Consider the following 115,343-nt stretch of genomic DNA (forward strand, 5'->3'; position numbering starts at 1 on the left):
GCCCGGTCCCATTCCGAACCCGGAAGCTAAGGCCCAGCACGGCGATGGTACTGCACCCGACAGGGTGTGGGAGAGTAGCACGCCGCCGCATTACACGAGAAGAAAGGCCTCCAGGTCGAGCGACGCTCCCCGGAGGCCTTTCCCATATCAGAACACCAAACACAAAAACCCAATCCCATCTATTACGATATGTAATCGTTATGCATTACTTCACACCCAAACGTTGCGGTGAGACCAACAAAATCATGTACCACGACAAGGCGCAGGCGCTGCGAGCGGCCGACCAGAGCTTTGTGGAACGTGGAGCGGAACTGTGGGTGTACCGGTGCGAATACTGCGGAACCTGGCATCTGACGCATCGCGATCCTCGCGCCTCATACGCTCATGTGCCATTCAATCAGCAACTTAAGCCGCATAGCCGCAAGAAAGGATATAAGCCCAGGCGGCGATGAACGATGTCATAACGGCAGTGCTGTAACGACTGTGCCGTAAGACTACGCAAAGCATAAAACAGACATACAACACAGAAAGCCCTCCGTACGGAACCCCTGATTAACAGGTGAGGTTCCGCGCGGAGGGCTTTTCTATTTCGGTGAACTGGCGGTTGGACTAGCGAGACGATGGGGTGTGCTTGCGAATCACCAGAATCACAACGCCTGCGCCCACCAACAGCACGGCCACGATCACCACCGCGCCAATCGCGACGCCAGAGACCGACAGCGGTTTGGATTGGCTGCCGCCATCCGCGGAAGGCTGTCCGCCGGACGGTGTGCTTGGACTGGGGTTGGGATCGGGACTGGGCTCCGGCTCCGGTTCGGGGTCGGGGTCGGGAGTGGGCTCAGGTTCGGGATCGGGATCGGGACTCGGATCGGGATCGGGACTCGGATCGGGATCGGGGGTCGGCGTGGGATCAGGATCCGAAGTGACGACGGTATGGATGTCGAGGATTGGTTCGTCATCCAAACTGAGGGGCATCTCGCCGTTTGTATGCAGAATCAGCAATTCCGTCTCATCGGATTGGCTGCTGTCCTCATCAACAGGGGTTTCTTCGGAGGCATCGCCGGAAGCGTTGATCTGAGTGTCGATTTGAGCGTCGGTGATATGCACTGGGACCTGGGTGCCGTCATTGTCGGCCCACTGCCATGTTCCGTTGCCGGTCTGGCCACCGTCGCCGAACCATACGCCGGTGTTGAAGGCATCGAATCGCACGCTGTCGATTGAATCGACGGAATCGATGAGCAATGCCTCGCCCTCGACCGTTTCGGCACGCATAGCCATATTCGCAGACGTATACAGCGACATGGTCATCGTCGCGTCCTCGCTGTCGGCGGTGTATCCCAAAGCGCTCAGGCTGATGGGAATGGACACGATATTGGAATCAAGCGCCATGCCATCCGGTAGAGGCTGGACGTCGATGATTTCAGCGCCGTCATCGGTAAGGCGAGACACTGTGACCATGGAACATGTCGAATATACGAACGTGTCATCCACCTGCTGACCGTAGGTGATTTGGACGAGAATCTCCGGCTCACCATCGCTGTCCAAATCAAGAAGAATCATCGGCGACATAGTCGAACCAAGCCGACTCCACGCCCGATTCGTCACCACACCCACAATGAGATACCCCTGCGAGGGATCCTCCAACTGCGAAGCGGTGGACGCAACACCCACCGCGCGAATATCGCCGGAAGCAAGCGTATCCGCGGAAATCTCATTCGTGTAATGATCACCCTGCGGATCCTCGGCCACCAGCCGCATGGGAATGATCTGCGAAGCGTACGCCTCGCCGCCCTCGCCTTGGTTCAGACCATGACCGGTGACGGACAGCGTGCCTGCGGTCGCGGAATCCACCGAGATATTCGTGCTGGTTTCCGACACCGGACGCGGCACCGACACCACGGCCACACGAAGCGGGAAGAACACATCCTCTTCGGACGTGTCAACAGTTGTTTGCGGAACCAGACGGACGATGCCGCTGGCGTCGGTGACGTAGTTGCTGCTGAATCCGGTAAGCGAATCGACCGTCTCCTGCGTCGGATCGATGGTGTGCCGCATCTCGGATTGCACGGCGGTGAGCGTGACCTCGAACGTGGCGGTGCCGTTCGCCGGAACCGTGACGCTACTGGCGCTGAGCGTATAGCTCACGCCGGGCGTCTCCACACGCGGTAGATACTCCATGTCGTAGGTGACTGGGGTGTCCGCGGTGTTCGAGACGGTGAACTGCATGGCTTGCTGGTAGCCGTCTTGCGTGACCTGCACCACGCCGAAACTTCCCGTCACCGCAGCCTCGTTGTCTGCAGCGAACACCGTCGCCTCGCTCGCTACCGCGCGCAGTGCGTCGATGCGGCCGGTGCCCACACGCAGCGGACCGTGTGCGGTGGAGCGGTCCGCAGTGGTGACGTCATGATCCGCGGTGTTCATAATCGTGGCCTTCACCCGCTCCGGAGTCCAGCCCTCCTCGTCTCGGTGCGCTTGGATGACCAACGCCGCGACGCCGGAGACCAGCGGAGTGGCCATGGACGTGCCGCTCATCACCGCGGCTTCGCTGCCCGTTGCGGAGGAGGCGGAGATGACGCCCACGCCGGGCGCGGACACGTCGGGTTTGACGATGCCGTCCACGGAACCGTGGATGCCGCGGCTGGTGAAACTGGCGATGATATCGGAGAGCGAATCGGAATAATCCGCCAGAACGCTCATTTTCAAATCCGACGACAACGTCACGTTAAGCGTGCCCTCATCCAGCGCCGACTGAATCATTTCAAGGCTGGAGGCGTTCACCTCGAACATGGGGATGATGTCGTTACCGCCGATGCCGACGGTTGGAAGATCTTCGCGTGACGAGACCATCACGGCTATGGCGCCGGCCTCGGCCGCGTTGTTGGCGACGGTCGCCGTGGCACACGGCACGCTGGCATCGTCCCAACTCGTCCAGGCGATATTGCCCGCCACGGCCTGCTTGTCCTCGTCGGAATACGCGGAGCAGCCTCCGACATTGTCTTGCGAAATCGCGACGACGTCGCCGGTGGCTTCGAAGTCCTGTTCCAAATCCAACGAGTATGCTCCGGCGAGAAGTTCTCCGGCAAGGTCGTCCGGAGCGTTCACGAGAGCACCGTCCATCAGCGCGCCTCCCGACTGGCTCGCCGCCACGGTGAGCGCGCTGGTGGCCGAGGCCGGGTCACCGGAGACGTCGACGATATCACCGTCGTTGCCGGCTGCGATCACCGACAGCACACCTTGCTCGGTGAGCGCATCCACGGCTCTTGCGTCCGCGGTATCCGGAGCGGTGGCCGACGTGCCGAGCGACATGGATACGATGTCGATGCGCTCGCCGTTGGCGATCTGCTTGCCCACCCAGTCCAACGCCGGGGTGACGAGTTGACTGCTTGTCGCGGTGTCTCCGAAAATCTTCAGCGCGTAGATGCCCGCCTCCGGTGCGGAGCCCGGTGCGATGCTCATGGCGTGCACGTCGGCTTCGTTGAGCGTGGAGTAATCGCCCTTAAAGGTTTCCCCATCGGCGGTGACGCCGTAACCTGCGGCGGTGCCGGCCACATGGGTGCCGTGGCCCGAGAGACCTCCCTCGATGGGATTCGCGTCGGGTGTGGGCAGCTCCGTGATCTCGCCCGCATAGTCGGTGCCGGCGAAGTCGTAGCCGCCGAGATATTTGGTATCGTCCAGCATGGCGCGCAAGGTCTCGTCCTCCAACGGATCGGAGGTGCTGGACAAAGCGGTCTGATAATCGTCGATGCTGCCGCTGCCGCCGAAGTCGGCATGCGTGTAGTCGAAACCGGTGTCGATGATGGCGATGTTCACGTCTTCGCCGGTGTTATGGGTTTGCGTCCATGTGTCGATCGCTCCGATAAGGGTGTCGCTGTTGACGTTGGCGGGTGTGGCGTTGCCCTCCATGGCGGTGACGGTGTCGGTGTCCGTGGTCAACGGCACATACGTGGCGACGGGAACGACGGAGACGATCTGATCGTTTTCCTCGGCGAGCTCGGCCAGCGCTTGGACGTCGGCGTGGACGGCGAAGCCCGAAAGCGTATAGCTGGCGGTGTAGATCACCTGCGCGTCGGGATCGAGCTCCTTGAGACGGTCGAGCACTGTGCCGGAGAGTTCCTCGGATTGTTCGGCGGTCTCATTGGCGGCGGCGGTTGCGGCCTCTTGGGAGCGCCCTCGCGCCTGCATGCGGTCGTATTGCTCGAGTCCGGTGGGCGCATCGGTTTCGATGAATGCGGTGGTGGTGCCTTCGGTCTCAAGATACGGTGAGATCGGATCGTCGTCGTTCCCATTGGTGGGATTGGCCAAAGCCATCGGCGTCAGTGATCCGGTCAACGCGATGCAGGCGAGCAATGCGCCCAAACGCCTTCCCATGCGATATTTGCTCACCGGTGCGTGTCCCTTCTGCTTGACATAAGTGCGGTTCCGTGAACGGCAGGTCCTCGTGCGCCATTGCGTGCGCGACATCGCGGGATGCCGGTCACGGCCTCTTCCAAGTGTAGGGCCCAAAGCCTGTTATGCATGTTATGCGCGCCTTCGTCATCGGATTGCGCTCAAAAGATGTAGTGCAGCGTGCGAAAAGCGGTGGATAACACGCCGACTTGTGGATAACCGCAAGGCTGGAACCACAAGGGTCGGTTCGGCTTGCCTGCGTACGATCGCGCACGGTTCAATCGGGCCATGAACACACAACCTTGCATTCCAACAACCCGGCAGCGTTACTACACGCCGCCACGTCAACTCGCCTCATGCGAGCGGCAGCCCGCGCGAGGCGCCGAACGCGCGATCGGGCCACCCAAATCCTCGTATGGCGGAAGCATGCTGGATGGTGATGCGGGAATACTGGTCCCCGCAGGCGGCACCGTGGTCGCCTTGGATAATGTGGTCACGCTGTCGGCCGCGCATGCCGGCATCGGATTGAGTACGATGGCGGCCATGCTCGCCTGGACCTTGCAGGAACGGGACCTCGATTGCGCATTGGTCGACGCCGACCTCGCCACCGGAGGACTCGACGTGCTGCTCGGCATTGAAGGCGAGCCGGGCCTTCGCTTCAACCAGATCGACGCACCATTGGGACGGTTGGAATCCGACGCGTTGAACCACGAGCTTCCCCGATGGGAAGGCGTGCGAGTCCTCGCATGCAATCCCTGGGAGGCCAAACAACCCGAATGGTGGGAGGTGCAGGCGGCCATACGGGCGCTCGCCGACGTGAACCATCTCGTCATCGTCGACGTGGGGCAGGGAAGCCTGCTCGCGGACGTACCGGAACTCGCCGCGGCGGCGCAGGTGATGGCGGTGGAATTATCCGTGCTGGGACTGGCCCGGGCGAAAGCCCATCTCGCGCGATTGGTGGCATGGGACTGCCCTCGGCCGGAACTGGTCGGCGTCTCCCCGCGAGGATTGCCGAAATCCGGTAAAGCCGTGGGATTGGACGAGGCGGAGGATTATCTGTCTCATTCGTTTGTCGGAGGCATCACCCATACGCCCAAACTCTGCGGCGAGATGCTTGACGGCCTGGGCGTCCGCAAAATTCCACGCAACGCACGCGGCACGCTGAATCTGCTGGCCGACAGAATCGAGGACCTGCTGGCGTTCGGGCGCGATGCCGATGACGCCGGCTCCCACAGCGTCTGCAGGCCCCGGCGCGCGCATACCGCATACGAGGATGATACGAGAGGCGGGGTGATGCGTCGATGACTTTGCTTGATCTCGGCCCATTGCAGGACCTGGCCGATGACGCGCGCGTCACCGATGCGGCGGTTACCTGCGATGGCCGCGTATGGGTGGACGCCGGCGGCGGCATGCGCGAATATCTGCCGCGTGTGCCGTTCCGTTCGCCGCCGGTGGTGCGTGAATACGCCGTGCGATTATGCGCGCAGCTGGGCAGACGGTTGGACGACGCCTGCCCCATCGCGGACGCCTCCAGCGTGGAGGGCGTGCGCGTGCATGCGGTGATCGCGCCTCTGGTGCCGCAAGGGGCGGCCATCACCATCCGGTTCCCACGCAAGGCGATGCCGAGTCTGGAATGGCTGGAACAGGACGGACTGTTCCCCCGCGCATGGCGGCAGGTGCTGGCCGGCCTGGTGCGCAATCGGGCCACATTGATGATCACCGGCGGCACCGGCGTGGGTAAAACCACATTGTTGAAGGCCCTGCTGGCGCGGTGCGCGGAGCACGAGCGCATCGTCACCGTGGAGGAGGTGCGGGAACTGGGCATGTTAGGGCGGGGTGACCACGTGTCATTGGTCGCCCGCGAAGCCAATGTGGAGGGCGCGGGCGCCATCGGACTGCCTCAATTGGTGAAGGCCACGCTGCGCATGCGCCCCGACCGTGTGGTGTTGGGCGAGGCCCGCGGCGAGGAGATCGTGGATCTGCTGCGCTCGTTCAACTCCGGCCACCGCGGTGGCATGACCACCCTCCATGCCGATTCGGTGGGGAGGGTTCCGTCTCGGTTGGTCACGCTCGGACTGTTGGCCGGTGTGGAACCGCGTGCGATGGCGATGCTGGCCGGGGACGCGTTCGATGCGGTGCTGCATCTGGAACGCGCGGCCGGACGGCGACGCATCGCGCAGATCGGCGTGCTGCGCATCACTGAAGGATTGGGATTGGTTGGTATGCCGTTGGTTGCGTGGAACGGAACCGCCGAGCCCGTGGAATGCGCCGGCTGGCGGCGATTTTGCGAGATGTGGACATGATGGTGGTCGCCGCGCTGGCCGTGATGGCGGCGATGCTGCTCTGGCCTGCGCGAGGGGAGCAGGCGAGGCGACGGTTGGAAGCGATGCGGCGGCATGAGACGGGCGCATCCTCCGGGCGCGCCCGAACCGGTGCAGGGAGACGGCTCCGGCATGACGGAGGGAACCGGACGGGCATGGGGATGCCGTTCGTCGATGATCGCACCAACCTGATGCGAGACGGAAAGCAATCTGGCATGGAGATACGGCAGGAAGGCGAGACGCGGCTCGGCTCGCAAGGATTGACGGGGATGCTGGCTCAGGCCATCGCCCATGTGCGTTCCGGCGGCACTCCGGCGCAGGCGTTCGGAATCGACGGCACGCGCGTGACGGCCGCTCGATTGTCTGCGGTCGCGCAGCAGTGGCGCTCGCCTGAGGAAAGCCGACAGATGGCGAGAAACGTCGCCATAGGCATTGCCGCAGCCTGCAGGCTCAGCGAGGAACTTGGATGCGCGACGGCCCGATGTCTGCAAGCGGTTTCCGAAGCATATCGCCGTGTGCGATTGGCCGAAGCCCGCAAACAACAGGCCTTCGCCGTGCCCCAAGCCACCTCCGGACTGCTGAGCGTGCTGCCGGTGGGAACGGTGCTGTTGGGGGAACTGATGGGACTACGGCCGTTGTCGTTCCTGTTCTCAGACAGCCGAGGCTTCACCTGCCTGGCATTGGGCGGATGCTGCTACGCTGTCGGATTGCTGTGGAACCGGGCGTTGCTGCGCGGCATGACGGAGAATATCGCAATACGCAACCGCGGCACGGAGGGAACGCCCGCCGAGGGTGAGGCGGTGCCGTGGCTGACGTTGATCGTCTCGATGCTGGACGTGGCGCTCAAGCAAGGCGCTTCGATTCCGCACGCGCTCGCCGTGGTCGGTCAGGTGAGCGGCGGCGAGATCGGACGCGGTATGGCTCAAGCGGGATCCGCATTGCTGCGGGGCTCGTCGTGGCGTGACGCGTGGGTGGTGCAGCGCGCGAGCGAATCGGCAGGGGAGGCGTTCGCGCTGATCTGCGAGGCTTTGGAGCCTTCATGGGCGCATGGCGACATGCCTTCGGTGCGTTTGGAAGCCGCCGTCGAGAGATTGGACGCCGATGAGCGTTCGGCCATCGAGCAGGCCGCCTCACGCTTGTCGGTACGGCTGCTGATGCCCTCGGGACTGTGTTTTCTGCCGGCGTTCGTATTCGTGGGCATTGTGCCGTCCATCATCTCCTTCGCCATATGACGTGCCGTTTACGGAATTTCGGTAGTCGCACGCCTCAAAAGTGGTGGATAACACGCCGAATGGTGGATAACAGTGAGGCTGGAACCACATACCCCCGCACAGGATGCGAGAGCGGACCGTTATGGCGCACAGTGGAAATCGCTGCTCCTATCAAGTCGCAGCGCACTATTGGAAGCCGCCGAGGCCATCGCGTCGGCCGGCATGGAGAAAGGAACGCCATGAACACGACCATTCCCATCAATGTCGATGGGCACGCGGGTTTTTACATACGAGCCAGGGAACGGATGCTCGCCCTGAACATGCAGGCGCGCGAGCGGCTGTGCCTGATGGACGCTCGGTTGCGGACGCTGACCGCGGAGCCGGAGGAAGGCGCGGCCACCGCCGAATACGCTGTGGTGCTGGTCGCCGCCACGGGCTTCGCGGCGTTGCTGGTCACCATCCTCAAATCCGACGCGATTAAGACGCTGCTTACCGGCATCGTCAAAAAAGCGTTGAATGTTGGGTGATGACGATGGGTGCGACGATACGACGACGGCTGCGCAAGGCGCGGTTGCCGCCCGATTGTGGCGCTGCCACCGCTGAATTCGCGGTGGTGCTGCCGTGCGTGGTGGTGATGGCGGCGCTGCTGCTTTCGCTGACCCAAGCGGTCGTCACTTCGATGGACTGTCGGGATGCCGCAGCGGTTGCCGCCCGCGAGATGGTGGTCGGCGGAAGCGAGGCGCAGGCGGAACAGGCTGCCGCCCAAGTGGCTGGTGCTGACAGCTCGATCTCCATCGTGCGGCGTGAGCGGTATGTGGAGGTCGCCGTCAGTTGCCCGGTATTGCCCGGGCCGATGAACCTGCTGCCGGTGCGCGTCACCGGAGAGGCGACGGGAGTCCTGCCGTGAACACGTTGAATACGACACGGCGATTCGTGGACAAGAGGCGATTCCTTCGGGATTTCGCGGGCATGCTTGGCTGCGACGGCGGCTCCGGCACCATGGCCGGCGTCATGCTCATTATGGTGGCCGCGCTGATGTTGACGGTGGCGGCCGCCGCAGGCAATCTGCTGGTCTGCCAAACGCATGCACGTTCCATAGCGGATCTGGCCGCCATACAGGCGGCGGTCGCATGGCATCGGGGCGGAACGGATGATCCGTGCGCGCTCGCCGTCGAGGTGGCCGCTTCCAACGGTGGCAGCATCGTTCGGTGCGCTGTGGACGGCGATGATGTGGAACTCGGCGTCGCCGTTTCCACCATGGTGCCGTTGGCTCCCCAAGTGGAGCGCGAGTCCCGTGCCGGGCCGGTGGAATGCGGGGAATCGTGAACGACGCCGTTGTGCCTCTGGCGCAATAGGCCTGATATTGGCTATCGTTGCGGTATGAGCGAAGTACGGAATCGAAGTCATGTCGTCGGTCTGGTGGGCAACCCCACCTCCGCCAAAGGGCGCGGCGCGAAAGCGACCGAGCAGGTGCTCGAACTGCTGACCCAAGCCGGAGCCGAACATGGGTTCAGCTGCATCGAACTGACTGGCGACAGTTTTGACGCTTCGCTGGCCAACGCACGCGAACGCGCCGACGAATACGATTCGCTGGTGGTGGTCGGCGGCGACGGCATGATCGCCTTGGGCGCCAATGCCGTCGGCGACAGCGGCAAACCGTTGGGCATTGTGGCCATGGGATCGGGCAACGATTTCGCACGAGGACTCAAACTGCCGGTCAACCGTATCGAAACCGCAGTCGAAGGCATCGTCGGCGCAATCGTGCGCGGATGCGCCATCGACGTGGATATGGGGCATGTGCTCGGCATGGCAGGCGAGTCCGGCACCGCACTTGGCATGGCGGACGAATCTGGCACTGCGGGTGAATCCGGCACCACGGGCGAACCTGGCATGGTGGACGAGGCTGGCACGGCTGATGGACTTGTGGACCGTTTCTACGCGGGCATGCTGTCTTGCGGACTGGATGCGAGCATCAACGACCGCGCGAATCATTCACGCCTGCCCAACGGCTCCGTACGGTATTTCGTCGCGGTGCTGGTGGAACTCACGCGTATGAAGCAATACGGATACCACATCAAGGCCACGCTGGCCGACGGTTCGGTGGATGAGCGGGATATCGTCACGCCTTTGCTGACGGTCGCCAATTCACGACATATCGGCGGCGGCATCGAGGTTTCGCCGTATTCGCGGTTCTCGGACGGCATGCTCGACCTGGTGTGGATGGACCATGTTCCCAATTTCAAGGAATGCGTGGTCGCCATTTCCAACGCCTACAACGGAAAGCTGCTGTCGTCGAAGGTGTTCGGATGGGAGCGGGTGCGCGATGTGGAAATCACACGTGCTGGCGAAGGCGACGAACCTCCGGTACTGATGGCTGATGGCGAGTATGTCGGCCGTCTGCCCGTCCGGGTTGAGGTGCGCGATCGCGCGCTGCGCGTGCTGGTGCCTCCCGCCGTGAAAGCGAGCGAGGAATCGCAGAGCAACGCCGATGTGCTGGATATGATCCTGCGTGACGGGCGCGATCCGATGAGCGGCCGCTTCGCCTGAGTATCCCCGTCTTACAGCGCCTCCGCTTGACGGATGGGCTGGCTATGGGGATATGGGCCGCGAAGGCGTGGCGCGCTACTGGATATACGACTCGATGTGCAAGGTCTGCGCGATCACGGCGCGCAAGGTGTCGTCGCCGATGTCGGGATGTGAGCGGATCAGCGAGATCAGACCGACGGTCAGCGTGAAGAAAGTCTCATGCACATGGTCGATTGGCAGTCCGTGCTTGGCCTCGAAATCACGCACGGTGGTGTCTCCGATGTAATCCGCGATGCGGTCCGCCGCACGGTCGATGAATTTGATGTACAGCTCGGCGTTGCCGTCCGCCACCATGCGGCGGGAGAACGGGCTTTCATCGGCGATCAGCGCGCGCAGCAGACGGATCATATCGTCAAGGGCCTTGCTCACATTGCCGGGCTCACGGTTGAGGTTCCACTGGTCGAGGCGTTCCAGAATCTCGTCGATCACATCGTCGAGCACCGCGTCGGCCACGGCGTCCTTGTCTTCGAAGTAGTGGTAGAACAGCGAGCGGGTCATTCCCACGCGGCCGGCGATGTCGGAGACGGTGATTTTGGAGAATCCCTTCTCCAGGCAGATGCCGCGTGCGGCGCTGACGATGGCTTGACGCTTGCTGTCGCCGCGTTGGGAACGGCGTTCTTCGGTGTTCGTTGCCATGGCCCTCTCCCTTGGATCGTTCTTCTCTGATGCGGGTTGACATTATGTTAACTGGTGTCACCAACATGACGGTGGCTCAATGCGCATGCCTCCGCCATGTGTTGACGCTATGTCAATCATATGACATGCCCAGCGCCGGCATGTTGTACATGGTCTGATGGCGTAGGGTAGTGGCGGCACGATAAGGTGGACGAAGCAGGCTCGTGGCCGGGTAGGCCGCAACGGCGAATGAAATGAGTGTGGTTCAGATGGCTTTGGCGTTGTATCGACGGTATCGTCCCGACGCGTTCGAAGGGGTGATCGGGCAGGATCAGGTGACCGTTCCCCTGATGCGCGCCCTCGACGAAGGCAAGCTCACCCACGCCTATCTGTTCTCCGGTCCGCGCGGCTGCGGCAAAACCAGCTTCGCGCGCATCCTCGCCCGCTGCGTCAACTGCGCGCAGGGCCCCACCTCGCATCCGTGCGGCGAATGCGAAAGCTGCAAGGACCTCGCCACCGGCGGCCCCGGATCCATCGACGTGGTGGAGATCGACGCGGCCAGCCACAACGGCGTGGACGATGCGCGTGAACTGCGCGAACGCGCCGGATTCGCCCCCGCCCGTGACCGCTACAAGATTTTCATCCTCGATGAGGCGCACATGGTTACGCAGCAGGGCTTCAACGCGCTGCTGAAAATCGTCGAGGAGCCGCCCGAGCATGTGATGTTCATCTTTGCCACCACGGAACCAGACAAAGTGATCGGCACCATCCGCTCGCGCACCCACCATTATCCGTTCCGCCTGGTGCCCACCGAAGTGATGGGGCCGTACCTCGAGCAGATCTGCGAGAAGGAAGGCATCTCGGCCGAACCGGGCGTGCTCAAACTCGCCATGCGTGCCGGCGGCGGCTCCATGCGAGACACGTTGAGCGTGCTCGATCAGCTGATGGTCGGCGCCGTCGATGGCGTGATCACCCACGACGCCTCCGTCGCGTTGCTGGGCTTCACACCCGAAAGCCTGATCGGCGAGGCCGTGGACGCGGTGATCGACCGCAACGGCGAGGCACTGTACGGCGTGATTCAAAGCGTTGTGGTCGGCGGTTTCGATCCTCGCCGCTTCGTGGAGGATCTGCTCGCGCGCGTGCGCGACCTGCTGGTGCTCACCCTGGCCGGGGAACGGGCCGAATCCGTGCTGTCCGACTCCGCCGAAGGCGAGAATATGGACGACCTGCACCGCCAAGCCCAGGCCTTGGGATTGGCGGCCCTCACCGTGATGGCGGACACCATCAACACCACCCTCGGCTCGATGACCGGCGCGATATCACCGCGCATGCGTCTCGAACTGCTTGCGGCGCGTCTGCTCGCCACGCGCGAAGGCGCGCTGACCCCGCAATCCACGTCATCGGGAATGCCGGCCGGCATCGCCGGCGATGCGGTCAATGCCGGCGGCAGCAATGCAGGCGGTAATGCAGGTGTTCCGGGAGCCACGACCTCCGGCGCTCGTTTCGCCGGTGCCACGCAACAGGCCCAACCTGCTGAGCGCTCAGGCTTCGTCGGCAACGGCGGTGGTTTTGCTGGTCGCGGGAACAGCGTTTCCGCACCTTCCGACGAAACCCCCTCGCACAACGAGAAGGAATCCCGCGGTGATCAGACTGAGCACGCCGACGGTTTCGCTCAATCCGGCCAATCATCAAAACCGCAGAATTCCAGTGATAGCTACGGCTTTGCCGCTGAAGAGAACAAGACGGAACAGGCCGGTGCGCCCGATTCGGAAGCGTCGAAGCCGAACGATGGCATCGCGCAAGACTCCCAGACGTCGGATTCGCGCACGCCGGACGAGAAATGGGACGCGCTGGTGGCGGGGCTGCCCGAGGACGTGCGCGCTTATGTGGATCGCACCAAGGTGCCGCGCGTGCAGCTTGCGCCGAATCCCACCAATGGGCGTATGCAGCTGTGGATCAAATTCGATGTGCCGCTGAGCAAATACGCGTTCGCGATGGGCATGGCCTCCGAACCGGTGGAGGGATCAGCCAAAGTCCAGGATATTCTTCGCGCCGAAGTGCGTAAGGTATTCGGCCCCGACGTGGCGCTCGCCCCCACCAAGAAGATGGCGAACAACGAGATCGCACCGCCGTTGAGCAAACTGCCGCCCGAGGAGCAGCGGAAAATCAAAGCCCGGCTGCTGCAGGCGAATCTAGGCGCGGCCTCCGCGCTGGCACAGCAATCCGGTGAAGTGGCGGGTAGAACGCTCGGCGCCGATGCTCAGACTGCTTCGACGGAACAATCCGCCGGCGACTCGGCCGCCGATGATGACGAAGTTCATCGAGGCCCGTCGACCGACGAGGACCCGTGGGCGCAACCCGCGCCGGCCACGCAGACCGCTTCCTTGGATGATGATCCATGGGCGCAGCCTGTGCCAAGCGCGACGCGACCAACGCCATCCACACCAAACGATGACCCGTGGGCGCAGCCTACGCAATCGGCCACCACGGCAGGCGATGTTTCACAACCTGTTTCACAGGATGATGCCGAACCGGACGGCTGGGGCGCTCCCCAAAGTGTGAAACAGCCTGTGAAACCATCCGCGCAGGGGGAGTCGAACCACCATGCCAACGTGGCGGTCCCCGATCCCACTGACGCCGAAGATCCATGGCTGGCCGTGCCTCCACCCAGCGAGCCGCTCCCCTCGGATATAGATGGTGACCCGGCTGGTGGCGACCCGGCGTATGGCGGGCCAGGCATGCAGCGCACGGGCTTCGCCCAACATCAGCAGCCCCGGGACGCCGGGCCGCACGCCGCCGCGGCGCAAGCCGACGATCCATGGAATGCTCCGCAGTCCATGGCGTTCGCGCAATCGGACGAACGGCCCCAGCCGCAGGTCGCCGCCGAAGATGACGAGTATTCGATGAACGACGAATCGCTGGGCGAGGCCACGGCGATGAGCATGGACGACCTACGCAAACTGTTCGAAGTGAAGAAAGTCGAGGAATTCGCCGCCGACGACCCGAACAATCCCCGCAACGCGCAACACAACAAAAAGCGCGCCGGCGACTGATAGGCAACGGCCGATGGGCGACGGCCGACGGCACGTATGTCGGACGGATAGCCTCATCGGAGGCAAACGAACCCCGCGAAAACTAGGAAAGGATATGGCATGGCATTGGCGTATGACGGCGCGATTCAGCGACTGATCGACGCGTTCGGGCGCTTGCCCGGCATCGGTCCGAAAGGCGCGCAGCGCATCGCCTTCCATCTGCTGTCGGCCGACGAGCAGGAGGCCGCCGACTTGGCCGACGCCATCGTCGAAGTCAAAGCGAAGGTGCGGTTCTGCGACGTCTGCGGCAACGTGTGCGAGGCCAGCCCGTGCCCGATCTGCGCGGACCCGCGTCGCGACCGCTCCCTGATCTGCGTGGTCGAGGAGCCCAAGGATGTGATGAGCATCGAACGCACGCGCGAATACCGCGGCCTCTACCATGTGCTCGGAGGAGCGATCAACCCGATGGCCAACGTCGGGCCGAACGATCTGAAAATCCCCCAACTGCTCGGCCGACTGAACGGCGACGACGTGAAGGAGGTGATCCTCGCGCTCGACCCGAATATCGAAGGCGAGGCCACCACCACGTATCTGAGCCGTCTGCTCGGGCCGCTTGGCCTGAAGGTCACGCGCCTGGCCAGCGGTCTGCCCATGGGCAGCGACCTCGAATACGCCGACGAAATCACGCTCGGCCGCGCCCTCACCGGCCGCCACGACGCATAAAGGGGAAGTGTTTCGGATTGTGGGCAGCATTCGCCCAGCCAATGGCGGCAATCTTTATAATCGTGCCGCTTGCGTAGAATTGTCGGCAGGCGAAAACCTTCGAGAAGATAGGACCTCCAGTGGCTCTCATCGTACAGAAGTACGGCGGCTCCTCCGTGGCTGATGCGGAATCCATCAAGCGTGTGGCGCGCCGTGTGGTCGAGACCAAGAAGAAGGGCAACTCCGTGGCCGTGGTGGTCTCCGCCATGGGCGACACCACCGACGACCTCATCGACCAGGCGCTCAGCATCGACTCCAATCCGCCCGAGCGCGAGATGGACATGCTGATGACCGCCGGCGAACGCATCTCCATGAGTCTGCTCGCCATGGCCATCCACGCCGAAGGCGAACGCGCCCACTCCTTCACCGGGCAGCAGGCTGGCTTCTTCACCGACGCGCGTTATGGCGCGGCCCATATCAAGGCCGTCAAGCCCGACCGTGTCAAAACCGCGCTCGAAAGCGGCGCGGTGGCCATCGTGGCCGGCTTCCAAGGCATCAACGCGAAGGGCGACGCCACCACGCTCGGACGCGGCGGCTCCGACACCTCCGCCGTCGCGCTCGCCGTGGCGCTGGGCGCGGACGTGTGCGAGATCTACACCGACGTGGACGGCGTGTTCACCGCCGATCCGCGCATCGTGCCCACCGCCCGCCGCATCCCCTCCATCGGCTACGACGCGATTCTCGAAATGGCGTCCTGCGGATCCAAGGTGCTGGCCCTGCGATGCGTCGAATACGCGCAGCGTTTCAACATGCCGCTGCATGTGCGCTCCTCCTTCTCGCACCGCCCCGGCACGCTGATCGTGCCTGACGAGGTCGACCCGCGCACCCTGCCGAATCTCGACTAACGACTTGATAACTTCAGATAACCCCCGCCAATCTCCGACCGAAAGCAGCATCATGAGCGAAACACAAGAATCCATGGGCGATCTGTTCCCCGATCTGGGCCCCGAGGCGCCGGTCATCTCCGGTGTGGCGCACGACAACAGCGAGGCGCTGGCCACCGTGCGCGGCGTGCCAAACGAGCCCGGCATGGCGGCGAAGGTGTTCACCGAGCTGGCCACGGCCGGCATCAATGTGGACATGATCGTGCAGGCCGGTTCCTCCGCGGGCACCGCGGACATCTCGTTCACCGTGCCCGAATCCTGCGTGCGCCAGGTGCAGGACGCGCTGCTGGAGAAGCATGAGGAGCTGGGCTACAAGGAATTCGACGTGGACACCAACGTGGGCAAGGTGGCCGTGGTTGGCGTCGGCATGAAGACGCATTCCGGCCTGGCCGCGAAGTTCTTCACCGCGCTCAGCGAGCATGGCATCAACGTGCTGATGATCTCCACCTCGGAGATCCGCATCGCCGCGCTGGTTCCCCTCGAGGAGCTGAACGACGCCGTCAGGGCGCTGCATACCGCGTACGGTTTGGACGCCGCGCAGGTGGAGGCCGTGATCTACGGCGGAACCGGCCGCTGAGAAAGGACTTGAATCATGGTACAGATCAACGATAAGGGCGTGAACGTCGCCGTTCTGGGCGCCACCGGACAGGTGGGCATGGTGATGCGCTGCGTGCTCGACGAGCGCGACTTCCCCGTCAAGGACCTGCGTTTCCTCGCCTCGGCGCGCTCCGCCGGACAGACGATCTCCTGGCGTGGCCACGATGTGGTCGTCGAGGATGTGGCGACCGCCGATCTGAGCGGCATCGACATCGCCATCTTCTCCGCGGGTGGCGGCACCTCGAAGCAGTGGGCGCCGAAATTCGCCGAAGCCGGGGCGTATGTGATCGACAACTCCTCGCAGTGGCGCATGCATGACAACGTGCCGCTGGTGGTCGCCGAAGTGAACCCGGACGATTTGGACGATGTGCCGGACCGCATCATCGCCAACCCGAACTGCACCACTATGGCCATTATGCCGGTGATGAAGCCGCTCGCCGACGCGTTCGGCCTGAAGCGACTCATCGTCAGCTCCTATCAGGCCGTGTCCGGCGCGGGCCGCGCGGGCGTCGAGCAGCTGATGAACGAGGCGAAGGCCGCCATCGAGCAGGGCGCCGACAAGCTTGTGTTCGGCGGCGACGCCGTCGAATTCCCCGAGCCCTCCAAAATCGTGCGTACCATCGCCTTCAACGAAGTGCCGATGATCGGCGACATCGTGGACGACGGCAGTGAGGAAACCGACGAGGAGCAGAAGCTGCGCAACGAAAGCCGCAAGATTCTGCACCTGCCGGAGCTCAAGGCCTCCTGCACCTGCGTGCGTGTGGGCGTGTTCACCTCGCACGGCATGAGCGTGAACGCCGAATTCGAGCGTGATGTGACCCCGGATCAGGCGCGCGAGGTGCTCGCCGACGCCCCGGCCGTGGAGCTGGTGGATATCCCCACCGCCCAACTGGCCGCCGGCAAGACCCCGAGCTTTGTGGGCCGCATCCGCCAGGATCAGGCCGTGGACGGCAAGAAGGGGCTCGCGTTCTTCGTGACCAACGACAACCTGCGCAAGGGCGCCGCCCTCAACGCCGTGGAGCTCGCCGAACTCGTCGCCAAGAAGCACTTCGCAGATCAGCTTGCCTGATTGCCGACGGACGGCACAGTGCGGATCAGCTCGCCTGATCGCGACAGACGTTATTGAGGCCTCCGCTCATTTTGTTGAGCGGAGGCCTCTTTGTTTGTGTGTCGATTAGACATCAGATGTCTGATATGAGATGATGGCGATGTTGTGATTTGGTGTTCAAGGAGGAACTATGCCGTCAGTCCCATTCGTTGTAGGTGCCTATGCGTCGCTGCCGCCTGAGAAAGCCGACCAGGAGGCGTATTACGCCCTGCTTGGCGGCCAGGACTGGATCGCCGGCACCGAACTGCCGTACCCGGGCGACCTCGCCGATGCCGAATCCCGCGCCTGGCTCGCCGCACATGTGCCCGCCCACTGGCATGGCAACACCATCACGGCCATTCCTGGCACCATGCGTTCCATCGGCGCCGACCCCACCTTCGGCCTCGCCAGCGCGGACGAGGGCGGGCGCCAATCCGCACTGCGCTTCCTCGCCGCGTTGCGCGACGCCCTCGCCGACTTCAACGACTGCCGGGGGAGCTGGGACGTGAGCCATGTGGAGATCCACACCGCGCCGACCCGCACGGCCGACCGCGACGCGATGGCGGCCTCGCTGGAGGAACTGCTGCGCTGGGATTGGTGCGGCGCGAAGCTGGTGATTGAACATTGCGACCGGTATATCGAAGGACAATCTCCCGAAAAGGGATTCCTTCCCATCGAGGATGAGATCGCGCTGGCCCGTGATGCCGGTATCGGCATCACCGTGAACTGGGGGCGCAGCGTGGTGGAGGGTCGCGATCCGAGCGTGGCGCTCGACCATATCCGCGCGGCCGCCCAAGCGGGCGTGCTCGCGGGCGTGATGTTCTCGGGCGCGGGACCCGCCGAAACGCAATACGGATACGGATGGATCGACGGCCATCTGCCGATGAACCCCGACGAACCCACGTCGCTGATGGACGCCGCCGCGGTGCGCACCTGCGCCGACGCCGCCCGAGAGGCGAGCGAACTGGCCTATCTCGGCACCAAGGTCTGTGTGCCCGCATCCAGCGCGCTTGCCGAACGACTCGACTTCCTCGAACACATCCACCAAGCCGCAACCGCCTGACCCAGGCCTCGACGACTGGCCTGGGTCTCGGACGTGCCGCAGGAATGCAGTTATGCGGCAACCCGTCCGCTCAGCTCGTCCGTCCGTTCAGCCAACCCATCTCGCCAATCCCAACCATTCACCTATCCCGATCATGGCGAAATGCCCAAAGAAAGGAATATCCCAATATGCCGGGCACCTATCTGACATTCGATATCGGAGGCACGAAAATCGCCTCGGGAGTCGTCACACTCCCTGCGGCGGGCGGCATGCCCCCGCAAGTGGACGACCGTTGCGAAATCCCCACCGAAGCGCGGTCGGGTGGCGATGAGATCCGCCGCAGGCTGGTGGAATTCGCCGAACAACGCTTGCGCGAATGCGCGGACGAAGGCCGCCGTATCGACGGCATCGGCATCGCCGCGGCGGGAGTGGTCGACTCCGAGCATGGCGTGATCGCCGCCGCCACCGACATCCTGCCCGGCTGGAAGGGCCAGCGCATCACCGAAGCCTTCGCCGCCGTCACCGATCTGCCGGTGGCGATGGTGGGAGATGTGGGCGCGCATGGCCTGGGGGAGGCGATCTACGGGGCTGGACGCGGGTACGCGACCGTCCTGTCGCTTGGCATCGGCACCGGCATCGGCGGCGCGTACATCGTCGACGGGCGGCTGGTCACGGGCGCGCACGGCGTCGCCGGTCACGCGGGCCATGTCGCCGCCGGTCTGGGCGAAGGATTCCTATGCTCATGTGGCACGACCAGCGGCCATATCGAGCCGGTGGCCTCCGGTAGCGGCCTGGCCACGCTCTACAACCACAACCGCCCCGATAAGGTGCCCGAGGCGGCGGACGGGCGCGAGGTGTGCGACCGTGCCCTGCGAGGCGAGGACTACGCCAGGCGGACGTTGGAGAACAGCGCCAGAGCCCTCGGCGAATGCGTGGCCGGCATGGCCAACCTGCTCGACCCTCACGTCATCGTGCTGTCAGGGTCCGTGGTGCAGGCGGGGGCCGTGTGGTGGGACGCGCTGCGCGCGGGATTCATGGACGCCGCGCTGGAACTGGTGCGGGCGACGCCGTTGGTCGAGGGCGAACTCGGCGGCGCCGCGCCCCTGATCGGCGCCGCCCACGCCGCAAGCGAAGCGCTTCGCGGCGAGTGAGCCGGTCGTTTTTTCAATCGTAAGAACACAACACAACCAGAAAGGGGCAGGTATGTATCCTGCAATCGAACAGATCCGCGGAGGGCTGGTGGTCAGCTGCCAAGCCTATCCGGGCGAGCCGTTGCGCCATCCGGAAACGATGGCACAGATGGCTATGGCGGCCGTGGAGGGCGGTGCCGTGGGCATCCGCTGCCAAGGGCTAGCGGATATCCAAGCCATCAAGGGGCAGGTCGAGGTGCCGGTGATCGGCATTTGGAAGGACGGGCATGAGGGCGTGTTCATCACGCCGACGCTGCGGCATGCGCGCTGCTGCGCGGCCGCAGGCGCGGATATCATGGCCATCGACGCCACGCGCCGCCCCCGGCCCGACGGACTGAGCTACGCCGAAACCGTGCGTGCGCTGCATGACGAGGGCATTGTGGTGATGGCCGACTGCGGCAGCTTCGCCGACGCCGAGCAGGCGGTCGAGGCCGGCACCGACATCATCTCCACCACACTCTCCGGATACACGGGCGAGCGGGAGAAAACCGACGGACCGGATTTCGAACTGCTGAAGCAGATGATCGAGACGTTCCCTGACGTTCCAGTGCTGTGCGAAGGGCGCATCCACACCCCCGACCATCTGGCGCAGGTGATGGCGATGGGCGCATGGGCGGCCGTGGTCGGCACCGCGATCACCCATCCGACGACCATCACGCGTTGGTTCGCAGACAAACTCGGCTGAAACGACGGGCCGCATCCGTCCTGACGACATCTGCCGCCAAGGCGGATGCGGTGAGACACGCGCGGGTGCTTAGACAAATTTGAAATCAGACATCAGACATCTTATGATTAAACCGGGCCTGACGGGTTATGAACGCGTTGCTCATCACCGTGTGACACTCAGGACCATGTTTTACTCAACGACGAGGAGATCACACCATGATTAGAAGGAACGGAAAGTTCAAGGCGGCGTTCGCCGCGACCGTGGCGGGCCTGCTGTGCCTGGCCGGATGCGGCGGAGGCGCGGGAGGCGGCGACGCGGCCGGCTCCACCGGCACCGCGGTGGCCGACACCATCACCGCCCAAGTGGCGTACGCAAGCCGCGACTTCGCGCCGTCCACCACCTCCGGAGCGCTGCCGATGGCCGCGAACTGGCATGTCACCGAGCCGCTTTACGCGCTCGACTACAGCGACTTCTCCGTGCACAACGCGTTGGCCCAAGGCGAGCCCGAGCAGGTCTCCGACACGGAATACGTCGTGACCTTGCGCGAAGGCGCGAAATTCTCCGACGGCAGCGACGTGACCGCGGACGATGTGGTCAGCTCCTTCAAGCGCACCACCGTCGAAGGCAGCCTGTACATCTCCATGCTCGACTTCATCGACTCCGTCGAGGCCAAAAGCGCCAACCAGGTGACCTTCAAGCTCACCAAGGCCTTCCCCATGTTCAAGCAGCGCCTCGCGCTCATCCAAATCGTCCCCACCGCCATGAGCGACGAGGACCTCAAGAACATGCCCATCGGCTCCGGCCCGTGGAAGTACACCGAAATCACCGACAGCCAGGTCAAGTTCGAGAAGAACGACCTGTACAACGGCGACACCCCCGCCCAGACCAAGAATATGGTGTGGAACGTGACCGTCGACGACACCGCCCGCGTCACCGCCATGCAAGGCGGCAAAACCGACGTGATGGAACTCGTGCCGGCCCAGTCCTTCCAGACGCTCGAATCCTCCGGCTCCGAACTCAAGACGGTGCAGGGCTTCAACCTGCCGTTCCTGATGTTCAACACCAAGAAGGCGCCGTTCGACAACGCCAAGGTGCGCCAGGCCGTGTTCTACGCGATCGACACCGAAAAGCTCATCAACAACCAGATGAGCGGCCAGGCCTCCGCCGCCACGAGCTTCCTGCCCGAGAACTTCCCCAACTACCACAAGGCGAAGAACGTGTTCACCCATGATGTGGACAAGGCCAAGTCCCTGCTCGAGGAAGCCGGCGTCACCGGCGAGGTGAGCTTCACGCTCTACACCACCGACCACTCGTGGATCACCCAGCTGGCACCGCAGATCAAGAACGATCTGGCCGCCATCGGCTTCAACGTGGACATCCAGTCCATGAAGTCCTCCGCGCTCTACCCCTCCATCACCGACAAGGACGACGCCGACTACTCCATGGTGCTCGCCCCCGGCGATCCCTCCGTGTTCGGCAACGACCCCGACCTGCTGATGAACTGGTGGTACGGCGACAACGCCTGGACCAACCAGCGCTCCTTCTGGAAGGATTCCGAAGGCTACACGCAGCTGCATGAGCTGATGAACAAGGCCATCGCCGCCACCAGCGACGACGAACGCCAGGACTACTGGAACCAGTGCTTCGATCTGCTCAGCGAGGAAGTGCCGCTCTACCCGCTGTTCCACCGCATGACGACCACCGCCGTCAAGAAGGGCGTGTTCTCGTCCTGGGATGCCATCGGCTCCACCGGCATCAACCTGGTGAACGCCAAGCTGGCCGAATAGCCCACCGGCTCCGCCGACTCTCCATCCTCCGGCCCGCCCCCGCCACCATCGCCTACGACGCGGTGAGGGCGGGTCGGCCACGCCATCGAACGATTCCAACATCGGAGTGTTATGAGCAACCTGCTGCGTCTTCTGGGCAGACGATTGATAGCCCTACCATTCATGGCATTCGGAGTCACCCTTCTGGTGTTCTTCCTGATGTCCTTCTCCCAATACGATCCCGCCGTCGCCGCGCTGGGTGAGAACTCCTCTCCCGAAGCGCTCGCCGCCTTCCGCCACGACATGGGCTACGACCTGCCCTGGTGGCAACAGTTCTGGAACTACATCGTCGGACTCTTCCATGGAGACATGGGCGTGTACGGCGTCAACAAGGACTCCGTGGCCGCCCGCGTGGCCACCGCCTTCCCCATCACCCTGCAGCTGACCTTCATCGGTCTGATCATCGCCATCATCTTCGCCGTGATCTTCGGCGTGCTCGCCGCGCTCTACCGCGACACTTGGGTAGACCAGGCCATCCGCGTCGTCTCCATCATCGCGATCGCCACCCCGTCGTTCTGGCTGGGCGTGCTGCTGATCTACGTGCTGCAGATCAAACTCGCGTGGCTGCCAGGATCGGGCGATCTGGTGCCATTCTTCCAAAACCCCGGCGCCTATCTCGAACGCATGGCGATGCCGTCGTTCGCGCTCGGTCTGCCGGTCGCCGGCCAGCTCACCCGCATCATCCGCACCTCGATGGTCGAGGAGCTCGACAAGGACTACGTGCGCACCGCCATCGGCGCCGGCATTCCCAAGCCCGTGGTCGTGGCGCGCAATGTGTTCCACAACGCGCTCATCACCCCGGTCACCACCCTCGGTATGAAGATCGGTTACCTCATGGGCGGCGCCATCGTCATCGAGGTCATCTTCGCGCTGCCCGGCATGGGCACCGCGATGTTCGACGGCATCAACGGCAACCAGCCGATGTTGGTGCAGGGCGTGGTGCTGGTGGTGGCGCTCGCGTTCATCATCATCAACATCATCGTTGATCTGCTCTATGTGCTCATCAACCCCAGAATCAGGACGGTGTGACGATGCTTTTCGGCAAAAACAAAGTTGTGGACGCCTCGTCCAAACCGGGCGTCAAATTCAACCGATTCAGCAAAATGACGATCGGCTCGCGCATCTCCTTCGTGGTCATCGCGCTGCTGGTGTTCTGCGCGATCTTCGCGTCCGTGCTGGCGCCGCATGATCCGCTGGAAATCACGATGAGCTACCAGGCGCCCAACGGCGAGCACTGGTTCGGCACCGACAACCTCGGCCGCGACGTGCTCTCCCGCGTGCTTTACGGCGCTCGCTACTCGCTGGTCATCGGCCTGTCTTCGATCGCCTTCGCGCTGATCGTCGGCTCGCTGATCGGCGCGCTCGCCGCGGTGACCCGCACCTGGATCTCCGAACTCATCATGCGTCTTATCGACATCGTGATGTCCGTGCCGGGCATCGCCCTGGCCGCCGTGTTCGTCTCGATCCTCGGCCAGTCGATGATCGGCATCATCATCTCCATCGGCGTGCTTTACGTGCCGCAGATCGCCCGCATCGTAAGGGCGAACATCATCAGCGAGTACGGCAAGGACTACGTGCGTGCGGTGATCGTCTCCGGCGCCCGCGCTCCTTGGATCCTGCTCAAGCACGTCACGCGCAACATCGCCGCCCCCGTCATGGTGTTCACCACCCTGTCCGTGGCCGACGCGATTGTGTTCGAGGCATCCCTGAGCTTCATCAACGCAGGCATCCCCGAACCCACCCCCACCTGGGGCAACATCCTCTCCTCCGCCAAGGCCGGCGTCATCTTCGGTTACTGGTGGCAGGCGATGTTCCCCGGTCTGGCGATCATGTTCACCGTGCTGTGCCTCAACATCCTCTCCGAAGGCATCACCGACGCGATGGTGGCGGCACCCTCCGCTCCGATCGAGAAGGACGACACCCAGGCCGCGGCCGACCGCAAGGAGGACCTGATCCTCACCGATCCGGTTGCCGCCTACCGCGAGCAGGCCGACTCCCTGGCCGCATCACTGGCCAAACTGCGCGAGGCGGAACTCAAGCGCACCGACCGTTTCGAGCCGAACCCGTATTCCGATGCGGCGCCGGTTATCGAGGTCAAGGACCTGTGCATCAAGTTCCCGCGCCACGGCGACGTGAACGTGGTGGACCACCTGTCCTTCTCCGTGCGTCCCGGCGAGACGATGGGTCTGGTCGGCGAATCCGGCTGCGGCAAGTCGATCACCTCGCTGGCCATTATGGGCCTGCTCGACCCGAAGGCCGAGATCACCGGCGAAATCCTCTTCGACGGCAAGAACCTCGTGGGCATGAGCGCCAAGGAGCACAACGCCCTGCGCGGCCATGAAATCGCCATGGTCTACCAGGACGCGCTCTCCTCGCTCAACCCCTCCATGCTCATCAAGGCGCAGATGAAGCAGCTCACCAAGCGCGGAGGCACCCGCACCGCCGAGGAGCTGCTCGAACTGGTGGGTCTCGATCCCAAGCGCACGCTGGAATCCTATCCGCACGAACTCTCGGGCGGCCAGCGCCAGCGCGTGCTCATCGCCATGGCCCTGACCCGCGATCCGAAGCTCATCATCGCCGACGAGCCGACCACGGCGCTCGACGTGACCGTGCAGAAGCAGGTCATCGACCTGCTCAACGAACTGCGCGAGAAGCTCGGCTTCGCGATGGTGTTCGTCAGCCATGATCTGGCGCTCGTCGCCAAGGTGGCGCATTCGATCACCGTGATGTACGCCGGCCAGGTCGTTGAACAGGGCTCCACCAAGGAGATCCTCACCGACCCCCGCCACGAGTACACCCGCGGCCTGCTCGGCTCGGTCACCTCGATCGAAGCGGGCATGGGCCGACTGCACCAAGTGCCAGGCACGGTGCCCAGCCCGAAGGACTTCCCCAAGGGCGACCGCTTCGCGCCGCGCTCCAGCCATCCGAACGTGGGCCTCAACACCCACCCGGTGATGACGCAGGTGCCCGGAACCTTCCACTTCTATGCCGCGCTGCCAGCCGACGCGGACGTGACGCCGCTCGCAACCGCCGAAGGAGGTGCACGATGAGCGACCAGCAAACCCCCATCATCGAGCTTAAGGACGTGGAGGTGGTGTTCACCACCCGTGCCGGCTCCGGCCTGTTCCACAAGAACAGGATTACCGCGGTCAACAAGGTGAACCTCAGACTTATGCCCGGCGAAACCATCGGCATCGTGGGCGAGTCCGGCTGCGGCAAATCCACCACCGCCAACATCATGTGCGGTCTGCAGCAGGCCACCAGCGGCACCGTGATGTTCAAGGGGCGCGATGTGACCCACCGCACCGCCAACGAACGCATGGAGATCGGCCGCGTGGTGTCCGTGGTGTTCCAGGATCCGGCGACGGCGCTCAACGCCCGCATGCGCGTGATCGACCAGCTGATCGATCCGCTGGCCGTGCACAAAATCGGCAACAAGGCGGAACGCGACAAGCGCGCCCACGAGCTGATCCGCATGGTGGGCCTGCCGGGCTCCGCGCTCGACGCGCTGCCCGGGCAGCTCTCCGGCGGTCAGCGCCAACGCGTGGCCATCGCCCGCGCGCTCTCGCTCAACCCGGACGCGATCATCGCCGACGAACCCACATCGGCCCTGGACGTGTCGGTGCGCGCGCAGATCCTCAACCTGCTGGCCGACCTGAAGAAATCGCTCGGCCTGTCCATGGTGTTCATCAGTCATGACATCCAGACCGTGCGGTACGTCTCCGACACGATCATCGTGATGAACCACGGCACCATCGTCGAACACGGCAACGCGCACGACGTGCTCACCAATCCGCAGGACGACTACACGAAGACGCTGCTCGGCGCCGCGCCTTCGCTGCTGCGCCCCACCGCCGCGGAATGCCGGCCGGTCGCCTGAGCGGCCCGGCCCCAGCCAAACCCATACGAACCAACCAGTGAAGGAATGACTATTATGACCACACCATTGCGCGGAGTGATCCCTCCCGTCGTAACCCCGCTCACCGCCGCCGGCGACATCGACGCGGCCAGCTTCGAGCGCTCGCTCAACCGCATGATCGACGCGGGCGTGGACGGCCTGTTCACACTCGGCTCATCCGGCGAGGTGGCGTTCAGCACCGACGCCCGCCGCCGCGAAATCATCGAGACGGTGCTGCGCGTCGTCGACGGCCGTGTGCCCGTGCTCGTCGGCTGCATCGACACCGAAACCAACCGCGTGATCGAACACGCGAAGGTCGCCAAGGAGCTCGGCGCCGACGCGATCGTCGCCACCGCCCCGTTCTACGCGCTCGGCGGCATGGCCGAGGTGGAGCGCCACTTCCGCCTGATCCACGAGGCCGTGCCGGACCTGCCGCTGTTCGCCTACGACATCCCCGTATGCGTGCACACCAAACTACCGGGCGACATGCTCGTGCGTCTGGGACTCGACGGCGTGCTCGCCGGCGTGAAGGACTCGTCGAACGACGACGTGGCGTTCCGCTTCCTGGTGGACGACAACAACAAGGCCGGCCACCCGCTCACGCTGCTCACCGGTCAGGAGGTCGTCGTCGACGGCGCCTATATGGCCGGTGCCGACGGCTCCGTGCCCGGCTTGGCCAATGTTGAGGCCACCGGATACGTGCGCATGTGGAAGGCGTGCGAGGCGGGCGACTGGAACGCCGTTCGCGCCGAGCAGGACAAGCTCGCCGCGCTGATGCGCATCGTCACCAGCACCTCGGGCGTGTCCGGATTCGGCGCGGGCGTCGGCGCGTTCAAAACCGCCATGGCGCTGCTGGGCGTGTTCGCCACGAACCAGATGCCCGATCCGGTGCTGCCGCTCAAGGGCGGGAACGTCGAAGCCATCGCCGCCGTGCTCAAGGAATGCGGACTCGATCCGGTGCGCACTCCCGAAGAGGTGAGCGCCTCCACCGAGGCGTAGTCGCAAGACTATGCCTGAACATCTTCCGTTGTTCGGCGTGTGATCGATCACACGCCGAACAACGGATCCATTTCTCGTTATTCATTGCGCACGTGGGGCGGAACCGTTCTTTCGGTTCCGCCCCACGTGTTGATATGCGCGATTGATTCCTGCTTCTTGCTTGTTACTTCTGCAGTTCGGTTTTCAGAATCGACTCGATGGGCTCGTAATGGTCGATCACGGCCTGGCGATAGCCCTCCACATCGCCGGCGATGGCGGTATGGAGCATCCGAATGTGCGCGTCCGCGGTTTTGCCGAGCTGATGGCTGATCGGTAATCCAAGTTGCGGCAGCACGGCCATATGCACCACCCACAGTCCCCGCACGAGCTGTTTGGCGATGGAATTGTCCAACGCGTCCAGAACGCCCATGTGGAATTCGATGTCCTGGGACAGGAAGGTCTCGCCTTGGTCCGCCTTGGTCGACATGTCGCGCGCCAGCTGCTCCAATTTGGGCTGCTCGGTACCCTTGAGGCTGGCCACCACCTCGTCGGCGCAACCCATGTCGAGGAAGCGGCGCATCTGCACCACATCGTTGAGGTCGGAGAAGTTCTTGCCCACCGACACCAGCGAGCGGAACGTAAGCGTCTCCATCATCGGATCAAGCGAAAGCGAACCGACGAACGTGCCCTTGCCATGCTCCACCTTGACGATGTTCAACGCCTCGAGCTTGCGGATGGCCTCGCGCACCGAGGAGCGGGACGCGCCGATCTTCTCGCACAGCATCGTCTCCGTGGGTAGAACATCGCCCGGCTGGAGGTGCTCCTGCAGGATGAAGGCGCGGATGGCGTCCATCGTTTCGTCGCAGCGGCTGCGCTGGTTGGTCGGTACCGGCTGCTGTTGCGTGAGCGTCGCCAGCCGCGACATCATGGCCAGCTCCGTTTGGGTGAGCGACTCGTGGGTCGACGCCGATGCGGGGGTGGGGCTGGCTGCCATCGTTATGTTCCTTTCCGATGATCTGCACAACGCTGTCGCGGAGATCTCAGGCTCTGCGTCGGTTGCCGACGCAGGTAATGTAACCGTTGTTAACTCTTATATCCACAATAGTCTCTCTATGCGGGTGTGTCGCAGAAAATGGCTCATATTGTGCGCAAAGAGCATTCGCCCGTCACCAGCGACGGGTGCGCGGCGGCCGGTATGCGGTCGACGACCGAAAAGCCTCATCTCGGCTGTTCCGGTGGTACCTGCGGATTCGCTTCCGCCTGACATTGGCCATGCCTGCCTGCGGGGTCGGCGGAATGCGGTTAAGCTGGAGGCATGTCAAAGGCATCAGCAGAAGCGCGCAAGCAGTTGGACCGCATCGTGGCGTTGGGCTACCCGGATGTGGCGGATATGAGCGAGGCCGCGTTCCGAGCCCTCGCCATGCCCCTGATCAACGCGCTGGAACACACCGATCTGGGATCGAATATCCTTCTGGTGCCCACGCGCGAGCTGGTCTCGCCCGAATCGTTGATCGCGCGAACCTCCATCAACCGCATGGCCGGCTTCACCACCATGCCTCCGCGCGACATCGCCAGCTTCCTGCCGCAGGACGGATTCGAGCCTCCGGAGGGGCCGTTCTATCTGGTGGTCGAGCCCCACACCGGCACCTGCTATGTGAACCGCGAGCCGGATGTGGCGCGCAAACTCATCGACTCCGACGAGCGGCTGCCACTGACGTTGGAGGAGGGCTTGGCCATCGCCACCCAGCATCCCGACTGGCTGGAGGTCAAGAACGGATTCAATCTGCTGGGATCGCGTTCGGCCGACGGCCGTGTGCCGAGCATTTGGATGAGCCAGAACGCGCCTCGCCTCGGTGCCGTGTGGCCCAATTCGCGCCATACGTGGCTGGGCAACGCCTTCTGCATGGCCCGCCGCGGCGTCAGCCTTTTCGGCTAGCGCCGGCTGCGTTTGGTGTCTAGAGTGGGACTATGACTTTGCGATTTCGAGACAATGGCGTGTTCCGCGTGCTGCAGATGGCCGACGTGCAGGACGGTCCCGATGTGCTGCCCGACACGATTCGCATGATCCGCGAGGCCATCCGCGCCGCCGACCCCGACTTGGTGGTGTTCACCGGCGATCAGATCCGCGGATACGACCCCGCCTATATCGACACCTTCCTGCGCCGCCGCAGCGAAACGCCCGGCGCCCGCGTGCGCGCGGTCACTCTGGTCGAGGCGAAACTGCGCGGCATCCGCCAGCGCAATGCGTTGAACGCGAACCTCGAGGCCGCGGGCGAGGCGTTGCCCGCGGACGCGCATGAGGCGATTCCGGTCGCCGCCCCCGCGCACAGCGCCGCCACACTCGGCGAGCTCATGGATGAGGCGCACGACAAGGTGCGCCGCACCTTCGCCGGATTCCTCGGACCCGTGGTCGAGGCGGGCGTGCCGTTCGCCGCCACCTACGGCAACCACGACTTCCAGTGCGGCATCCTGCCCGCCGAACAGGACGGCATCTACCGCGAATTCCCCGGCTGCCTCAACCCCGTTCTTCCTCAAGACGGCGAGGCATACGACGCGTTGGCGCTGGAGCCGGGTACCTTCGCCGTGCCCATCGAATCCTCAGATGGATCTGGTCGTGTGGCGATGAGCGTGATGATGGTCAACTCAGGCGATTACGCGGGCGACCCCGACGAGAACGACGCGCAATACCCCGCTTATGTGGTCAACCCGCGCGGCCTCGATCTGGCCGATTCCGACGGCTACGGCACACCCTCGCCTGAAGCGATCGCATGGCTCGGCAGCGTGCAGCGCGCGCTGGGGGAGCGCAACGGCGACGGGCGGCCGGTGCCCGCCATCGCATTCCAGCACATTCCGCCGCAGGAGTTCTACGACTGCCTGACCCAGGTGCCTGCGTGGACGCCGAACGCCGTGGAAGGCGCCCGCGCCTTCGCCGGGCGCTGCTATGTGCTCAACAGGGACGTGTGCCGCCCCGGTTCGCGACTGGGTGAGGCCATCGGCTGCGCGGACGAGAACGTGGGCGAAGTCGCCGCGTTGCGCGAGGCGGGCGGCTATTTCGCACTGTTCTGCGGGCACGACCACAAAAACTCGTTCGTCGGCCATGTGCATGGGCTCGATTTGGGTTACGCGCCCACCTGCGGATTCGAATGCTATGGGCCGAAGTCGCGCTATCGCGGCGTGCGTCTGTTCGAATTCCATGAGAACGATCCGGCCGCCTACGAGACGCGCATGCTCACATGGGGCGAGCTGGTCGGCCGTTATTCGAGCGATGAACTGCGCGTGTGGTTCGAGGACCATTGCGTCACCGACGCGATCGGATTGCGCAACGAACTGCGCCGCCCGCAGGTGTTCGCCGCCGTGGCCGGCGTGCTGTCCGTGGGATTCGCCGCCGTGGTCCGCGCCGTTCTGCGCCGCCGTTGAACGGTCGGGCGTGCGGTGAGACGCTTGGTGTTGTTTGGGGCCGATGGGCTGTACGATGGGGAGTCACGCATGTTTCATGCGTGTAAACGACTATGAGCCGGGTTTGGAAGACCGGCACGACACTCAAGCAAAGGAGGAACGATGGGTCAGGATCAATCGTCGGTGTTTGATCTCGCGGCGGTCGCCGCGACGTCCAACGGAGGGAACAACGACCCGCTGCTGCCTCCGGCGCGATTCATCGGTGAGCCGCAGAAGCCCAGCAGGATGCCGTACAACAAGTACGCGTCCTACAGCCAGCAGATTCCGTTCGACTATCCCGAGCGCACCTGGCCGGGCAAGAGGCTGGAACGCGCGCCGCGCTGGTGCTCCGTCGACCTGCGCGACGGCAACCAGGCGCTGGTCAATCCGATGGATTCCGAGCGTAAGCTGCGTTTCTGGAACCTGCTCGTCTCCATGGGATACAAGGAGATCGAGGTGGGCTTCCCGTCCGCTTCCGAGACGGATTACGACTTCATCCGCATGCTGATCGAGCGTGAGCTCATCCCCGACGATGTGACGATTGTGGTGCTTACCCAGGCGCGCGAGCACCTGATCCGCAAAACCTACGAGTGCCTCAAGGGCGCCAAGCGCGCGGTGGTGCACTTCTACAACTCCGTCTCCGTGCTGCAGCGCGAAGTGGTGTTCCGCCTCGACAAGGCCGGCATCAAGAAGCTGGCCACCGACGCGGCCACGCTGTGCAAGGAGCTGGAGGGCGACGCCAAGGGCATCGACCTGTACTACGAGTATTCGCCGGAATCCTTCACCGGCACCGAGCCGGAATACGCGGTCGAGGTGTGCAACGCGGTGATCGACGTGATCAAGCCGACGCCCGAGCATCCGATGATCATCAACCTGCCGGCCACGGTGGAGATGACCACGCCGAACGTGTTCGCCGACCAGGTGGAATACGTCTCGAACAATCTCGTCGACCGTGATTCCGTGGTGCTTTCGCTCCACCCGCACAACGATGAGGGCATGGGCGTGGCCGCCACCGAACTGGCGCTGCTCGCCGGCGCGGACCGCGTCGAAGGCTGCCTGCTGGGCAACGGAGAGCGCACCGGCAACGTGGACTTGGTGACGCTGGGCCTGAACATGTTCACGCAGGGCATCGATCCGCAGATCGACCTGTCGAATGTGCCCGAGATCCGCAAGACGGTGGAATACTGCAACCAGATCAAGATCTCCGAGCGCCACCCTTACGCGGGCAACTTCGTGTTCACCGCGTTCTCCGGCTCGCATCAGGACGCCATCAAGAAGGGCCTCGAAGCCCGTCAGATGGCCGCCGAACGCGCCGGCGCCGATCTGGACAGCTTCGTGTGGCTCGTGCCCTACCTGCCGATCGATCCGAAGGATATCGGCCGCACCTACGAGGCGATCATCCGCGTCAACTCGCAGTCCGGCAAGGGCGGCATGGCCTACCTGCTCAAAACCAACCACAACCTCGACCTGCCGAAGCGCCTGCAGATCGAATTCGACCGTATCGTGCAGAAGTACGCCGACGAGACCAAGAAGGAAGTCAAGGACGAGGACATCTGGCGCCTCTTCAAGGACGAGTACCTTCCGGTCGAGGAGGGCGGCAAGACGGCCGCCGGCGCCGTGGTGGGCGACGCGGCCGACGAGACGCTGGAACAGTGGGGCCGCCTCAAGCTGCTCAAGGTGTCCGTCTCGTCCGGCGAGGACGGTTCCGACACCGTGCTCAAGGTGAAGCTGCTCGACCGCGGCGTGAATATGAACGACGACTCGGATGACGTCGTGCGCGAGCTCTCCGGCATCGGCAACGGCCCGATCGCCGCGTTCATCAACGCGGTGAGCAACCTGGGCATCAACGTGTCCGTGATGGACTACGTGGAGCATACGATGACCGCGAGCACCGACGCCATGGCCGCCTCCTACGTGGAATGCCAGATCGGCGAGGAGCCGGAAAGCGAGATCATCTGGGGCGTGGGCATCGATTCGTCGATCATCACCAGCTCGCTGAAGGCGATCATCTCCGCGATCAACCGTTCCGAGCGCTGATTCGCGTAGTCAGAAGTCGGTAGCGAGGCCCTGAACCCTGATGAGGTTCAGGGCCTTGTCGTTTAAGAAGACAAGTTTGGTCACCATCTTGTCGTTTAGGAAGACAAGATGACCACCAATCTTGTCTTGTAGGAAGACAAGATAGGTGCAGGTCAGCGTGGATATGCGAGCTCAAAAACCCGATCGTGCGAATTGAAGGCGATGGAATTGCCATGCGGTGATATGGGTTGGTGGTCAGACTTTGGCGCCCCAGATCGCTTGGTTGTTGCCGATGGCGGTGAAGGTAAGCGTGGGGCGGCCGTCAGTTTCGCGGGGGAGCATGGCGAACACGCCCGTGTAGGTCACGTCGTCCAAGATGATCGCCATTTCCGCACGGCAGCAGGTCACGCCCGACATGGACTCGAATGCGCCGAGCGGACGCCATGAGCCGCAGGTGGCCGGGCCGTCCGTCTCGCGCGGCAGATTCGCGGCGGGCGTGTCGTAGAACGACACCACACCGCCTTCGGTCACGCGACCGTCCTCGTGCAGCGTGACGGTGCGCGGCGTGTTGACGCCCTCCCACGAGCCGTCCTCGCGCCGCTTGCCATTGAAAAACGTATGCGGATCATGCAGCACGATCTCATACTCGCCGGCCAGCCGCTCCTGTGCCGACGGTGCCATGGCCGCATCTCCCTGGTATTCGTAAGGTGCGGCGGCGAGCCATCCATCGGGCGTGGGCAGCAGCTCGCGGATATGCGTCTCGTAATCCTCCTCGGCGCGGGCGATGAAGCGCGTGTGGTAGACGAGGAACAGCCTGCCGTCCGAGCTGCGGCGCAGGGCGGAATTGTGCCCCTGCGAGACTTCGACCTCCTCATCGCGCGCTGGGCCGCCGCTCCATTTGACCGACGAGGTGAGGCGGATTCCGGTGCCTCGGGTGTGGTTGTCGGGGGTTTCGCCGGAGGAGATCGCGGGATTGCCGTTCTGGTCGAAATACGGCCCAACGAGGTTTTTCGAGCGGAACAGACGGATCTGATATCCACCTTCGCGTCCGAGCCAGCCGTACGCCATGAACAGATACCACCACCCGTTCTCGCGCACAAAATACGAGCCTTCGCCGGAATTCCAGTAGCCGCCGGCCACCTTCACGCCGTAGTACGGGTCGGCGGCGTCTTTGACGAGCGGGTAGCGCGTCGTGTAGTCGCGCAGGCCGGTGGTGGGGTCGAGCCTGAACATCCAGATGCCGCCGAACCACGAGCCGACGCTCATCCAGATCTCGCCGTGCTCGCACTGAATCGGCGTCGCGTCGATCGCGTTGATATGCGTGTCCTTAAGCGACTGGTATCGCGCCAGATCGCCATACGCCTCGTCTCCCAACACGCGCGGCACGTCGGTGAGGCGCACGTTGTCGGGCGTGAAGCCGGAGTAGACGACCGGGCCCACGTAGGTCCAGTCGCCGTCCAGATGGTCGGCGGTGAGCAGCACGATGACGGAGCGGAAATTCGCGCCGTTCACCGACAGATACATGCACCACCGGCGCATGGTTTCGTTCCAGATCACGTCCGGCGCCCACGTGTTGCCTTCGAGTTCGGGATTTTCGGGCTGGCTGGGCCAGTCGCGCCAGATTTCGTCGAGCAGGGCGTGCGGGTCGCGGCTCAGATTGTTGTCGAACCGCTCCCAGTGCACAAGGTCGTGGCTTTTCGCGAAGCGGCGGTGCGTGCCGAAGATGTAGTAGATGCCGTTCTCTTCGACGATGGCGGGATCGTGGATGGCGACGCGGCCGTCGGCCAGCGGGTATTCGGTCGGTCGCTCGTCGGTGTTCTCAGACATGGTTTTCCTTGTATGCGGGGGTGATTAGAGCTGGGAGGCCCAGATGGTGACGTTGTTGCCGAGGGCGGAGAAGGTCATGACCTCCTTGCCGTCCACATCGCGCGGCAGTTTGGCGAAGTCGCCGGTGTAGGTCACGTCGCCGAGGGTGAGGGTCACCTGGTTCGAATCGTTGGAGGCCTCCCACGTGCCGGACTGCTCGCCCGAGACGGTGCCGTCGGCGTTCAGTGTGATGTTCACGGGCTGGTCCACGCCGTTGTATTCGGTGCTGTCCATATCGGCCTGATTCGTTTGCCCCTTGAAATAGGTGTGTTGGGATATCGTGACCAGCTCGTAGTCGCCGATGATCTCGTCGCGCGTGTAGCCGGACGTGTCGGCGGTGGCGCCGGTGAATTCGTACGGCGCGGCCACCAGCCATCCGTCGGAGGTCGGCAGCAGTTGGCGCACGCGCACCTCATGCTCCTCGCCGCGCCCGGAGAATCGCGTGTGGTAGACGATGTAGGCGTTGCCGTCGTCGTCCACCATGGCGGAATTGTGGCCCTGGGCGACTTCGATATTCGCGTTGTCGTTGCCGCTCCACTGGAGCGAGCCCATCAGGCGGATGCCGGTGTCTCCGGTCCAATTGCCGTTGACCTCCGCGGTGGAGACCGCGGTGTTGCCGTGCTCATCGACGTAGGGGCCGGTGATGTCTTTGGAGCGGAACACGCGCACCTGGTAGCCGCCCTTCTGCTGCAGGGCGCCGTAGGAGGCGAAGAGATACCAGTAGCCGTTGGTGTGCAACAGGTAGGAGCCTTCGCCGGAATTGCCGTAGCCGCCGGCCAATTTGATGCCGTAGTAGGCGTCGGACTGGTCGGTGATGGTCTCGTAGGTGGTTTCGTAGTCGCGCAGGCCGGTGGCGGGGTCGAGCTTGAGCATCCACATGCCGCCGAACCACGATCCGAAGGTCATCCACATGTCGCCGTTGTCGTCGGTTTTCACGCACGGGTCGATGGCGTTGATCTCCGTGTCGGTGGGGGAGAGGTACCGGGTGATGTCCGCGTCGTCGCCGAGCACCTGGCCCACGTCGGTGCGTTCGACGGTGTTGTTGTTGAATCCCGAATAGACGACCGGGCCCACGTAGGTCCAGTCGCCTTCGATGTCGTCGGCGGTGAGCAGCACGATGGTGGAGCGGTAGTTGATGCCGTTGACCGACATGTACATGCACCACTTGTTCATGGTGTCGTTCCACAACACATCCGGGGCCCACATATTGCCGGTGAGTTCGGGATTGGCGGTTTGTTTGGACCATTCCTCCCAGATTCCGCCGAGGATGTCGTCGTAATCGGTGCTCAGGTTGTTCTCGAATGTGGTCCAGTTGACCAGATCGTCGCTTTTGGCCCATGCGCGGTGGGATCCGAACACATAGTAGACGCCGTTGGCTTTGACGACTGACGGGTCGTGCACGGAGACGCGGGAGATGCTGGACGGTTCGGTGACGGTGGCGCGGCTGGTGGCCGTGTTGGCCTGGTTGGCCGCCTCTCCGATGCCGCCTGATGCGGATCCGCCGATGCCTTGCGCGCAGCCGGCGAGTGTGCCGGCCATCAGGGCGGTTGTGAGGGTGACGGTGATGGTGCGGCGAAGCGCTGCGATTGGCGTCATATGTTTGTTCTCCCCTTCGTTGGAGCGAGTCGTTCTGCGTGTTGTCAAATTTGTACAACGATGTAATTCACGCTATAGTGTACAACGTTGTAAAGAAAAAGGTCAATCCGGAAGGATGTCACGATGTTGGGCACCACCTCCCTGCTGTGCTACACCCGCAAGCCCACCAAGCGCGAAGAGGCGAACAACGCCGATATCGCCCTGAGCATGCATCTCGCGCTGCGTTCGCGCGTCAGCGGTGACTGGATGCCGTTGAACGAGAATTACGGCATTTTCTTCGCGGCAGGCGTGCCGAGCGCGGCCTGCGCTGGGTCGCGCGCCGCCTGCACCGCCGCCGCCCACCTCGGCGCCGACCCCTACGATGACGGCCGTGAGGCCAGTCCCGCGGTCGCCTATGGCGCGGTGATGCCCGAAGTCGACATTGTGCTCAAAAGCCTGCGCGATCCCTACCTGTTCCGCCTGTCTGACGGCGGCTTCGGCATCGCGGCGACGCGCACCGCACGTGGCGGCGAATCGGACGGATCCGAGCGTTCGTCCTTCCTGCTGGCCGTCAGCCGCGATCTGACCGATTTCGACCAGCTGGGCCAGGTGGTGCTCGACACCGACGCCGGCGTGAACAAACCGAGCGTGGAATTCGACCAGACCAACGGGGAGTACCGCATCCGCTGGTATTCCGATGATGGAGCGGCATACCTCGCCGTTGTGGACGACATCACCAAGGCCGTCGGCCGCACGCTGACCGCCAGCCTCGATCCGCAGGGCGCGCCCCGCCTGGCCGCCGCCGCGGACGACGCGGCCGGCGACGTGTACGGCATCGCCGACGTGGTGCCCGGCAACAGCATCGCCATCACGGAGAAGGAGGCGCGCACGCTGATTTCGCGCTTCGGCCGCATCTACAACACCGGCGCGTCCGTGCGCCCGTACTCGATGCCCGCCGCACTGCGCGGCGAGGAGGCCCGCGACGCGGTGGCGAGCCTGCGCAACGTGTGCGCGGAACTCAAGTATTCCGACGGTTCCATGGCCATACGCGCCGTGGACTGGGATGCCGACGAAATCGACCGCCTGGGCGACGATCTCGCCGCGGGCCGACTGAACGCGGGGGAGAAGCGCGCCATCCACGGCCGTATCCGCCAGACCGTCTACCCCGTGCCCTTCGCGGTGGAGCGCGCCGATCCGTCGGTGTTCGCCTGGAATTGGAACGGCGAGCCGCTGTTCCTCTTCATCGCCACCGAAGACGAGGATGGCAACTGCATCGACCCGCGCGGCGGCCGCACCCACATGCCGCTGCGCGTCGCCTCGTCCATTGCGGGACTTTCCGACGCGGCGGGCGGCCGTGAGCATGAGATCGATCTGCTCACCTGCGGCGACCTCAACAGCGAAGGCCGCGCGATGACCGGCTGCTTCTGGGCGCCGGAGCTGCATGTGATTGACGGACGCCTGTCCATCCTGTTCATGCCCTGCTTCGACGGGCCAAGCACTAATCCCGACGGTTCGGCCAACGACCGCGCCGGCAAGCCGGATATGTGGACGGGCAGCTGCCATATCATGCAGCTCAAGCAGGATGCTGAAGGCCGTGATTTGGACCCGCGCGAGCCTGCCAACTGGACGGTTCCCGAACCGATTCTTGATCCCGATGGCGAGACGCTCAACCCCGTGCAGCGCATATCGCTCGATATGACGGTGATCGCCGATTCGGGCCGCTGGTACTACGCCTGGCAGCAGGTGGGCAGCGTGTGGATCGCGAGTTTCGACCCCAAGAAGCCGAACCGCCTGACCTCTAAGCCGCGCCAGATCATCGTGCCGGAATACGCGTGGGACAACGCAATCGCCGAAGGGCCGAACGCCGTGGTGCATGACGGCCGCATCTTCCTGATCTACTCGGGCTCGCTGGTCGGCATCGACTACACCACCGGTCTGGTGACCGCTCCGGCCGGTGAGAACGCCGACCTGCTCGACCCCGCCACCTGGACCAAGCTCGCCTATCCGCTGCAGAAGTCCGGCGTGTACAACGGCGAATGGCAGCTCGGCACCGGGCATGGCATGTGGTCGCACGATGAGGACGGCAACCTCATCTACGTGTTCCACAACGCCGAATACAACGAAGGTCGCTACGGCGGCCGCGACGCCCAGGTGCGCCGCGTGCATTGGTCCGCGGAAGGGATGCCCGTCCTCGACCTGCAGTCCACCGAGGAGCTGCATCCGGACTATGCTTGTATAACGATGAACATCACCTTGTCATAAGTGAAGAGACGTTAAAGGAGACGAGAGATGCCGAGAAGATCCAATTCCGGCGAACAGCACGTGGTGACGATGCGCGAGGTCGCCAAAGCGGCCGGAGTATCGATTAAAACCGTGTCCAACGTGGTCAACGACTACGAGTTCGTCTCCGACGCCACCCGCGACAAGGTCAACAAGGCCATCGCCGAGCTCGGCTACACCGTGAACGTCTCCGCGCGCAATCTGCGCACCGGGCAGACCGGCATCATCGCGCTCGCGATTCCCGATCTGGCCATGCCGTATTTCGCGCAGCTCAGCTCGTTGGTGATCGATGAGGCAAAAAAGCTGGGCATGCGCGTGATCGTGGAGTCGACGCTGTATTCGCGCGAAGGCGAGATCGACGCGCTGCACGGCTCGCAGCAGGCCATGATGGACGGGCTGATCTTCAGCCCGTTGGAGCTGGGGCCGGACGACATCGACCAGCTTGATGTGGACTACCCGCTGGTGCTGCTCGGCGAACGCATCTTCACCGATATGGTGGACCACATCGCCACGGAGAACACCGAAGGCGCGAAACGCGCCACGGCGTACCTGCTGCAGACCGGATGCCGGCGCATCGCCGTGGTCGGCATACATCCCGGCGAGGAGATCGGCTCCGCGTCGCTGCGCTTCCGGGGATATAAGGAGGCGCTTGACGAAGCTGGGGTCCCCTTTGACGAAAGTCTGGTGGTTCCCGCCGGCATGTGGCATCGCGCCAACGGCGTGCGCGCGATGGACGAGTTGCTGGACAGCGGAATTCGGCCCGACGGCGTGGTGGCGTTGAACGACATGCTCGCCTCCGGCGTGATGCAGTCGATCCAGCTGCATGGGCTGAAGGTCCCCGACGACATCTCGGTGATTGGCTTCGACAATTCCGACGACTCCCAGTACCTCACGCCCGCGTTGACCTCGATCTCGCCCGGCTTGGAGGCGGTGGCAAGGCTGGCGGTGAAGGTGCTCAAGGACCGTATCGACGGCGTCGCGCCGTTCGGTGCCGAGCAGGGCACCTCCGTGTTCCGCAAGGTGACCTCGAGTCTGGTGGTGCGCCAGTCGACCAAGCCGTTGCCGGACAAGGCCGTGCAATACTGACGGGATCGCCGGTGGTATAAAGCCGGATATGTTTTGTATTGGAGGGGCCGATGCGCATCGCGCATCGGCCCCTTTGATATGTCAACTCACCGATTTGTTCCAACGTTGTAAATCTGGTATATTCATCGTTGTAAACACTGAAACGCTAAGGATTGAGGAGAACATGGCTGTTTACAACAATCCGGTAGTGCTGCAACGTGCCGACCCCTGGGTGATCAAGGTGGACGGCGAGTACTATTTCACCGGCTCCGACCCCGAATACAACTGCATCGCGATTCGTCACGCGTCGACGATCAACGGGCTGCAGTCCGCGCCCGAGACCGTGGTGTGGCGCAAGCATGAGGCCGGTCCGATGAGCAAGTACATCTGGGCTCCCGAGCTTCACCGCGTGAACGGCGCGTGGTACATCTACTTCGCGGCCGCCGAGCGCGAGTTCGAGGCCAGCGGCATGCCCACGCACCGCATGTATGTGCTGGAGAACACCGACGCCGATCCCACCACCGACAACTGGGTGGAGAAGGGCCGGATCATCACGCCGATGGACTCGTTCTCGCTGGACGCCACCACCGAGGTGATCGACGGCGTGCAGTACCTCGTCTGGGCGCAGAAGGACTACGACATCCCCGGCAACTCCAACCTGTACATCGCCAAGATGGCCAATCCGTGGACGCTGGAAAGCGAGCCGGTGATGCTCACCAAGCCCGAATACGACTGGGAGTGCATCGACTTCCTCGTCAACGAGGGGCCGGCCTTCCTCTTCCACGGCGACAAGATCTACATCACCTACTCGGCCTCCGGCACCGGCGTGCCGTATGCCGTGGGTCTGCTCACCGCCGACCGCGACGCCGACCTGCTCGACGCGGCCAGCTGGACCAAGAGCCCGGTGCCGGTGTTCAAGACCTGCGCCGAGAACGGCCAGTACGGCCCCGGCCACAACTCCTTCGTCAAGGCGGAGGACGGCGAGACCGATCTGATGATCTACCACTGCCGCAACTACACCGACATCAAGGGCGATCCGCTGTTCGATCCGAACCGTCACGCCCGCGTCGGCGTGGTGGGCTGGACCGAATCCGGCCCCGACTTCGGCGTTCCCGAACCGGATGTGGTATGGACCCCTGCCACCACTGATGTGCTGCCCGCGGACGGCGGCCCGAAGGCCGGTTCGACGCTGGCGGCCTGAGCCCTGGTAGGGTCGGTCGGCGAGGAAAACTTCGCCGACCGGCTCCATCCCCAAGCTATGAAAACCGAGAAAACCCAATAATCACAAGGCGTGTCACGAATTTGTACAACGATGGAAATCGTTGTATGATCTTAATTACAACGTTAGAAACCGAAGCTGTGGCGACACAATCGCCGACAAGGAAGTCCTTGGGCAGACCTCGGTTGTTCAACGAAGAATTTTTGGTTGACTGCCAAAGAAAGTAAGGAGAAACCATGAAGATCAAGAAGAGCCTTGCGGCCGGCATCGCGCTGGCTCTGATGGGCACCGTCAGCCTGACCGCCTGCGGCAGCGACGGCAACGCCACGAACGCCGAAGGCAAGCCGATCATCAAGATCAGCCTGATCAAGCGCAGCACCCAGATCGAAGCCAAGGACATGAAGCTCACCCAGGATCTGGAAGCCGCCTGCGACTGCGAGATCGAGTGGGAGGAGATCCTCGACAGCCAGTGGGCGCAGCAGGCCTCCACCGTGCTGGCCAGCGGCGACGTCGCCGACATCACCATCTGGGGCTACAATGCCGACAACTTCGCCCAGTACAACTACTGGGAGGACCTCTCCGACGATCTCGACTCCATGCCGAACGTGCAGGAATACTTCGAAGCCGTGCCGGAAGCCAAGATGTTCGGCTCCGACCTCGAGGGCCATGTGTGGCAGGTGCCCTCCGACTACGGCAACGCCTCCGGCGCCAAGTGGTCCTCCGGCCAGAACCTCATGATCAACAAGGCTTGGCTCGACAAGCTCGGCCTGGAAGTGCCGACCACTTGGGACGAGCTGACCACCGTGCTCACCGCCTTCAAGGATCAGGATCCGAACGGCAACGGCGAGGCCGATGAGGTCCCGATGCTGATCAACCAGCTCGGCACCGCCGGATTCGGTTGGTGGAGCCCGTTCCTGCTGCTCAACGGCACCGGCATCAACACCCAGGTGATCACCTCCGCCGGTTCCCAGGGTATGTACGTTGAGGACGGCGTGGTGAACAACTGGATGCTCACCGACAACTTCCGCTCCGTCATCGAGTACTACCACTCCCTGATCGAAGCCGGCCTGATGCCCGCCGACGTGCTCACCCGCGACGCCTCGCTGAACACCGCCGACATCTCCTCCGACGGCGTGACTGCCAAGGTCGGCATGATCTTCGGCTGGAACACCGGCAACTTCGGCGACCTGTCCGACGAATACGTCTCCATCGAAGTGCCTGCCGCCCCGGGCGTCTCCTATGAGGAGACCACTTGGGAGCCGGAGTTCCAGGACATCTACAACGGCGCCGCAGTCGCGGCCGGCCTGGACGAGACCCACAAGGCCGCCGCCCTCAAGATCATCGACACCTTCCTTGATCCGGACATCTCCATGGAGTCCTACTACGGCGACCTCGACACCTACATCGAGAACACCGGCGACGGCGTCTACAACGTGATCCAGTTCCAGGACGACCTGTCCACCTTCGGTCTGGCCGACCGCGGCCTGACCTGGGTCCGCGAGGACATGTCCGTCACCGGCGATCAGGACAAGGTCCTGGCCGAGGAGGACGGCACCGTGTACGCCACCCAGCAGTCCCACATCGGCGAGAACGACCTGATCCCGATGTACACCCGACTGAGCGCCGAAGACAACACCACCGTCTCCAACAACAACTCGACCATCTGGAACTACGCCCTGCCGCTCATCTCCACCTGGATCCAGGACGGCGGTCTGACCGACGAGACCTGGAACGAGTACATCGAAACGCTCAAGAGCAGCGGTCTCGACCAGAACATCGAGCTGTGGCAGAAGGCCTACGACGACACCATCGCCGCCTCCTGAGCCGAGCGTGAACGCGAGATGACCCCATCCCGCACATAACCGAAAACCAACACAACAGGGCCCGATTCCCTCGCCATCACAGACGCGCGAACGGCAATCGGGCCCTGTGCCACCCGGCTTGGGCAATCGACGCCGTCGCATCGCGCGGCATCGCGCGACGCACTTGTCGCAATCCTGTAGATCGCACTTCATTGAGGGGAAGGTATCCATGGCTTCCGCAACACGTGGCGCGCACAGCGCCAAAGATATGTCCTCCGCATCGCGGCAGGCGGGCGACGGCACGGCAAAGCGTCCGTCTCTGATGTCCCGCATCGGCTCCCACATGTCACGCTACTGGCAGCTGTGGCTGATGTCCCTGCCCGCGATGATCTTCGTCGGCCTGTTCGCCTACGTGCCCATGTACGGCATCCAGCTCGCCTTCCGCGAGTTCGTGCCCGGCGCGGGCCTGTCCGGCGGCAAATTCGTCGGCTTCAAATACTTCACCCAGTTCTTCAAGTCCCCGCAGTTCGACGACCTGATCATCAACACGATCCGCGTCTCCCTGGGAACGCTGGTGCTGGGCTTCATCGCGCCGATCATCCTGGCGCTGCTTATCAACCAGATCGCCGGCAAGCGCACCAAGTCCTTCGTGCAGACGATCACCTACATGCCGCACTTCATCTCCACCGTGGTCATCGTCTCGATGATCAACATCTTCCTGGCGCCGAACTCCGGCATGATCGGCCGCTTCCTCGGTGAGACGAACATTCTGGGCAACCCGGACGCCTTCGCTCCGATCTACTGGATCACCGAAGTCTGGCAGCACTGCGGCTGGAACTCCATCATCTACCTGGCCGCCCTCGCCGGCGTGGACACCTCGCTGTACGAAGCCGCCAAGATGGACGGCGCGGGCCGCCTCCAGCTGATCCGCTACGTTGACATCCCCACCATCCTGCCCACCTGCGGCATCCTGCTGATCCTGAACATGGGCTCCGTGCTCGGCGTCGGCTTCGAAAAGGTCTACCTTATGCAGAACTCGCTGAACCTCTCCGGTTCCGAGGTGCTTTCGACCTTCGTCTACAAGATGGGTCTGGTCTCCAACCAGTACAGCTATTCGACGGCCATCAACCTCTTCAACACGGTCATCAACTTCCTGTTCCTGATCATCGCGAACCAGGTTGCCAAGCGAGCATCCAACACCAGCATCTTCTGATGCGGAACCGAAACGTCAAGAAAGGATCATCAGCCATGAGTGCATCCGCCCCCACGCTCGCCGCCAAGGCCTCCAGCGCAGATATCCCGTGGAACCCCAAGGTCCGCCAGCACAAGACGCCCGGCGATTGGGTCGTTGACATCCTGATCGCGGCCATCATCGTGGCCGTGGTGTTCGTGACCATCTACCCGCTGTGGTTCGTGGTGATCGCCAGCTTCTCGAACGCCGGACTCGTCTCCCAGGGCGAGGTGGTGCTCTTCCCGAAGGGCATCAACTTCAACGGCTATCTCAAGGTGATGCAGGAGCCGCGCATCTGGATCGGCTACCGCAACACCATCCTCTACTCCGTGGTCGGCACGCTGGTCAACATGCTGGTCACGCTGCCGGTGGGCTTCGCGCTGTCCCGCGCGGAGTTCAAGCCCCGCCGCGTCATCCTGTTCCTGTTCACCTTCACCATGTTCTTCTCCGGCGGTCTGATCCCCGGCTACTTGCTGATGAAGGACCTGAACATCCTCGACACCATGTGGGTGTTCATCCTGCCGGGCGCCGTCTCCGTGTTCAACGTGATCATCGTGCGTTCCTTCTTCGAATCCTCGATTCCCGAGGAGCTGCATGACGCCGCGCAGATCGATGGTCTGGGATACTTCGGCTACTTCATGAAGATCGTGCTGCCGCTGTCCAGCGCCATCATCGGCGTGATCGCGCTGTACTACTTCGTGGGCCACTGGAACGACTACTTCACGGGTCTTATCTACATCAGGAACCAGAACAAGCAGCCGCTGCAGGTGATTCTGCAGAACATCCTGCTCGCCAACCAGGTCACCACGTCCGGTGGCGGCAGCAGCAACGGCCAGTCGATGATCGAACGCCAGCAGCTGGCCGATTCGATCAAGTACGGCATCATCATCGTCTCCACCCTGCCGCTGCTGGTCATCTACCCCTTCATCCAGAAGTACTTCACCAAGGGCGTCATGATCGGCGCCGTGAAGGGCTGATCGACAACCATCGTCTCTTGTGTGTACTCCGACCGGCGCTGACGACCGTACTCCATACGGCGGCAGCGCCGGTTCATATCCGCACCAAGCTCCAAACAATCGCCTATAACTGTTGTGTACAGGTATGACGATCCCCGACGAAAGAGGTCCCGATGAAACGGTTCGCCGTTGGTTATGAATTCATCTGCCGCATGATCATGATGATCGTGGTCGTTCACGTCGCCTTCATCGTGCATATGCTGATGGGCTTGGTCGTGGCGGGATTCTTCCCCTCGATCGCCGCCTCATACGCCACCTATCGCACGTGGCTGCTGGATGTCGACGACCGTTCGTGGACGGTGAAGCAGACATGGAGCGTGTTCCATCAGGCTTGGAAGGCGGAGCTGAAGCCGGCCAACGCGCTGGGCTACCCGCAGTTCGCCGTCTGGCTGGTGCTGATCTGGGAGTACTGGCTGATGAATTGGAACGACTTCGGCCCGATCGGCTACGGGGTTTCCGGAGCGCTGCTGGTGCTCAACATCGTCTATGGACTGTTCATGATGATGTCGTGGGCGGTGCATGTGAACTTCGACGAGGGGCTGTGGTGGCAGGTGCGCACCTCCTTCCAGATGGTGGTGGCCCGCCCCCTGTGCTCGCTGATGCTCGCGCTGCTGTTTCTGCTGGTGGTGTGGGCGTATTACACGTGGCCGGGGCTGATGATGGCCTTCGGCGTCGCGGCGCCGGCCTTCGCCGCGATGGGCGCGATCTACTCCTTCGGCCGGTTGCCGGGAATGGACGTGCATGTTTTGGAGCCGCGCTGAGCTCCAGTCTGGCTCGACCGGGCGTGCGGCACCGCATAATACGACGCGCGATATGACGCGCAACACAACGCATACTACGAAAGGAACGATTATGGGCGCAGCAGACAACGAGCGGTACGGCTACCTGATGGTCCACTTCCGCGAGGACCCGCAGGGCTACGCCGAACGCATCTATCTGGACCTCTCCGACGGCGACGATCCGCGCCGATGGATTCCGCTCAACGGCGGCGAGCCCGTGCTCACCTCGGATATCGGCACCACGGGCGTGCGCGACCCGCATATCATCCGCAACCCGGAAACCGGCGTGTGGTACATCATCGCCACCGACCTGCGCGTGTTCGGCGGACGCGACGCCGAGGAGGGCAACGACAACTGGGGCTATTGGAGCCACCATGGCAGCAACGACCTCATCATCTGGGAATCCGACGATCTGCTGCATTGGCGCGGCCCACGCACGCTCGACGTGTCGCGCAGGGCCGACGGTTCGCACATGGAGCTCGGCATGGCCTGGGCCTGCGAATGCCTGTGGGTGCCGGACTATTACGACGAGGAGCGCGCGGCCGGCCATGGCGGCGGTCGTGGCGCGTTTGTGATGTACTGGTCGTCCCGTCCCTTCGCCGACGATGACCCCGAACATACCGCGGAATCCCACGACACCGTGCTGTGGGGCGCGACCCGCGACTTCACCAACGAAACGTACGAATACGGCGGCGTGTTCATCGACACGGGCGGCAACTCCATCGACACCACCATGGTCCAGCGGCCTCTGCCGGATGGCGGTACGCGCACCTACCGCATCACCAAAGACAATAGCCATGGCAACGGCATCTGGATGGAGAGCACCGATGCGAAGCGCTGGTGGGAGCCGGGCGTGGAATGGACCGAGATCCAAACGCGCATCGGCGCCGAATACGCCGGCGGCGAGCCCGGCGGTGTGGAAGGCCCGGCCGTGTTCGCCAACCATCACAACGATGGGGGAGCGGATGACGAATGGTATCTGCTGGTGGACGTGATCCCCTCGATCGGCTACCGTCCGATGGTCACGAACGATCTGGACGCGGGCTGGCGTCTGATGGACGATTCCGAATTCAGCCTCGCCGAGCACACCAAGCACGGCGGCGTCGTCTCGCTCACCCGGGAGGAATACGACCGCTTGGCGCGGTAGCGGGTCCCTCCAGCCTCAGTTGGTGGTGCTGGAGGAAGAGCCGCCGGTGCTGGAACTGTTGTCGGGAGTGGTGGAGGTGGTGCCGGAATCATCGCCGGAACCGTCATCGCCATCCCCGCCGTCGCCCGTGGTGGGATAGTTCGGGCATTCGGTGGAATAGCTGGGGTTGGCGGCGCACTGCGCGGCGAGTTCCTCGGCCTGTTTCTGAGCCTCTTCCTCGGCCTTCTGCTTCGCTTCCTCCTCAGCCTTCTTCTGGGCCTCCTCTTCGGCCTTCTTTTTCTCCTCGGCCTCCTGCTGCTGCTGCGCCAGGGAGGTGCCCAAGCCCCACGTGCCGTCGGAACCGCCGATCTTGCCGTCATCCGTGGCCGTGGTGAACTGCTCGACCTCCATGCCGACCAAGGCCTGGCTCATGTATTCGCTGAACAAATGCGAGGGATAGCCGGTGGAGGAGACGCCGTAGCCGGCGAATTCCGGCACCACCTGCGGGTTGCCTTCCTCATCCGGATTCCAGATGGCCCACACGTTGAGCAGATTCGGCGTGTATCCCACGAAGGATGCGGCGTTCTCGTCGTTCGCGGTGCCGGACTTGCCCGCCACCGGGCGGCCCAGCAGCGAGGAGACGCCGGCGGCCGTGCCGTACGAGGTGGTGCCCTGCATGGCCTTCTGCACCAGCGCGCAATCGTTGGCGTCGAACACCTGCTCGTTCTCGGCGGGCGCGTTGTACAGGTCGTTGCCGTCGGAATCCTGCACGGAGGCGACCATATGCAGCGTGTTCTTCACACCGTCGTTGGCGATGGTGGTGTGTCCCTGCGCCAGATCCCACACGGTGATCGCGTTGATGCCCAGCACGTTGTACGGGGAATCCTCGTCGATCTCACCGGTGATGCCGGCCTCGTGCGCGATTTCTGCGGTGCGCTGCGGCGTGAGCTTCTCGTTGACGGCCATGAACACCGTGTTCACCGAGTTGGCGGTGGCCTGGTACAGGTCGATGTTGCCCCAATCGTTCTCCAGCGCGTTGTTCACCTCGGCGGTGATGCCGGAGAAATGCTGGTGGGAGTTGCCGTTGAACAGCGTGCTGAAGTTCACGCCCTCCTGCGCCGCGCCCAATAGGGCGAAGGGTTTCATGGTCGAGCCGGGCTCGAACACCGCCTGGTCGCAGTTGTTGAGCTGATGCGTCAGATAATCCGATCCCGCGTAGATGGAGACCACCGCTCCGGTGTCGGGATCGACCGCGATGCCGCCCACCTGGATGGATTCGGGCATGTCTTCGGGGCGGGTGTCGCCCACGGACTGCATGATGTCTTGCTTGGCTTTGTCGATGGTGGTGACGATCTTATAGCCGCCGGTGTCGAGATCCTCCTGGGTGAAGGCCTCGGCGCCGACGAGCTCGCGTTGCACCATGGTGAGCAGGTATCCGTTGGACCCTTGGTAGACGTTCTGCTGGGTGCCGTCGGTGACGGTGGGGAAGGCGGCCTCGCTCTCCTCGGCGGCGGTGATGTAGCCGTCCTCCTGCATGATGCTGAGCACGCGTTCGAAGCGCTGCTGGGCCATCTCCTCGTTCACCGCGGGATCCCAGGTCGAGGGCGCGGGGATGATGCCCGCCAGCATCGCGGCCTCCGACAGCGTCAGGTCGGCGGCGTTCTTATTGAAGTACGCCTGCGACGCCGCCTGGATGCCGTATGAGTTGCGGCCCAGGTAGATGGTGTTCATGTAGTTGCACAGCACCTCGTCCTTGCTTTCGGACTGGGCGATTTTGATGGCGAGGACCGCCTCGCGCGCCTTGCCGATATACGAGGTGGTTTCGCCCATGTAGTAGCGTTCCGCGTACTGCTGGGTGATGGTGGAGCCACCCTGGCGCGTGCCTGTGGTCACGTTGGTGATGAAGGCGCGGGCGATGCCCTTCAGGTCGATGCCGGAGTTGCTGTAGAAGGTGCGGTCCTCCGAGGCGACGATGGCCTGGCCCACGTAGTCGGGCAGGGACTCGCAGCTGATGATCTCGCGGTTCTGCTCGGCGTAGGAGCCGATCTCCGTGGTGCCGTCGGCATAGTAGACGGTGGTTTTCTCCGCCAGCGCGAATTTCTCAGGCTGGGGGATCTCCGTGGTGGCGTATAGGTAGGCGAACAAACCGATGCCGGCGAGCAGCATGGCGCCGATCAGGCCGCCGATGATGCCGAGCACCCATTTGAGCACGCGGCGCTTGCCGTTGGCGGATTTGCCGTTCCGGCCTTTTTTATGCGATTGAGGTGCGCCCGTTTTCTTCACGCCGCCATTGCCCCTCCGGTGGGACGTGGCGGTGCGTGCGGTGCGGGGGCCGCGGGTCGAGGAGCTCGACTCGGCGGCGCCGGCGGTGTTGCGGGCGCGACGTGTATATGAAGCCATGCATTCCACCGTAACCGCTGCCCATGAACAAGGCGCTCGATGAGAGCGAAAAACAAGGGTTCGGGGCGTTGATTTTCCCCGAACCCTCACAATTAGACGGTTTTCCCGCCCTTGTCTGGAAACCGTCTGGATATCCGCTTGGCTTCAAGCCGATGCCTCACGTCGGTTTCGCCTGCTCTATTGGCGCGTGTGTTACTTGGCGAGCATGGGTGCGATCTTGTTCTCGTACGCGTCGAGCGCGGTGGCGATGACCTGGTGCATGTCGTAGTACTTGTACGTGCCCAACCGGCCACCGAACACCGTGTTCTCCTCCTTGGCCGCGAGCTCCTCGTATTTCGCGTACAGCTCCCTGTCCGCGTCCGTGTTCACCGGATAGTACGGCTCGTCGCCCCGCTCGGCGAACCGGCTGTACTCCTCCCACACCACCGTCCTGTCCGGATTCTGGCTCTCGCGGCGTTCGGGATTGAAGTTCTTGAACTCGATCGCGCGCGTGTACGGCACGTCCGCGTCCGAGAAGTTCATCACCGGGCAGCCGAAATGGTCGCCCTCGTCGTAGCGCACCTCCTTGAAGTCCACCGTCCGCCACTTGAGGTCCCCGAGCGAATAGTCGAAGTAGCGGTCCACCGGACCCGTGTACACCACCGGCACGCCCGCCTCTTTGAGCGCGGTCTTGTTGTACGGCTGCGATTCGTCGAAGAAATCCACACCCAGGCTCACATGGATCCTCTCGTCGGCGGCCATGCGCTCCATCCAGGCCGTGTAGCCGTCCCTCGGCAGGCCCTCCCACGTGTCCTTGAAATACCGGTTGTCGTAGTTGAACCGCACCGGCAGACGGTTGATGATCCCCGCCGGCAACTCCGCCGGATCGGTCTGCCACTGCTTGGCCGTGTAGTTCTTGATGAACGCCTCATACAACGGCCGGCCGATCAGCGAGATGCCCTTGTCGTTCAGGTTCCGCGGATCCTGGCCCGCCAGCTCGCCCGCCTGCTCGGCGATCAAAGCCCTCGCCTCGTCCGGCGTGTAATGCGCGCGGAAGAACTGGTTGATCGTGCCCAGATTCGTCGGCAACGGATACACCTCGCCCCCGTGCGTCGCCCACACGCGGTGCACGTAATCCGTGAACTCCGTGAACCTGTTCACATACTCCCACACCCGAGCGCTCGACGTATGGAACAAGTGCGCGCCGTACTTATGGATCTCAGCGCCCGTCTCCTCGTCCACATAGCTGTACGCGTTGCCCCCGATATGACCGCGGATATCAATCACCTCGACACGAGCGCCCGCCAGCTCCGCGGCCTGCTGCGCCACCGTCAAACCAAACAATCCTGCGCCGACAACCACCAAATCCGGATAATCCACAGCCATGGAACGCAACCTTTCATCACCGATGTTCGTTTCGCTCCTCATAGTACCCGCAAGCGTTCCGGACCCGCCCGAGCCCCGCTTGATGAGGCGGGACGTGCGGGCTGGCGTCGCGCGACACGGCGATGACCAGGGGTGCTGTACACTAGTGAGAGCCTCCACGCGGCGCTATGTCACCCAACTCCCCCAGGGCAGGAATGCAGCAAGGGTAAGTGGCCTCTGACGGGTGCGTGGAGGTTTTTCTATACGCCGACGAAGGCGTCGGGACTCCGCAGTGCGGGTTGTGCGGGTTTTGCCGTGAGCGGGCGCGGCCGCGGCGGCTGTCTGGGGTGCGGCCGTAGAGTCGTGGGTATGAATGACGAACAAGAACTCGACCGCGGGCTCGCCCGGCTCGATCCCCTCGCCATACGGCCGCGACTCTCCAGCCGCGTGGCCTGCCTCGTGCTGGCCGTGGTGTTTCTGGCCGCGGCGTTCGGCGTGTGGTGGCTGGGCGTATGCACGGCGGAAGGCCAGTCCTATGAGGATATGATCTGGACGTTCTTCGACGATCCCGTGCCCGGCTGGCTCGGCGGACTGCTGTCCGTGGTGGGGCAATCCTGGGTGGTGATCGCGGTCAGCTGCGTGCTGGGCGTGCTGGCGCTGGTTTCCGCCGCCGTGCGTCGCCGCTGGTGGCTGTTGGGGCAGATGGTGGTTTTCGGCGCGTTGTGCGGCGCGTCCGAACTGCTCAAAGGGGTGCTTCCCCGGCCGTTCCTGATCAACACCGAATCGCGAGCGTTGAATTCCGCACCTTCGGGACATACCATTCTGGCCGCCGCGGCCGGCATGCTGCTGGTGTTGGCGGCCCCGCGCGTCTGCCGCGCGCTGGCCGCAGTGATCGCCGCCGTATGGTCGTCGCTGGTGGGCGCATCCGTGGTTGTGGCCCATTGGCACCGCCCCTGCGATGTGGTGATGGCGCTGCTGCTCGTGGGCGCCGCCGCCATGCTGACGATGGCGTTCACCCGGCGTTCCGGCATGGACGCGGTGGGAACGCGCGCCTCGTCGGTCAGCGTGCAGATTGTGGGCAGTGTGCTGCTCACCGCTGGTCTGCTGGCCGTGGCGTATGCCGCGTATATCGTGTGGCAGGTGCTGCCGGGTCTGTCGGTGAGCGCGTCGTGGTCGCTGTCCGGCGCGGTGGTCTCCTCGATGGTGCTGATCGCGGCCGTCGCGTCCGTGGTGTTCTCCTCCGCGTTGGCGATGCGGCAGATCACCGCCTCGCCGCTGACCCGCATCGGCCTGATCGGAGCGCCACCCGCGCCTCCTGCGCCTCCCGTGCCGCCCTCGTTCTGAGACGGACGGGCGTGCTGCGACCCGCCTCACGGATAGGGCGCGGACTGGGCGCAACAGGCCCCAATTTGGCGCTTGACCGTATCGCATGAGTAAGATGACGCCAAGAACCCCGCATCCGTGGGGAGAATGAAGGAGCAAGCATGGCAACCGGCACCAAGCTCGTTATAGTGGAGTCCCCGACCAAGGCCCGTAAGATCGGCGGCTACTTGGGCGAGGGGTACACCGTCATGGCGTCGGTGGGTCATATTCGCGATCTCGCGCAGCCCAGCCAGGTCCCGGCCGAGGAGAAGGCGAAGTTCGGCAAGTTCGGCGTGGACGTCAACGACGGGTTCCGTCCGTACTACATGGTGGGTGCCGATAAGAAGCGCACCGTCTCCGAATTGAAGGCCGCGCTGAAAGACGCCGACGAGCTGTACCTCGCCACTGATGAGGACCGCGAGGGCGAGGCCATCGCATGGCATTTGGTGCAGACCCTCAAACCCAAGGTTCCCGTCAAGCGCATGGTGTTCCACGAGATCACCAAGGATGCGATCAATACCTCGCTGAGCCAGACGCGCGACGTGGACGGCCATATGGTCGACGCGCAGGAGACCCGACGTGTGCTCGACCGCCTGTACGGCTACGAGCTGTCGCCGGTGCTGTGGCGCAAGGTGGGTCCGGGCCTGTCCGCGGGACGCGTGCAGTCGGTGGCCACGCGCCTGATCGTGGAACGCGAACGCGAACGCATGGCCTTCCGCCGCGCGCCCTACTGGGATGTGGTCGCCACGCTCGGCGCGCCCGACGCGCTGGGGGAGCAGACCGAATTCAACGCGCGTATGGTCTCGCTGGGAGGCAAGCGCCTCGCCGTCTCCAAGGATTTCGGCCCCGACGGGCAGCTGACTCCCGCGGGCTTCTCCGACAATGTGCTGCAGCTTGACGAGGCCGGCGCCACCGCCGCGGCCAACGCGCTCAAGTCGGCCGCGTTCACGGTGATGTCGATGGAGACCAAGCCGTACCGCCGTCGTCCGCAGCCGCCGTTCACCACATCCACCCTGCAGCAGACCGCGGGCAACCGTCTGGGCATGAGCTCGCGCGCCACCATGCGCGCCGCGCAGGGCCTATACGAGAACGGCTACATCACCTACATGCGTACCGATTCGGTGACGCTCAGCCAGGAGGCCATCGCCGCCGCCCGCGCCAGCGTGGAATACCACTACGGCAAGGCCTTCCTGTCCGACGCGCCCAAGCAGTACGCGACCAAAACCGCCGGTGCGCAGGAAGCCCACGAATGCATCCGCCCCGCGGGCTCGCGCTTCCATGATCCGGCCGAGCTCGCGTCGAAACTGCCGGTCGACCAACTGCGCCTGTACACGCTGATCTGGCAGCGCACGCTCGCCTCGCAGATGGCCGACGCCACCGGTTCGACCGCCACCGTGAAACTCTCCGCCCCCACAGGCGAGACGGGCGAGGCGATTTTCCAAGCCTCCGGCACCGTGATCGAATTCCCCGGCTTCATGAAGGCCACCGGCGGAACGGGCGCGTCCAACGCGGCGAAATCCTCCGCGAACAACACCGACGCCGCCTCCGCCGAAGGCGCGGATTCGGCCGCTAGGCCCAAATCGGGCGGGAAGAACGCCGATGACAACGCCTCGCTGCCGCCGATGACCACCGGGCAGCAGCTCGCCGCCTCCGAGGTCACGGCCGACGGGCATGAGACCCAGCCGCCCGCGCGCTACACCGAAGCCTCGCTGGTCAAAACGCTGGAAGCCAAGGAGATCGGCCGCCCCTCCACCTACGCGAGCATCATCTCGACGATTATGGACCGCGGATACGTGTACGAACGCGGCAGGGCGCTGATCCCCAGCTGGCTCGCGTTCTCCGTGACCAAACTGCTCGAGACCAACTTCCCCAAGTTGGTGGACTACCAGTTCACTGCGGATATGGAGAACGGGCTCGACCAGATTGCGCACGGCAAGGAAACCGGCCGCGAATGGCTCACCCGCTTCTACTTCGGCTCCGGAGAGGGCGCGGCCGCGAACTCCGACGAGGCACATGAGGGCCTGCAGCAGCAGGTCGCGCAGCTGGGTGACATCGACGCCCGCGCCATCAACACCATCGATATCGGCGACGGACTGCATGTGCGCGTGGGCCGGTACGGGCCGTATCTGGAGGATATGGAGCATACGGACGCCGAAGGCAACCCCAAGCGCGCCTCCCTGCCCGACACCCTCGCGCCCGACGAGCTCACCGTTGAGGTGGGGCATGATCTGATCGAGAACCATTCCGGAGGCCCGCGCGAGCTGGGCGTGGATCCGGCCACCGGTGGCACGGTCGAAGTGCGCAACGGGCGGTTCGGCCCGTATGTGGCGCTGGTGATGCCCGCCGGCGAAGGCGAGGGTGCCGCGGCTGCTGGAACCGCTGGTGCTGCGGGTGCGAAGAAAGGCTCGAAGAAGGCCGATGCCGCGCCGCGCCCGAAGATGGCGAGCCTGTTCAAGACGATGAGTCCCGAATCGCTCACCTTGGAGGATGCGCTGCGTCTGCTCAGCCTGCCGCGCGAGGTCGGCACGTATGAGGAGGCCAACGCCGAAACCGGCGAGGTGAGCCAGGTGACCGTCGCCGCCAACAACGGCCGCTACGGCCCGTATCTGACGAAAACCACGCCCGACGGCAAGTCCGAGACGCGCTCGCTGGGGTCGGAGGATGAGATCTTCACCGTGGACGTCGACAAGGCCAAGGAGCTGTTCTCCCAGCCGAAGTACGGTCGGGGACGCGGGCGCGGCGCGGCTAAGCCGCCGCTGCGCGAGTTGGGTGCGGATCCGGAGACAGGCAAGCCCGTGACCATCAAGGACGGGCGATTCGGCGCGTACATCACCGACGGTGAGACGAACCGCACGCTGCCGCGCCAGTATGCGCCCGAGACGATCGATCCGGCCGACGCGTTCCGTCTGCTGGCGGAGAAGCGCGCGGCGGGTCCCTCGACCCGCGGGCGTGGACGTGGCGGTCGCGCCGCCTCGGCGAAGGGTGCGAAGGGTGCGAAAGCCGCGCCGAAGGTGAACGCCGCGGAGGCGAAGCGCGCCGAGCGTCGCGCCGAGGTGAAGAAGCTGGCCGACAAGGGATGGGCCAATACGCGCATCGCCGAAAAGATCGGCTCCACCGCGGCTACCGTGAAAGGCGACATCGATTGGCTGACCTCGAACGAAGGCTACACGCGCCCCGCCGTGGTCGCCAAAACTTCGAGTAATAAGAAGTAATAAATGACGAACAGCCCAGTGGGCTGTTCGTGATAGCGAACAGCGATAGCGTCGTGAGCGTAGATCGCCAAACTGCTGATCGCCAAACCTCTGACCGCTAAAGATTGCGAGGCCAATATGAGAGGACGAACAGTCCAGTGGGCTGTTCGTGACAGCGAGCCGCGATAGCGTAGCGAGCGTTGACCGCCAGACCCTAGATCGTTAAGAGTAATGAGGTAAAGATGCAAGGACTGTTCATCTCGATGGAGGGCATCGACGGCGTAGGCAAGTCCACGCAAGTCGAGCGCCTGCGCGCCTTCGCCGAGTCCTTGGGCCGTGAGGTTGTGGTGACGCGCGAGCCGGGCGGCACCGCGCTTGGCGCGGCCATCCGCCGCATGCTGCTGCATGGCGTCGACGGTGCGGCCGCGGACATCTCCCCGCGTGCCGAGGCCTTGCTGTTCGCCGCCGACCGCGCGCAGCACGTCGCCGAGGTGATCCGCCCCGCCCTGAATCGCGGCGCGGTGGTGATCACCGACCGGTATCTCGACTCATCACTGGCCTATCAGGCGGGCGGGCGTGAACTGACGGCGGAGGAGATCCGCGGGCTGAGCATGTGGGCCACATGTGATCTGCTGCCTACGCGCACCTACCTGCTGGATATGGATCCGGCCGCATCGCATGCCCGACTGCAGCATGATGAGGATCGTATGGAATCCGCCGGCAGCGGCTTCCAGTCGCGCACAAGGCAGGCGTTCCTCGATCTGGCCGCCGACCAGCCGGAGCGCTTCCGCGTGGTGGACGCGAGCCGGACCATCGACGAGGTGTGGGAGTCGATCCGCAAGGATTGCAGCGGCCTGTTGAACCAAACGGAGAACGGCGGCGTGCGATGAGCGTGTGGGATTCCATTATCGGGCAACGGCCGGTGGTCGATATGCTCAGCCATATCGCATCCGGCGATCCCAAGCAGATCACCCAATCCTGGCTGATCTGCGGACCTCCCGGATCGGGGCGGTCCAATATGGCACGCGCGTTCGCGGCCGCGTTGGAAAGCCCGGACCACGGCATGAGCGAGGAGATGACGCGCGTGTCCAGCCAGGTGCTGGCCGGCACCCATCCCGACGTGACCGTGCTCGCCACCGATAAGGTGACCATCGGCATCGACGAGGTGCGCGACCTGATCACCATTTCCGAGCAGATGCCCAGCACGGCACCGTGGCGCATCATCATCATCGAAGACGTCGACCGCATGCTGGAACGCACCACCAACGTGCTGCTCAAGGAGATCGAGGAGCCGGCCGAGCATTGCATCTGGCTGTTGTGCGCTCCCAGCGCGCAGGATGTGCTGCCGACCATCCGCTCGCGCACGCGCATCGTGAATCTTGCGGTGCCCAGCGCGCAGGCCGTCGCGGAGTTTCTGGAATCGGACGCCGGCGTGGACGTGCATATCGCCCGTCGCGCGGCGAGACTGGCCGAGGGGCATATCGGCATCGCGCGCATGTACGCCACCGATGAGCGGGCCATGTCGGACCGCGACGAATTGGTTTCTGGTGTGCTGCGGTTGTCGCGCGCCTCGGACGCCGTGCTGCTGGCCGGTGACCTTATCGACAACGCCAAGGCGCAGGCCGAGGCGGATGCCGAGCGTCGATCGGAACGGGCGGAGGCGGAGTTCCGCCGTGTGAACGGTTTGGGGGAGAAAGACCGCATTCCGCCGAAACTGCGCGTCGCCTACAACGACGCCGTCGGCAAAAAAGATGATACGAAGCGGTTCGTCACGCGGCGCACTCGCGACGTTCTCGACCGGGCGCTTAATTCCATCGCCTCGGTCTACCGCGATGTGGCCGTGTTGCAGAACAACGCCGAGGACTCCGTCGGACTGGTCAATCTGGAGAATCGCACTGCGATCACCGAATTGTCGGCGCGGTTGAGCCGTTCGGCGGTGGTATCGCGCCTCGATGAGGTGTCCACCGCGCGCAAGCGGCTCGCCGGCAATGGCAATCCCACGCTGGTGTTCGAAGCCCTCTTCTGTGCGCTGATGCCCTGATTTTCAACGAAACCGAAACCACTGAAACTAGTCGAGTGTCCTCACGCGCACGCCTCACCAAGAGAGGAGGTTGAGTTTGGTGTGTCGGATTCTCCGAAGATGGCCGATTTTCCACACCAAACTCGTAAATCAATCGTTTTACTCGAGCGAGTCCGGACGGCCCGACACACCAAACTTGAAATCGGTCTGAAATTGGTACCGGGCGGTGGGGTTAATTCGGCCTATTCGGCTTTGGTGAGTGTGGCGATGAGCTCATCGGCCACGGATTCGGCGTTGTCGCCTTCAACGGTCAGCTCGACGGAGTCGCCCTGCTTGATACCCAGGCCCATCACCGACAGAATCGAACCTGCGGGAACCGGCGCTCCACCCTGCTTGGCGATGGTGACCGTGCAGCCGGAGGCCGTGGCGGCGCGTGAGAATTCCGCGGCCGGACGGGCGTGGATGCCCACGGGATCGTTGATGGTGGTGGTGCGGGTTGTTGTTGCCATGAGTGACCTCCTTGGGTCTGAATGCGGCACCGGCGTTGGCGTCGCCGTGGAAGCGCAACGCGGCGATCGCGTTGGCTGGCGTTCAACGTTTTTAAGTATATACTATTAACAAATTGCGTGTGCGCGCATGACGAGGTATCGGCGAAGGAGTGGATACCCGTTGAAATTGGCCGAATTGCATCGGCTGTGATAAAAAGGAGCCCCCTTATGAAAATCAAGGGTGTTGGTATTGGACGTGGTATTGCGGCAGGTCCGGTGATTCGTATGGCACCGCCGTTGGCGGAGCCTGCGGATGTGCCTCGCGCCGAGAGCGTCGCGGCCGAAGGGGAGATCGCGCGCGTGCGCGAGTCGCTGGCCCGTGTGAACGCCGATTTGAACCGTCGTGCGGCCGAAGCGGCCCAAGGCGACGAAGGTGCCAAGCAGGCGGCTCCGATTCTTGAGGCGATCGCCATGTTCGCCTCCGATCCCGCCCTGGCAACCTCCATCGAAGGATTGATTTCCGGCGGTAAAACCGCCGAGCGCGCGGTGTTCGAAGGTTTCGGCCAAGTCGAAGAGATGTTCCGCATGATCGGCGGATATCAGGCCGAACGCGCCGCCGACCTGCATGACGTCGGCCAGCGTGTGATCGCCGATCTGATGGGCGTGGCCGCGCCCGGCGTGCCGGTGAGCGATACGCCGTTCGTGCTGGTGGCTGAGGATCTCTCTCCCGCCGACACCGCCGGACTTGACATGGACAAAACACTTGCCATCGTCACCTCGCAGGGCGGCCCCACCTCGCATACCGCGATCCTCGCTCGCGCCCTCGGCATCGTCTCCGTCGTCTCCGCCGCCGAAGCCGTCGAGCTGACCGACGGCGTCACCGTGATCGTGGACGCCGCTCACGGCGAGATCATCTGCGATCCGACTGATGAACAGATCTCCGCCGCCGAAGCCGCCAAGGCGCAGGCCGCCAAAGCCAAGGAGCTGCGCGGACAGCCGGGCGGCACCAAGGACGGCACGCATATTCCGCTGCTCGCCAACGTGGGCAAGCCCGCCGACGCCGCCCAGGCTTTGGAATACGGTGCCGAAGGCGTGGGCCTGTTCCGTACGGAGTTCCTGTTCATCGGCAACAGCGAGCCGCCGAGCGTGGAGGAGCAGACCAAAGCCTACGCCGAACTGTTGGCGCAGTTCCCCGGCCAAAAAGTGGTCATCCGCCTGCTTGACGCCGGTGCCGACAAGCCGCTGCCGTTCCTCACCCCCGAGGACGAGCCGAATCCGGCGCTCGGCTTGCGCGGCCTGCGCACCCTGCGCGCACATAAGGACGTGCTCGAAGGACAGCTGCGCGCCTTGGCCGCGGCCGACGCGCAAACCGACGCCGACCTGTGGGTGATGGCCCCGATGGTCGCCGACCAGTGGGAATCCGACTACTTCGTGAAGCTGGGCAAAAGCTTCGGACTGAAGAAGGTCGGTGCGATGGCCGAAGTGCCGTCGATCGCGTTGATGGCCGATAAGGTCGCTGAAGTGGCGGATTTCGTCTCCATCGGTACCAACGACCTGACCCAATACACGATGGCCGCCGACCGTACGCTCGGATCTGTCGCCGGCTACCAGACCGCTTGGCATCCAGCGGTGCTGCGCGCGATCAAACTGATCTGCGACGCGGGCAACGCGCACGGCATGCCGGTGGGCGTATGCGGCGAGGCCGCGGCCGACCCCGATCTGGCCGTCGTACTGGCCGGACTGGGCGTCAACTCGCTGTCGATGACCCCGGTGGCGTTGGACGACGTGCGTGCCGCGCTCGCCGATGTGACCATCGACGAAGCCCGCGCCAAAGCCGCCGCCGCGCTCAACGGCGACAACTACCAGCCCGCCCAGTAGACGATGCTTCTCAAGAAGATGCGGGTGTTTCCCAGGGATTGATTAGGGGGATGCCCGCGTCTTCGAAATCCTTGACGTTGCGGGTGGCCACCGCGCATCCGTTGGCGCGTGCGATGGCGGCGATTTGCGCATCCTGCGTGCTGACGGGCCGCCCTGCGCGCTGTCGTTTCGCCCTGACGTCGGCATAGGCTATGGCGGCCGAGGCGTCGAAGGCAAAAGTACGGTTCTGGTAGTACTCCATCGTGCGCGCGATGGTTTCGCAGTACGCCCGCTTGCGATGCCCCTCCGGCAGCAGCGCGACGCCGAACAACAGCTCTCCCACGGTGATTGTGGTCAGATGCAACCGGTCGACCGGAGTCGAAATCAGCCAGTCCACCACATTGGAGTTCGGGTTCGGACTCATGGCCTCGGAAACGACGTTGGTGTCGAGAATGACGGGACGCTTCATGATTCCTCACCTCCGCTTGTTGTGACCGTATCCGCGAACGGAGGTCGGGCAGGACTGAAATCCCGTTGTGGCAAGGGGAACGGCTCATCGTCTTCGGTGATCCCGTTGTTGCTCATGATGCTGCGGATGTCGGCGAGCCAGTCCGCGCCGGTGGGGGCGGTCCGATCCTTCTCTTCGATGTACTTGCGCGTGACCTCCTCGACCACGGAACGCAGTTCGGCCTCGGCGGAGCGGCCGTGGTCCTTGGCCATCTGTTTGAACTGTTCGGCCACCTCATCATCCAGTTTGCGCAGCGTGAATGTCGCCATGGTGCCTCCTTACATGCCAAGTGCCTTCGCTCAACCATATATCAATAATGCTAGCAGAATGCTGTCACATGTGCGACGTATGATGGAACGGAACCTGCGGATGGGCGGCAGGCATAGGAAAGAAGGCCACCAATGAAGATCTCAGCCGATTTCACCGTGATTCCAGACGATTTCGCCAAGGCGGCGGCACCGGAATACCGTACGGGCGGCGTGCCCGTCATCTCCTTCCCGTTCTACATCGACGATGTGGCCTCCGAGGCCCGCTACCTGCATTGGGAATTCACTGACCCCGACTCGATTCCCGTCTGCGGGTTCGAATGGATCCACTGGTCCGTGGCGAACCTGCCAATCGAGGCGCTGATGTTCGACTTCAACGATTCGCACGCGCTCGCCATCCCGCCGGACTTCTCCCGCCAGATGCCCGCGATGATCCCCGAAGCCGTGCAGGGGCGCAACTCCTCCGCCTCGAAATTCGTGGGTCGTGAGAACGATCCGGCCGTGATCATGCGCTACAACGGCCCGCAGCCGCCCGACAAGGACCACGAATACTACCTGCATGTGTGGGCCACCAAGAAGCCATTGCCCGGACTCAACCAGGGCTTCTGGCTCAACGAGATGCACCACGCGCTGCGCGGCCTCGACGAAATCCCCGACCAGACCGGTATCTTCCTGACTGGCGCGTGCTGACCGGCGCGTGCTGACCGGCGCGTGCTGACCGGCGCGTGCTGACCGGCGCGTGCTAGTCGACGTCGGCGTTCTTCCGGCGGCGTTGCTCGCCAACGACCTGCTGATCGTGAGCGGCGCCATGATCACGCTGCGGCGTCGATCCTAACCGGCATGCGGCCGCGGGGTGGTAGCGCGTCGCCAAAAACGATGGGAGGGGAGTCTTGGATGCGGATCCGAGGCTCCCCGCCCACTATGCATGCCGACATGCCCGCTATTCCCGCCGCCACGATACACTCGTAGAGGTTTGTTTTCGTCAGAAAGGACGTGCATTTCATGGCCTGCACCACGATTCTGGTCGGCAAGGACGCGAGTTATGACGGCTCCACCATCATCGCCCGCAATGAGGATTCCGCAAACGGCGAATTCTGCCCCAAGCGCTTCGTCGTCGTCACGCCCGAGGAGCAGCCTCGGCGCTATCGTGCGGTGATCTCCCACGTGGAAATCGACCTGCCGGACAATCCCATGCGCTATACCGCCGTGCCGAACGCCGACCTCAAGGAAGGCATCTGGGGCGAGGCCGGCGTGAACGAGGCGAATGTGGCGATGAGCGCCACCGAAACCCTCACCACCAACGAGCGCGTGCTCGGCGCCGACCCCTTCGTGCAGCTTGTGCCCGCCGAAGGCGAGAATCCGGAGATTCCCGGCGGCATCGGCGAGGAAGACTTCCTCACCCTCGTGCTGCCGTACGTGACCACCGCCCGCGAAGGCGTGGAACGTCTCGGCGCATTGCTTGAGGAATACGGCACCTACGAGATGAACGGCGTCGCCTTCAGCGACGTGGATGAGATCTGGTGGATGGAAACCGTGGGTGGCCACCATTGGATCGCCAAGCGCGTGCCCGACGAGGCGTATGTGACCATGCCCAACCAGCTGGGCATCGACGAATTCGATCTGGACGACGCGCTGGGCGAGCAGGAAGAGCATATGTGCTCCGCGGACTTGGGCGAATGGATCGAACGCAACCATCTGGACCTGTCGGTCGAACCCGCCTCGCCGTTCAATCCGCGCGACGCTTTCGGCTCGCACTCCGACTCCGACCATGTGTACAACACGCCCCGCGCGTGGTGGATGCAGCGCTTCCTCAACCCCTATGACGAGGTGTGGGATGGCCCCGACGCGGAGCACAAGCCGGAAAGCAACGACATTCCGTGGGCGCGCCAGCCCGAACGCAAGGTGACGATCGAAGACATCAAATACGTGCTGTCGGGCCACTATCAGGGCACGCCGTATGATCCGTACGGCAAGCTTGGCGACGAACACACCCGCCACATGTACCGTCCGATCGGCATCAACCGCCAGAGCCAGCTCGCCGTGCTGCAGATCCGCCCGTACCGCCCGCAGGTTTCGCGCGCGATCCAGTGGATGGCGTACGGCTCCAACCCGTTCAACACGCTGGTGCCGTTCTATGCGAATGTGGAGGTGACTCCGGAATATCTCGCGGACACCACCACGCGCGTGACCACCGAGAACTTCTACTGGGCCAACCGCGTGATCGCCGCCCTGTGCGACGGCGCGTTCGCCGACACCTCCAATGCGGTGGAGCGCTATCAGGAGAAGACCGGCGCGTACGGGCATGCGATGCTCGCCGCCACGGACGAGAAGATCGCGGACCTCACCGGCATCTCGCTCGACGCCGAATTCGACGCCGACGAGACGGACGGCGATGTGCAGCCGATGGAGCCTGAGGAGATTATCGAGGCGATCCGGGCCGGCGTGGACGCGCGCGGCATCCTCGCCGCCGCCAATCAGGAGCTGGCTGACAAGCTCAAAGCCGACACCGACAAGCTGCTTGACTCCGTGCTGTACACCCGCAGCATGGCCATGAACAACGGCTTCCATCTTTCCGATTTCTAGATCCTTGCGCTTCTTTCAAACCACACCAGAAAGGACCCGATATGACCGATATCAAGGACTTCACCAGCCAGTACGGACTGGTTGAGAAAATCGACGCCTTCGGCTATCTCGACGCGTTGAAAGCCAATCCGGACGCCCCGCGCAAGCACGGCAAAATCGTGCTGGTCACGGCCGACACCCCGCTGATGGCCTCCCGCGGCGAAGGCAAAACCACCACCACCATCGCCCTAATCGACGCGCTCAACAAGCGTGGGCTAGATGCGGCCGCCGTGCTGCGCCAGCCGAGCATGGGCATCACCGCCGCCGGTTCCAAAGGCGGCGCGTCGGGCGGCGGCAAGGCCTCCCTGACCCATCCCGAACTCATCGACTGGGGCCTGACCGGTGAGATGGCCGCCATCGCCGCCGCGCAGAACCTGCTGGTCTCCTTCGCGGAGAAGGCCATTGACGAAGGCAAGCTCGACGATATTCTTGTGCCGCGCGTCTCCGAGGTGCCGAGCCGTTCCCTGCGCTCGATCACCGTGGATGCGGGCAAGAACAATGTGGCCGAGAAGGTCGTGCTCACGCCGACCTGCGAGCTTATGCAGATCGTGTGCCTGTCGCGTTCGATGGACGAGATCGGCCGCCGCGTGGCCGCGATGATCGCCGGCACCAAGGACGGCAAGGCCGTGACCTTCGGCGAATTCATCGACCTGTGGCGCATCACCGATATGCTTGCCAGCGCTGTGATGCCGGCCAAGACGGAAACCGTCAACGGCTCACCCGTCTACGTGCACGGCGGTCCCTTCGCCAACGTGTCCATCGGTATTCCGACCCTCGCTTCGGTGCAGATGGCCTGCGCGCTGCATGATGTGGTGATCGTCGAAGCCGGATACGGTGCCGACGCGGGCGCGCAGAAGTGGCTGGACATCGCCTGCCGCGAGTATGGCGCGCAGTGGCCGTCCGCCGCGATCGTCGTGACTCGCGCCTCCACCTGGCGCGACGATCCGGAACTCGCGTGGCGCTACCCGTTCCACGTGGACCGTTTGGAGAAGCTGGACATCCCCACCTTCCCGCTGGTCAATCTGTGGGATGGCGAGGACGACCAGATTCCGGCGCTGCAGGCCACGGCCAAGGAGCTGGAATTCCGCGATCCGATTATCGGCAACCTGTACCGCGACGGCGGCGAGGCGCTAGCCCCGCAGCTCGACCAGTTCGTGGATGCGCTGGTCGGCGGTGCGATGCCTGCCGAGCCGCACAGCCACAAGGGCATGCCGCTGGTGGAGAACGTCAAGTGGATCGCCGAGCAGGCCTATGGCGTGCCGGCCGAGCGCGTGGTGCTTAAGGATGGTTTCGCGGCTTCGCTGGCCGAGGCGAACGAGCTGTGCGCGAGCATCGGTGTGTCGCCGGATGATATGGCGGTGGTCGCGGTCAAGTCGCCTGCGACGATGACCGACAACGACCGCGCCGGCGAGGATGAGCGCACGGTGACCTTGAAGAAGGTCGAAGTGCATGCGGGTGCCGGTCTGGTGCATGTGAACCTCACCACTAGCCTGACCACCCCCATGCCCAAGATCGTCTGACGCATTTCTCCTCGTCATCCTGAGCGGAGTCGAAGAATCTCGTAACGAATGAGATCCTTCGACTCTGCTGCGCTACGCTCAGGATGACGAAGAGGGGTTGCGTGTCTCCTCAGGAGTGGCGTTGGTAATGGTTGTTCGTCATGCTGAGCGGAGTGCAACGAAGTCGAAGCATCTCCACAGGGTGACGAGGAAACAGGCCTCTTGCGTGGGTGCGAGACTTAGAAATTGCCGCCGTTCCAACCCCAGTCGGAGGTGGCGGTGTAGCGGATGTAGGTGCGGTCCTGCGGAACGCCGAGCGTGGATTCGAGCGCGGTCATGATCTGGTGGGTGAGCTCCTCCCACACGGAGCCCGGCACGGCGGAGCGGCCGAGCAGATTGACCTCCACATAGGCGGCCGGCGCGCTGTCGTCGCCGCCGAAATAAATCGGCATATTATCCTCGAACGGGCACATCAGCCAGCCTTCGGACTTACCGGGCACGGCGGTGATCGCCTTGCCATAGGCGGATTTGAGCGCCTCGCGCTGCTCGGGCGTGGTGGCGACGGACACATGGGTGTGGATGACGGGCATGATGCCTCCTTGATCGCGGACAATCTTCCGCATTCATCATAGGCCGCTTGTTGGCCGCTCGCGGTAAGGATTCTCTGTGTGGATGGGGGAGTATCGGTCGCATGCGTCGCAAGAGGCGTGTTTAATGGACGATTGTGAAAAAACTGATTGCGCAGCTTATGAAGTTCGGCATCGTTGGCGTGATCGCCTTCGTCATCGACTATGGTCTGATGAATCTGCTGTTGGCGTTCCATTTGCACAACATCCTTGCCAGCACCATCTCGTTCCTGGTGTCGTTGATCTTCAACTATCTGGCGAGCATGAAGTTCGTGTTCAAGCATCGCCCCGATATGGCCCGATGGATGGAGATTCTCATCTTCGCGTCGGCTTCGGTGGTCGGCCTGTTCATCAACGAGCTCATCATCTACATCTCCACATTCGGCATGAACCATGACGCCATGATCACGCAGCATACCGAATACATGATCCGCACCAATATCGGCAAGCTCGTCGCCACCGCCGTGGTGATGGTGTGGAACTTCCTGATCCGCAAGTGGCTGCTCGACGACACGCACACCAATGCGATGAACCGTCTGAAGTCCGCCGACAACCGATTGACTCCCGAACAGCTCGAAGCCAAGTGGGAGAACAGCTTCTCGCACAGGCTTGGCCTGTGGTCGCTGGAGCATACGCCCCAAGGCTGGCCAAAGTAGGCGTTAAACACATACGAAAAGCCCGTTGGAGAAATCCAACGGGCTTTTCATATGCTCACCACAAAGAGGCTATACGGCGACTTCGGTGAGGGTGGGCTGTTCGGTGCTGGACTTGATCTGCTTGAAGCCGATGAACGCGATCACCAGCGAGGCCAACGCCAGCACGGTCACCACCGTGAATCCGCCGTGCGAGCCGTAACGGTCGATGAACTGGCCCGCGATCGCGGAACCGGCCGACGAACCGATGGAGTTCATCGCGCCCATCCACGCCACGCCCTCGGTGAAGCGGGTCGGCGGCACAAGATGCAGCATCAGCTGGTTGCCGTTGATCCAGGTGGGGGCCTGACACACGCCGATCACCAGATAGATGAGCATGATCACCCACAGATGCTGGGCGAACATGAACGTGCCGATGCCGATGTTCACCACGGCCAGGCAGAAGTAGAAGCGCTTCCACAGCGGAATCGTCCAGTTCTTCGCGCCGTACAGCAGCGCGCCCACCAGCGAGCTGAAGGAGAAGCAGGCGAACACGAAACCCGTGTACTGCTTCATATCCTGCTCGGTGGCGAAGGCGATGATCGAAATGCCGGTGGCCGACTGGAACGCGCCCAGCGAGAACCAGGTGACGCACACGGCGATCAGACCCGGACCCCAGATGGACTCCTTGGTGGCGGTCGCCTGCTCGGCCATCGTCACCTCGATCGCGGCGCGAATCTCCTCCTCCGAAGCGCCCTGCGCGCGCTTCTCGCGACGCACGGTTTCGGCGATGGTCTCCGTCTTGAGCGCGGCCGCCTTGGCCGCCACATGCTCGCGGTATTCCTTGCGGGACATGCCTGCCTCACGCGCCAGATCGCTTTGACTCGGCGGCTCGGTGCTCAATTCGGTGAGCACCATCAGCGCGCCGACCACCACGCACATGCCGGTGAACGAGAACGCGAGCAGGCCGGAGATCACGGCCAGCGTGGAGGCGAGCGGATTGCCGATCACCCACATGCATTCGTCGAACACGCCCGACAGGCTCAGCGCGCGGTTCGTGCGTTCGGAATCACCTTTCAACAGGCGGGTCCAACGGGCGCGGCTCATCGCGCCCCACGGCGGAATCGCCGCGAGGAACGGCGTGATGCAGAACAGCACCCACTCGGGCGCATGCGCGTTGATGCACGAGATCATCGCGGTCGCGGCGATCATCCACACGACAATCGTGGGAATGGAGACGCGGCGCTGGCCGAACTTGTCGACGAGCTTGCCGAGCACCGGGCTGACCACGGCCAGCGCGATCGCCTGCACGGCGGTCAGCGCGCCGGCCAGCGAATAGTTGCCGTAGAAATGCTGCACCGAAATGGTGATGGTCATGCCGACCATCGGGAACGGCATGCACGCGATCACGGAACCCACGGAGAATCGCGCGGTATGCGGGATACGCAGCAGCTCCGCGTACCCGCCGAACAGGCGGCGCCCCAGATCCCTGATGACGTTTACTGAACCATGTGACATGACAAAACCACGCTCCTTTCCGCTCCCGATTGGATGTTCCCCGGCGCTTGGCGTCGCACCGGAGCCCTCATCGATACTGATGTGTTGTGTCCATGGTCGCGCAAAGTTTGCGTGAGCGAGAGATCCCCTTCTGCGCATATTTGCGTCGAGGCAACTCTAATAGCAGCCCCGGCCACGACACGCGGTACATTGGTATATCGATACAAGGATTTTCCCCATATGGGGCGCTGCGAGGAAGGCCGGCAGATGAGCGCAACCACCATACATTTCGTCCGTCACGGCAAGGTGTACAACCCCGACCATCTGCTGTACGAGCGGCTGCCCGATTTCCACCTGTCGAACCGGGGCCGGCGCATGGCGGAGGCCACCGGCGCCTACATCGCCGCGAATCCGCAGATGAACACGGTGGCGGCCGTCTACTCCTCGCCGCTCGACCGCACGCGCGAGACCGCGGGCGCGATTCTCGAGGCGCTCAACCGGGTGCGCGCCGAACGCGGGGAGGACGAACTCGAACTCATCACCGATGAGCGCGTGATCGAGGCGGAGAACGAATTCCGCGGCAAGCGCATCGGCCACGGCGAGGGCGCGCTGTGGAAGAACGGCAATTGGCGGCTGGTGCGCAACCTGTACAAGCCCAGCTGGGGCGAGTCGTACCGGCATATCGCCGAGCGTATGGATGCGTTCGCGCGCGAGAAGGTGGCGCAATACCCGGGCCAGCAGATCGTCGTCGTCAGCCATGAGTCTCCCATCTGGAGCTACCGGCACATGCTGGAGACCGGTCACCCCGAGCATTGGATGTTCCTGCGGCGCACGGCCCTCGCCTCCGTGACGAGCGTGACCTACGACAATGAGACCGGGCGTGTGATGTCAATCACCTATGTCGACCCTGCGGCCGACGTGGAATAGCGCGAGAATGGACGTGTCGAAGGAGCTGATATGGAAACCGCAGTCATCGAGCATGTGGCGGAATGTCCCGCGGTGCGTGAGGCCGCCGAGGCCGGTGCCGCGCTGGTGGGCCTGTGGCCGCTGACCGACGCTCGGCAGATGGACAACGACGCGAAATACGCGGAGGAACTGCAGGTGCGCATCACGCGCGCGTTCGCCGCGGTGATGACCGGGCTGGATGTGACCATGCCCGACGCGGAATTCGTCTATGAGGGCGCGGACGAGATTCCGGGCCGCCCGCAGGAGATTGTGGACGCGCTGCTGGACGCCAACGACGCCTACGACACGATGGGTGAATTCACGTACAGCGGGGATGTGGAGCTGCTGTACGAGGCGGCGCATCTGCTGGGCGTGGAATGGGACGCGTCGGTGCGGGATGCGGTGGGTCGCGTCATCGCCGAGGCGCAGGCGGCGCTGGATGGGGGATCGCTGGCTGATGATGCGACGTCGCTGACCCGACGTTTCGCGGTGGCGTTGTGCGCGTGCCATCAGCTGGTGAACGCCGTCGCTGGGCCTTGTGACGCTGCGGACGCCGACGACGCTGCTGCCGCCCGACGTGTGCTGCCGGTGCTGTTGTTCGTCAACGAGCTGCGCGAACGCTATGGGATTCCGCGCATCTGCCTGACCGCCGAGCATATCCGCGCTCTGGTCGGCACGCGCGAATCGCTGGATGCCTTGGTGGAATTCGTCGCCCCGCTGGCCGGTGAGGAATGGACCAAGCATCGCGAGGATGTGCTGTGGGATCCGGATGAGGCGAAAAAACGCGCCAAAGAAGAGGACGAGCGACGCAACAAAGAAGCGCTCGCCGCCAAGTTCGCGCACGTCAAGGATGATCCGAACAAGCCCCACGTGGAGCTTTAATCAACGAAAAGACCCCTGTTGGACCACAGCCCAACAGGGGTCTTCACATAAGTCGGAGACTACCGTCCGTACTGGTTTTGACCGTACGGGGACTGGCCGTTATTGGCGTCGCCCTGCGGCTGGCCGTACTGGGCCGACGGGTCGGCCTGGCCGTACGGCGCGGACTGGGGCTGCTGAGGATAGCTGCCGTAGGGATTCTGCTGGGCGTAGTCCATCGGCTGGGCGGGAGCTCCTGGCACGGGCATTCCCGGCATGGGCTGCTGGGGCATCGGCTGATACGGCATGTAGTCGTCGTCATAGCGCGCGCCCTCGGGCTTGCTCGCCGCCGCCATAAACACGATATAGGCGACGAACGGGACCAAGACGAGCAGTCCGCCGAGGAAGATTCCTACGAGGCTTCCCGCGGCGAGGCCGGAGTAGTCCCCTCCGCCATAGCTGGCCACCGCGCCGAGGACGAACGCGCCGCCGCAAGCCATCACAATAAACGTGCCGATGATTATCGAGGTATAGATAATGGCCAGTATCCAGCCGGGCTTGTTCGCGTCGTGCAGGCGCCGCACCGACAGGGCGAGTGTCGGAATGAACGTGGCCAGTCCCCACAGGGTGTCCAGGAACGACAGGTCGTCATTCATGCTGATGAGCAGGTTCAGCACAAAGCTGACGGCGAGCGACGCCAGGAACCACCACCAGAACTCGCTGCGGGAGGCGCGGCCTTTGAACACCGCGTACTTCTTCCAGAAGCGCAGGAACGCCTCGGGGAAGGGGCAGCCGTAATACGGTTTGTTCAGCGGCGGCACGTCCCCGGCCGTGGCCGCGTACGGCGCGCCGGCATATGCGCCGGAGGGAGCTCCATACGGTTGCGCGGGCTGCTCATACGGATTGGACTGCGCATACGAATTAGGCTGCGTGTACGCATTGGGCTGCGTGTAAGGATTAGCCTGGCCGTACGGATCGGGCTGTGCGTACGGATCAGTCTGAGGCGCGGCCGCCTGATATTGCGGCACCTGCGCGGCCGGAGCTGCCTGTTGTGCGGTGGGATCGGCCTGGCCCGCGTACTGAACGGACGATTGCGTGTACTGAGGGGTCTGCGGCGTTTGCGGTGCGGTCTGGCCGTATTGCGGCAGCGGCGGCACCTGCGGTACCTGGGGCACTTGCGGCGTCTGCGGGACCTGAGGCGTCTGGGCGTCGGTGCCGAGCGTGGGATCCTGCGGCTGCGGGTTCTGGTTGGGATCAGTCATTGATTCCCCTTTCTCAAGACGGATGGCGTCCGTATCATTCTCGCACAGTCCGCCCGAGAACCGCGGGTTTTCGCGGGTGTTGCATGAGGGAGGAATATTCAGTCGCCGGACTCGTTGAAGGCGATGGTGTCGTCCGGGCCGAGCAGGACGCGCTCGAGAAGCGAAATCGCGCCGATCAGCAGGCCCGTCATCGCCACCACGGCCACTGTGGCGGAGAAAATCAAGGGGGTGCGGAAGGAATTGAACGCGGCCTGTAGCCAGATGCCCAAGCCATTCATCGCGCCGAGATATTCCGCGGTGACGGCGGTGCCGAACACGTATGCCGCGGTGATGCGCACGCCGCCGAAAATCTGGCGCGCGGCGACCACCAGTTTCACATGAATCAGCGTCCAACCGCGGGTCGCGCCGCAGGTGAGCGCCACATCCTCATAGAAGCGCGGCACCGCGTTGAGCCCGCGGGCGGTCTGCACGGCCACGGGAAACACGCCGAACACGGCGACGATCACGATTTTGCCGAAGGGCGCGAAGCCGAACCAAATCATGAACAGCGGTGCGATGGTGATCAGCGGAATCGTCTGCGCGCCCACCAGAAGCGGTGTACACGCGCGGTCGAAGGTGCGCCACAGATGCAGCCCGATACCGATCGCCAATCCTGCCACCACGGCGATCAGAAAACCGGTCAGCGCCTCGTAGGCGGTGATGACGGTGGCCTCCATCAGCTCCGGCCACGTGCCTGCCATGGAAGCCGCGATTTGGCTGGGGGCGGCGAGCACCCGTTCGGAGACGTGGCCGAGCCGCACCGCCGCCTCCCATACGCCGAGCAGCGCGGCGACGGTGATCGTCGGCGGGGCGATACGGGCGGCAAGCGATGCGCGGGCGGTCATACGTCTCTCCTTACGGGCGTGTGTTTTCGATGCAGGGCGGATTATTGCGCGAATTCGTTGGTGGCGAGATCCTCGGCTTGCGGGGCCTGGCCGAGGGTGTTACCGTCGGAATCCGTGTAGGTGCCGGCCTCGTACTGGAAGTCGAGGTAGGCCTGGGCGTCGTCGAAGTTCACGGTGCCGGGCAATGATGTGGCGTCGCCGTCGGTCCAATACGCGCCATTGATGATCTCCTGCATCGAAGCCTTGGTCAGCGTCTCGTCAAGCTGCGCGGTGGAGGCGGCCTCCACCAGAATCTCCGCGGCCTCGTCCGGGTGGGCGAGCGCGTAGTCGTAGCCGCGCTTGGTCGCCTCGACGAACTTGCCCAGCGCCTCCTTGTTGCCAGCGTCATCCAACCAGGAGGATTTCACCGCGAAACCAAGCTGGTCCGGATTGCCGGGCACACCCCAGTCGCCTGCCACGAAGCAGTTCAGCGCCGGGCCGTTGAGTTCGGACTCCACGTTCTCCCACGTGGCGTAGAATCCGCCGAAATCACCCTGACCCGAGGTGAGCGTTTCGAAAGTGCTGGTGCCGGCCGTGGCGGTTTCGAACTCGCCGGTGCCGCCCGCGTTCTTGATCATCTGCTGGATGACCGCGGTCTGCTCGGCCGAGCCGAAGCTCACGAAGGTTTTGCCGTCGAAATCCTTCGGCGAAGTGATGTCGGTGCGGGAGGCCAGCGAACACCAGCGGGCCACCTGCTTCTGCGTCAGATCGAACACGAACTTCAGGTCGGAACCCTGCGCGTTGAACGCCGCCACATTACTCAACGTGGTGAAGCCGACGTTCGCCACGCCGTTCTCCACACTGACCTCGGCGCCGGCCTGGGCGGTCGGCAGAATCGTCACGTCCACGCCGGCCTCATCGTAATAGCCCAGTTCCTGCGCCACATACAGGCCGATATGGTTCGTATTCGGCGTCCAATCCAACATGAACGACAGGGAGGGGGTGGAGGAGTCGGCCGAGCCGGCGGTGTCATCGCCGCCGCAGGCGGCGAGAGAGGCGATCAGGCAGGCGGCTCCAACCACGGCCGCGACCTTACGCAATTCCATCTTCTTCATCTAATCACCTTGCTTTCCGCGCGTTGCCGCGCGCTCAACAGGCCTGAAGCGGAAGCGACGGGAAGGTGAGGAGCCCGCGCGCGCATCAGACCATCGTGTGGCGGACTTACTTCCGTGGGCGAATCATTCCGACGCGGGCCGGAGCCCATGCGTCCAGCCGCCGTTCGCGGACGTTCCGCCCGGTACGGCTGTCTTGCCCACGGAACGTCGCCATGCGGCGACGGAGTTCCGCACATGAATATCTACTGATGTGTGGCACGGCTGCTGCCACCAACCGCGCGAACGCAACCCATTATAGGGAAGGTCTGGCCTTTGGTGCGCGCGTCCGAACTACGGGGCACAATATGCCTTATGAGTGAAGCTGAAAACACCAAACCCGAACTGCCCGCGAACGTCCGTGTTCGCTTCTGCCCCTCGCCGACCGGCACCCCGCACGTCGGCATGATCCGCACCGCCCTGTTCAACTGGGCCGAGGCGCGCGCCACCGGCGGCACCATGGTCTTCCGCATCGAAGACACCGACGCCGAACGCGACAGCGAGGACAGCTACAACCAGATCATCGAATCCCTGCGCTGGCTGGGCATCGACTGGGATGAAGGCATTGACGTGGGTGGCCCGCACGGCCCCTACCGTCAGTCCCAGCGCTCCGACCTGTACAAAGACGTCGCCGCGAAACTGCTTGAGGCCGGCTACGCCTACGAATCCTTCTCCACTCCGGACGAGATTAAGGAACGCAACCTCGCAGCCGGACGCCCTGAGGCTTTTGGTTACGACGGCTACGACCGGAACCTGAGCGACGAGCAGAAGGCCGCGTTCCGCGCCGAGGGCCGCCAGCCCGCGCTGCGTCTGCGCATGCCCGACGAGGATGTGGTTTTCGACGACCTGATCCGCGGCACCATCGAATTCAAGGCCGGAAGCGTGCCGGACTATGTGATCGTGCGCCCGAATGGCGACCCGCTGTACACGCTCACCAACCCGGTGGACGACGCGCTGATGGAGATCAACGTCGTGCTGCGCGGCGAGGACCTGCTCAGCTCCACCCCGCGCCAGATTGTGCTCTACCGCTACCTCATGGAACTCGGCATCGCCAAGCAGATGCCCGTGTTCGGCCACATGCCGTACGTGATGGGCCAGGGCAACAAGAAGCTCTCCAAGCGCGACCCCGAATCGAACCTGTTCAACCACCGCGACAATGGCTTCATCCGCGAAGGCCTGCTCAACTATCTGGCGCTGCTCGGATGGTCGATCGCGCCCGACAACGACGTGTTCTCCATGGACGAGATGGTCGCGAAGTTCGATGTGCGCGACGTGAAGGCCAACCCGGCGCGCTTCGACATCGACAAGGCGATTTCCATCAACGCCGAGCATATCCGCATGCTCGAACCGGCCGACTTCCTGAGCCGCGCGGTGCCGTACCTGCATCGCGACGGCGTGGTCTCCGCAGAAACGTGGGAGGCGCTCACCGATCGCGAACGCGAGATTCTGACCGCCTCCGCCGAACTTGTGCAGCCGCGCGTGCGCCTGCTGGGCGAGGTGGCTGGCATGGTCGGCTCGCTGCTTAGCGAGGAAGGCTATATCGAGCCGGAGGACGACGCACGCAAGACGTTGAAGGACTCCGCCGCCGACGTGCTCGACAAGGCCATCGCCGCGCTCGAAGGCGCGGGCGAGGCGAACTGGAAGGCTGAGCCGCTGCACGAGCTGCTTAACGTGGCGCTGATCGACGAAGGCGGCTACAAGCCGCGCCTGGCCTTCGGCCCGGTGCGCGTGGCCGTGTCCGGACGCCGCGTGAGCCCGCCGCTGTTCGAGTCCATGGAGATCCTGGGCAAGGAGATCACCGTCGCGCGTCTGAAGGGACTGCGCGAGCATCTGTGACGCTGAAGCGGTGTGGGATTGTTGTGTCGGAGGAGACCCTTGCGGGTCTCCTCCTTTCTTTTGCGGAGGTCCTCGTCATCCTGAGCGGAGCCGTCAGGCGGAGTCGAAGGATCTTATGGCTGTTGACGAGCTGGCGGGCGTGAGATCCTTCGACTCCGGCTCCGCCTCCGCTCAGGATGACGTGGAGTGATGAGTTTGTCAGGTGACAGCCCACTGGGCTGTCACCTCCTTGTGTCGCGCGCTTATGTCTTTCCTGAAGGGAAAGACGGCGCGCGACACGCCGATGGGTTGCGCTTGTTGATGAAGTCGCGTAGATTAATCACTCGTTGCGCGGCACACAGCCAAGCAGCACAGTGAAAACTGAATACGCCCCCATCGTCTAGCGGCCTAGGACTACGCCCTCTCACGGCGCCAACACCGGTTCAAATCCGGTTGGGGGTACGACGAAACGACTTCTTAGAAGTTATTCGCCATGCCAATTGGGGTGTGGTGTAATTGGCAACACAGCTGATTCTGGTTCAGCCATTCTTGGTTCGAGTCCAGGCACCCCAGCGAATGAATCCCTACGGCAGATGCCGCAGGGATTTTTCATATCACTCGCTTCAGAGTCACCGGCGAACAATCCCACGCTGATTTCAGCAGTTTTCGCCATCGTGTTCATATCAGTTCTTTCCGGCTCGCATCACCAGTGTCTGCGTGAGCTCAGCTGCGTGGCAGCTCGGCGGAATCGCGCGTTGGCTTGCTTCTGCATTAAGGTGGAGCCTATGACGGAATCACAGCGCGCGCCTGAAGGCCTATCGACCAAGCCCCGCATCAAACCCGCCGACGCGGGCGACACCCGGCCGGTGTCGGTGTCGGCGAGGCTGGGACGGCTGCAATTCCACAATTCCGGCAAATTCCGCGTTCTGCAAATCTCTGACATTCAGGACGGGCCCAAAATCGCCAAAGACACCATCGCACTGATCGAAGCCTCGCTCGACACCGTGCGCCCCGATTTGGTGATCTTCACCGGCAATCAGATTGCCGGATACGACCCGGCCTTCGCCGAAACCTTCCGTAAACGGCGCTGGAGCGGCGTGAACGCCGTCGGCGGTGCCAATGGTTCGGTTGAAGCGCACGGGCCGAGCGAAGCGACGCTGGAACGCACGCGCGAGCTGGTGCGCGCCGCCGCGTCGCAATTCCTGGAACCGCTGGTCTCACGTGGCGTGCCCTTCGCTGTGACCTACGGCAACCATGATTTCCAATGCGGTCTCGACAACGCCGAACTCGACGCCATCTACCGCGAATTCCCCGGCTGCTTGAACGAGCCTCCCTCACCGGACCATCTCATGCCCGAACAAACCGTGCATACCTGCGCTCCCGGCACCCTCGCCCTGCCGGTGGCCTCCACCGACCGCGCCGCCGGCAACGTGCTCGGTGTGGTGCTGGTCGATTCCGGCGACTACGTGCACGGCGGCGGATTCGCCGCGCCCTCGGACGAGGCGTTGGCGTTCCTGCGCGAAGTGCCGGCGAAAATCGGCGCTCCCTCGCTGGTGTTCCAGCATATGCCGCTGCCTCAGTACTACGACGTGCTCACCGAAGTGCCCTCTACGGCCGCCTTCGCCATGCAGGGGTATCGCACGCACGATTACGCCTACTTCGTTTTGGATGGAGAAAAAACGCAGCCCGGAGGCTATCTTGGCGAGGGTGTGAGTTGCCCGGATGAGGACTGCGGCGAATTCGATATTCTGCGCGGCGACCACGACGGCTTCATCGGCATCTCCGCCGCGCATGACCACCGCAACGGATTCGTGGGCGAACTGGACGGACAGCTGCTTATCGCCACGCCGACCTGCGGATTCAACACTTATGGTCCGGCACCGGCGAAACGCGCCACCCGGCTGATCGAATTCGACATCCGCCACCCGTACCAGCCGCGCACGCAGCTTTTGGAGTTTGGTGAAATCGTCGGCAAGCCCAGCTCGAAGAAGGCCTACACCTACGCATTGAACCAAAAAGCCCCGCAGGATGGCGAGGGCGACGATCTGCTGCGCAAACCCAGTCTGTGGAGCCGAATACGGGGCTTCGTCTCCCGCCGCCAGTCGTAGACGTCCTCCGGTGCGTGTGGTATTTGCCGTGCGTGCCCGATGTGTTGTTTGCCGTCATCTTGAGCGGAGACGTAAGCCGGAGTCGAAGAATCTACATGGGATGATAGCGGGGATTCCTCGACTTCGCTCGGAATGACGAAAGGTGTCCGGAACGGCGGGTGCTTACGGTATGGAAAACCCGCCTGACGCGGGATGCGAGGCGGGTTTCGGAAAGAGTCTATAAAGCGCGGGATCAGCGGCCGGATGAGGCCTTGATCAGAGCGTCGGTCAGGTATTTGCCGGCGGCCATCACCAGCGGCGCGTAGCGGCGGCCCGGCGACGTGGACATGCGTCCGGTGGGGCCGGAGATGGAGATCGCGGCGATCACCTGGCCGGAAGCGTTGCGGATCGGCGCGGAAATCGAACACACGCCCTCTTCGCGTTCGTTGATCGATTCGGCCCAACCGCGCTTGCGCACCTGGGTGAGCTTCGCGGCCGTGAACTTCGCGCGGCGCAGTCCCTGATGCAGACGTTCGGAATCCTCCCATGCCAACAGAATCTGCGCGGCGGAGCCGGCCTCCATCGAAAGCATCGCGCCCACGGGAATCGAGTCGCGCAGGCCTGAGGCGCGTTCCACGGCGGCGATGCACACGCGCTGGTCGCCCTGACGGCGGTAGATCTGCGCGGATTCGCCGGTGCGGTCGAGCAGCGTCTGCAGAATCGGGCCCGCGGCGGTGAGCAGGCGATCCTCACCGGCGGCCGCGGCCAGTTCGGCGAAGCGCGAGCCGAGCACGAAACGGCCGTGCTGGTCGCGCAGCACGAAACGATGGCGTTCGAGCGCGATGGCCAGGCGGTGCGCGGTGGGGCGCGCGAGTCCGGTGGCCGCGACCATCTGTCCAAGCGTGGACGGGCCGGACTCGAGCGCGTCGAGGATTTTCACGGTTTTGTCAAGCACGCCGACGCCGGAATGGATCTCGCCATCGTCCTCGGGGGCGGGGATGTCGTGGGCTTCGGTGGAGGGGAGGGTGTCATCGAGCGGCATATCGTCCGTATTCTCAAGTTCGGTGGGGGAAGTCATAATCGTCGATTATGCCATCTCACATTGTGAAATACCAAATCGTGCTGATGTCCACAGGGTGAGAATCCGATGGCCGAGATGCCCACAGGGGTGCCTTAGGGAGGCAAAACGGTGTGATTCCAACGAAACGGCGAAGTGCGCGCCAACACTATCTCATATACCGGCCCCGGCATGAAGTTTCCGGTTCGGCCCAATACGCTGGTTACCACGAACAAGGCGCGAGCACAAGACCTCGCGCGAGAAATCGAGGAGGAACCCGTATGGGAACGACACTGGCCGAGAAGGTCTGGGCCGATCATCTGGTACGCAAGGGCAGCGACGGAGCGCCCGATCTGCTGTACATCGACCTGATGCTCATGCATGAGGTCACCAGCCCGCAGGCGTTCGAAGGACTGCGTCTGGCCGGCCGCACGCCGCGCCACGTGGACCAGCTCATCGCCACCGAAGACCACAACACCCCCACGGTCGACATCGACCGCCCGAATCCGGACGAGACCAGCGCACTGCAGCTGACCACGCTGGAGAAGAACTGCAAGGAATTCGGCGTGCGTCTGCATCCGCTGGGCGACGCCGATCAGGGCATCGTGCATGCCTTCGCCCCGATTCTGGGCCTCACCCAGCCTGGCATGACCATCGTGTGCGGCGACTCGCACACCTCCACGCACGGCGCGTTCGGCGCGCTCGCGTTCGGCATCGGCACCTCCGAGGTCGAGCATGTGATGGCCACCCAGACGCTGAGCCTGAAGCCGTTCAAAACTATGGCGATCAACGTGGAGGGCTCGCTGCCCGAAGGCGTGACCGCCAAGGATATCATTTTGGCGATCATCGCGAAGATCGGCACCGGCGGTGGCCAGGGCTACGTGCTCGAATACCGTGGCGAGGCGATCCGTCAGCTGTCGATGGACGCGCGCATGACCATTTGCAACATGTCGATCGAGGCGGGCGCGCGCGCCGGCATGATCGCCCCCGACGAGATCACCTTCGAATACCTGAAGGGCCGCCCGCACGCTCCCGAAGGCGAGATGTGGGACAAGGCCGTCGAATACTGGAAGACGCTGCGCACGGATGACGACGCCGTGTTCGACGCCGAGGTGACGTTGAACGCCGCCGACCTGCAGCCGTACGTGACCTGGGGCACCAACCCCGGCCAGGGCCTGCCGATCACGGCGAGCGTGCCGGTGCCTGAGCAGATCGCCGACGCCACCAAGCGTGCCGCCGCCGAACGCGCCATCGCCTACATGGGTCTGGAGCCCGGCATGGCCATCAAGGACATCGCCGTGGACACCGTGTTCATCGGTTCGTGCACCAACGGCCGCATCGAGGATCTGCGTGCCGCCGCCGCGATTATGAAAGGCCATCACAAGGCCGAGTCGATCCACCGCGTGCTCGTGGTGCCCGCCTCCGGCCGCGTGCGCCTGCAGGCGGAGGAGGAAGGTCTCGACCAGGTGTTCAAGGATTTCGGCGCGGAATGGCGCAACGCCGGCTGCTCGATGTGCCTGGGCATGAATCCGGACAAGATGGTGCCGGGCGAACGTTCCATCTCCACCTCGAACCGCAACTTCGAGGGACGTCAGGGCAAGGGCTCGCGCACGCACCTCGCCTCGCCGCAGGTAGCCGCCGCGACCGCCATCCGCGGCACGATCTGCAGCCCCGCCGACCTGTGACACCCCGATCGAAAGCAAGGACAAACCTATGGAAAAACTGACTACGTTGACGGGTGTGGGCGTGCCGCTGCGCCGTTCGAACGTCGATACCGACCAGATCATCCCCGCCGTGTTCCTTAAGCGCGTGACCAAGACGGGCTTCGATGACGCTCTGTTCTACGCATGGCGCCGCGATCCGGAATTCGTGCTTAACCAGAACGAATTCGCCAAAGGCCAGATTCTGGTGGCCGGCCCGGAATTCGGCATCGGCTCCTCCCGCGAGCACGCGGTATGGGCGCTGCACGATTATGGATTCCGCGTGGTGATCGCTCCGAGCTTCGCCGATATCTTCTACGGCAACACCGCTAAGAACGGCGTACTGGCGGCCATCATGCCGCAGGAATCGGTTGAGCTGCTGTGGAAGCTCCTCGAAGAGGAGCCGGGCCGTGAGATGACCGTGGATCTGGAACAGCGCACGGTGACCTGCGGCGACGTGACCCTGCCGTTCGAAGTCAACGACTACACCCGCTGGCGCTTGATGAACGGCTACGACGACATCGATCTGACGCTGCAGCACGAAGACGCCATCGCCGCCTATGAGGCGATGCGCGCCGAAAAGTTCCCCTTCAAGCCCAAGACGCTGCCCGCCAAGCACCTGCCCGAACAACGCATCGAATCGGCTCGGGATGTTGAATATGAATGGTCAGGACCTTTAGCTCATCGCAACTAGCGTTGCGATGAGCTAGCTGACAGCACAGTGTGCTGTCAGCAGGTCCTGAGCTGGGGCACCCGTGATAACGGGTGTCCCAGCCAATATTGAGCCGGCCGCAGGCCGTCCCTAATTGCAGGACCGGGACCGTGGCCACAATTGCCGGACCGGCTCCGTTTCGGCGTAGCCGCCGAATGCAAAAGGCCCGACCTACAGGTCGGGCCTTGGTTGGTTATCGGCTTTCGCCCCAACTCAAAAGGGTACGGACGAATACTATCACGGTGCATGGCGAGCTGACCTTGCGAAGCCTACGGCAGCTCTACCAGCTGCTGCGGCTCATAGCCTAGCCGGGGTATCCTTGAACCCCGTGCTTAATTCCGGTTTCGGCGCGTTTTTGTTGTTTTGAGTGCGCGTCCCTCTGTCCCGTCATCCTGAGCGGAGGTCGGAGCCCGTAGTCGAAGGATCCCACTCCGCCTGCGGCCAAAGCCAAAGCCAAGCCGCCAGCCCTTATGTCGTGGACCGCCGCGTCATGAGGGGATTGACCTGTGTCCGTCGGTCCCTGATTCATGCCCTATCCCCTCCTTCTGGCGCGCCGTCAAACCCTGTTCGGGGGGAGGGCTTGTTACGTTGAAAACCGGATTATGCTGCATGACGTTGTGCGTGCCGGAGAGAACAGAGGATTGATGATGATGGAAGCGTTGCGAAGGTCCGCCGCGAAGGCCGTGCTGCTCACGTTGCTGATGATGTTCGCCACCCTCGCCGTGGCGTTCGTTGTGGGTATGTTCCCGACCCAGGCCCAAGCGCAGGAGCAGTTCGTGACCGAGGGCGCGTTCACGCTGTCCACCACCGACGAGAGCGGTTTGGTCGAGGACACCGACTACACGTATGCCGGCAACACGCTGACCATCAAAACCGAGAAGCCCGTGACGGTGGGCATGTCCGACGCGGCGACGACACCAATCGACTACACAGACGACAAGGGCAACTCCAAGTCGGTCCCCAACGGCACCACGGCGGACAATATCGTCGTGAACCCGGGCAACGACAAGACCGCGAACGTGACCTTCGACGGCGTGGCGATCGACCGAAGCCAGATTGACTATTCGGCCGCCGTGCTGGTGTCTTCTGGTTCGTTGGATCTCACGCTCAAGGGTGATAGCGTGCTCAAGAGCGGTATGGCTTGTGCCGGTTTGCAGACTGAGGGGCAGTTGTTGTCCATTTCCGGTGATGGTTTTCTCAGTGCGGAGGGCGGCCGCCATGCTGCTGGTGTTGGCGGCGGATCCGATGCTACCGCTGCGGTCAGTGTCGAGATTTCGGGTGGTACGGTCGTCGCAATCGGTGGTAATGACGAGAGCTCAAAGGGTGCTGGTGCTGGTGTTGGCAGTGGAGCCGATACTTCCGCTCCTGTCAGCGTTAAGATTTCGGGTGGTGTAGTCGTCGCGACTGGCGGCAGCCGGGCTGCTGGTATCGGCGGCGGAAATTTTCCTTACGGTTCGGTCGATATTGTGGTGTCTGGTGGTGTGGTCACCGCGAAGGGGGGCCTTCTTGCTGCTGGTGTTGGCGGCGGATACGCCGTCGGGCGTTCGGGCTCGACGAGTGTTGTGATTTCAGGTGGTGTGGTCGATGCGGTTGGCGGCGAGGATGCTGCTGGTATCGGCGGCGGAAGGAGTGCTTTCGGTTCGGTCGATGTCAAGGTTTCGGGTGGTAAGATCACGGCTGCTGCGGGTTCGGCTGGGGTTGCCGTTATAGGTGACGGCGCCAGTAGGGTGGACGGCAGCGCGGCTGTTGTTGCCATTACGGGTGGTTTCTTTGGAGACTGGGATGCCGACGCTCAGACGGTGTATGGCATCCCTGTGGCCGATGCGGATAGTAGGTATGCGGTCGCGAAGAACACGGATGGGCAGACCAGCCAGAAGTATCCCGTGCAGGTAGTGGGCAAGGCCGGTGATTTCTATGTGTCGGGCGGCCAACATGATGCCGACTACAAGTACGAGAGCAACACACTGACCATTCTGTCGGATAAGACGTTGACGGTGAGCATGTCGTCCCAGGCGAAGGCGCAAATCGGTTACACGGATGACAAGGGCAACTCCAAGTCGGTCGACAACGGCACCACGACGGACAGGATCGTCGTGAACCCGGGCAACGACAAGACCGCGAACGTGACCTTCGACGGCGTGGCGATCGATCTGAGCGCCGTCGACAGGGCGGCCGCCGTGTTGGTGCAGTCGGGTTCGTTGGATCTCACGCTTAAGGGCGATAGCGTGCTCAAGAGCGGCGGGTTTTGTGCTGGGTTGCAAACTGAGGGGCAATCGTTGTTCATTTCCGGTGATGGTTTCCTCAGCGTGACGGGCGGCTCCTGGTCTGCTGGTGTTGGCGGCGGAGCCGGGACTCGCGCTGCGGTCAATGTTGTGATTTCGGGTGGTACGGTCGTTGCGACGAGCGTTGCCCATGCTGCTGGTGTTGGCGGCGGATACGGGGCTTCCGCTCCGGTCGATGTTGTGATTTCGGGTGGTACGGTCGTTGCGACGAGCGTTGCCCATGCTGCTGGTGTTGGCGGCGGAGCCAGGGCTTCCGCTCCGGTCGATGTTGAGATTTCGGGTGGTACGGTCGTCGCGACGGGCGATTCTGCTGGTGTCGGTGGTGGAGACAATGCTCAAGCTGCGGTTAACGTCGAGATTTCGAGGGGTACGGTCACCGCGCAGGGCGGCGGCTGGGCTGCCGGTATCGGCGGCGGATACGGGGCTTCCGCTCCGGTCGATGTTGTGATTTCGGGTGGTACGGTCGTCGCGACAGGCGGCGCTAATGGTGCTGGTGTTGGCGGCGGATTCCTTGCTGAAGCTGAGGTCAATGTCGAGATTACCGGCGGCCGGATCACGGCCCAGGCGGGTACGGGTGTCGATGCCGCTATAGGTGACGGTGCCGAGAGGCAGCAGGGCGTTTCTGAAGCTAGTGTTTCCATCACGGGTGGTGTGTTCGCGGATGAGACGGCGGACGCCGTGAAGAATCAGCAGGTGTACAAACAGACACCCGTTAAGGGTTATCTGGTGTATGCGAACGATGATAAGGATTCGAGTTCGGCGTATCCGTTGGCGGTGGGGCATGATCCGGAGTTAACGTTCGGGCCTGTTGAGTCGAAGGAATATGACGGTTCAGCGGTGTCCGTTTCGGCATCCGTGTCTAAGGTCGCGTCCGCTGATGGTGTCGAGGTATCGCTTCGCTATAGTCCCGCCAATGGGGACGAGGAGGACGATTGGACTGATGAGGCCCCGTCGGACGCGGGTTCGTATGTGGTCGAGGCGTCGGTCAAGAGCGCGGACTACGCGGCCGGTTCGGATGGCGCGCGTTGGGCGGCCGTGACGAAGACCGGCAAGTTTACCATCAATCAGAAGACGTTGAAGGTGACGGCGGACGACAAGGCGGTCGTCTATAACGCCGATGCTCCCATGTACACGTTCTCCGTGTCGGAATGGGCCAATGCCGAGGATGAGAAGACCTTGCCTTCGACATTGTCGGCCGCGTTGGCCTATGACTGCGGATACAAGAAGGGTTCGCCCGTCGTGGACGGCGGTTACGCGGTCACGCCAAAGTGGAAGACGGACGCTCCCGCCGGGTTGTCGAACTATAAGGTTGAGTTCGTGTCGGGCAAGGTGACGGTGGTGAAGTCCGCCGGCACGGTGACGGCCGACTCCTATAAGGGCGATGACAAGCAGTCTTCGTTCACGTATGGCGACACAATCACTGTGGAGGCCACGGTGGAGGCGTCTGGCGTGAAGTCTGGTTCCGTGGTGTTCTCCGCTCCGCGTGGACTGTCAGATGGTTCGGGGTTCGGTCTGTCCGGTTTGTCGGATGGTTCGGGCTCGTTCGGTCTGTCGGGTTCGTCCTCTCCGGGCACGGCGGCCCTGTATCTGGGAGATAAGAAGCTGACCGATAATGTGGAGGTCACGGACAAGCAGAACGGCTCGTATTCGGTCGTGCTGTCGTACGACACGTCGGGCAGGGAGATCTCCGTCGGGGATGGCCGGGAGTTGACGGTGCGGTTCTCCGGCAACGCCAACGTCGCGGCTTGCGAGAAGTCCGTGACGGTCGATCTCAAGGCGAGGCCCGTGGGCGTGAGTGTGTCGGGTGATGCGTCCAAGACGTATGACGGTTCGGCCGACGTGCCTGAGGGCCATTCGTTGAAGGTCGATGTCGTGTCCGGTGTGCTCGACGAGGACAAGGCGAAGGTGTCCGCCACGGCGAAGTATGCGTTCGAGTCCGCGGCCGCGAACACCAAGACGGTCAAGGTGTCGGATATCGCGTTGTCGGGCGATCTGTCCGGCTGGTATGCGCTGCCGTCTGAACTGCCGTCGTCGCATGAGGTGACCGGCATCACGCTCGCCAAGCTGGTCGTGACGGCCGATAGCGTCGAGGTGGCGTACGGGTCGGACGCTCCCGCGTATTCGGCCACTGTGTCCGGTTGGGTCAACGGCGAGGAGTCTTCGTTGTCCGCCGTGTTGTTCAAGGCGTTGGCCTATGAGTGCGGTTACACGAAGGGTTCGTCTGTCTCCGAGCAGGGCTACAAGGTCACGCCGAAGTGGGCTTCCGACGGCTCTCCCAAGGAGTTGTCGAACTATGCGGTGGAGTTCGCTTCGGGCGTGTTGACGGTGTCGCGTTCCACCGGTGTGGTGGCGGAAGGGGACATCGCCTCCTACGATGCCGACGACAAGTCGTCCTCGTCGTTCACGTACGGCGACACCGTCACCGTGAAGGCCAAGGTGACGGCGACGGGCGGGAAGTCCGAATCGTCTGCGGCGTCCCTGTTGTCGCGCTTGTCGGGTCTGGTGGGATTGTCGGACGATCCTGCGCCGGGCATGGCGGCCCTGTACTACGGTGAGACGAAGCTGACCGAGGATGTGAATCCGAAGGACAACGGCGACGGTACGTATTCGGTCGAACTGTCGTATGACACGTCGCGCAGGGTCGTGCCCACCGGTACCCAGTCGTTGACGATGCGCTTCTCCCAGGACGGCAACCTGTCGGACGTGGAGGCTTCCGTGGAGGTCACGCTCAAGAAACTTACGTTGAAGGCGAGCGTTCGGGGTGACGCGTCCAAGACTTATGACGGGACGTCCACGGTGCCTGCGGGTCATTCGTTGAAGGTCGACCTGTCCGGCGTGCTTGGGGGCGACGACGTGTCGGCCTCAGCGGAGTACGCTTTCGAGTCCGCCGGCGCGGGCTGTACGACGGTGAAGGCGTCCAAGGTGGCCCTGTCCGGCGGGTGCCGACTGGTATGCGTTGGAGTCCACGGAAGCGGCCGGCACGGTTACCGGCATCGCCAAGGCCCAGGGCGTGTTGACCTTGTCTCCTGATGGCGGCCAGTCCGCGGTTTATGGCGACTCCGGCTTCAAGCTGACGGCCGTGTCGAACAGCGGTGGCGTGGTGTCGTTCGCGTCGGATGACGAGTCGGTCGCGACGGTGGACGCGGACGGCAAGGTGTCGATCGTGGGCGCGGGCGAGGTGACGATCACCGCCACGCTGGACGAGACCGCGAACTACAAGGGGGCGGAGGCATCGGTGTCTCTTACGGTGTCCAAGAGCGGTGACGCGTTCCGGTTGGATACGGCCGCCATCTCCAAGACATACGGTGACGAGGGCTTCACGCTCGCGCCGCTCGCGTCCATTGGCGCTGGTGCGATCACGTATTCCAGCTCCGATGAGGCCGTTGCCTCCGTTGACGGGTCCGGCAATGTGTCGATTGTGGGCGTGGGCGAGACGACCTTGACTGTGAGTTCCGCGGAGAGTGATGATTTCGAGGCGAAGAGCGTGGAAATCTCGTTGACTGTGGCTCCGCGTCCCGTGGTCGTGGAGTGGGATGCCGTCTCGCTGACCTACAACGGCGTCTCCCAGGTTCCCGCGGCCCGTGTCTCGAATCTCGTGGAGGGCGATGAGTGCGTGTTGACGGTTTCGGGCGCGCAGACCAACGTCGGCTCCCATACCGCCACGGTGACGGGCGTGTCCAACGTGAACTACACGCTCGAGGGCGCGTCGAGCCTGACCCAGGGCTTCTCGATCGCGCCGGCCGCGTTCTCGTACACGGTCGAGGACCAGACCGTGAAGGCGGGCTCGACCCTCGCCGACATGGCCGTATCCGATTCTGGCGTGGGTGTGACTCTGCCGGATGGTACGACGGAGGCGGTGCCGGGCGTGATCGCCTGGTACGCGGACGCCGAGCATACGACGCCGTTGGATGCCACGCACGCGCTGCGTTCCACGGACGGTTCTCCGATATCCCTGTGGTGGACATTCACCCCGAGCGTGGATGCCGCGAACTATACGGGCACAGCGACCGGCATGGCGACGGTTGCGGTCGAGTCCGTGTCGACGGATGCCGGTGTGGTCGTGAATCCGGACGGTTCGGCGAGTATGCCCGACGGTAAGGGCGTGGTCGTGCCTGGCGGAGACGCTCCGGCCGTGGTGAATCCGGATGGTTCGGTCACTCTGCCTGAGGGCGGCGTGTTCACGCCGTCTGCCGACATCACCGGCGGCGAGAGCGGCGTGGAGGTCGTGGTTCCCGCGGGCGGCACTATCCATCCGGATGGGACCGTGGTCGACGCGGATGGCGCTACCGTGTGGGCTCCCGATTCTGATGACCCGGAGGGCCCGGACGATTCCGATGATTCGGACGACAATGACGATTCGGGAGATAAGAACGACGAGGACAAGAAGGACGACGGTTCGGACGATAAGAAGAACGACTCCGACGAGAAGCAGGAGAGCCTGTCCGAAAGCGGTGTCGGCGTGGCCGCACCTCTCATGGCCGTGGGCGTCCTGATGGTCCTTGGTCTGGCTGGAGCCGTTCTGCGGCGGAGGTTCTGAGAGATCCTTCGACTCCGGCTGCGCCTCCGCTCAGGATGACGTAGCGGGAGGGGCGGTACTCACTCCGCTCAGGATGACGGTGATTTTCCTCGTCATCTTGAGCGGAGCACGAAGTGCGGAGTCGAAAGATCCCGTAGTATGAGTCGTTCAGAGATCCTTCGATTCCGCTGCGCTTCGCTCAGGATGACGAAGAGGGCTCGCTCAGGATGACGCGTAGGGTGAACTCTTTGTCCGTTTAGGATTCCGGTGCCGCCCATTCGGCCAACTCATCGGCGTGCTCGCCGCGGATGGCGTGGAATCGCAATTCGCTTTGTCCGTTCATCACGAACAGTGGCATGAGCACCCGTTCGACGTTTTTCTTACTGCGCCACGGCGTGGTGGTGCGGCTCACGCTTTGCACGCGTGACCTCCGGGTGAACATCGTGCGTTCGCTGAGCGCGCTCGCGCCGGTGACCGCAATGCGCCGATCAGTGCCGGACGGCAGTTCATAACCTTCCGTTCGTGCTTTGAGCCAACGGCAGGCGATCCACAAGACGGTCGCGATCACACCGGCGGCCGTCGCCCACCGCCACGGATTGCCGTACGCGGGCCGGTCCGGGAACGTAGTCAGCGCGGCGGCGAGGAACACCATCGTGACCAGCGTGCCGACCACAGTCGGCGTGGCCAGATAGTAACCCTCCAATCCCCGGCCGGTGCGGATGACGTTCGGCTTTCGCACATCCCATTCGGGCAGCATATCCCGCAGGGCGTCCCATACCCGCGTATCACTGATGACGGGCAACACGTTCGTTCCCATCATGGCTTCGGCGTCGCCGGACGTCGCGGTGTTGGTGCTGAGCCCCACCTCCGCCGAGCAGAGGTGCAGCGCTTTGCGCGGCAGTGATTGCTTGATGGTGATGGTCTGGATGCGGTCGACGGGGATGGTCATGGTCCGGCGGGTGAACAGGCCTCGCGTCACCACCAGATCGTTGCCGCGCCGCCATACTTCAAACCCGTAGAAGCGCAGCATCGCGGTGACGACGCTGACCGCCAGCAAGACCACGACCACCGTCAACGCCAACGCCACGATGGCGAGCACGCCGTGCGCGACGAAGCCTCCGACGGAATCCGTGGCCACGTCGACCCACTGCGACGGCACAAGATCCTCCAGTTGCTGCACAAAACCCAAGATGACCAATGCAGCGGCGAAAATGCCGATATCGGTGGTCGCGAACAGGATGATGTCGCGCACCGACGCGCGAAACACCGGCCGATTGGTCGCACGAGAATCAGCCGCATGGAGATCGGCACCGTTTGCGGCGGACGATGTGCTGCCGGTGTTCCTGTCAGGAGCGCCGTTGAACATACTGCCAGCCAAACCGGTGGGTGCATCACCGTTCGCGCCAGCGGACACATCACTAGTCATGCCGCCGTAGATGGTCGGAGCGCCGATCTGCACAGCGGCCTGCGTTCCGGCATTGGCCGTATTGGTCGCAATCTCCCCGTTTGCCGCCTTCCGCAACCGTTCCAGCTCGAATGGCAGTTCCACAGGAACCGCGTCCAGAGTGATGTCGACGTCAGCCATGCCTCCGGACGCGACGGTGATGCGCACCACGTTGAACGGCCGCATATACCACGGAGTCGTCGCGGTGATTGCATGGATTCGGTCGTAGCCGATCGCGCGGCGTTTGCGGAAGAACAGTCCGGACCGGAACGACAGACCGTCGGCATCCAGCCGATAGCGTGTGTTCAGCCAGATGGTCACCGGGCGGATGAGTATCACCACCGCGGCCAACACAAGTAGCGCCCACACCCACGGGCCGAAATCCTGCAGAATAAGCCGAATCGTCACAAGCAGCGACAGCGTCAGACTCACCATCGTGGTCACGGAGTCGACCAATTCCACAACCAGCGCGGTCGGATGCAGACGCCGCCATACGGGTTCGCTCTGCCCGCTCATCACAGATCCTCCTTCGCGGCGAGCACGCGCGCGGTGATGGTCTCCACCACCCGCTGCGCCTCGTCGACATCCAACGCCTCGATGGTGTGCTCGCCCACCGCGGTGTGCACGGTGACCGCCATCAGGTCGAAGGCGCGCAGCACCGGCCCCTGCTTGGTATCCACATGCTGCACGCGGTTGAACGGCACCGTGGTGGTCGAACGCATCAGCCAGCCCTTCTTGAGCACCAGCTCGCGCTCGCCGATGGCGAACCGGTTGAACGCATACTGGTAGGCCGTCTGCAGCGGCTGCACGGCCAGAGATGCGATATCCAGCGCGGCGATGCCGCCGATGATCAGCCCCGGCCAGAATCCCCACCAATCGTTGACCAAGCAGACCACGACGGCCACGACGCAGCACGCCAGCAGCACAACCGTCGCAATCGCCTGGTTGAGCATCCACACCCGCTTCACGCGGGGCGGCAGCGTGCGCCACTGACGCGACTGTTCCCCCGCGGAACCCTCCGTGCCAGTCCCATCCGTTTCTGGCGAATCGGACATATCCGGCCATTTCTGCGGTTGAATCTGCGGATGCGTCTGCGATTCGGATAGCGGGTCGTGCATGGCTCCTCCCTGGGCGATGCGGTTATCGGCTTGCTGCTGGTATTCCATACGCTTCACTGTATGTGCGTCCGGCGGTCCGTCCGCCCGGTTGTACACGTGCGTGGACAGCGCGGGGCTGTGGCCGATCCAGCAGATAAGGTGGGGTGAGAAACGGGCGGATGGTCCGCAGGAACGGGAGACCAGACATGGATGTGCGTGTGGCGGATGGCTGGCGACGGCTGAAACAATGGTGGCGCGAGACGGGATTCCTCTCCAATGCGTGTGCGGTCGGCATCGTGGCGATGTTGCCGCTGATGGTGCTCGCGCCGCCGAAAACCCCGGGTGACATGTTGGGAATGCTAGCCGGCATCGCGCTGCTTGTGGCGCTGCCGTATATGCCGCAGGTGCTGGGGCCGGCCGGTCTGCCGCTGTGCCTCGCCGGAACTTGGATGAGCGCCACATCGCCGATGGACGTCGGCGTGGTGATCGTTTCGTTCTGCCTGTTCATTGCGATCGGCTATGCGCTTCCCGGCTGGGTCAGTGCCGCGGTGGTGGTCGTGTATGCGTTGGCGGAAACCGTCTGTTCCGTGTATTTCGGCGCGCATGGCGCGGCGGTGACCGGTGTGCGCGGCTTTGTGCAAGGGTGGATCGACGCGGGGCGCGAGATGGGCGCGGCGCCGCCGCCGAACGCGGCAGATCAGCCCGGACCGCTGGCGCTGCTGGTCAGCGGAACGATTATCTCCATGATCGTCAGCGGATTCGCCGTGATTCTGGGCTATTCGTTTAGTTCGGACGCGGCGGCCAACGCTCGGCTCGCCCGCGCGGAGGCGATGCTGGGACGCATCACCCGCGAACAGGAGATCGCCCATATGATCCACGATTCGGTGGCCAACGACATGTCCACCATCGCGATGCTCACCTGGCGTGCCAAAGGTGTCGAGGACGACACGCAGATTCTCGACGCGATCTACGAACGCTCGTATCACGCGCTCAACCGCGTGCACGAGGTCGTCGACATCCTCAATGGCAAACGCGAGCTGGATCCGCCGAACCCCGCCGCCGAAACGCCCGCGTTGGACGTCGCCATCGAGAATCTCATGGAGGAGCAGGACAGGCTGCTGCATATGCTGGGTTTCGTCGGCTCGTCGCATATCGAAGGTGACTTGCATTCGGACGCAAAGGTGGACGATTCGTTGCGCGAGATGGTGATGGCGCTGCTTGAGGAATCCTATGCGAATACCGTGCGCCACTGCGCGCCGTCCGAAGGTGAGGCCGGCTACAGCATGGTCGTCGACCTCGACGGCGACGTGATCCGCATCACCGCGACCAATCCAATCTCACGCGAACCCGCGGTATTGCGCGGCCTACGCCACGGGCGCGGACTGTCGCTGCACCGCACGGCCGTCGAATCGCTGGGCGGCATGCTCGCCGCCAGCGTTCAGGATGGCGTGTGGATTCTCAACGCCCGGATTCCAACCAGATAGCAATCGCGTGGGCGAGCGAGTTCGCTCCCAACTTATCCACCGCGCGGTGCGCGTGCGTGCGCACGGTCGACGTGGCGACGCCCCACTGCGTGGCGATCTGCTCGTAGGACATACCGCGCGACAACAGATGCAGCGTCTCCGCCTCCTTCGCCCCCAACTTGGGCGCGGAAGTCTGCTCATCGTCGAACAATCCGGCATCCGACGAATCGGGCCGCCCGGCTGTGGAGCTGAGCGTCAGCCGTTCGTGCGCGCGCTCGGCGGTGAGGAACACGGTCGATGAAGTGGGATCCGGATTGAACACGCCGCCTGAGGCGATCGCGCGCAATGCTTGGGCGAGCTGCGGCACATCCGCTTTGGACACGATGCCTTGCGCCCCGGCCTCGGCGGCCTGCTCGGCGTAGGTGCCCGTCGCGAAAGCGGTGATCGCCAACAAGCGCACGCGATCGGTACGGGTGCGAATCTTGCGGCACACGCTCACGCCGGTCGACTCGCCCAACGACATGTCCACCATAAGTAGACGGGGGCGGGTGTCGGGATTAAGCGCCTTGGCGATGGCCTCCTGCGCGCCGCTCGCGCCCCACATCCACTGCGCGCCCGGCAACAATTGCGGCAGAATCCCCTTGATCGCGAGCAGAGCCATACGGTCGTTATCCACCGCCGCCACCGGCACCGGCAGCGGCATTGTCCCCTTCGATTCACTCATACGCTCCAGTGTAACGGCGGTGCGGCGGTTGCGATGCGATACGGCGGCGGCCAATGTTGAACGGATGCCTTATCGTGGAGGAATCAGCATCAAACCGACATTCCGAGCGTGCGCCAGCCGTGCCCCGGATCGAACGAAGGCTCCCCAAGATGAGTGATTTCGAACCGTTCTACGATGTGAATCTGACCTATGAGGACAATTACGCGCAAGGCCCGTTCGGAGCGTTCGCCGGGGCGCTCGCCGAGACGGGCGATGCAGCCGATACTCCCGCCGAATCATTCCTCGGATTCCCCGTGAACCTGCCGTTCGGCATCCCCGCCGGTCCGCTGCTCAACGAACGATACACCACGGCCGCGTTCCGCATGGGATTCGACTTGGCCGTCTACAAAACCGTGCGTTCGCGCGCGTGGGGCTGCAACGCCTTTCCGAATGTGCTGGCCGTGCATCCGCGCTCCGCGGACGGCTCTCTGACGCCGGGGTCGGCGGAATTGGATGAAGGCGTGCTCGCCGACACCAACTACGAGCTGCCGATCTCCATCTCGAACTCCTTCGGCGTGCCCAGCCGCGATCCCGACGTGTGGCAGCCTGATATGCGCGAGGCCATCGCCGCCGCCGGAGCGGGGCAGCTGCTCGTGCCGAGCTTCCAGGGATCGCGCGTCGAGGGGATGGATGAGGCCGCGTACATCGCCGACCACGTCACCACCGCCCGATTGGTGTGCGAAACCGGCGCGGAGCTGATGGAAATGAACACGAGCTGCCCGAACGAAGGGCACAACCGGCTGCTATGCCACGATCCTCAACTGGTCGGGCGCATCACCGAAGCCGTGAAGAACGAAATCGGCGAGCGGCCTCTGATCATCAAACTCGCCTACATTCCCGACGACGACGCCTTGGAAACTATGGTGCGCGAAACCGCGGCGCTTGGCCGCGTGCAGGCGTTCTCGACGATCAACACGATCTCCGCGCGACTGGTTGACGCCGAGGGCAACCAGGCGCTGCCCGGCGCGGGGCGTGAGCGTTCCGGCGTGTGCGGCAACGCGATCCGCGGCGCGGGACTCGACATGGTGGGCCGTCTCGCCGCGATCCGCGAACGGCTGGGGCTGGATTTCGCGATCATCGGCGTGGGCGGCGTCATCGAACCCGAGGATTACAGCGCCTATCGGAAGGTCGGCGCGGACGCGGTCATGTCCGCGACCGGCGCCATGTGGGACGCGACGCTCGCCCGCCGCATCAAAGCCGCCCGCTAGCCGCGGCTCACACCCGTTCCCCAAAAGGTTCATCCGATGGCGCATTTCACGGGCCGAACACAAGCGATATGGCAGACTGAGAAATAGTGTTTTCGCGAAAGCCCGAGAGTCGAAAGAGGTAGCTGTGGTCGAGAACGAAAATGACGTGCTGCATGTGGTGGGCGGAAAGCCTCTGAACGGCACCATCAAAGTGCGCGGCGCGAAGAATTTCGTGAGCAAGGCGATGGTTGCCGCGCTGCTGGCGCCGGGCACGTCGGTGCTGAAGAATGTGCCGGAGATCCGCGATGTGCATGTGGTGTCGGATCTGCTGCGTCTGCACGGCGTGGATGTGGATGTGAACGGCGACAAGGGCATCGTCACCATCAACGCGACGAACGTGCAGCTGGCCGACGTGGCCGATGTGGACACGCTTTCCGGCTCCTCGCGCATTCCGATCCTGTTCTCCGGACCGCTGCTGCACCGTTTGGGCGAGGCGTTCATTCCGGCGCTGGGCGGCTGCAACATCGGCGGTCGACCGATCGACTTCCATCTGGAGACGCTGCGCAAGCTGGGCGCGAATGTGGATAAGGAACATAAGGACGGCATCCACATCACCGCGCCGAACGGCTTGACCGGCGCGAAGATCCACCTGCCGTACCCCTCCGTGGGCGCGACCGAGCAGACGTTGCTCGCCGCGGTGCTCGCCAAGGGAAAGACCGAACTGTCCGGTGCCGCGACCGAGCCGGAGATCATGGATCTGGTGGCTGTGCTGCAGAAGATGGGCGCGATCATCTCCGTGGATGTGGACCGCACCTTCCGCATCGAAGGCGTCAAGGAACTCAAGGGCTACACGCACACCGCGCTCACCGACCGCATCGAGGCCGCGTCCTGGGCTTCGGCGGCGCTGGCCACGCACGGCGACATTTTCGTCAAGGGCGCCACGCAGCCCGAGATGATGACCTTCCTGAACGTGTTCCGTAAAATCGGCGGCGAATTCGACATTACGGACAAGGGCATCCGCTTCTGGCATCCGGGCGGCGATCTGAAGCCCGTGGCCATCGAAACCGATGTGCACCCCGGCTTCATGACCGACTGGCAGCAGCCGCTGGTGGTGGCGCTTACCCAGGCGAACGGCCTGTCGATCGTGCACGAAACCGTGTATGAGAACCGTTTCGGATTCACCAAGCCGCTGGTGCAGATGGGCGCGACGATTCAGCTGTATCGCGAATGCCTGGGCTCCCTGCCGTGCCGCTTCCAGCAGCGCAACTACAAGCATTCCGCGGTGATCTTCGGCCCCACGCCGCTGACCGGCCGCGATATCGAAGTGCCGGATCTGCGCGGCGGCTTCAGCCACCTGATCGCGGCGCTGACGGCCTCCGGCCCGTCGAATGTGCGCGGTATCTCGCTGATTGACCGTGGCTACGCCGACTTCCGCGGCAAGCTCGCCGCCCTCGGTGCCGACGTCGACTGATTTTTGGACGTTGAAGCCGCTAACGAGAAACCGTCGTTGACCACATGAATGGTCGGCGGCGGTTTCTTATATCGACGCGGCGGCAACGAGTTTCAGTCAGTGACGCAAATTACGCGGGAAACGCCTGACCTCCATAAAAACGCCGCTGAGCGCGAGTCAGCGGCGTTTTTTACGGAGGTCCGCTGTTTGCCGCGTAAAACCCTTCGCTGAGTGTGCGTCAGCGAAGGGTTTTACGCGAGGTGGTGTGGCTAAGCTGGGCGGCTGTCCGACTCAGTCGTCCAACTGACTCAGTCGTCGAAATGGCGGAAGATCGGGGTGCCGACGATGGTGAGCAGAATCATGGCCAAGCCGGAGGCAAGCAACACGGCCGCGACGGGGAAGTGGTCGTAGGACCAGCCGTACACCAGTTGACCGAGCGGTTGCGCGCACATGGACAGCGCGCTGACCAGCGACATCACCTTGCCGGTCATCTCCTGCGGCGTGCGCAGCTGGATGGCGGGCATGGCGATGAGATTGGTGAAGCTGCAGGCGATCACCACGGCGCAACTGAACACGATCAGAGCCACGAGTTTTGCCCAATTGCCGATCGGCAGCAAGAACGCGATGCCCTGCGGGATAAGGGCGAACGCCAGCGCGTACAGTGACGGCGCCATATGCTTGATGCTGAGTCTGCTGGCGACCATGCCGGCGATGAACGCGCCCGCCACGCCGGCCACGCCGAGCAGCCCGTCGCTGAAGCCGTAGACGGTGGCGTCGAAGCCAAGCGCGGTGCGGATGATGTAGGGGAAGCCGACTGACGAATAGCCGTTGACGACGAAGTTGAGTATGGCGGCAAACAGCATGAGTTTGAAGATGTTCGGGCGCTCGCGTGTGAGGAAGCGGATGCCGGCTTTGAGATCGTCGAACGGTGAGGGTTGCTCGCAGGCCGGCTCGGCGGTGGCGTCGCCGCGCGGGTCGCCGAGGCGGATGAAGCATTCGAGCGCGGCGGCGAGCGCGAAGCTCGCGACGGTGACGCCCATCATCAGGTGGATGCCGAAGAACGCGTACAGCACGCCGCCGAGGAAGCTGGGCAGCAATGCGCTGAGCTGCTGCACCTGGTTGACGACGGCCATGCCTTGGCGCAGCACGTTGGAGCCGTGATTGCGCAGCAGCTGGGGGAGCGCGGCTTGCACGGTGGGGGTTTCGAACGCGCCGAGCACGGCGAGCAACACCTGCATGGTGGCCACGGCTGCGATGTTGAATCCGATTCCCGCGAACACGAGGGCGCACGCCAGCACCAGCGCGCCGGATGCGGCGTCGAGCGCCACCATGATGGTGCGGCGGTTCACGCGGTCGGCGAGCACGCCGCCGAACGGGGAGAGCAGGATCGTCGGCACGATGGACATGGCGAGGATGGTGGCAAATATGGTTGCGGAGCCGGTTTCGTCAAGCACCCACATCGACATGGCGAAGCGCAGCATCATATTGCCGAACAGCGAGATGCCTTGGCCTGCGACCAGCAGAACAAAGTCGCGCGATCGCAGTGGGTGGGCGGTATCGGTACCGGTGGTGTCTGTACGTGGGCGGTTGCGAAGCATCGGATCCTCCTTACATACCGACCGGCGGTATGAATAAATGTGTTGATGTTGGTTTATCGGTTGTCGGGACGTGCTGTGGTGGGGACTCTTACTGCGCTGTCAGTTCGGCCTACGCTTCGTCGGCCGGTGCTTCGCCTGGGCCGAGGTATGCCGCGTAGCCTTCGGTGAGTTGGTCGATGAGTTCGTCGGTGAATACCGGAACGTCAAGCGAATCGCAGATTCGGGCAAGCGCTTCGACGCGATGCCGCAGCTCGGGCTGGGTGGCGGGGTAGAAGGTCGGCGCCAGCCAGTAGTTGGTGAGCAGTGCGAGAATCTGCGCGGCTTCGCGCGGGTAGTCGGTGGTGATCGAGCCGTCGTCGATGCCCGCGTCGATCAGCTCGAGGAACCTGTCGGCCACATAGGTGCGCCATGCCTTGAGATTGGCGGCCAGTGTGGTGGGGTCCTCCATGGTGGGGTAGGCCTCGCCCATCAGCCGCATATGCGGCGCGTCCGACACCGATCCGGCGAACAACGCCCGCATGGCGTGCAGTCCGTCCAGCGAGTCGTCGTTGCGGATGGGGGAGGCTTTCATGCGCTGGCTGTCCTCGTCGCACAGAGCGTCGAGAATCGCCTGTTTGGAGGCGAAGTGGTGGTAGATCGCGCCTTTGGAGAGGTCGCCGAGCTCGTCGATGATGTCGCGCATGGTGGTGCGCTCGTATCCCTTGGTGAAGAACAGTTTCTGCGCGGCATCGAGAATGCGGCGGCGGGTGACTTCCGGATGCGCGTTGCGTGCCATGTGCCTCGTCTCCTGTGAATGCGTTCGCCGCTGATGGCGATGGCGGTTGATATCCAGTATACATACCGCCGGTCGGTATGTATATCGTGCGTCTCGCGAAACCGCCAATCTGTCCATGTTGAAGTCCAGTGGAGCGGCGGTGTCGCTTGTCTCAGTAGACTGGGGAGAATGAGTCCTGAAGCGTTAAGTGCACTGATTTCCACGATTGCCCACAAACTGGTCGCCGCCGGACAGGCCGGCCAGCTCACCGACGACCTCATCCCCCCGGTCGACAAGCTCGCCGTCATGCGCCCCAAGGATCGCGCGCACGGCGACTGGGCCTCCAACATCGCCATGCAGCTGGCCAAGAAAGCCGGCATGAAGCCCCATGATCTGGCCGAGCTCTTCGCCGCTGAACTGACCGCCGACCCCGGCATCAAGTCCGTCGAAGTGGCCGGCCCCGGCTTCATCAACATCACCCTCGACTCCGCCTCGGCCGCCGCCGTGGTGGATTCCGTGCTCGAAGCCGGCCAGGCCTTCGGCAAAAACGACCATCTGGGCGGCGAGACGCTCAACCTCGAATTCGTCTCCGCCAACCCCACCGGCCCGATCCATATCGGCGGCACCCGTTGGGCGGCCGTCGGCGACTCGATGGCCCGCGTGCTCGAAGCCAACGGCGCCAAGGTCGTGCGCGAATACTACTTCAACGACCACGGCGAGCAGATCAACCGCTTCGCCAAGTCGCTGGTCGCCGCCTGGGCGCACGACAACAACCTCAGCGAGCTCGGCTACAACACCGAAACCCCCGGCGACGGATACAAGGGCGCCTATATCAACGAAATCGCCGCCCGCGTGCAGGCCGAAGCCAAGGCCGACGGCGTGGATCTCACCACGCTCGAGCACAGCGACGGCGGCCTGGACGACGACGGCCTGCCCGTCGGCGAGGGTGATTCCGCCCTGCGTGAGGAGTTCCGCAAGCGCGCCGTGCCGATGATGTTCGACGAGATCCGCAAGTCCATGAAGGACTTCCGTGTGCGGTTCGACGTGTGGTTCCACGAGAACAGCCTGTACGAGACCGGCGAGGTGGAGCGTGCCATCGACGACCTGCGCGAGCGCGGCGACATCTACGAGAAGGACGGCGCCACCTGGTTCGAATCCACCAAGCATGGCGACGACAAGGACCGCGTGATCCTGAAGTCCAACGGCGAATACGCCTACTTCGCCGCCGACATCGCCTACTACCGCAACAAGCGCAAGCGTGAGAACGATCCGGCCGACGTGGCGATCTACATGCTCGGTGCCGACCACCACGGCTACATCGGCCGCATGATGGCCATGTGCGCCGCCTTCGGCGACGAGCCGGGCAAGAACATGCAGATCCTCATCGGCCAGCTCGTCAACGTGATGAAGGACGGCAAGGCCGTGCGCATGTCGAAGCGCGCCGGCAACGTCGTGACCCTGGACGACCTCGTCGAGGCCGTCGGCGTGGATGCCGCCCGCTACTCGCTGGCCCGCACCGACTACAACTCGCCGGTCGACATCGACCTGAACCTGCTCGCCAGCCACACCAACGAAAACCCGGTGTACTACGTGCAGTACGCGCACGCCCGCTCCTGCAATGTGGACCGCAACGCGGCCGCCGCGAACGTGAACGCGGAGACAGCCGACCTGTCCCTGCTCGATACCGAAGCCGACGGCGAAGTGCTCGCCGCGCTCGCCCAATGGCCCGCCGTGCTGCGCGAGGCCGGCGACAAGCGCGCCCCGCACCGCGTGGCCCACTACCTCGAGGATCTGGCCGCCGCCTACCACAAGTGGTACAACGTCGAGCGCGTCGTGCCGATGGCCCTGACCGAACCCGAGGAACGCCTGGACGACGCCGCGCGCGAGGCATTGCGCATCGCCAAGAACCCCGAGCCGGCCCGCGCCGCCGCCCGACTGAAGCTCAACGATGCGGTCCAGACCGTCATCGCCGCGGGCCTCGACCTGCTCGGCGTCGAAGCGCCGGAGAAGATGTGACGGCGGCCTAAGCCCGTCCACAACCTTTCCAAATCATCGCCGCGGCCAACGGTTCCAACCGTCCGCGGCGATGCCGTAATCGTCCCGCCGAAGAACGCAAGAGAACGCAAGAAGGAACGAAGACATGCCCATCACCCCCATCTGGCCCGAAGCCGCGGCTGAGAACGAGAACGGCGAACTGACCTTCCATGGCCGCACCGCCTCCAGCCTGCTCGGCGAATTCGGCTCGCCGCTCTACCTCATCGACACCGATGAGGTGGCCGCCCGCGCCCGCCGCTTCGTGCGCGCCGCCGCCGACGCCTTCACCACCTCGACCACGCATGTGAGCTTCGCCGGCAAAGCGTTCCTGTCCAAGGAGATCGCGCGCATCGTCACCGAAGCGGGCATGCTCGTCGACACCTGCACCATGGGCGAGATGCGCATCGCCCTCGCCGCCGGCGTGCCCGGCCGCCGCCTCGTGCTGCACGGCAACAACAAATCCGACGAGGAGATCGCGCTCGCCATCAGCGAGGGATTCGCGAAAATCGTGGTCGACGAGCCCAACGAGCCCGAGCGCATCGCCCGCATCGCCCGCGGCCTCGGCAAGCGCGCGCGTGTGATGCTGCGCGTCACCGCCGGCATCCACGCGGGTGGACACGAATACATCTCCACCGCCCATGAGGACCAGAAGTTCGGCGTGCCGCTGCTGGCCGCCGGTGCCGACGCGAGCGTGCTCGACGTGCTCGACGATCTGGACTCCGTCACGCCCGCCGTCACCAACGCGCGGATCGCGCAGAGTGTGCAGAGTGCGAACGGTGCGATTGGTGGGGGAGTGGATGATTCCGCCGCGTCGGATTCCGGTGCGCGAGACCTGCGATACGACGTGAAATACCCGTACGACCTGAGCCATGAGGAGATTTCCGAGGCGGACCGCGCTCTCGCCGCCGCCATGGAGACCGTGGCCGACGGGCCGGCGCTCGCCGTGCTCAAGGACATCCTCACGCGCCAGGAGGATCTGGAGCTGGTGGGCATCCATTCGCATATCGGCTCGAATATCCACGAGGCCGACGCGTTCATCCAGGCCGCCAAGCGCATGATGCTGCTGCGCAAAACCTTCTACGCGACCGACGCCTACACGCTGCCCGAGGTGGACCTCGGCGGCGGCTACTCCGTGGCCTACACGGACGGCGAGGACCGTATGGACGTCGAGGCCGAGCTCAAGCGTCTGGCCGAGGCCGTGCTGGCCGTGAACCGCGCGTTCGGCATGCCCATGCCGGCCGTCAGCTTCGAACCGGGCCGTTGGGTCGTCGCGCCTGCGGGCGTGACGCTGTACCGCGTCGGCACCGTCAAGCATGTGCATCTGGCCGACGCGCGGGACCGTGCCGGCGAACCGATCGACGAGCGCGTGTACGTCTCCGTCGACGGCGGTATGAGCGACAACATCCGCCCGGCCCTGTACGGTGCCGACTACACCGCGCGGCTGGCGAACCGTGCCGGCGCGAGCGAGACGATGCTGGCCCGCGTGGTCGGCATGCACTGCGAATCCGGCGACATCGTCGTGCATGAGGTGCGGCTGCCCGCCGACGTGACGCGCGGCGACATCCTCGCCGTGCCGGTCACCGGCGCGTACGGGCGCACGATGGCCAGCAACTACAACCAGGCGCTGATCCCCGCTGTCGTTGCGGTTTCGCACGCCGACGCGCATGTCATGATGCGTCGCCAAACCGTCGACGACCTGCTCGCCCTGGACGTCAGCGAATAGAAGCGCGGAACATAGAAAACGGGGTTTCTCTCATTGGAGAGGGACCCCGTTTCGTATGGGAAGAAGACCTCGCTACTTGGTGGTCATCGTGCCCAATGCGGTGCCGGCGGTGGTATCGCCGGCAGTGGTGAGGTCGAGGGCGGCGATGGCGTCCGGATTGGTGAACACCACGATCACGTCGGTGGGTTTGCCGGCGGCCTTCACCGCCTCGAGATCGACTTTTTCGACGGGCTCGCCCGCGGCGACGGTCTGACCTTGGGTGACCAGCATCTCGAATGGCGCGCCGCCCAACTGCACGGTGTCGACGCCGATATGCACCAGCACTTCGACGCCGCTGGGGGTGGTGATGCCCACAGCGTGCTTGGCATCGGCCACGGTGGTCACCGTGCCGGCGACCGGCGCGAGCACCGTGCCCGAAGTGGGCACGACGGCGAAACCATCGCCGAGAATCTTGGCGGCGAAGGTCTCGTCAGGCACTTCGGTGACGGGCTTGAGCGCGCCGTCGGTGGGAGCGACGACCGGCTCGCCGGCGGGAGTCGCCGGGGTTTCGGGCGCGTCGTCGCGGTGAAACAGGGAAGAGAATAAGCCGGCCATAAATCAAGGTCCTTTCGGCTGTGTTCGTGTGGATTGATGGATTGAAAATAATTCCGCGGCCGGGCGAATCGGATATGAAATCCGCTCGGCCCGGCCGCGGAGACTGAACCTATCTCACTCAGGCTTTCTGATGGATCTCCTCCATGGCGTCGGCCACGGCCTGCACCTGGGTGCCGACCACAACCTGGATGTTCTTCGCGTCAAGCACCTTGACGCCCGGAACACCGGCCTTGCGGATGGCGTCGAGATCAACCTTCGAAGTGTCGTGCACGCCCATGCGCAGACGGGTCACGCAGTTCTCGATGTCCACGATGTTCTCCTTGCCGCCGAGGGCGGTGTAGAGCGTGTTGGCGAGAGCGACATGCTTGTCTCCGGCGGGAGCGGCGGCCTTCTTGTCTTCGGCGCCGGTGTCCATGATGCCGGCCACGGCGGCGGTCGCCGCGTCATCGTCATCGCCACGGCCCGGGGTCTTCATGTCGAACTTCTTGATCAGGAAGGTGAACAGGAAGTAGTAGATGATCGCGAAGACCACACCCTGCAGAATCAACATCCACGGCATGTTCGCCTGCGGCACGCGCAGGGACAGGAACCAGTCGATGAAGCCCGCGGAGAAGTTGAAGCCTGCGATCCACTGGAAGGAGGCGGCGATGAACACCGACAGGGCGGTGAGCAGCGCGTGCACCACGTACAGCGGGAAGGCGGCGAACATGAAGGAGAATTCGAGCGGCTCGGTCACACCGGTGAGGAAGGCGGCGAGACCGCCTGCCAGCATCAGGGAGCCGACGGCCTTCTTGTTCTCGGGCTTGGCGCAACGGTAGATGGCGAACGCGCCGGCGGGCAGGCCGAACATCATGATCGGGAAGAAGCCGGCCTGATACATGCCGGTGACGTACTCGCCCCACGGATGGAAGCCGCCGGTGGCGAGGGCCGCCGGGGTGGCGCCGTCAAGGCCGCCAACGCCGTTCCAGAACTTGGTGATATCGTCGATGCCGGCCAGGTTGAACCAGAACACGTTGTTCAGTGCGTGGTGCAGACCGGTGGGGATAAGCAGACGGTTGAAGAACGCGTAGATGGCGGCGCCCACGGCACCCATGCCCATCAGGGACTCGCCGAACCAGACCAGGCCGTTGTAGACGACCGGCCACACGAAGAGCAGCACGAGCGAGATGACCGACATAATCGCGGCGGTCAGGATCGGCACGCAGCGGCGGCCGGAGAAGAACGCCAGGAAGTCGGGCAGTTTCGTTTTTCCGAACCTGTTGTAGAGCGCGCCGGCCACACAGCCGACCATGATGCCGAAGAACACGTTCTTGTTGCCGATGGCGCCGGCGGCGAAGGCCGGGTGGTCGGTGGCGATGGTTTCGGCGTCGAAGCCGAGGAACATGCTCGCGGAGCCCATGATGGTGGTGACGGTCATGAAGCCGACGAGACCGGAAAGCGCGGAGGCGCCGTCCTTATCGCGAGCCATACCGATGGCGACGCCGACGGCGAACAGCAAGCCGAGGTTGTCGAGGATGGCGGAGCCCGTTTTGCACAGATACGCGGCGACGACGTTATTGCCGCCCCAGCCGCTCGGGTCGATCCAGTAACCGATGCCCAGGAAGAGTGCAGCCGCAGGCAGACACGCAACGGGCAGCATAAGCGCGCGACCAAGTCGCTGGACGTATGCTTTCATTCCTAATCCTCCCTCTTGAGGGTTATGAGCGGTGAATTGTTCTTGCATGACCTTTCTCTCTGTCCGCCGCGTTTCCTCCGCCTTTGGATTCAACGGACGGGCGTGCCAAGCAGCACCGCTTCAATTGACCATGGTACGGCAGCAAAAGGGTCGTGTCACCCAATTCGTTAAGATTCTTTCCAATTTGTGTGGGGTGCAAGCCACCCGTTGAGTCGCTTAAGGTAACGGGCAGTTGGGTTTGAGGTGATTATGAGGTGGTTTGGTATTTTTGTTAGAGGACTTATTCATACGGCGTGTCGGATTCGGACCGTAGAATGGCCCAGGTAATCGCCGGATGCGAAGGAAGGACCCCCGTGGCATTTGAGAACGAAACCCCGATCCGTGTAGGACTGCTCGGCGCAGGCACCGTCGGCTCGCAGACAGCCCGCCTTATCGTCGAACAGCGCGACGAGCTCGCGGCCCGCATCGGACGCCCGATTGAGCTGACCGGCGTCGCCTGCCTCGACCCGGCCGAAACCGACCCCTTCCCGTGGATCGACAAGTCCGTCGTCACCACCGACACCATGCATGTGGCGACCAACTCCGACATCGTCATCGAGCTCATCGGCGGCACCAACGTGGCCCGCACCTTCGTGCTCGCCGCCATCGAATCCGGCGCGTCCGTCGTGACCGCCAACAAGGCGCTGCTCGCCAAGTACGGCCCGGAGATCTACGCCGCGGCCGAAGCCAAGGGCGTCGACATCTACTTCGAGGCCTCCGTGGGCGGCGCGATCCCGTTCCTGCGCCCCCTGCGCGAATCCCTTGTGGGCGACAAGGTGACCAGCATGCTCGGCATCGTCAACGGCACCACCAACTACATCCTCGACGAGATGACCACCAAGGGTCTGCAGTTCGACGACGTGCTCAAGGACGCCCAGGCCAAGGGCTACGCCGAAGCCGATCCGACCGGCGACATCGAAGGCTATGACGCCGCCAACAAGGCCGCCATCATGGCCACGCTCGGCTTCCACACCAATGTGGGCATCGACGACGTGACCGTCGAGGGCATCACCAAGATCACCGCCGACGACATCGCCGCCGCCACCGCCGAAGGCAAGGTCATCAAGCTGCTCGCCGTGGTCGAGAATGGCGAGGCCGGCGTCTCCGCGCGCGTCTACCCGGCGCTAATTGACGAATCGCATCCGCTCGCCTCCGTGCACGGCTCGTTCAACGCCGTGTTCGTCAAGGCCGAGGCCGCCGACGACCTGATGTTCTACGGCCGCGGCGCGGGCGGCGCCCCCACCGCCTCCGCCGTGGTGGGCGACGTGGTCACCGTGGCGCGCCATATCGCCGCCGGCACCACCGGCCCGTCCATCCCGCTGTACAAGGACCTGCCCAAGGCGCCGATCAACGCCTCCAAGGCCGCCTTCGCCGTGCGCTTCCTCATCCACGACAAGCCGGGCGTGCTCGCCTCGATCGCCAAGGAATTCGCCGACCACGGCGTGTCCATCAACGGCGTGAACCAGGATCTGAAGCCCACCATGACTGACCCCGGCTATGACGGCGAGATCCAGCAGCTGCGTCTGGTGACGCATCTGACCGACGAGGTGACGCTGCGCGAAACCGTGCAGGCCGTCTGCCAGCTCGACTGCGTGACCGGCGAGCCGTCGATCCTGCGCGTGATGGACTGATCGTTCGTCATCGAAAATCGATAACAGATACGTTCCGTAGGTTGTCATCAGGCTGATTTGAAGGCCGGCAGCCTACGGAACCCAAATCCACCTACGGAACTCGCGTAGGACGCAACAAACGCGGCAGGAGAGACCCATGACCCCAGTGTGTTCCAGTGTGACGGTGCGCGTGCCCGCCACCAGCGCCAACCTCGGCTCCGGCTTCGACACGGTCGGTCTGGCGCTCGACTACCACGACGAGCTCGTGTTCACGTTGAGCTCCGACCCTGCCGACACGAGCGCGCATGTGGTCATCCACGGCGAGGGCGAGGACACGCTGCCGCGTGATGAGACGCATCTGGTGGTCTCCACCTTCCGCCGCGCATGCTCCACGTTCGGACTTGGTCGATTCGGCTTCACGCTGGAGGCGACCAACAACATTCCTCAGGCGCGCGGCATGGGTTCCTCCGCCGAGGCGATCGTCGCGGGCATCGCGGCGGCCGCCGCCTTCGCGCAAAGCGGCGAACTCAACCGTGACGCCATCTTCGAACTGGCTGCGAATATCGAAGGACACCCCGACAACGTGGCGCCGGCCGTGTACGGCGGCCTGACCGTCTCGTGGGATTTCGAAACTGGCGAGGGCGTCGGTTCCGTGCCGATTCCCGGCGGCGAACCGCTGCATGGCGGCTTCCACACCGTGAACTATCCGGTGGATGCGGCCGTCACGGCGGCCGTGTTCGTGCCCGACTACGAGCTCTCCACGGAAAAGGCGCGTCAGGCGCTGCCCGGGCAGCTGCCCTACCGTGACGCGATCTACAACGTCTCGCGCGTGGGGCTTTTGCCCGCCGCGATGAATCCGCGTGTGCTCGCCCAAGCCTCGGGCGAGGGCGAGAGCGCGGAAGCGCTGGAGAAGGCCGCGCGTGAGGCGAACGCGCTGCTGTTCAGCGCGACGCAAGACAAACTGCATCAGCCGTATCGCGCGCCGCTGATGGCCCCCTCATGGGAATTGATCGAAAACTTCCGCGCCAAGGGCTATGCGGCCGCCGTGTCCGGCGCGGGCCCCTGCGTGCTGGTGCTGCATTACGGCGACGCGCGTGAGGCCATCGATGAGGTGGCCGCCGAACAGCTCGCGTCGGGCCACTGGCGCGTGCTACACCTGCCCATCAACGCCGTCGGCGTGGAAGTGAAGCGCGCTTAGGCGTTACCGCCATGGGCGGCGGGCTGCTGATAAGGTGGCGGGTATGAGTATTCCGCTGATTCTTGCTTCGAAATCCGTTCCGCGCCGCAATGTGCTCAACTCGGCCGGCGTGTGCCCGACGATCCGAGTCTCGCATGTCGACGAGCCGGCCGCGCTGGAGCGAGCCGCGCGCGAGGCGGGCGTCGCGGTCGCGGATCTGAGCGTGGACCAGCGTGTGATGATTCTCGCCGAAGCCAAGGCGCAGGCCGTACATCAGGCATATCAGGACGTCGCCGCCACCGCCGCCGCGGCCAGCGGAGTGCGTGTGACCGGCTATCCGCTGCGGTCTCCCGAAGTCGCCGAAGCTACTGAAGCTACCAGCACGGGTGCGGCCGCCGGTGGCGATGCCTCTAAGAACGCCGAAGACTCCGCCGTCTCCGCCGGCCCGCAGATTGACTACTCGAACGCCTCCGTGGCCACCACGCGCGACTTCTCCGGCGTGAACGTCCCCACCGAAACCGAGCCCATCAACGTGATCAGCGGCGGGCAGGGCGGACTGTCGCACAGCGAGGTCGGCCCGCTGATCCTCGGCTGTGATTCGATGTTCCTGATGAACGGCGAATGCTACGGCAAACCGCATAGCGTCGAGGTGGCCCGCGAACGCCTGCGCGCGATGCGCGGCGGCGTCGGCGAACTGTGGACCGGCCACTGCCTGATCGACTTCGCCACCGGCCGCGTGGCGCGCGGCGCCAGCCATGCGAAAGTGCATTTCTGCGAGTACACGGATGACGACATCGAACGCTACATCGCCACCGGCGAGCCGTTGGAAGTAGCCGGATCGTTCACTCTGGAAGGCTTCGGCGGCGCGTTCATCGACGGCATCGAAGGCGATCCGCACGGCATCATCGGCCTGAGCCTGCCGTTGGCGCGCAGACTGTGCGCCGAACTCGGCATCGCCTGGACCGACTTGTGGAATGTGGGCCGCGGCGTCAAAGAACCCGAAGACAAGGCCAGCGGCGTCGCCCATGCCGAACCGGCGCAGCAGAACGGATTGGGCGGCACCCCCAAGAACGCCGTCATCATCCCGCCGAAGGAGAACGTGCACCAGCCCGGCGACGGGTGGATCGAATGCGCGTGCGGCCGCAAGCATTGGGGGACCAACGGCGCGTCCGGCATCCTCCTGGCCCGTCGCGACGAGACGAGCGGCGAGGTGACTCATGTGGTGATGCAGCATCGCGCGATGTGGAGCGCCGAAGGCGGCACTTGGGGCATTCCGGGCGGCGCGACCGCCGATGGGGAGAATCCGATCGAGGGCGCGCTGCGCGAATCCTACGAAGAGGCGAACATCACCCCCGAAGACATCGACGTGGTGGGCGCGTACCGCGAGGACCACGGCCCGTGGGCCTACACCACGGTGTTCGCGTTCGAGAAGCCCGGTCACTGTGTGACGCCCAAGGCCAACGACGACGAGAGCATGGAGATCGAGTGGGTGCCGATCGACGACGTGCCCAACCGCAAGCTGCTGACCGCCATGCGCACCGACTGGCCGAATTTCGCCGCACGTCTGCGCGAGTTGGCCGCGCAAGCGCGTTAAACCGCTGACGGCCGAATCCCTTTTCGCGCGGCACTGACTACGTATTCTTTGGGACGATATGTCCTCCGTAAGAATGAGACGCGGCCGCCGGCCGAATCGTCCCTATGCCTGATGGCCGCCGCCGCGCGCGAACCGTAGCCTTGCGGGTATGAACACAACGATTCCCGTATTAACCGCCACTGATTTGGTGATGGATTACTCCGCGCGCCCCTCGGCGGCGCCCTCCAACCGCGAGCCGGTCGCCGCCATGCCCGCCCCCAGCTTCCACACACTCGCCCTCAACCATGTGAACTTCCAGCTGAACGTCGGCGAGTCCGTGGCTGTGATGGGTCCCTCCGGCTCCGGCAAATCCACGCTGCTGCATGCGCTCGCCGGCGTCATCCGGCCGACCTCGGGCAGCGTGGTGTTCCGCGGCGCCGACATCACCCGCATGAATGACGCCGACCGCACCGCGCTGCGCCGCACCGCCTTCGGTTTCGTCTTCCAATCCGGCCAGCTGCTGCCCGAACTGCCGGCGGTGGAGAACATCGCGCTGCCGATGATGCTCAGCGGCGTCGACTACCGCCAAGCCACCGACACGGCGATCCTCTGGCTGGAGCGGCTCGGCCTGCGCGCGCTCGCCACGCAACGCCCCGGCGAGATGAGCGGCGGCCAGATGCAGCGTATCGCCATCGCCCGCGCGCTCGCCATGCGCCCGGCCGTCGTGTTCGCCGACGAACCCACCGGCGCGCTCGACCAGACCACCGGCCGCGAAGTGATGAGCATCCTCACCCAAGCCGCCCGCGACAATGGTTCGTCCGTGGTAGTCGTGACCCACGACCCGAATGTGGCCGCCTTCTGCGGTCGCACCGTGACCATGCAGGACGGTGTGCTGGCTTCGGCACAAGGCGTGGCCGGCATGGCCGGTATGGCCGGCGCGACTGGAGCAGTTGGAACATCTGGTGCGACCGGCATGACCGGAGTGGCCGGCATGGCCGGTATGGCTGGCGCGGCCGCGGGCATATCCGCCGCTGCGCCCGTCGCACCGCATATGACACAGGAGGGCACACGATGAGCACTTTCGCGCTATGGCGTCTCTTCCACCGCCCCGGCACCCGCGGCACGTCCGGCCACACCTCGATGCTCGCCATCATCGCCTTCGCCGCTGCCACCGCGATCTTCCTCACCGTGCTCGGCGGCGTGCACGGATTCGTCTGGCGCGCCTCCGCCGACCACACCTTCGGCTGCGTATTCGACTCCGCCTCCTGCGCTCCCGGCACCTATGAGGCTTGGATCAGCCGACTGTCCGATTCGACTGACCCCGCCCAATACGCCTCCAGCTATGTGATGCTCGCCATTTTCGCCTGCATCCTGCTGATCGTGCCATTCGTCGCGCTCGCCGGATCCGCCGCCCGCCTCGCCGCCTCACGCCGTGACGCGCGGTTGGCGGCGCTGCGGCTCATCGGCGTCTCGCAAGCGCAGGTGATGCGGCTCACCGCGCTCGACGCCGCCGGACAAGCCTTGGTCGGCGCGTTGGCCGGCGTGATCGGTTATTTCGCGCTGATGCCGGCGGTGATGCTGCTCAACTTCCAAAACCAGCATTTCACCTTCGAACAGCTGTGGGTGGGGTCGACTGCGCTGGTGGCCGTGATCGTCGGCGTGATCGCGCTCGCGTTGGTCTCCTCGCTGATCACCCTGCGCCGCGTGGCCATCACTCCGCTGGGGGTGACCGCCCGCCAGTCGCAGCCGCTGCCGACGGGGTGGCGCGTGGTGATTTTCATTGTGGTGTTCGTGGGCGCGCTGGCGGTACTGGGGAATATGCAGCTGTTCTCCGGATTGGGCACCGGCGTGGTGTATGCGATGATTTTCGCGATGATCGCCCTGCCGTTCGCACTGGTCAATCTGATCGGCGCATGGGTGGTCACCACTCGCGCCCGTGTTAAGGCACGTCGGCCGAAGGACGCGGCCACGATGATCGCGATGCGCCGCATCCTCGACAATCCCAAGCGTGCCTGGCGCAATGTGAGCGGCATCGCATTGGCGGTGTTCATCGCCGGCATCACGTCGGTCGCCTCGCTGTTCGGCAGTTCGGAGACGCCGATGGGGGTGGACCCCAGCGACCCCGGCCTGTTGTTCATGCGCGATATCGGCACCGGCGGACTGCTCACGCTCGCGTTCGCGGCCGTGCTCGCGGCGGTCAGCTGCGGTGTGATGCAGGCCGGCAGCGTCTACGATCAGGCGAACGAATACCGCCTGCTGGTGTTGGAGGGCACGGATGTGCGCACCCTGAACCGCGCGCGGTTCATCGAGGTGTTCACTCCGTTGACCGTCGTGGTGGTTGTGGCCGCGGGCTGCTCCTTCGCGCTGATGATGCCGCTGTTCGCCCAGTCGATGACCGCGCCAGCCACACTGATCAGTTTCGCGGGCGGCATCGCCCTGTGCTTCGCGCTGGTGGCGATCGGCGCGTTCGCCTCGAACCGCGTGGCCGCCAGCCTCAACCTCACCGACTACCGCGCCGATGACTGAGGTGGGGCACCGACCTCAGTCGGCCGGTGGGCTCAGCCGAGTAGGACGGCGATGATGGCGATGAAGATGGGCGAGGTCATAGTGCTCAGCAGGATGCCGTCGCGGGCGAAGGTGAGTCCGACGTTGTAGCGGGCCGCGTAGTTGTAGACGTTCTGGCCGGTGGGCAGGGCGGCGAGCACCACACAGGCATAGAGGTCCGCGCCACGGAAGCCCATCAGGAAGTAGGCCACCAGGAAGGCGATCACCGGCATCACCACGTTCTTCAGCACGGCCACGGTGATCACAGCCGGGCGGTCGCCCTTCTCCTGCATGGGGCGCGTGCCGTACAGGGACATGCCGAACGCCATGAGAATCATCGGCACGGCCGAGTCGCCGATCATATCGATGGGGTCGAAGATGAAATTGGGAATGATGAACGTTCCCGTGAGCTGCGAGACCAGCGAGACGAGAATGCCCGCGATCGAGGCGAGCAGCAGCGGCTGGTGCAGCGGCTGCTTGGCGATCTCCTTCAGCGAGACCTTGCCTTTGGCGGTCACGTCGAGCGCGGTGAGGGCCACCGGCGTGAACAACGCCTGCTGCATGACGAGAATCGGCGCGACCAGAGCGGGATTGCCGAGAATGTAGGTTGCGATCGGCAGGCCGATGTTGTTCGAGTTGAGATACAGCGAGTTCAGCGAGCCGATGATCGCGTCGGCCGCCTTGAGATGGAAGAACAGGCGGTTGAGCACCAGAAACACCACTCCCACCAGCATGGCGGAGAGGAACGCGACCACGATCGACGGATGGAGGATGTCGAGCAGCGGCTCCTTGGAGAGGATCGCGAACATCAGGCACGGGCTGGAGACGAAGAAGGAGAAGCGGTTGAGCACCATCTGCGCGCTCGCGCCGCCGATGCGCATACGCGCGGCCGCATAACCCACCGCGATGACGATGCCGATCACGCAGAAGCCCTGCATCGCACTGACCAAACCTGGCATAATCCTCCTTCAACGCATTCCAAGTCTGTCACATTGAGAGAGCGGCGGCGGCTGCGTCTCACCTAGTGGTTTACGATGGGCTGCATGACTATGCAGACTTCCCAGACTTCTCAAATCAGCGCGACCGCGGAAATCGGATTCGATCCGAAGGCCAGCCGCGGGGAGGCGCTCGCGGCGCTGCTTGAGCAGATCATGGGCGTGTATTCGGTGAGCGATGAGGAGAAGCCGCTTACCGATATGGTCGAGGCGTTCCTGCGCGAGCAGCCGCATCTGACCGTGCGCCGCCACGGCGACACGCTGGTGGCCTCCACCGATTTTGGCTGCGGGCAGCGCGTGATCCTCGCCGGGCATCTCGACACGGTGCCGGTGATCGACAATTTCCCGCCGCGCTGGCTCGACCCTGCCGCGGATTTGGCCGAAACGTCCGGCGAGGTGGCGCCCGGTGTGGCCAAGGTGCGCCATGACGTCGCCGATAAGACCAAGCCGGGCGCCCGCGTGATGTGGGGGCGCGGCGCCACCGATATGAAGGCTTCGGATGCGGTGATGCTCTACTTTGCCGCCACCCTCACGGGGGCCAACGCCAAAGTCGACCTGACCTACGTGTTCTACGACCATGAGGAGGTCGTGGCCGAGAAGAACGGTCTGCGCAAGGTGGTCGAGGCCCACCCCGACTGGATCGAGGGCGATTTCGCCATCATCGGCGAGCCGACGAACTGCGGCATCGAGGGCGGCTGCAACGGCACGATGCGCTTCGACGTGGTGGCGCACGGTGTGGCCGCGCACTCCGCCCGCGCCTGGATGGGCAGGAACGCCATCCATGCCGCCGCCGACATCCTGACCCGCCTGAACGCCTATGAGCCGCAGGACATCGAGGTGGACGGCCTGGTCTATCGCGAGGGCCTCAACGCCACGCTGATTTCCGGCGGCAAGGGTACGAATGTGATTCCCGATGAATGCCGCGTGCATGTGAACTACCGTTTCGCACCCGACAAGACGCTGCCACAAGCCAAGGCGCTGATGATGGGCGCGGACGCGGGCGCGGAGCTCGGCAATGGCGAGCATACGGCCACCGGCGGTGTGTTCGAGGGCTACGGCATCGAGATGAAGGACGAAAGCCCCTCCGCGCGCCCGGGACTCAACTCGCCGCTGGCCGCTTCGCTGGCTTCGCTGGTCAAGGAGCGCACCGGCCGCGACCCGTTGGCCAAACTCGGCTGGACCGATGTGGCGCGCTTTGCGATTTTGGGAATTCCTGCCGTCAATCTCGGTGCGGGAGACCCTCTGCTCGCCCACAAACACGACGAGCAGGTGCCCGAAAGTGACCTCGTGTTGATGGCCGACCTGCTGCAAGCGTGGCTTTGCCGATAAAAGTGTGGCATACTGAGAGACGGTGGTTCTGCAAACCGCCGACGTGCCTGATGGCGTCGATCCCCTCGCGGTTCTTCGACTTGACAACGCGAGCGCTGGTGTCCGCCGTCTGCACACATGGACTTTGATGAGTTTCCTGCGCGAGCGCAATCGTTGCGCGGCCACGGTGAGAGCGTGGTGTGAGTATCGCCGCAGGCCTGAGATGCGACGCGATGCAGCGTGTCGTAAGGAGCATTGTGCCCACTGTGAATCGTGATGGGGCGGCCGACGAGGTCGCAACCCCTGAAATCAGCGTATCCGCAACATCCCTCTCCGCTTCGAGCGAGCCCGCCGACGCTTCGGCTCAGCCCGCCGCGCCCGCTCCCCGCCGCCGTCGTGGCGGCCGCCGCGTGGTGCGTGGGGCCGGTGCCGCCGGCGCTTCGGTGGAGCTGAAGGTGGAGGATCATTCCACGCCGCTGTTCGAGGAGCCGGTGCTGCCCGAGCCCGCGCCCAAGGCTGCGAAGACCTCCGGCCGCACGAGGCAGACCAAGGCCGCGAAGGCCGAGGCTGAGGTCGCTGAGGCAGCTGAGGCTATTGAGTCCGTCGAAGCCGCCGCGTCGCCTTTTGAGGATGATGCCAAGGAGCGCCCGGCCCGCCGCACGCGCCGTCGCACGGCTGCCGCGCGTGCCGAGTTGGATTCGCTGGATCCGCCCGCGCCGCCGACTTTCGATTCCCGTGATGACGACGAGGATGCCGACGAGCGCCCGGCCCGCCGCACCCGTTCGCGTTCGCGTGCCCGTGTTGAGGACGATTCGTTCATCGAGCGCGCGCTTGAGGTGGTCGACGAGCTGCCGGAGGGCCATGAGACGCCCCGCCGCTCGCGCCCGATGACCTCGCTGCTGTTCCAGGAGCCGGTGATTCCCTTCGATGACGCCGACGATGACCGCCCGTCTCGCCGCGCTGTGCGTGATGATGACGAGGATGATGAGGATCGTTCCACCCGTTCGCGTTCGCGCCGCCGCCGCGGCAAGGCGAGCGACGACGAGGACTTCCGCGATGACGAGCGCGGAGGCCGCGCCTCCCGCGGCTCGCGTCGCGACGACCGCGATGATCGCGACGCCCGTGATCTGCGTGACGAGCATGACGAGCGCGATGAACGCGACGAGCGTGACGACGACGAGCAGCTGGAAGGCGGCTCCCGTTCCCGTTCGCGCCGCAACCGCCGTCTGAACGCGCAGGAGCGTCGCGCCGCCGCCGAAGTCGAGCAGATCGAGGAGGACCTCGAGCTCGACGACATCTCCTACACGCCGATCGACGAGGAAGAGCCGGAAAACGACGAGCCGCGTTCGCGTTCGCGCCGTCGCCGCCGTTCCCGCTCCAAGTCCGACCAGTCGCAGGAAACCTGCGAATCGCGCGAGTCTCGCGAGTCCCGTGACGAGCGCGATGACCATGATGACGCGGACGACGAGGGCGAGACCGTCACCCGTCGCCGTCGTCGCCGCCGCGGCAAGAGTGATGCCGACGATCAGGAGCAGCCGCTGGTGCGCCGTTCGCGCAAGCAGCAGTACATCGACGAGATCACCGACGTCGAAGGCTCGACCCGACTTGAGGCCAAGAAGCAGCGCCGCCGCGACAACCGCCGCGAGCGTAGCCGCCAGAGCCAGCTCATGGAGCAGGATTTCCTCGCGCGTCGCGAGAACGTGGACCGCCTGATGGTGGTGCGCGAACGCGAACGCCACACGCAGATCTCCGTGGTCGAAGACAACGTGCTCGTCGAGCATTACGTCTCCGACATCCAGGAAGTGCAGACGGTGGGCAATATCTATCTGGGCCGCGTGCAGAACGTGCTGCCCAGCATGGAGGCCGCCTTCGTTGACATCGGTCAGGCGCGCAACGGCGTGCTGTACGCCGGCGAGGTGAACTGGGACGCCGCGCGTCTCGAAGGCCAGCCGCGCCGCATCGAACTCGCGTTCAAGAGCGGCGACCCGGTGCTGGTGCAGGTCACCAAGGATCCGATCGGCCACAAGGGCGCCCGCCTGACCTCGCAGGTCACGCTGGCCGGCCGCTTCCTCGTGCTGGTGCCGTCCGGCGGCATGACCGGCGTGAGCCGCAAGCTGAGCGAGCGTGAGCGCAGCCGCCTCAAGAACATCGTTTCGAAGATCGCGCCGAAGGATATGGGCGTGATCATCCGCACCGCCGCCGAGGGCGCCTCCGAGGAGGCCATCGTCAAGGACCTCGAAAGCCTAGTGCGCCAGTGGGAGCGCATCAACGCCAAGCGCGAGGAGTTCTGGCACGGCAAGCGCCCCAAGCTGCTGCAGGGCGAGCCGGATGTGGCGATCCGCGTGGTGCGCGACATCTTCAACGACGATTTCAACAAGCTCATCGTCGAAGGCTCGAAGGTGTACGAGCGTATCGAGGAATACCTCGACACCATGGCACCGGATCTGAAGGACAAGCTGGAGCGTTGGGACCCGGCCGAGCATGAGGGCAAGGACGTGTTCGACCGCTGGCAGATCGACTCCCAGCTGCGCAAGGGCATGGAACGTCAGGTCTACCTGCCGTCGGGCGGTTCGATTGTGATCGACCGTACCGAGGCGATGACCACCATCGACGTGAACACCGGCCGTTTCATCGGCAAGGGCAAGTCGCTGGAGGAGACGGTCACCCGCTGTAACCTCGAGGCCTCCGAAGAGATCGCGCGCCAGCTGCGTCTGCGCGACATCGGCGGCATGGTGATGATCGACTATGTGGATATGGTCATGCCCGCCAACCGCGACCTCGTGCTGCGCCGCTTGGTGGAGTGCTTGGCGCGCGACCGTACCAAGCATCAGGTGGCCGAGGTCACCTCGCTGGGTCTGGTGCAGATGACGCGTAAGCGCATCGGCCAGGGCCTGGTCGAGGCGTTCTCTGAGGAGTGCCCGACCTGTAAGGGCCGCGGCTTCATCCTGCACGACCATCCCACCGTCTCTGCCGATTACGACGATCCGTACGCGCTGCGCGGCGGTGACCCGTTCGTCAAGACGAATAAGCATGGCCGTGGGTCGGATGTATCCGCCCCGCAGGGCTCTTCGCCGGATGTGAAGGCCAAGCTTGCGCAAATCGCCGCCGCCGCCATCGCCGCGAACAACGCGGACGATGAGGAAGAGGCGGAAAAGTAGGCGATGGCGTGTCGAGCTTGACACGCAGTTGCGTAAGTACACGGGTGGGTGTATCTTTGATAGTCGGTGTCTGGACACGTGGTTCTGCCATGCCGGACGAGAAAGCTTTACCAAACAGTAGCAAGGTAGGATTATGTACGCGATTGTGAAGGCCGGTGGCCATCAGGAAAAGGTCGAGGTCGGCGACGTCATCCTCGTCAACCGTCTCGAGGCGAAGAAGGGTGAGACCGTGGAGTTCCCGGTCGCGCTCGTGGTCGATGGCGCCAAGGTGACCATGGCCGCCGCCGATCTGGCGAAGGTGTCCGTCAAGGCCGAAGTCGTTGACGACGAAGCCAAGGGCCCGAAGATCAACATCCAGAAGTACAAGAACAAGACTGGCGTTGCCCGCCGCAAGGGTCACCGTCAGCCGCTGACCGCCGTCAAGGTCACGGCGATCGCCTGAGCTTTCAATAAACGTTAGTCAGAACCGAAAGGACCAGAAATGGCACATAAGAAGGGCGCATCCAGCTCGCGCAACGGTCGCGATTCATCGCCTCAGTACCTTGGTGTGAAGAAGTTCGGCGGCGAGGCCGTCGTGGCTGGCAACATCCTCGTTCGTCAGCGTGGCACCAAGTTCCACCCGGGCCAGAACGTGGGCGTCGGCAAGGACCACACCCTGTTCGCCCTGGCGGACGGCAATGTGAAGTTCGGTGTGCGTCGTGACCGCAAGGTCGTCGACGTGGTCACCGCCTGAGCCACCCGAGCTTAACTCAAGCTTTCAGACCGCATCGTGCGCATCCGCGCCGATGCGGTCTTTTTGTTGTTTCCGCGTCTCCAGCGTCATCCTGAGCGCATCTGCTCTCTCCTTCGTCATCCTGAGCGAAGCACGAAGTGCGTAGTCGAAGGATCCCAACCCCACGGCTCCAAAAACGCAAAAGGGGGACAGGGGGCATGTAGGACGAGTGGCTATTATCGTTGCTATAGGCTGAAAATCAACTAAAAACCTTCTACGAAGGGGGCAGAAGCTTTCGGCGTGTCCCCTGAGATTCCGCGGATGACGAAGTGGTCAAAGCCGAGCGGAGGGGAAAGCTGGGAAACGACGGGTGTATCCTATGCCGTTGACTGA

The 115,343-nt window shown here is 63.9% G+C and carries 87 protein-coding genes, 2 tRNA genes, 1 rRNA gene, 1 other RNA gene and 1 pseudogene; 68 read left to right on the plus strand and 24 right to left on the minus strand.

Features of this window, described 5'->3' with window-relative positions:
- Positions 1 to 91: ribosomal RNA gene (rrf, locus tag AC1AV0_RS09840) — 5S ribosomal RNA — on the plus strand; the annotation flags it as partial.
- Between the two features lie 109 nt (positions 92 to 200).
- Positions 201 to 452 (plus strand): hypothetical protein, encoded by a 252-nt coding sequence (locus AC1AV0_RS09845; RefSeq protein ID WP_476573543.1) that lies wholly within the window; start codon positions 201 to 203, stop codon positions 450 to 452.
- A gap of 157 nt (positions 453 to 609) precedes the next feature.
- On the opposite strand, the gene AC1AV0_RS09850 is transcribed toward AC1AV0_RS09845, so the two are convergent.
- On the minus strand, positions 610 to 4,383 hold the full coding sequence (locus AC1AV0_RS09850; protein ID WP_476573545.1) for a S8 family peptidase: 3,774 nt from the start codon (positions 4,381 to 4,383) through the stop codon (positions 610 to 612).
- Positions 4,384 to 4,812: 429 nt separating this feature from the next.
- On the opposite strand from AC1AV0_RS09850, the gene AC1AV0_RS09855 reads away from it, so the two are divergent.
- The 7 genes from AC1AV0_RS09855 to AC1AV0_RS09885 all read left to right on the plus strand — a co-directional run bounded on the left by AC1AV0_RS09855 (position 4,813) and on the right by AC1AV0_RS09885 (position 10,465).
- Positions 4,813 to 5,691, plus strand: a complete 879-nt coding sequence (locus AC1AV0_RS09855) for a CpaE-like family protein (RefSeq protein WP_476573547.1) — start codon at positions 4,813 to 4,815, stop codon at positions 5,689 to 5,691.
- The gene (locus AC1AV0_RS09860) at positions 5,688 to 6,689 is read left to right on the plus strand and encodes a CpaF family protein (RefSeq protein ID WP_476573549.1); all 1,002 of its coding nucleotides are present in this window, start codon (positions 5,688 to 5,690) and stop codon (positions 6,687 to 6,689) included. Before AC1AV0_RS09855 ends, AC1AV0_RS09860 begins: the two co-directional genes overlap by 4 nt.
- Positions 6,690 to 6,922: 233 nt before the next feature.
- Positions 6,923 to 7,939: a type II secretion system F family protein gene (locus tag AC1AV0_RS09865; RefSeq protein WP_476573551.1), complete on the plus strand. Its 1,017-nt coding sequence runs from the start codon at positions 6,923 to 6,925 to the stop codon at positions 7,937 to 7,939.
- A gap of 218 nt (positions 7,940 to 8,157) precedes the next feature.
- Entirely contained in the window at positions 8,158 to 8,445 is a 288-nt protein-coding gene (locus AC1AV0_RS09870) for a DUF4244 domain-containing protein (RefSeq protein WP_476573553.1), read from the plus strand.
- Positions 8,445 to 8,825 carry a TadE/TadG family type IV pilus assembly protein gene (locus AC1AV0_RS09875; protein WP_476573555.1) on the plus strand — a complete coding sequence of 127 codons (381 nt, stop codon included), beginning with the start codon at positions 8,445 to 8,447 and terminating at the stop codon, positions 8,823 to 8,825. The genes AC1AV0_RS09870 and AC1AV0_RS09875 overlap by 1 nt, the downstream gene beginning before the upstream one ends.
- Complete coding sequence (locus AC1AV0_RS09880) at positions 8,822 to 9,244, plus strand: Rv3654c family TadE-like protein (RefSeq protein WP_476573557.1); 423 nt, start codon at positions 8,822 to 8,824, stop codon at positions 9,242 to 9,244. The genes AC1AV0_RS09875 and AC1AV0_RS09880 overlap by 4 nt, the downstream gene beginning before the upstream one ends.
- A 54-nt stretch (positions 9,245 to 9,298) precedes the next feature.
- The gene (locus AC1AV0_RS09885; protein WP_476573559.1) at positions 9,299 to 10,465 is read left to right on the plus strand and encodes a diacylglycerol/lipid kinase family protein; all 1,167 of its coding nucleotides are present in this window, start codon (positions 9,299 to 9,301) and stop codon (positions 10,463 to 10,465) included.
- A gap of 75 nt (positions 10,466 to 10,540) precedes the next feature.
- On the opposite strand, the gene AC1AV0_RS09890 is transcribed toward AC1AV0_RS09885, so the two are convergent.
- Positions 10,541 to 11,140: a TetR/AcrR family transcriptional regulator gene (locus AC1AV0_RS09890; RefSeq protein WP_476573561.1), complete on the minus strand. Its 600-nt coding sequence runs from the start codon at positions 11,138 to 11,140 to the stop codon at positions 10,541 to 10,543.
- A gap of 248 nt (positions 11,141 to 11,388) precedes the next feature.
- Between AC1AV0_RS09890 and dnaX the strand changes: the two genes are divergently transcribed.
- The 13 genes from dnaX to AC1AV0_RS09955 all read left to right on the plus strand — a co-directional run bounded on the left by dnaX (position 11,389) and on the right by AC1AV0_RS09955 (position 27,103).
- Complete coding sequence (gene dnaX, locus AC1AV0_RS09895) at positions 11,389 to 14,172, plus strand: DNA polymerase III subunit gamma/tau (protein WP_476573726.1); 2,784 nt, start codon at positions 11,389 to 11,391, stop codon at positions 14,170 to 14,172.
- A 99-nt stretch (positions 14,173 to 14,271) separates the two neighbouring features.
- Positions 14,272 to 14,874, plus strand: coding sequence for a recombination mediator RecR (recR, locus tag AC1AV0_RS09900; protein WP_476573563.1), 603 nt, complete (start codon positions 14,272 to 14,274; stop codon positions 14,872 to 14,874).
- Between the two features lie 119 nt (positions 14,875 to 14,993).
- The gene (locus tag AC1AV0_RS09905) at positions 14,994 to 15,758 is read left to right on the plus strand and encodes an aspartate kinase (protein WP_476573565.1); all 765 of its coding nucleotides are present in this window, start codon (positions 14,994 to 14,996) and stop codon (positions 15,756 to 15,758) included.
- 52 nt (positions 15,759 to 15,810) lie between these two features.
- Entirely contained in the window at positions 15,811 to 16,374 is a 564-nt protein-coding gene (locus tag AC1AV0_RS09910; protein WP_476573567.1) for an ACT domain-containing protein, read from the plus strand.
- Between the two features lie 15 nt (positions 16,375 to 16,389).
- Positions 16,390 to 17,463, plus strand: coding sequence for an aspartate-semialdehyde dehydrogenase (locus AC1AV0_RS09915; RefSeq protein WP_476573569.1), 1,074 nt, complete (start codon positions 16,390 to 16,392; stop codon positions 17,461 to 17,463).
- A 169-nt stretch (positions 17,464 to 17,632) separates the two neighbouring features.
- Complete coding sequence (locus AC1AV0_RS09920; RefSeq protein ID WP_476573571.1) at positions 17,633 to 18,544, plus strand: DUF4862 family protein; 912 nt, start codon at positions 17,633 to 17,635, stop codon at positions 18,542 to 18,544.
- 167 nt (positions 18,545 to 18,711) lie between these two features.
- The gene (locus AC1AV0_RS09925) at positions 18,712 to 19,674 is read left to right on the plus strand and encodes an ROK family protein (protein ID WP_476573573.1); all 963 of its coding nucleotides are present in this window, start codon (positions 18,712 to 18,714) and stop codon (positions 19,672 to 19,674) included.
- 52 nt (positions 19,675 to 19,726) lie between these two features.
- Positions 19,727 to 20,398, plus strand: coding sequence for an N-acetylmannosamine-6-phosphate 2-epimerase (locus AC1AV0_RS09930; RefSeq protein ID WP_476573575.1), 672 nt, complete (start codon positions 19,727 to 19,729; stop codon positions 20,396 to 20,398).
- 197 nt (positions 20,399 to 20,595) lie between these two features.
- A complete protein-coding gene (locus AC1AV0_RS09935; protein WP_476573577.1) occupies positions 20,596 to 22,167 on the plus strand; it encodes an ABC transporter substrate-binding protein in 1,572 nt (523 codons plus the stop codon).
- Between the two features lie 111 nt (positions 22,168 to 22,278).
- The gene (locus AC1AV0_RS09940; protein ID WP_476573579.1) at positions 22,279 to 23,235 is read left to right on the plus strand and encodes an ABC transporter permease; all 957 of its coding nucleotides are present in this window, start codon (positions 22,279 to 22,281) and stop codon (positions 23,233 to 23,235) included.
- 2 nt (positions 23,236 to 23,237) lie between these two features.
- Positions 23,238 to 25,256, plus strand: a complete 2,019-nt coding sequence (locus AC1AV0_RS09945; RefSeq protein WP_476573581.1) for a dipeptide/oligopeptide/nickel ABC transporter permease/ATP-binding protein — start codon at positions 23,238 to 23,240, stop codon at positions 25,254 to 25,256.
- The gene (locus AC1AV0_RS09950; RefSeq protein WP_476573583.1) at positions 25,253 to 26,086 is read left to right on the plus strand and encodes an ABC transporter ATP-binding protein; all 834 of its coding nucleotides are present in this window, start codon (positions 25,253 to 25,255) and stop codon (positions 26,084 to 26,086) included. The genes AC1AV0_RS09945 and AC1AV0_RS09950 overlap by 4 nt, the downstream gene beginning before the upstream one ends.
- Before the next feature lie 54 nt (positions 26,087 to 26,140).
- Positions 26,141 to 27,103 carry a dihydrodipicolinate synthase family protein gene (locus tag AC1AV0_RS09955; RefSeq protein ID WP_476573585.1) on the plus strand — a complete coding sequence of 321 codons (963 nt, stop codon included), beginning with the start codon at positions 26,141 to 26,143 and terminating at the stop codon, positions 27,101 to 27,103.
- 163 nt (positions 27,104 to 27,266) lie between these two features.
- On the opposite strand, the gene AC1AV0_RS09960 is transcribed toward AC1AV0_RS09955, so the two are convergent.
- Complete coding sequence (locus AC1AV0_RS09960; RefSeq protein ID WP_476573728.1) at positions 27,267 to 28,010, minus strand: FadR/GntR family transcriptional regulator; 744 nt, start codon at positions 28,008 to 28,010, stop codon at positions 27,267 to 27,269.
- A gap of 387 nt (positions 28,011 to 28,397) precedes the next feature.
- Here AC1AV0_RS09960 and AC1AV0_RS09965 point away from each other — a divergent pair, with 387 nt between their 5' ends.
- The 3 genes from AC1AV0_RS09965 (at position 28,398) to leuA (ending at position 32,554) form a co-directional block, all read left to right on the plus strand.
- Positions 28,398 to 29,018 (plus strand): DUF5701 family protein, encoded by a 621-nt coding sequence (locus AC1AV0_RS09965; protein WP_476573587.1) that lies wholly within the window; start codon positions 28,398 to 28,400, stop codon positions 29,016 to 29,018.
- A gap of 32 nt (positions 29,019 to 29,050) precedes the next feature.
- Positions 29,051 to 30,499, plus strand: coding sequence for a metallophosphoesterase family protein (locus AC1AV0_RS09970; protein ID WP_476573589.1), 1,449 nt, complete (start codon positions 29,051 to 29,053; stop codon positions 30,497 to 30,499).
- A 141-nt stretch (positions 30,500 to 30,640) separates the two neighbouring features.
- On the plus strand, positions 30,641 to 32,554 hold the full coding sequence (gene leuA / locus AC1AV0_RS09975; RefSeq protein ID WP_476573591.1) for a 2-isopropylmalate synthase: 1,914 nt from the start codon (positions 30,641 to 30,643) through the stop codon (positions 32,552 to 32,554).
- Between the two features lie 234 nt (positions 32,555 to 32,788).
- Here leuA and AC1AV0_RS09980 read toward each other — a convergent pair whose 3' ends face one another.
- Together AC1AV0_RS09980 and AC1AV0_RS09985 are read right to left on the minus strand one after the other, a co-directional pair.
- Complete coding sequence (locus tag AC1AV0_RS09980; RefSeq protein WP_476573593.1) at positions 32,789 to 34,360, minus strand: glycoside hydrolase family 43 protein; 1,572 nt, start codon at positions 34,358 to 34,360, stop codon at positions 32,789 to 32,791.
- 24 nt (positions 34,361 to 34,384) lie between these two features.
- Entirely contained in the window at positions 34,385 to 35,995 is a 1,611-nt protein-coding gene (locus AC1AV0_RS09985; RefSeq protein ID WP_476573595.1) for a glycoside hydrolase family 43 protein, read from the minus strand.
- Between the two features lie 123 nt (positions 35,996 to 36,118).
- On the opposite strand from AC1AV0_RS09985, the gene AC1AV0_RS09990 reads away from it, so the two are divergent.
- The 8 genes from AC1AV0_RS09990 (at position 36,119) to AC1AV0_RS10025 (ending at position 46,513) form a co-directional block, all read left to right on the plus strand.
- Positions 36,119 to 38,236, plus strand: a complete 2,118-nt coding sequence (locus tag AC1AV0_RS09990; protein ID WP_476573597.1) for a family 43 glycosylhydrolase — start codon at positions 36,119 to 36,121, stop codon at positions 38,234 to 38,236.
- 27 nt (positions 38,237 to 38,263) lie between these two features.
- Entirely contained in the window at positions 38,264 to 39,340 is a 1,077-nt protein-coding gene (locus AC1AV0_RS09995; RefSeq protein ID WP_476573599.1) for a LacI family DNA-binding transcriptional regulator, read from the plus strand.
- A gap of 163 nt (positions 39,341 to 39,503) precedes the next feature.
- Positions 39,504 to 40,520: a glycoside hydrolase family 43 protein gene (locus AC1AV0_RS10000; RefSeq protein ID WP_476573601.1), complete on the plus strand. Its 1,017-nt coding sequence runs from the start codon at positions 39,504 to 39,506 to the stop codon at positions 40,518 to 40,520.
- Positions 40,521 to 40,774: 254 nt separating this feature from the next.
- On the plus strand, positions 40,775 to 42,361 hold the full coding sequence (locus AC1AV0_RS10005; protein ID WP_476573603.1) for an extracellular solute-binding protein: 1,587 nt from the start codon (positions 40,775 to 40,777) through the stop codon (positions 42,359 to 42,361).
- Between the two features lie 247 nt (positions 42,362 to 42,608).
- Positions 42,609 to 43,553, plus strand: coding sequence for an ABC transporter permease (locus AC1AV0_RS10010; protein WP_476573730.1), 945 nt, complete (start codon positions 42,609 to 42,611; stop codon positions 43,551 to 43,553).
- A gap of 35 nt (positions 43,554 to 43,588) precedes the next feature.
- Entirely contained in the window at positions 43,589 to 44,548 is a 960-nt protein-coding gene (locus AC1AV0_RS10015; protein WP_476573605.1) for a carbohydrate ABC transporter permease, read from the plus strand.
- 152 nt (positions 44,549 to 44,700) lie between these two features.
- Positions 44,701 to 45,348: a YesL family protein gene (locus AC1AV0_RS10020; RefSeq protein WP_476573607.1), complete on the plus strand. Its 648-nt coding sequence runs from the start codon at positions 44,701 to 44,703 to the stop codon at positions 45,346 to 45,348.
- A gap of 91 nt (positions 45,349 to 45,439) precedes the next feature.
- On the plus strand, positions 45,440 to 46,513 hold the full coding sequence (locus tag AC1AV0_RS10025; RefSeq protein ID WP_476573608.1) for a glycoside hydrolase family 43 protein: 1,074 nt from the start codon (positions 45,440 to 45,442) through the stop codon (positions 46,511 to 46,513).
- Positions 46,514 to 46,528: 15 nt separating this feature from the next.
- Here the strand turns inward: AC1AV0_RS10025 and AC1AV0_RS10030 are convergent, their stop codons facing one another.
- Together AC1AV0_RS10030 and glf are read right to left on the minus strand one after the other, a co-directional pair.
- Positions 46,529 to 48,691 carry a transglycosylase domain-containing protein gene (locus AC1AV0_RS10030; RefSeq protein WP_476573732.1) on the minus strand — a complete coding sequence of 721 codons (2,163 nt, stop codon included), beginning with the start codon at positions 48,689 to 48,691 and terminating at the stop codon, positions 46,529 to 46,531.
- Positions 48,692 to 49,084: 393 nt separating this feature from the next.
- The gene (gene glf / locus AC1AV0_RS10035; protein ID WP_476573609.1) at positions 49,085 to 50,257 is read right to left on the minus strand and encodes a UDP-galactopyranose mutase; all 1,173 of its coding nucleotides are present in this window, start codon (positions 50,255 to 50,257) and stop codon (positions 49,085 to 49,087) included.
- 146 nt (positions 50,258 to 50,403) lie between these two features.
- Between glf and ffs the strand changes: the two genes are divergently transcribed.
- From ffs to AC1AV0_RS10065, 6 genes and pseudogenes are all read left to right on the plus strand, one after another.
- Positions 50,404 to 50,500, plus strand: an RNA gene (ffs, locus tag AC1AV0_RS10040) — signal recognition particle sRNA small type.
- 105 nt (positions 50,501 to 50,605) lie between these two features.
- On the plus strand, positions 50,606 to 51,580 hold the full coding sequence (locus AC1AV0_RS10045; protein ID WP_476573611.1) for a phosphatase PAP2 family protein: 975 nt from the start codon (positions 50,606 to 50,608) through the stop codon (positions 51,578 to 51,580).
- 140 nt (positions 51,581 to 51,720) lie between these two features.
- Positions 51,721 to 53,938: pseudogene (gene topA / locus AC1AV0_RS10050) on the plus strand (type I DNA topoisomerase); the annotation flags it as partial.
- Positions 53,939 to 54,057: 119 nt separating this feature from the next.
- Entirely contained in the window at positions 54,058 to 54,810 is a 753-nt protein-coding gene (locus AC1AV0_RS10055; protein WP_476573734.1) for a topoisomerase C-terminal repeat-containing protein, read from the plus strand.
- A gap of 221 nt (positions 54,811 to 55,031) precedes the next feature.
- Positions 55,032 to 55,679 (plus strand): dTMP kinase, encoded by a 648-nt coding sequence (tmk, locus tag AC1AV0_RS10060; RefSeq protein WP_476573613.1) that lies wholly within the window; start codon positions 55,032 to 55,034, stop codon positions 55,677 to 55,679.
- Entirely contained in the window at positions 55,676 to 56,830 is a 1,155-nt protein-coding gene (locus tag AC1AV0_RS10065) for a DNA polymerase III subunit delta' (protein ID WP_476573614.1), read from the plus strand. The genes tmk and AC1AV0_RS10065 overlap by 4 nt, the downstream gene beginning before the upstream one ends.
- A 221-nt stretch (positions 56,831 to 57,051) precedes the next feature.
- Here the strand turns inward: AC1AV0_RS10065 and AC1AV0_RS10070 are convergent, their stop codons facing one another.
- Positions 57,052 to 57,318 (minus strand): HPr family phosphocarrier protein, encoded by a 267-nt coding sequence (locus tag AC1AV0_RS10070; RefSeq protein WP_476573617.1) that lies wholly within the window; start codon positions 57,316 to 57,318, stop codon positions 57,052 to 57,054.
- Between the two features lie 207 nt (positions 57,319 to 57,525).
- Here AC1AV0_RS10070 and ptsP point away from each other — a divergent pair, with 207 nt between their 5' ends.
- Positions 57,526 to 59,175 carry a phosphoenolpyruvate--protein phosphotransferase gene (ptsP, locus tag AC1AV0_RS10075; protein WP_476573619.1) on the plus strand — a complete coding sequence of 550 codons (1,650 nt, stop codon included), beginning with the start codon at positions 57,526 to 57,528 and terminating at the stop codon, positions 59,173 to 59,175.
- A gap of 10 nt (positions 59,176 to 59,185) precedes the next feature.
- On the opposite strand, the gene AC1AV0_RS10080 is transcribed toward ptsP, so the two are convergent.
- Positions 59,186 to 59,623 carry a PIN domain-containing protein gene (locus tag AC1AV0_RS10080; protein ID WP_476573621.1) on the minus strand — a complete coding sequence of 146 codons (438 nt, stop codon included), beginning with the start codon at positions 59,621 to 59,623 and terminating at the stop codon, positions 59,186 to 59,188.
- Positions 59,620 to 59,931: a FitA-like ribbon-helix-helix domain-containing protein gene (locus AC1AV0_RS10085; protein WP_476573623.1), complete on the minus strand. Its 312-nt coding sequence runs from the start codon at positions 59,929 to 59,931 to the stop codon at positions 59,620 to 59,622. The genes AC1AV0_RS10080 and AC1AV0_RS10085 overlap by 4 nt, the downstream gene beginning before the upstream one ends.
- A gap of 132 nt (positions 59,932 to 60,063) precedes the next feature.
- Between AC1AV0_RS10085 and AC1AV0_RS10090 the strand changes: the two genes are divergently transcribed.
- The 3 genes from AC1AV0_RS10090 (at position 60,064) to AC1AV0_RS10100 (ending at position 64,070) form a co-directional block, all read left to right on the plus strand.
- Positions 60,064 to 60,618 (plus strand): YbhB/YbcL family Raf kinase inhibitor-like protein, encoded by a 555-nt coding sequence (locus tag AC1AV0_RS10090; protein ID WP_476573625.1) that lies wholly within the window; start codon positions 60,064 to 60,066, stop codon positions 60,616 to 60,618.
- 312 nt (positions 60,619 to 60,930) lie between these two features.
- Entirely contained in the window at positions 60,931 to 62,511 is a 1,581-nt protein-coding gene (locus AC1AV0_RS10095; RefSeq protein WP_476573627.1) for a C69 family dipeptidase, read from the plus strand.
- A 41-nt stretch (positions 62,512 to 62,552) separates the two neighbouring features.
- Positions 62,553 to 64,070: a formate--tetrahydrofolate ligase gene (locus tag AC1AV0_RS10100; protein WP_476573629.1), complete on the plus strand. Its 1,518-nt coding sequence runs from the start codon at positions 62,553 to 62,555 to the stop codon at positions 64,068 to 64,070.
- A gap of 218 nt (positions 64,071 to 64,288) precedes the next feature.
- On the opposite strand, the gene AC1AV0_RS10105 is transcribed toward AC1AV0_RS10100, so the two are convergent.
- Positions 64,289 to 64,639 carry a tautomerase family protein gene (locus tag AC1AV0_RS10105; RefSeq protein WP_476573631.1) on the minus strand — a complete coding sequence of 117 codons (351 nt, stop codon included), beginning with the start codon at positions 64,637 to 64,639 and terminating at the stop codon, positions 64,289 to 64,291.
- Between the two features lie 158 nt (positions 64,640 to 64,797).
- Between AC1AV0_RS10105 and AC1AV0_RS10110 the strand changes: the two genes are divergently transcribed.
- Complete coding sequence (locus tag AC1AV0_RS10110) at positions 64,798 to 65,331, plus strand: GtrA family protein (RefSeq protein ID WP_476573736.1); 534 nt, start codon at positions 64,798 to 64,800, stop codon at positions 65,329 to 65,331.
- 69 nt (positions 65,332 to 65,400) lie between these two features.
- Here AC1AV0_RS10110 and AC1AV0_RS10115 read toward each other — a convergent pair whose 3' ends face one another.
- A complete protein-coding gene (locus tag AC1AV0_RS10115) occupies positions 65,401 to 66,825 on the minus strand; it encodes an MFS transporter (RefSeq protein WP_476573633.1) in 1,425 nt (474 codons plus the stop codon).
- Between the two features lie 246 nt (positions 66,826 to 67,071).
- Between AC1AV0_RS10115 and AC1AV0_RS10120 the strand changes: the two genes are divergently transcribed.
- Both AC1AV0_RS10120 and AC1AV0_RS10125 read left to right on the plus strand, forming a co-directional pair.
- A complete protein-coding gene (locus AC1AV0_RS10120; RefSeq protein WP_476573635.1) occupies positions 67,072 to 67,731 on the plus strand; it encodes a histidine phosphatase family protein in 660 nt (219 codons plus the stop codon).
- A 30-nt stretch (positions 67,732 to 67,761) separates the two neighbouring features.
- A complete protein-coding gene (locus AC1AV0_RS10125; RefSeq protein WP_476573637.1) occupies positions 67,762 to 68,631 on the plus strand; it encodes a hypothetical protein in 870 nt (289 codons plus the stop codon).
- A 59-nt stretch (positions 68,632 to 68,690) separates the two neighbouring features.
- On the opposite strand, the gene AC1AV0_RS10130 is transcribed toward AC1AV0_RS10125, so the two are convergent.
- From AC1AV0_RS10130 to AC1AV0_RS10140, 3 genes are all read right to left on the minus strand, one after another.
- Positions 68,691 to 69,869 (minus strand): DUF805 domain-containing protein, encoded by a 1,179-nt coding sequence (locus AC1AV0_RS10130; protein ID WP_476573639.1) that lies wholly within the window; start codon positions 69,867 to 69,869, stop codon positions 68,691 to 68,693.
- A 98-nt stretch (positions 69,870 to 69,967) separates the two neighbouring features.
- Positions 69,968 to 70,753 (minus strand): ABC transporter permease, encoded by a 786-nt coding sequence (locus AC1AV0_RS10135; RefSeq protein ID WP_476573641.1) that lies wholly within the window; start codon positions 70,751 to 70,753, stop codon positions 69,968 to 69,970.
- A 41-nt stretch (positions 70,754 to 70,794) separates the two neighbouring features.
- Complete coding sequence (locus AC1AV0_RS10140) at positions 70,795 to 71,847, minus strand: ABC transporter substrate-binding protein (RefSeq protein ID WP_476573643.1); 1,053 nt, start codon at positions 71,845 to 71,847, stop codon at positions 70,795 to 70,797.
- A gap of 351 nt (positions 71,848 to 72,198) precedes the next feature.
- On the opposite strand from AC1AV0_RS10140, the gene gltX reads away from it, so the two are divergent.
- The 4 genes from gltX to AC1AV0_RS10160 all read left to right on the plus strand — a co-directional run bounded on the left by gltX (position 72,199) and on the right by AC1AV0_RS10160 (position 75,806).
- Positions 72,199 to 73,719: a glutamate--tRNA ligase gene (gene gltX / locus AC1AV0_RS10145; RefSeq protein WP_476573645.1), complete on the plus strand. Its 1,521-nt coding sequence runs from the start codon at positions 72,199 to 72,201 to the stop codon at positions 73,717 to 73,719.
- A 368-nt stretch (positions 73,720 to 74,087) separates the two neighbouring features.
- Positions 74,088 to 74,160: transfer RNA gene (locus AC1AV0_RS10150), tRNA-Glu, on the plus strand.
- Between the two features lie 39 nt (positions 74,161 to 74,199).
- A tRNA-Gln gene (locus AC1AV0_RS10155) sits at positions 74,200 to 74,271 on the plus strand.
- 212 nt (positions 74,272 to 74,483) lie between these two features.
- Positions 74,484 to 75,806, plus strand: coding sequence for a metallophosphoesterase (locus AC1AV0_RS10160; RefSeq protein ID WP_476573647.1), 1,323 nt, complete (start codon positions 74,484 to 74,486; stop codon positions 75,804 to 75,806).
- Between the two features lie 232 nt (positions 75,807 to 76,038).
- On the opposite strand, the gene AC1AV0_RS10165 is transcribed toward AC1AV0_RS10160, so the two are convergent.
- The gene (locus AC1AV0_RS10165; RefSeq protein WP_476573738.1) at positions 76,039 to 76,827 is read right to left on the minus strand and encodes an IclR family transcriptional regulator; all 789 of its coding nucleotides are present in this window, start codon (positions 76,825 to 76,827) and stop codon (positions 76,039 to 76,041) included.
- A gap of 296 nt (positions 76,828 to 77,123) precedes the next feature.
- Here AC1AV0_RS10165 and leuC point away from each other — a divergent pair, with 296 nt between their 5' ends.
- The 4 genes from leuC (at position 77,124) to AC1AV0_RS10185 (ending at position 86,073) form a co-directional block, all read left to right on the plus strand.
- Positions 77,124 to 78,527 (plus strand): 3-isopropylmalate dehydratase large subunit, encoded by a 1,404-nt coding sequence (leuC, locus tag AC1AV0_RS10170; RefSeq protein ID WP_476573649.1) that lies wholly within the window; start codon positions 77,124 to 77,126, stop codon positions 78,525 to 78,527.
- 28 nt (positions 78,528 to 78,555) lie between these two features.
- Positions 78,556 to 79,236, plus strand: a complete 681-nt coding sequence (gene leuD / locus AC1AV0_RS10175) for a 3-isopropylmalate dehydratase small subunit (RefSeq protein WP_476573651.1) — start codon at positions 78,556 to 78,558, stop codon at positions 79,234 to 79,236.
- Positions 79,237 to 79,856: 620 nt separating this feature from the next.
- Entirely contained in the window at positions 79,857 to 84,566 is a 4,710-nt protein-coding gene (locus tag AC1AV0_RS10180) for an MBG domain-containing protein (protein ID WP_476573653.1), read from the plus strand.
- A complete protein-coding gene (locus AC1AV0_RS10185; protein WP_476573655.1) occupies positions 84,493 to 86,073 on the plus strand; it encodes an Ig-like domain-containing protein in 1,581 nt (526 codons plus the stop codon). Before AC1AV0_RS10180 ends, AC1AV0_RS10185 begins: the two co-directional genes overlap by 74 nt.
- 235 nt (positions 86,074 to 86,308) lie before the next feature.
- On the opposite strand, the gene AC1AV0_RS10190 is transcribed toward AC1AV0_RS10185, so the two are convergent.
- A complete protein-coding gene (locus AC1AV0_RS10190) occupies positions 86,309 to 88,012 on the minus strand; it encodes a PH domain-containing protein (protein WP_476573657.1) in 1,704 nt (567 codons plus the stop codon).
- The gene (locus tag AC1AV0_RS10195) at positions 88,012 to 88,662 is read right to left on the minus strand and encodes a PH domain-containing protein (protein ID WP_476573659.1); all 651 of its coding nucleotides are present in this window, start codon (positions 88,660 to 88,662) and stop codon (positions 88,012 to 88,014) included. The genes AC1AV0_RS10190 and AC1AV0_RS10195 overlap by 1 nt, the downstream gene beginning before the upstream one ends.
- Positions 88,663 to 88,799: 137 nt before the next feature.
- On the opposite strand from AC1AV0_RS10195, the gene AC1AV0_RS10200 reads away from it, so the two are divergent.
- Positions 88,800 to 90,077, plus strand: coding sequence for a sensor histidine kinase (locus tag AC1AV0_RS10200; RefSeq protein WP_476573661.1), 1,278 nt, complete (start codon positions 88,800 to 88,802; stop codon positions 90,075 to 90,077).
- Here the strand turns inward: AC1AV0_RS10200 and AC1AV0_RS10205 are convergent.
- Positions 90,052 to 90,780, minus strand: a complete 729-nt coding sequence (locus AC1AV0_RS10205; RefSeq protein WP_476573663.1) for a response regulator — start codon at positions 90,778 to 90,780, stop codon at positions 90,052 to 90,054. The genes AC1AV0_RS10200 and AC1AV0_RS10205 overlap by 26 nt on opposite strands.
- Positions 90,781 to 90,929: 149 nt before the next feature.
- Here AC1AV0_RS10205 and AC1AV0_RS10210 point away from each other — a divergent pair, with 149 nt between their 5' ends.
- On the plus strand, positions 90,930 to 92,027 hold the full coding sequence (locus AC1AV0_RS10210) for a diguanylate cyclase (protein WP_476573665.1): 1,098 nt from the start codon (positions 90,930 to 90,932) through the stop codon (positions 92,025 to 92,027).
- Positions 92,028 to 92,151: 124 nt separating this feature from the next.
- On the plus strand, positions 92,152 to 93,477 hold the full coding sequence (gene murA, locus AC1AV0_RS10215) for a UDP-N-acetylglucosamine 1-carboxyvinyltransferase (RefSeq protein WP_476573666.1): 1,326 nt from the start codon (positions 92,152 to 92,154) through the stop codon (positions 93,475 to 93,477).
- 287 nt (positions 93,478 to 93,764) lie between these two features.
- Here the strand turns inward: murA and AC1AV0_RS10220 are convergent, their stop codons facing one another.
- Positions 93,765 to 95,054, minus strand: coding sequence for an MFS transporter (locus AC1AV0_RS10220; protein ID WP_476573668.1), 1,290 nt, complete (start codon positions 95,052 to 95,054; stop codon positions 93,765 to 93,767).
- A gap of 109 nt (positions 95,055 to 95,163) precedes the next feature.
- Entirely contained in the window at positions 95,164 to 95,829 is a 666-nt protein-coding gene (locus AC1AV0_RS10225; RefSeq protein ID WP_476573670.1) for a TetR/AcrR family transcriptional regulator, read from the minus strand.
- 168 nt (positions 95,830 to 95,997) lie between these two features.
- Here AC1AV0_RS10225 and argS point away from each other — a divergent pair, with 168 nt between their 5' ends.
- Positions 95,998 to 97,824 carry an arginine--tRNA ligase gene (argS, locus tag AC1AV0_RS10230; protein WP_476573672.1) on the plus strand — a complete coding sequence of 609 codons (1,827 nt, stop codon included), beginning with the start codon at positions 95,998 to 96,000 and terminating at the stop codon, positions 97,822 to 97,824.
- 124 nt (positions 97,825 to 97,948) lie between these two features.
- The gene (locus AC1AV0_RS10235; protein WP_476573675.1) at positions 97,949 to 99,565 is read left to right on the plus strand and encodes a diaminopimelate decarboxylase family protein; all 1,617 of its coding nucleotides are present in this window, start codon (positions 97,949 to 97,951) and stop codon (positions 99,563 to 99,565) included.
- Between the two features lie 72 nt (positions 99,566 to 99,637).
- Here the strand turns inward: AC1AV0_RS10235 and AC1AV0_RS10240 are convergent, their stop codons facing one another.
- Both AC1AV0_RS10240 and nagE read right to left on the minus strand, forming a co-directional pair.
- Entirely contained in the window at positions 99,638 to 100,159 is a 522-nt protein-coding gene (locus tag AC1AV0_RS10240) for a PTS sugar transporter subunit IIA (RefSeq protein WP_476573677.1), read from the minus strand.
- Between the two features lie 118 nt (positions 100,160 to 100,277).
- On the minus strand, positions 100,278 to 101,834 hold the full coding sequence (nagE, locus tag AC1AV0_RS10245; protein WP_476573679.1) for an N-acetylglucosamine-specific PTS transporter subunit IIBC: 1,557 nt from the start codon (positions 101,832 to 101,834) through the stop codon (positions 100,278 to 100,280).
- A gap of 353 nt (positions 101,835 to 102,187) precedes the next feature.
- On the opposite strand from nagE, the gene AC1AV0_RS10250 reads away from it, so the two are divergent.
- The 5 genes from AC1AV0_RS10250 to AC1AV0_RS10270 all read left to right on the plus strand — a co-directional run bounded on the left by AC1AV0_RS10250 (position 102,188) and on the right by AC1AV0_RS10270 (position 108,759).
- Positions 102,188 to 103,504, plus strand: coding sequence for a homoserine dehydrogenase (locus AC1AV0_RS10250; protein WP_476573681.1), 1,317 nt, complete (start codon positions 102,188 to 102,190; stop codon positions 103,502 to 103,504).
- A 136-nt stretch (positions 103,505 to 103,640) separates the two neighbouring features.
- A complete protein-coding gene (gene thrB, locus AC1AV0_RS10255; RefSeq protein WP_476573683.1) occupies positions 103,641 to 104,681 on the plus strand; it encodes a homoserine kinase in 1,041 nt (346 codons plus the stop codon).
- A 43-nt stretch (positions 104,682 to 104,724) separates the two neighbouring features.
- The gene (locus AC1AV0_RS10260) at positions 104,725 to 106,254 is read left to right on the plus strand and encodes a Maf family protein (protein WP_476573685.1); all 1,530 of its coding nucleotides are present in this window, start codon (positions 104,725 to 104,727) and stop codon (positions 106,252 to 106,254) included.
- Positions 106,255 to 106,402: 148 nt separating this feature from the next.
- Positions 106,403 to 107,308 (plus strand): ABC transporter ATP-binding protein, encoded by a 906-nt coding sequence (locus AC1AV0_RS10265; RefSeq protein WP_476573687.1) that lies wholly within the window; start codon positions 106,403 to 106,405, stop codon positions 107,306 to 107,308.
- Positions 107,305 to 108,759, plus strand: a complete 1,455-nt coding sequence (locus tag AC1AV0_RS10270) for an ABC transporter permease (protein WP_476573689.1) — start codon at positions 107,305 to 107,307, stop codon at positions 108,757 to 108,759. The genes AC1AV0_RS10265 and AC1AV0_RS10270 overlap by 4 nt, the downstream gene beginning before the upstream one ends.
- Positions 108,760 to 108,791: 32 nt before the next feature.
- Here the strand turns inward: AC1AV0_RS10270 and AC1AV0_RS10275 are convergent, their stop codons facing one another.
- The gene (locus AC1AV0_RS10275) at positions 108,792 to 109,736 is read right to left on the minus strand and encodes an AEC family transporter (protein WP_476573691.1); all 945 of its coding nucleotides are present in this window, start codon (positions 109,734 to 109,736) and stop codon (positions 108,792 to 108,794) included.
- An 84-nt stretch (positions 109,737 to 109,820) separates the two neighbouring features.
- On the opposite strand from AC1AV0_RS10275, the gene dapE reads away from it, so the two are divergent.
- The 4 genes from dapE to rpmA all read left to right on the plus strand — a co-directional run bounded on the left by dapE (position 109,821) and on the right by rpmA (position 114,971).
- Entirely contained in the window at positions 109,821 to 111,101 is a 1,281-nt protein-coding gene (gene dapE / locus AC1AV0_RS10280; protein WP_476573693.1) for a succinyl-diaminopimelate desuccinylase, read from the plus strand.
- 236 nt (positions 111,102 to 111,337) lie between these two features.
- Positions 111,338 to 114,238 carry an Rne/Rng family ribonuclease gene (locus AC1AV0_RS10285; protein ID WP_476573695.1) on the plus strand — a complete coding sequence of 967 codons (2,901 nt, stop codon included), beginning with the start codon at positions 111,338 to 111,340 and terminating at the stop codon, positions 114,236 to 114,238.
- Positions 114,239 to 114,371: 133 nt separating this feature from the next.
- Positions 114,372 to 114,680: a 50S ribosomal protein L21 gene (gene rplU, locus AC1AV0_RS10290; protein ID WP_072726351.1), complete on the plus strand. Its 309-nt coding sequence runs from the start codon at positions 114,372 to 114,374 to the stop codon at positions 114,678 to 114,680.
- Between the two features lie 39 nt (positions 114,681 to 114,719).
- Positions 114,720 to 114,971, plus strand: a complete 252-nt coding sequence (gene rpmA, locus AC1AV0_RS10295) for a 50S ribosomal protein L27 (RefSeq protein WP_476573697.1) — start codon at positions 114,720 to 114,722, stop codon at positions 114,969 to 114,971.
- Positions 114,972 to 115,343: the final 372 nt, after the last annotated feature.

This window comes from Bifidobacterium sp. LH_558 (assembly GCF_056356295.1).

Bases quoted from the DNA above. Each gene is read 5' to 3' on its own strand.
- rplU (WP_072726351.1), top strand. From the start codon at position 114,372: ATGTACGCGATTGTGAAGGCCGGTGGCCATCAGGAAAAGGTCGAGGTC.
- thrB (WP_476573683.1), top strand. From the start codon at position 103,641: ATGACCCCAGTGTGTTCCAGTGTGACGGTGCGCGTGCCCGCCACCAGC.
- AC1AV0_RS10010 (WP_476573730.1), top strand. From the start codon at position 42,609: ATGTCCTCCGCATCGCGGCAGGCGGGCGACGGCACGGCAAAGCGTCCG.
- AC1AV0_RS10190 (WP_476573657.1), bottom strand. From the start codon at position 88,012: ATGAGCGGGCAGAGCGAACCCGTATGGCGGCGTCTGCATCCGACCGCG.
- AC1AV0_RS09860 (WP_476573549.1), top strand. From the start codon at position 5,688: ATGACTTTGCTTGATCTCGGCCCATTGCAGGACCTGGCCGATGACGCG.
- AC1AV0_RS10085 (WP_476573623.1), bottom strand. From the start codon at position 59,931: ATGGCGACATTCACGCTGCGCAAACTGGATGATGAGGTGGCCGAACAG.
- AC1AV0_RS10015 (WP_476573605.1), top strand. From the start codon at position 43,589: ATGAGTGCATCCGCCCCCACGCTCGCCGCCAAGGCCTCCAGCGCAGAT.
- AC1AV0_RS09885 (WP_476573559.1), top strand. From the start codon at position 9,299: ATGAGCGAAGTACGGAATCGAAGTCATGTCGTCGGTCTGGTGGGCAAC.
- AC1AV0_RS10095 (WP_476573627.1), top strand. From the start codon at position 60,931: ATGGCCTGCACCACGATTCTGGTCGGCAAGGACGCGAGTTATGACGGC.
- AC1AV0_RS09950 (WP_476573583.1), top strand. From the start codon at position 25,253: ATGAGCGACCAGCAAACCCCCATCATCGAGCTTAAGGACGTGGAGGTG.
- AC1AV0_RS10240 (WP_476573677.1), bottom strand. From the start codon at position 100,159: ATGGCCGGCTTATTCTCTTCCCTGTTTCACCGCGACGACGCGCCCGAA.
- AC1AV0_RS10210 (WP_476573665.1), top strand. From the start codon at position 90,930: ATGAGTGATTTCGAACCGTTCTACGATGTGAATCTGACCTATGAGGAC.
- AC1AV0_RS09985 (WP_476573595.1), bottom strand. From the start codon at position 35,995: ATGACGCCAATCGCAGCGCTTCGCCGCACCATCACCGTCACCCTCACA.
- AC1AV0_RS10120 (WP_476573635.1), top strand. From the start codon at position 67,072: ATGAGCGCAACCACCATACATTTCGTCCGTCACGGCAAGGTGTACAAC.
- leuD (WP_476573651.1), top strand. From the start codon at position 78,556: ATGGAAAAACTGACTACGTTGACGGGTGTGGGCGTGCCGCTGCGCCGT.
- AC1AV0_RS09910 (WP_476573567.1), top strand. From the start codon at position 15,811: ATGAGCGAAACACAAGAATCCATGGGCGATCTGTTCCCCGATCTGGGC.
- AC1AV0_RS10020 (WP_476573607.1), top strand. From the start codon at position 44,701: ATGAAACGGTTCGCCGTTGGTTATGAATTCATCTGCCGCATGATCATG.
- glf (WP_476573609.1), bottom strand. From the start codon at position 50,257: ATGGCTGTGGATTATCCGGATTTGGTGGTTGTCGGCGCAGGATTGTTT.
- tmk (WP_476573613.1), top strand. From the start codon at position 55,032: ATGCAAGGACTGTTCATCTCGATGGAGGGCATCGACGGCGTAGGCAAG.
- AC1AV0_RS10065 (WP_476573614.1), top strand. From the start codon at position 55,676: ATGAGCGTGTGGGATTCCATTATCGGGCAACGGCCGGTGGTCGATATG.
- AC1AV0_RS10180 (WP_476573653.1), top strand. From the start codon at position 79,857: ATGCTGCATGACGTTGTGCGTGCCGGAGAGAACAGAGGATTGATGATG.
- AC1AV0_RS09970 (WP_476573589.1), top strand. From the start codon at position 29,051: ATGACTTTGCGATTTCGAGACAATGGCGTGTTCCGCGTGCTGCAGATG.
- AC1AV0_RS10000 (WP_476573601.1), top strand. From the start codon at position 39,504: ATGGCTGTTTACAACAATCCGGTAGTGCTGCAACGTGCCGACCCCTGG.
- dapE (WP_476573693.1), top strand. From the start codon at position 109,821: ATGACTATGCAGACTTCCCAGACTTCTCAAATCAGCGCGACCGCGGAA.
- AC1AV0_RS10135 (WP_476573641.1), bottom strand. From the start codon at position 70,753: ATGACCGCCCGCGCATCGCTTGCCGCCCGTATCGCCCCGCCGACGATC.
- AC1AV0_RS10270 (WP_476573689.1), top strand. From the start codon at position 107,305: ATGAGCACTTTCGCGCTATGGCGTCTCTTCCACCGCCCCGGCACCCGC.
- AC1AV0_RS10055 (WP_476573734.1), top strand. From the start codon at position 54,058: ATGAGTCCCGAATCGCTCACCTTGGAGGATGCGCTGCGTCTGCTCAGC.
- AC1AV0_RS10045 (WP_476573611.1), top strand. From the start codon at position 50,606: ATGAATGACGAACAAGAACTCGACCGCGGGCTCGCCCGGCTCGATCCC.
- AC1AV0_RS09965 (WP_476573587.1), top strand. From the start codon at position 28,398: ATGTCAAAGGCATCAGCAGAAGCGCGCAAGCAGTTGGACCGCATCGTG.
- AC1AV0_RS09915 (WP_476573569.1), top strand. From the start codon at position 16,390: ATGGTACAGATCAACGATAAGGGCGTGAACGTCGCCGTTCTGGGCGCC.
- AC1AV0_RS10070 (WP_476573617.1), bottom strand. From the start codon at position 57,318: ATGGCAACAACAACCCGCACCACCACCATCAACGATCCCGTGGGCATC.
- AC1AV0_RS09945 (WP_476573581.1), top strand. From the start codon at position 23,238: ATGCTTTTCGGCAAAAACAAAGTTGTGGACGCCTCGTCCAAACCGGGC.
- nagE (WP_476573679.1), bottom strand. From the start codon at position 101,834: ATGAAAGCATACGTCCAGCGACTTGGTCGCGCGCTTATGCTGCCCGTT.
- AC1AV0_RS09870 (WP_476573553.1), top strand. From the start codon at position 8,158: ATGAACACGACCATTCCCATCAATGTCGATGGGCACGCGGGTTTTTAC.
- AC1AV0_RS10205 (WP_476573663.1), bottom strand. From the start codon at position 90,780: ATGAGTGAATCGAAGGGGACAATGCCGCTGCCGGTGCCGGTGGCGGCG.
- AC1AV0_RS10115 (WP_476573633.1), bottom strand. From the start codon at position 66,825: ATGTCACATGGTTCAGTAAACGTCATCAGGGATCTGGGGCGCCGCCTG.
- AC1AV0_RS10100 (WP_476573629.1), top strand. From the start codon at position 62,553: ATGACCGATATCAAGGACTTCACCAGCCAGTACGGACTGGTTGAGAAA.
- AC1AV0_RS10200 (WP_476573661.1), top strand. From the start codon at position 88,800: ATGGATGTGCGTGTGGCGGATGGCTGGCGACGGCTGAAACAATGGTGG.
- AC1AV0_RS10090 (WP_476573625.1), top strand. From the start codon at position 60,064: ATGAAGATCTCAGCCGATTTCACCGTGATTCCAGACGATTTCGCCAAG.
- argS (WP_476573672.1), top strand. From the start codon at position 95,998: ATGAGTCCTGAAGCGTTAAGTGCACTGATTTCCACGATTGCCCACAAA.
- AC1AV0_RS09920 (WP_476573571.1), top strand. From the start codon at position 17,633: ATGCCGTCAGTCCCATTCGTTGTAGGTGCCTATGCGTCGCTGCCGCCT.
- AC1AV0_RS09875 (WP_476573555.1), top strand. From the start codon at position 8,445: ATGACGATGGGTGCGACGATACGACGACGGCTGCGCAAGGCGCGGTTG.
- AC1AV0_RS10275 (WP_476573691.1), bottom strand. From the start codon at position 109,736: ATGCCAGGTTTGGTCAGTGCGATGCAGGGCTTCTGCGTGATCGGCATC.
- AC1AV0_RS10260 (WP_476573685.1), top strand. From the start codon at position 104,725: ATGAGTATTCCGCTGATTCTTGCTTCGAAATCCGTTCCGCGCCGCAAT.
- AC1AV0_RS10160 (WP_476573647.1), top strand. From the start codon at position 74,484: ATGACGGAATCACAGCGCGCGCCTGAAGGCCTATCGACCAAGCCCCGC.
- AC1AV0_RS10165 (WP_476573738.1), bottom strand. From the start codon at position 76,827: ATGCCGCTCGATGACACCCTCCCCTCCACCGAAGCCCACGACATCCCC.
- AC1AV0_RS10235 (WP_476573675.1), top strand. From the start codon at position 97,949: ATGCCCATCACCCCCATCTGGCCCGAAGCCGCGGCTGAGAACGAGAAC.
- AC1AV0_RS10140 (WP_476573643.1), bottom strand. From the start codon at position 71,847: ATGAAGAAGATGGAATTGCGTAAGGTCGCGGCCGTGGTTGGAGCCGCC.
- AC1AV0_RS10225 (WP_476573670.1), bottom strand. From the start codon at position 95,829: ATGGCACGCAACGCGCATCCGGAAGTCACCCGCCGCCGCATTCTCGAT.
- AC1AV0_RS09930 (WP_476573575.1), top strand. From the start codon at position 19,727: ATGTATCCTGCAATCGAACAGATCCGCGGAGGGCTGGTGGTCAGCTGC.
- AC1AV0_RS09855 (WP_476573547.1), top strand. From the start codon at position 4,813: ATGCTGGATGGTGATGCGGGAATACTGGTCCCCGCAGGCGGCACCGTG.
- AC1AV0_RS09995 (WP_476573599.1), top strand. From the start codon at position 38,264: ATGCCGAGAAGATCCAATTCCGGCGAACAGCACGTGGTGACGATGCGC.
- dnaX (WP_476573726.1), top strand. From the start codon at position 11,389: ATGGCTTTGGCGTTGTATCGACGGTATCGTCCCGACGCGTTCGAAGGG.
- leuC (WP_476573649.1), top strand. From the start codon at position 77,124: ATGGGAACGACACTGGCCGAGAAGGTCTGGGCCGATCATCTGGTACGC.
- AC1AV0_RS09955 (WP_476573585.1), top strand. From the start codon at position 26,141: ATGACCACACCATTGCGCGGAGTGATCCCTCCCGTCGTAACCCCGCTC.
- leuA (WP_476573591.1), top strand. From the start codon at position 30,641: ATGGGTCAGGATCAATCGTCGGTGTTTGATCTCGCGGCGGTCGCCGCG.
- rpmA (WP_476573697.1), top strand. From the start codon at position 114,720: ATGGCACATAAGAAGGGCGCATCCAGCTCGCGCAACGGTCGCGATTCA.
- AC1AV0_RS10080 (WP_476573621.1), bottom strand. From the start codon at position 59,623: ATGAAGCGTCCCGTCATTCTCGACACCAACGTCGTTTCCGAGGCCATG.
- AC1AV0_RS10025 (WP_476573608.1), top strand. From the start codon at position 45,440: ATGGGCGCAGCAGACAACGAGCGGTACGGCTACCTGATGGTCCACTTC.
- AC1AV0_RS09940 (WP_476573579.1), top strand. From the start codon at position 22,279: ATGAGCAACCTGCTGCGTCTTCTGGGCAGACGATTGATAGCCCTACCA.
- AC1AV0_RS10265 (WP_476573687.1), top strand. From the start codon at position 106,403: ATGAACACAACGATTCCCGTATTAACCGCCACTGATTTGGTGATGGAT.
- AC1AV0_RS09990 (WP_476573597.1), top strand. From the start codon at position 36,119: ATGTTGGGCACCACCTCCCTGCTGTGCTACACCCGCAAGCCCACCAAG.
- AC1AV0_RS10110 (WP_476573736.1), top strand. From the start codon at position 64,798: ATGAAGTTCGGCATCGTTGGCGTGATCGCCTTCGTCATCGACTATGGT.
- gltX (WP_476573645.1), top strand. From the start codon at position 72,199: ATGAGTGAAGCTGAAAACACCAAACCCGAACTGCCCGCGAACGTCCGT.
- AC1AV0_RS09865 (WP_476573551.1), top strand. From the start codon at position 6,923: ATGGAGATACGGCAGGAAGGCGAGACGCGGCTCGGCTCGCAAGGATTG.
- AC1AV0_RS09960 (WP_476573728.1), bottom strand. From the start codon at position 28,010: ATGATGTCGCGGCTGGCGACGCTCACGCAACAGCAGCCGGTACCGACC.
- AC1AV0_RS10105 (WP_476573631.1), bottom strand. From the start codon at position 64,639: ATGCCCGTCATCCACACCCATGTGTCCGTCGCCACCACGCCCGAGCAG.
- AC1AV0_RS10195 (WP_476573659.1), bottom strand. From the start codon at position 88,662: ATGGAATACCAGCAGCAAGCCGATAACCGCATCGCCCAGGGAGGAGCC.
- AC1AV0_RS09845 (WP_476573543.1), top strand. From the start codon at position 201: ATGCATTACTTCACACCCAAACGTTGCGGTGAGACCAACAAAATCATG.
- AC1AV0_RS10220 (WP_476573668.1), bottom strand. From the start codon at position 95,054: ATGCTTCGCAACCGCCCACGTACAGACACCACCGGTACCGATACCGCC.
- ptsP (WP_476573619.1), top strand. From the start codon at position 57,526: ATGAAAATCAAGGGTGTTGGTATTGGACGTGGTATTGCGGCAGGTCCG.
- AC1AV0_RS09935 (WP_476573577.1), top strand. From the start codon at position 20,596: ATGATTAGAAGGAACGGAAAGTTCAAGGCGGCGTTCGCCGCGACCGTG.
- AC1AV0_RS09925 (WP_476573573.1), top strand. From the start codon at position 18,712: ATGCCGGGCACCTATCTGACATTCGATATCGGAGGCACGAAAATCGCC.
- AC1AV0_RS09890 (WP_476573561.1), bottom strand. From the start codon at position 11,140: ATGGCAACGAACACCGAAGAACGCCGTTCCCAACGCGGCGACAGCAAG.
- AC1AV0_RS10125 (WP_476573637.1), top strand. From the start codon at position 67,762: ATGGAAACCGCAGTCATCGAGCATGTGGCGGAATGTCCCGCGGTGCGT.
- AC1AV0_RS10130 (WP_476573639.1), bottom strand. From the start codon at position 69,869: ATGACTGATCCCAACCAGAACCCGCAGCCGCAGGATCCCACGCTCGGC.
- AC1AV0_RS09980 (WP_476573593.1), bottom strand. From the start codon at position 34,360: ATGTCTGAGAACACCGACGAGCGACCGACCGAATACCCGCTGGCCGAC.
- AC1AV0_RS10005 (WP_476573603.1), top strand. From the start codon at position 40,775: ATGAAGATCAAGAAGAGCCTTGCGGCCGGCATCGCGCTGGCTCTGATG.
- recR (WP_476573563.1), top strand. From the start codon at position 14,272: ATGGCATTGGCGTATGACGGCGCGATTCAGCGACTGATCGACGCGTTC.